Here is a 115,343-nt window from a genome sequence, read left to right on the forward strand (position 1 = left end):
TCCAGTGCCGCGCCGCCCGCTGCTTCCGGGGCCAGCAGTTCCAGGAAACCGGCTGCGGCGAGCGCCTGCCACGCGGGCGCGGCGTTGCCACCGAACTCGATGGCGCGAACGGTCTCAGGTGTGAATTGGTCTTGCAGGATGGCGTCGATGGCTTCCACGAACATATCAGGTGCTCCTTAGCGCAAGCCCAAGCTGCGGGCAATCATCCCGCGCAGGATCTCGCGCGTGCCGCCACGCAGCGAGAAGGTTGGGGAAATCTGGCTGAGATAGGCCACGGTCCGGTACAGCACGGGATCGGGCGGCGAATCGGGGTCGGCGGACATCGCGCTCTCGACGTAGGCCGGAATCGCCTGTTCGAGCTCCGTGCCGAGATCCTTGACCAGTGCGGCTTCCACTACCGGGCTCTCGTGCCGGGCCAGTTTCGCGGTCACCGCCACAGACATGCTGCGCAGCGTGGCAATGTGCGATACGAAGCGGCCCAGTGCCGCGGATTGTTCGCGCGTGGCGCCGTGACGGCGCAGATGCGTTGCCCACAGGTCGAGCAGCACCATGCTGGAGTAGATGCGCTCTGGCCCACTGCGCTCGAAAGCGAGTTCGGCGTTGACCTGCTCCCAGCCACTGCCCTCCTGGCCAACCAACGCATCGTCGGCCAGCACGACGTCGTCGAAGACGACTTCGGCGAAATGCGCGTCGCCGGTCAGGTCGTGGATCGGGCGGATGCTCACACCCGGCAGCGACAGGTCGACGATGAATTGCGAGAGCCCTTTCTGCTTGTCTTCGGGTGCGCCGGAGGTACGTACCAGCGCGATCATGTACTGGCAGTGGTGGGCGTTGGTGGTCCAGATCTTCCGGCCGTTCATGCGCCAGCCTGTCTCGGTCCGCACGGCGCGACTGCGCACGCTGGCAAGGTCGGAGCCGGCGTTCGGTTCGCTCATGCCGATGCAGAAGAACGCCTCGCCACGGCAGATGCGCGGCAGGTATGCCAGCTTCTGTGCCTCGTTGCCATAGCGCAGGATGAGTGGGCCGCTCTGGCGGTCTGCGATCCAGTGCGCGGCCACCGGAGCCCCGGCACTCAGCAGTTCTTCCACCAGCACAAAGCGGCGGAAGGCATCGAGGCCGGCGCCGCCGCAGGCTGGTGGCAATGTCAGTCCCACCCAGCCGCGCGCGGCCAGGCGGCGGCTGAAATCGGCGTCGAAGCCCATCCACGAGCGGGCGCGCCGATCGGCCGGCACTTGCGGGAGGTGTTCGGCAAGGAACCGCTTGACTTCGGCACGAAAGGATTCTGCTTCCGGCGGAAGTTGCGCGAGACGAAATGTTTGCAATAGTTGGTTCAACGGAGACTCCTTTGCCGTGACGCTTTCTACTTGCCCTGGAACACTGGCGTGCGCCGCGCAGCGGTAGCGGCGACACCTTCGGTGAAATCGGCGGTCTGGACCTGCCATTCCTGCTCCGATGCTTCGCGGTCCACCGCCGCGAGCACGGCATCCGCCAGGCCCTGGCGCAGCGTATCGCGCGTGGACATCAGCGCGAGGGGCGCGGACGCGGCGATCTCTTCCGCCAGCGCCACGGCGTGCTCGAGTACCTCGTCTGCGGGGGCAAGCACGTCGGCAAGACCGATCTCGACCGCCTTGCGACCGTCGATCCGCTTCCCGGTGAACAGCAGCATCGCCGCCTGCTGGGCACCGATAAGACGCGGCAGCGTTACCGACAGTCCAAAGCCCGGATGAATGCCGAGTCGGTTGAAGTTGACGGCGAAGCGCGCCGTTTCGCAGGTAACGCGGAAATCGGCGACCAGCGCCAGCCCCACGCCACCGCCAATGGCCGGTCCGTGCACGGCGGCGACAATGGGCTTGCGCGTGCGAAACAGGCGCACTGCGTGGCGATACAGCCGCCGGGGCAACTGCGGGTCGGTCTGCCCGCCAGTGAAGTCCGCACCGGCGCAAAAGGCCTTGCCATGCGATGCGAGCACGATGGCGCGGCAGGATGGATCGGCATCGAGTTGCTCGAAGCACTCGACCAGATTTCGGATCAACGCTTCGTCGAAATAGTTATGGGGTGGGCGGCACAACTCGACAATGGCGACGTGCTCCTTGCGGCGAACGGCGATGTCCGGATAGTCATGATTGGTCTGCATAGGTATCTCCTTTCGTTGGAACACGGGCTCCGAGGGCATTGCTGGGCAGTGCTTCGACGTCGACAGTCGGCGTGGCGCTGTGCGGAACCGCTTCATGACGCAAGACGCTGGAAAGGGAGGCTGCCGCGCGTCCGGCATCGGCCATCAACCGGGCAACGATGTCTCCCGCCGGCTCGATATGGTCCGCGAAGCCGCCAGCTGGCCCCAGCGATACGATTCCGGCTTCCACGTCGCCGGATTCGTAGACGCGTTCGCGCGTGCGCGCCGACAGGATCAGATCGCCGAAATCGGCATGCGCGCGCGCGCCCTGTGCTTCGAGCTGCTGCACAGCCCGGGCGGTGTCGTTGTCCAGAACGCGCCACGTATCGCCCAGCGAGTCGAGAATCGTGACCGAGCAGTGCTCGTCCGCTGCGACGATACGAGCCTTCAGCGCCCGATGCGCGATGATCTCCTCCGCCACCATGAAGCGGCTTCCCATCACCACGCCGTCGGCGCCCATCGCCAGCGCGGCGGCGATCTGGCGGCCACTGCCGATGCCGCCACCAATCACCAGCGGCACGCGCACGTGGTCCAGCGCAAACGCACCATTGACGAAGGCGGACAGCTTGTTGGCGCCAGGGTGGCCACCTTCCTCGAGGCCCACCAGCGCCACGGCGTCCACGCCAAGCCGCTCGGCTGACAACGCGTGACGCACACTCGGGCACTTGTGGATCAGTACGCCGCCGCCACGCTGGATCGGCGCGACCAAATCGGCTGGCGAATTGCCGGCGCTTTCGAAATGACGCACGCCTTCGTCAAGCGCGATGCGAATCCAGTCCTTTACGGCATCGTTGTGGCCGACCCGGCGCGCCAGGGTCAGGTTGACGCCGAACGGCCTGCCGCCGGTCAGTTCGCGGCAACGGCGCAGATCCCGTCGCAGCGCGTCGGGTGTGGCGAACGAGCGCGCTGTGATGAAGCCCATCGCCCCGGCGTTGACAACCGCCGCCACCACACCGGATTCGCCGAGATGATGCATCCCGCCAAGGAGAAGCGGATGACGGATGCCGAACAGGTCGGTCAGACGCGTGCGGAACGGCGCGGCCGTCATGATGCCTTCCAGTAGCGTTCGCGCAGCGAGGCCTTGTAGAGCTTGCCGGTCGGCAGACGGGGCATTGCGTCGATAAAGTCGACCGAGCGCGGAACCATGTATTTCGCTACCCGCGTGCGCAGGTAGGCAAGCAGCTCTTCCGCCAGTTCCGGGGTCGGGCTGATGCCGGCCGCCGGTTCCACGATGGCCTTGACCTCCTCGCCCATCTCGGGATTTGGCACGCCGATAACGGCGGCGTCGCCCACGCTGGGATGAATCACCAGCGCATCCTCGATCGCCTGAGGATAGATGTTCACGCCGCCAGAGATGATCATGAACGCCTTCCGATCCGTCAGGTACAGATAGCCGTCGGCATCCACGCGCCCGACATCGCCGACCGCCGTCCAGGTCGGATGGCGCGGGTGCTGCGCGGCGCGTGTCTTGTCCGGATCGTTGTGGTAGTGGAAGGGCAGCGCCTCGCGCTCGAAGTACACGGTGCCGGTTTCTCCGGCAGGCAGTTCGTTGCCATCGTCGTCGCAGATGCGGATGCTGCCGAGCAGTGCCTTGCCGACCGATCCCGGGTGGGCCAGCCATTCCTGCGTGTCGAGGCTGGTCGACCCGTTGCCTTCGGTCGCGGCGTAGTACTCGTGCAGGATCGGCCCCCACCATTCGATCATGTCGCGCTTGGTTTCCTGCGGGCATGGCGCGGCGGCATGAATGGCGACGCGATGGCTCGACAGGTCGTACGCGGCGCGCGTGGCGTCATCAAGCTTGAGGATGCGAATGAACATGGTCGGCACCCACTGGCTATGGGTGACGCGATGACGTTCGATCATGCGTAGTGCGTCTTCGGCGTCGAACTTCTCCATGAAGATGACGGTGCCGCCACCGAACTGCGTTTCCAGACCGTAGCCCAACGGTGCCGTGTGGTACAGCGGAGCCGGTGACAGGTAAACGGTATCGACGCCGAAGCCGTAGCGGTCGAACTGCGGTCGACGCGCCGACCCCGAGCCCTCGGTGACCTTGCCGGCGGGCTGCGCGCGGATGATGCCCTTCGGACGACCCGTAGTGCCCGAGCTGTAGACCATCGTCGCGCCGAGCCACTCGTCGGCCAGCCGCTCGGCCGGATACGCGGCGACGGCGTCTTCATAGCTCCGCCAGCCGGGCATGGTGCCGTCGATCATCAGCCGCCCGACGTTGGCCGGCATGATGTCGCCCAGCTGCACGGCAAGGTCGCGCATGGCCCACGAGGTCACGACTACGCGCGCGCCGCTGTCCGCGATGATGTAGGCCGCTTCCGGCGCGGTCAGATAACGGTTGACCGGCGTGACCAGCAGGCCCGAGCGCAGGGCTGCCCAGCAAACCTCGAAGCAGCGGATATTGTTCTCGAGCACCATGGCGAAATGGTCGCCACGGCGCAGGCCCAGCGCGTACAGGTATTGGGCGAAGCGGTTCGAGCGCTCGTCCAGTTCGCGATAGGTGAGCCGATCCCCGGTGGTGCCGTTGATGACGGCGGGCTTGTCGGGTGTCAGCGTGGCGTGGTCGCCGAGGTATTTCGGGGTCATCGTCATGGCGTGTGCTCGCGATCAGTGCTGCGGAATCTCGCCGGAGACATCGGCGTTGGCCGCGGACTGGCGTACCAGCGCAGGAATCTGCGCACCGAGTTCAGCCGCATCCCAACGGCCAGCTTTCTCGATGCGCGGGCCGGCATGCCACCCTTCGGCCACAGTAATGCGGCCGCCACGCACGCCAAATACCCGGCCGGTGATGTCCCCGGACTCCTCGCTCCCAAGCCAGGCGACCAGAGGCGCGACATTGGCCGGATTCAACTGGTCAAAGCCCTCGGCCGCGGCGTCCAGATGCTTGAAGTGATTGGCGGCGAAGAGCGCTTCGGTCATCCGGCTCATGGCGGTGGGGTAGATCGCGTTGACCGTTACGCCATAGCGGCCGAGTTCGCGTGCGGCGACGATCGACATGGATGCGATGCCGGCCTTCGCTGCCGCATAGTTGGCCTGCCCCGGATTTGCATAGAGTCCCGACGACGAACTGGTGTTGATGAGCCGTGCCGCACGCTGCCGGCCGGCCTTGCTTTCGTCGCGCCAGTACGCGGCCGCGTGGCGCGCCGGGGCGAAGGTGCCGCGCAGGTGCACTCGAATAACGGCGTCCCAGTCGTCTTCCGTCATGTTGGCGAGGGTGCGGTCACGCAAGATGCCGGCATTGTTGACCAGCACGTCGAGACCGCCGAAGTGATCGATTGCGGTCTGGATCATGCGGCTTGCGCCCTCCCAGTCCGCGACGTCGTCGAAGTTGGCGATGGCTTGTCCGCCCATCGCCGCAATCTCGGCGACCACTTCCTGCGCAGGCGCACTGGCAGTACCGGAGCCGTCGCTCTTCCCACCAAGGTCGTTCACGACGACCTTGGCGCCCTGCCGGGCGAATTCAAGCGCATATTCACGCCCGATACCCCGGGCGGCGCCGGTGATGACGACGACGCGGTCTTTGCAGATCTGTTGTTGCATGGTGGCTTCTCTGAATATTTCGATGGATGCGTCGACTGACGTAGTGAACTAGCGCACGCTGATGTCGTAGGTCTTGACGATCGATGCGTAGCGCCCGCGCTCGGCCTCGATCATCCGGCTCATCTCCGTTCCGCTCATGCCAAGTACGCCGGCGTACAGCGTCTGTGCGGCGAAGCTCTTGAACTCTGCAGACCCGATTGCCTTGAGCAGTGCGTCCTCGAGCTTGGCGACGACAGGCTCCGGCGTCTTCGCGCTGACCGCGAAGCCGAGCCAGACCGTGAGCTCGTAACCGGGCAGACCACTTTCGGCTACTGTCGGCACATTGGGCAGCTCGGGATGGCGTGCCCGGGTCGTGACAGCCAACGGGCGCAGCTTGCCGGCGCGAATGAGCGGCAGCGCGCCGCCGAGATCGAGCAGTGCCGCGTCCACGGCGCCCCCCATCACGTCGGTCTGGGCCTGAGAAGCGCCCTTGTAGAGGACGTGGTTGAACTCGACTCCGGCCATCTGCTGCATTTGCAGCGCGCCGAGCCGGTAGTGGTAGCTGTAGTTCGCCAGGCTGACCGAGTTCGGGGCTTTCCTTGCGGCGGACAGAAAGTCACTGAACGTCTTGTATGGCGACGAAGGGCCCGTCACCAGCACGGACGTGGCGCGAATCGCTGCCGCGAGCGGACGCAGGTCGCGCCTGGGATCGTACGGAAGGCGGTCGTGCACGAGCGGATTGATGACCATCGAGCTGGGCGAAATCATCAATACGCTGTAGCCGTCGGGCGGTGCCGTGAGGACGCTCTGCGTGGCGATGATGGTGTCGGCGCCGGGCCGGTTCTCCACCACGGCCGGCTGTCCCAGCAGTTTGGCGGTGCGCTCCGCGACGAAGCGGGTGACGGTGTCGGAACCGCTGCCTTGCGTGAGCGGGACGACAAAGCGCAGTGGCCGCGACGGGTAGCTGTCGGCGGCGCCTGCCAGCGTCGGCAACAGCATGGCGAACGCCAGGCCAAGGCCCGACAAGCGGGTGAGCAGCGATGGCTTCATGTTTGTCTCCTCCTGCTTGCTTATTTATGTCAGTCAGTTCTTGCCGTACAACGTGACCACGCAGGCACCGCCCAGGCCAAGGTTGTGCTGCAGAGCCAGCCGCGCACCTTCCACCTGGCGCTGCTCGGCCGTGCCGCGCAACTGGTGCGTCAGCTCGAAGCACTGGGCTAGCCCGGTCGCGCCGAGCGGGTGCCCCTTCGAAAGGAGCCCGCCGGACGGGCCCACCACCACCTTGCCGCCATAGGTGTTATCGCCGTCGCGCACGAACTTCTCCGCACCGCCTTCGGGGCAGAAGCCAAGGGCTTCGTAGCTGATCACTTCGTTCTGGGCGAAGCAGTCGTGAAGCTCGCAGACGTCGATATCCTCAGGGCCAACACCGGCCTTCTCGTAGACCCTGTTGACCGCCGAGCGGGTCATGTGCGTGCCGACGTAGTTCAGCATCGACGGTGGGTCGAACGAGGCAGGCGGATCCGTCGTGAGTGATTGCGCCAGGATCTGCACGTCGGTGCGCAGGCCGTGCTTGCGGGCGAATCGTTCCGATACGAGGATGGCCGCTGCGCCACCGCAGGTGGGCGGACATGCCATCAGGCGGGTTATCACCCCGGGCAACAGCGGGGTATCGTTCAGCACGTCTTCGGTGGTCACCACCTTGCGGAACAGCGCCAGCGGATTGTTGGCGGCGTGGCGGCTCGCCTTGGCGCGTACTGCGGCAAAGGTCTCCAGGCTCGTGCCATAGCGTTGCATGTGCTCGCGGCCGGCGCCGGCAAAGGTGCGTACCGCCTGCGGCAAGTGGGCCATGTCGGCGGTCAGGCCGTGCATGATCGGCTGAAAGCGGGCGCGCGTGACAGGGCGATCGTCCCAGTGGGACTTGAGGGCGCCTGACTGCATCTGCTCGAAGCCGAGCGCAAGCACGCAATCGGCGTCGCCGTTGGCAATGGCTTGGCGTGCGAGATAGAGGGCGGTCGATCCCGTCGAGCAATTGTTGTTGACGTTGACGATCGGAATGCCGGTCATGCCAACCTCGTACAGCGCGGTCTGGCCACAGGTGGAGTCGCCGTACACATAGCCGGCGAAAGCCTGTTGCACGTCGTCATAGCCGATACCGGCGTCGGCCAGCGCGCGACGTGTGGCTTCGGCGCCCATTTCGGTATAGCTCAGGCAGGCGCCCGGCTTGGCGAAGGGAATCATCCCAACGCCAGCAACCAGTACTTTTTCGCTCATGGTGCTTGTTCTCCGCTAGTGATCAAAGCTTGCGCGCGATAAGTTCGCGCAGGACCTCGCTGGTGCCGCCAAAAATGCGCGTCACGCGCATGTCGACGAACGAGCGGGCAATGGGGTACTCGAGCATGTAGCCGTAGCCGCCGTGCAACTGGACCATCTCGTCCACGCATTTCCACATGGTTTCGGTGGCGAACAGCTTGGCGATGGCGGCTTCCTGCAGCGTCAGCTTGCGCGCCATGTGCTGGCCGATGTAGTGGTCGATCAGCGTGCGGACGGCGACTGCCTGGGCCTTGATATCGGCGAGCTTGAATTTGGTGTTCTGGAAGTCCCAGACGGTCTGGTTGAAAGCCTTCCGGGACTTCACGTAGTCGAGTGTCAACTCGAGTTGACGCTCCAGGCGGGCCGCACTGTAGACGCCGATGATCAGGCGCTCCTGCGGCAGTTCTTCCATCAGGTGGATAAAGCCGCGGTTCTCCACGCCAATCAGGTTGCTTGCCGGCACGCGAACATCGTCGAAGAACAGTTCGGCAGTGTCGGCCGCATGCTGGCCGACCTTCTCCAGCTTGCGTCCACGGCGGAAACCCGCGCGATCGGCTTCGACCATGATCAGGCTTACGCCCTTGGCGCCGGCGGCCGGATCGGTCTTGCAGACCACGACGATGAAGTCGGCGCTCAGCCCGTTAGAGATGAACGTCTTGCTGCCGTTGATGACCCACTCGTCACCGTCACGCACGGCAGAGGTACGGATGGACTTCAGGTCGGACCCGGTGCCCGGCTCGGTCATCGCAATGGCCAGGATCTTTTCGCCGCGGCAAATCTCAGGCAACCAGCGATGCTTCTGTTCCTCGGTGCCAAGGCGGACGATGTACGGTGCCGTGATGTCGGAGTGGACCGAGAAGCTTGGCCCGGATACGCTCGAACGGTGGTACTCCTCCGCCAGAACGCAGGCATGACCGAAGTCGCCGCCACCACCGCCATACTCCGTCGGTACGGTCACGCAAAGCAGACCCTCGCGCCCGGCCTTCAACCAGATATCGCGCCCCGCCTGGCCAGCGGCATCCCATTCTGCCTGCCGTGGCGCGCACTCGCGCTCGAAGAAGCGGCGCGCGGTGGCGCGGAACATCTCATGATCATCGCGATAGACGCTGCGCTGGATCTCCACTGTGATTTCCCCCAATCTGGTTGGCGGCGCCGGTTCGGCACCGCAATGAGGGGAGTGTGGATGCGGGGAGGGAAAGAATCCCTACACCGGTGGTGTAGGTGGGTAGGGCGAATCAGCCCAGACGTGGCGACTGGGCCTCACGCAGCCGAGCCACCGCCTCATCGCGGCCAGCGACGCCGAGCTTGGCGTAGACGTTGCGCAAGTGGTACTTCACTGTGTCGAGTGAGACATTGAGCATCCGCGCGATCTTCTTGTTTGGCAAGGCATGCGTCAGTAGCGTCAGCACTTCACGCTCGCGGTCGCTGAGCTGCGCGTCGAAGGGGGTTGGTGTGTGCGATGCCGCAGGCGCGGCGGGCACGGTGCCGCGCCCGGCCTCATTTGTCAGACGTTGGGCGTAGAACGCCAGTACAGGATCGACAGCGGCGTCTCCGGCCACGTTGGCCAGCAAGCCTGCCACCTGGGGCGAGACATCCAGCAGGCTGCGAACAAGCCCGAGGCGATGGCCGATTCGAAGCGCGGACAGCAGGTGATCATGGGCTGCACGGGTATTGCGACGGCCATTCTCGGCAATCGCCATCAGCAGGTGCAATCCGGCAACCCGGCACCAGCGGCCGCCAGCCTCCGAGAGGGCATGCAGCGGCGTCAGCCTTGCGAGCGCGCTGTCGAAATCATGGTGATGCAGGTGCATCGCCGTGGCCGCCAGATCCGCGCAGACGCGCACTTCCCATGCGGTGCTGCGCGTTGCGCCCCGGTATCGGTCTGCCAGTGTCTCCAGCGCTTGCAGCACTGCGGCGGCGCGATCCGTGTTCCCGGCTTCGAGGTAGCAACGGACGCGCAGCCATTGCGCCGACGCCAGCAGGCGGTCGGTTTGATGCCGTAGCGCATAACGCTCGAGCCGATCGAGATAAGCCATTGCCTCGATGCGGCGGCCGGCAAGCCATTCTGCGCAAGATAGCGTCTGCAGCGCGCGCAGTACGGTATCGGGGATCGAGATGCGTTCCAGTACGTCGATGCGTGCCACCAGCATTCGCGCCGCGGATTCCACGTCGTTCAGTTCGTACTGTGCCTCGCCGAGCAACGCGGATGCCATGCACGCAACGCCCGCGTAGGTTCGGCCATGCAACTCGGACGCTGCCAGCACATCGCGGAAAATTCGCTCGGCGACCATGACGTCGCCCTCGGCGGCGTGGGTCATGCCACCCATGCAACGACCAAGAAGAATCCCGCGGGGCGCACCATCGCACGGTGCCCCATCCTCGATGACCTCGCGAGCCTCGCCGTACTCGCCGCGATAGATGTGCATCCACGACAGGATATTGGCGCGTGCGGTGAGCGTGAAGTCATCGCTGCCCGGTGGCAGGCGATGCAGCTCCGGCAACAATGCCGCCACGGCGTCGGTGTCATCGCGCACGAGTGCGAGGCCTCCGCGCAGCACTGCCAGCGCATAGCGTCGGTGTGCGGAGGTCTTGTCGGGTGTGTCGGACCAGACCTGCAGGCGATGCAGACTCGCTTCGAGGGCATCGGCTTCGCCGGCATACATGTGCAAATATGCCATCGTCAGTTCCAGTCGGAACCGGCTGGCGATGGTCTCGGACGGGAGTCGTCGCAGCAGCCCGGCGAGCCGGTTGAGTTCGCCGCGTTTAAGGTGGTCGATGGCACTGTGCTCGACCATGTCGGCTGCAACGTCGGGCTCGCCGGCGCGCACTGCATGGCCGACGGCTTCCTCCACGAGTCCGTTCGCCGCGAACCACTGCCAGGCGGAAGCATGGACGGACCGGCGCTCGACAGGAGGCAGGCTGGCGCCGCGCGCCTCCAGCACTTCTCGCAGTAGGGGATGCAGGCGATACCACGTGTGGTCGCCGGCAGCGTCGCCGATGCGGACCAGAAAGAGTCCGTCCAGCGCGAGGCCACCGAGCCGACGCCCAATCTCGGGGCCGTCGTCTGGAGTGCCGAGCAGCGTCGCGCCGAGGGCGCCGCAGAACCGGTCGCAGGCAGACAGGCAAGTGAGGAGTTGCAGATCCGGAGGCGCCAGCCGCACCAGTATCTCGCGCTCGAAATAGCTGGCGAAGGTTTCGGCGTCCCGCACATGAACGGGTATGTACGCACCGCCCTGTTTGGCGCGAAGGTCCACGGCGAACAGTTGCAGGCCAGCGGGCCAGCCGTCGGTCAACTCGTGGATCCGGCTTGCATCTTGCGGCTCGACGGCTCCAAGCTGATCGCGCAGAAAGTTGGTCGATTCGTCGGGCGTGAAGCGTAGATCGCGCAGATCGAATCTGGCCGCCATCCCACGGGCCTCCAGCCTGGAAAGCGACAGCGAGACGGGCTCCGGCAGCGGATGTCGCGACGTCAGGGCGATGTGGAAATGCGGCGGCGCATAGTCGATCAACCAGCGCAAGGCCGCCAGCACGCGTGCATCCTGCAGCAGGTGGGTATCGTCGAGCATCAGCACGAGTTGGCGACCGTGCGCGGCGATGGCACGAACGACCGCGATAACAAAGTGCTCGGCAGCGCTGGGCGTCGCGTCACGCCCGGTCAGTAGCTGGGCGTTGCCGGCAAGGGCTGGGTCGATTGTGGAAAGGCTTGCGAGCAATGCTTCGAAGAAGCTGGCGGGATCATCGTCATCCGCCGCCAGCGACAGCCACGCGACGTCATAGTCCAATGCCAGCAGTGACTGACGCCAGGCGACAAGACTGCTGGTCTTGGCGCTGCCGGCGGGCCCCTCGATGGCCACGCATCGCAGGCCGCGCGCTGCAGTCAAACGCGCGGTAAGTGTGTCGCGCGGCATCAGCGGGCGAGCGCTGCGGGGCGGGGCAAGCTTGCCTGGCGAGAGGGGCGGCGTGTACGGCTGCTTGTGCGGCACGCCCGTTGCGGATGGCATGACGGCAGATTCTCCAGGTGGCACCGACAAGAAACGTGTGTCCCGGTGAGGGCTCGGCAGATTATAGAAAGAGGACACCCACTCGGCACGGATCGTGCGAAGTGCAACCCGTTTCGGGTGGGGTTGGTTGCTTCCAAATCTTGTTGGGTGCGCTCGTCGTTTTCTTCTTCGAGGTGGTGGGGCTTAGTGGCACTCGCGACCAACGTGCAGATGGCTCCACCCCTTGCGGCTGCACGCTACTCGGCAGTGTGGATGCCAGGGCACACCTGTCGCCAAATGGCGCCGAATGCAAAGTCTGGGGCGGCTCAGGAAAAGTCGCGCACCCGCGTTACGCCTACTTTCAGAGTGAGTTCTGCAGGCGCTGGAACTTCGCGCGCCGCAGCCCCCTTCTGAAATTACGGAGTTCAAATGTCCAACGAATCGCTCTTGTGGTCTGGACGCCCATCGCAGGCCGCAAACCTTCCTGTCTTTGTGCTTTGCGTCGCAATGTGCTTCATACCGTTTCTCATACCTGCGGCCGTCATCCTTGCAGCGCTTAGTTACCTGAAAGTTCAGACGACCAGGATAGAGGTAACCACTAAGCGCGTGACGGTACGTAGTGGCATCATGTCGATGAAACTCGATGAAGTGGAGTTGTCCCTTGTGCGGGACATTCAACTGACGCAGCCGTTGCTCCTGTGGCTGCTTAAACTGGCCAACATAGTGATTGTGAGTTCGAATGGCGCTTCGCCAGTCATCCACTTGTATGGCATCCCGAACGCCTACGCGTTGCGTGAAAAAATTCGCTGTTGCGTCGAGAGTCGTAGGGATTCCAAGGGCGTTCGCGATTCCGAGAGCAGCCACATGGTGGCGCACGCCTGACAAAAGGCAGTGTTGAAAAGGGGGACGAGACATGATCAAACCGGGACTTATTCAACCCACCCGCTTCATCTCATATCCGTTGGCCAAGGCATGAACTCGTCATCCGCCCCAACAGCACGCTTCGTCTCCACTGGCACTCTGCCGGGGCCGGACGAGATCCGCTCGCTGGTCGAAGCGGCCTATGAGAACTTTCGGGAGGAGGCGGGCGGGAAACTGGCTGACTACATTCCGGCCCTGGCCGAGGCGGACCCGTCAGCCTTTGGCATTTGTGTCGCCAATACTCGCGGCGACGCGTTCATGGTCGGCGAGGCGGCTGAGACCTTCTCGATCCAGAGCGTGTCCAAGCCCTTCGTGTTTGCGCTGGTATGCGAGGCCCTCGGTGCGGCCGAGGCTGCAGCGCGGCTCGGTGTAGACGCTACAGGGCTGCCTTTCAACTCCATCATGGCGATGGAACTGCGTGCCGACGGCACCAGCAATCCTTTGGTCAATGCCGGCGCCATCGCTGCCACTAGCCTGATACCCGGCTCTGGTGCAGAAGACCGCTGGCACCACGTTCGCCAGGGCCTGTCTCGCTTCGCCGGCCGCGAGCTGGAGTGCGATGAGCACGTCTACGCGTCCGAGGCGGCCAACAACCAGCGCAACGCCGGATTGGCGCACCTCCTGCGCGGGCACGGGCGTCTCTACTGTGATCCGGATGAGGCCGTCGAGGTCTACACTCGCCAATGCGCATTGCTGGTCAGTGCGCGGGACCTCGCACTCATGGGCGCAACCTTGGCCGGCGGTGGTGTCCATCCGCTCACAGGCGAGCAGGTTGTGAGCGCCGCGACTTGCCAGCGAGTACTGGCGGTCATGGCGACGGCAGGGCTTTACGAGCGATCAGGGAGCTGGCTCTATGATGTGGGCCTGCCCGGAAAGAGCGGCGTGAGCGGCGGCATACTAACGATCGCCCCCGGCAAGGGCGCGGTCGCGACCTTTTCGCCGCCACTGGATGCCGCCGGCAACAGCGTGCGTGGGCAGCTTGTCATGCGCTTCCTGTCAGAACGATTGGGGCTGAACCTGTTCATCTCTGCGTCGGGCGCGCACCTGTAGCGCCGCTGACAGGGCCTCGAATGGCATGCAATCAAATGCCCACGGATGGGCGGACTCGGGCATGGGGACTTGGTGGGGGAGCGCTTCCGACTGCGGATTCAACCGGTCAACGCAACGGTTTGATGGAGTCGTTCTGCCGGTGTATCGAAACCTCGTGTCTTTTGAGGGCGTTCATCGAGGTGCCACGTGTTGCCAGGCCGGCGCCGCACTGCCGTGACTCGATGGGGAAAGTTGCCGCCGAACTTGTCGCAGCAGCGGCGGGTCGTCTCGTAGCTCACGACTACGCCACGCTCGAACAGCAATTCCTCGATGTCGCGCAGGCTCAGGTGGAAGCGGAAGGTTCAGCGTACCGCGCAACTGATGACCACTGCCGGAAAGCGGTGGCCGTGATAGAGCGATGTCTTCTTCATCGCCCCATCTTACGCGACCTCGCCAACGTGACAGTGCCGTCTAGCCGCCCATGAAGTACGGATTACGAACGTCGTACACATGGCCGCCCGGGTTGAACTGCGGATCCTGTTGTACGCCCTGGGGATATGGGTTCACCTGGCTCGTGCCTTGCATTGGCATCGAGGGATCCATCGGGCTGCTAGGCGTGGCCGAAGGACTGAGGTTGGACTTGGTGCTATCAGCATTTGCGCCTTGGGTATACGGATCGAACTTCCCTTGGCTATTTGAGTAAGACGGATTCGCCCCCGAATCCGGGGCTTGCGTAGGCTGCGCATGCGCGGCACTCAGCGCCACAATGAATGTGCCGCATGCCACTGCTAGCATTCGATTGTTCTTCATCACATGTACCTCCGACTGCAGGAGTGCAGCCCTTTCAGGGTACAAGATGCGTCAGGAATTTGTAGGGCGCAGATGTTGCCAACTATCTGTGGCGACACATGTGCGGAAAAATTTTATCGAGGCAGCATCGGCTTCGACTTGGCGTAGGCGCGAAGCGCATCGTTCGGCACTGTCACGTTGGCCTATCGAAGTCACCCAAGTTCCGTCTGCCGCATGAAGCGGTGGTTCACTCCTCACCTCATTACGGCCCAAGTGCGCCAACGTGACAACGCCCTCCTGTGGGATTGGCCCTTCGCGAGTTTCGTGCGCCATCTCGCTATTGAGATGAGAAGGCAATGCCGGATTCATCAAAATGGCGTGTCGATGCCTTGTGCTCTTGGCGAGGGAGGCCGGGGTGACATAGTGCTCGTCGAGTGTCTTGAGACCACGGAGCGAAGGCGTGGTGCCCTTACGCGCACGCCACTGCAGCAACACGTCCGACGGTGCTCTTTCCATCTGCCGATGGGGCGAGAGCATGCAAAGTGCCTTGCGTGCCAGGGAGCACGCTTCTCGTTGTCTCAGTACAGTCTGATGCGGCAATCCGGGCTTCGGGTAGGTCGTGCGGCATGAGGTTGTCCGCACTTGCAAAGCTGGGGAGTGGCGCGCTCATGAGCGTGCCTCTTTTCGGGTGCTGCCCGAGGGCCTGGTAGGCTGGTTCTTCTTCCAGGCCGCGTATTTCTGGGGCATGCAAACGGCGCACGGTCTGTAGCCGGCGGCGATGGCCGTGGCCTCGTCGGCAAAGAAAACGCGGTGCTTCACATACGCGCCAAGGGCAATCGCCTGCAGCGCGGCACGGCAGTCCATGCGCCCGTATAACTTTCGGCCTCGATGGCCTCCGAAGATGCCGGGCATGGCGCTGGAGCACGGCTTGCCATCTGGCCCAATCAGCATGAATGTCTTGTCCGGTGTCGGCATGTGCGGTGTCCCTTCTGCATCACGGTGCATCGTGGAACGACAGTTCCAGTCCAATGCGCTCGCCTTTGCGGACGCGGCTGATGGCGTGCTTGAGATTGACGCGATAGTAGCCCTTGGTACCCTTGAAGGGGCGTTCCGCCGTGGCGATGACAGCCGCATCGCCGATCCTGAGCGGCAACACTGCCGGGCGCGACTGCATGCGTGGGCGCTGCTCAGTCATCACGAACTCGCCCCCCTGGAAATCGACGCCCGGCTCGGACAGCACCGCGACGATCTGCATGGGAAACACCTGCTCGCCTTCATTGCGCTGATGCAGCGATACATGATCGTCGACGCCGAGCCGACTGAGGTGGGATTGCCCCCGCGTCTGGCCTGCCTTCCGATTGCGCCGCAAGAAGTCTTCCAGTTCGGCCGGATAGCGATGATCGACGCCCAGGGTCTCGTTCCAACGGTTGGCAACGATAACCAGACGACGATAGAGGGCGGTGCGCCACTGCTCCAGAGGCGCCGGCAGGTCCGAGCCGAAGACCAGCAATTCACCGCGCCCGAGGCCGCTGGATGCCAACGCCACACGTTCGGCACCAGACGCAGAGGTCAGCAGCGCCAGATCGCACGCCGCGTTGGCGTCTAACAGGCCGGGCAGCACGGCATAGCCTTCGGCATCGAGTTGCAGGCCGATGTCCACCCAATTCAGGCGATCGAGGGTTGCGTCGAACGCAGTCATGGGACACCTTTCCATCAAACCTGGGTTTCGCGGCGCAGCAGTTCGCGCTTGCGATCCACGCCCCAGCGGTAGCCGGCCAGATCGCCATCACGCCGCACGACGCGGTGGCAGGGAATAGCCACGGCGATGTGATTCGTGGCACACGCCTGGGCCACGGCGCGTACCGCCTTGGGTGAGCCGATGCGCTCGGCGATCTCGGCATAGCTCACGGTCGTACCCGGCGGGATCTCGCGCAGCGCGCGCCAGACGCGCTCCTGGAAGGCGGTGCCCTGCACGTCCAACGGCAGGTGCAGTCCCATCGCAGGCGCTTCGATAAAGCCCACCACCTGGGCAATCAACTGCTCGAATTCACCGTCGCAGCCGACGATCTCGGCCTTGCGGAATTGGTCTTGGAGGTCGCGCACCAGTCGGTCGGGATCGTCGCCCAGCAGGATTGCACAGATGCCGCGCTGGCTCTGCGCAACCAGAATGGCGCCCAGGGAACACTGGCCCACGGCGAAACGGATGACGGCACCGACACCACCGGAGCGATAATCCCGCGCGCGCATGCCCAGCAACTGGTCGGAGGCTTCGTAGAACCGGCTGTTTGAATTGAACCCGCTGTCGTAGATAGCGTTCGTGATGGACGCATCCGGGCTGCTCAGTTCTTCGCGCAGCTTGCGGGCGCGATAGGCCGAGCTGTAGGCCTTGGGCGTCAAGCCAGTTTCAGCCTTGAAGAGCCGATGGAAGTGAAACGGACTCATGCCGATTGCAGTCGCCAGATCATCAAGCTGAGGGGGCGTCTCCGATGCTTCAATCATGCGGCAGGCACGGGCCACCAATGCAGCGCGCTCGGCTGCCGCACTGGTCTGGTCAGCATGAGCACGGCGGCTGCTGCGGTAGCCCGCAGCCTCGGCGATTTCGGCCGAGTCGAAGAATTCCACGTTCTCGCGCTTGGGCAGCCGTGCCGACGAACTTGGCTGACAGTACACGCCCGTGGTGCGCACGGCGTAGACGAAATGGCCGTCGGCGCCAGCATCGCGCGCCTGTACGGCCGTCCAGCGATCGTCTTCCGTTTCGTAGGCAATGGTCGTCTTCATGGCAGAAGTCTCGTCATCATCAATCACACAGCCAGAGTACGCGGGCTTTCCATCGCAAGCACTCCGATTCTTGCGGCCGATATCTATCGACGGGGCAGGTGCCACAGATACCACGCGGCCACCGTCCGGAAAGGGCTCCAAGCCTCTCCGATCTCGCGCATCTGGCGCGGCGTGGGGGCCTTCTCCAGGCCCTTCAGGCGCCCATAGCCCTCCCGCACGCCGAAGTCGTCCACGGGCAGGACGTCGGAGCGCTCCAGCGAATAGATCAGGAACATCTCGACCGTCCAACGCCCTACGCCTCGCAGGGACGTCAGGCGTTCGATCAGCACAGTATCAGGCAGACGCCGGGCCTCTTCGAGGTTCGGCACAACGCCATCGACTGTAGCCTGGGCAATCCGCCGAATGGTGGCCAGCTTTTCTGCCGAGAAGCCGCAGGCGCGCTGCAATTCAGGGGCGCTGGCCAGCAACTGCTCAGGCGCCGGGAAAGACACGCCTGGGTAGAGCGCCAGCAGGCGCCCCAGGATGGCATCTCCCGCCCTGGCGTGCAGTTGCTGATAGGCAATTGCGCGCACCAGCGCCTCATAGGGCTCGCGTGCAGGCTTGGCCTCATGGCGACATGGTCCGATGGCGGCAATGTGGAGAGCCCAGTCGTCGTCCAACTCGGACAGGAACTTGGCGGCCCGGTGGTAGGCACGCGGTGACAGGTCGGCGGCAATAGTCTTTGCATGAGTCCCGCTCAAGATCAAAACCCCGGCAGCATGGCAGTCTGCGTCTCGGGCTGTTTTTTCTTTGCCACCATCGCCTTCTCGTGCTCCAGCAACCAGCGCTTGCGGTGCAGGCCCCAGGCATAGCCCTTGAGGTCGCCATTGCTCGCAATGACGCGGTGGCACGGCACGATGATGGCGATCGGATTGGCGCCATTGGCCGCGCCGATCTCGATGGCCGCGCGCGGGTCGTCGAAACCCAGTTCCTTGGCTAGCTTGCCGTAGGTCGTGGTCGTGCCCACAGGGATGCGGCGCAGCGCGGCCCAGACCCGGCGCTGCAATTCCGAACCAGACGTCGCAGTCCGCAACACCTTCATCGCCTCCAGCTCGCCATGGAAGTAGCGGGCCAGTGCATCGGCAATCTCGGCCGGGGCAGGGATCTCAGTCAGTTCCACCTCGCCATAGTGCTCGCGCAGACCGCGATGCAGCCGTGCCTTGTGGTCGGCGAAGTCGAGCGCACGCACGACCTGCTGCGCATCGGTCACGAGCAGCATGACGCCCAGCGGCGAATCCAGTTGGCTGAGAAACATCTTCATGATGCGCTCCTTGTTGAATGAGTCGAATGGCTCGTTCGTGGATCACTTCAGCCGCGTCACGCCGAACTTGCCAAAGAGGTAAGCCTCGCCACCTTCCAGATGCAGCTCGGTATCACCGTCATTGTTGATCCGCCATCGCGCTTCGCCGGTATCAACCAACGACTGACAATAGGCTTCGACTTGGCTGCGCGCGTCAGCCAACTGGCTCGGCAGTTCTGCGGAACTTATGTTCATAGGAAACCTCGGCTGCTGCTACCACCCCTCTAGTGAAGCCACGGCGGGAGGAAACGCTGTCGTCAGATCTGGCACATAAGGCAGCGCGAAGCCGCGTAGCACCACTGCGGCAGGACCGAGGCGGTGGTGCTCCGCTGTTCCCTCAAAGAGTTCGAGCGTTTCCATGCTCACCTCGCATCGTGAAAGATCAGCCCCACAGTGTGACGCTTGCCCCTGAGAATGCGGCTGACGCCATGCCGCATGGAGACTTTGCGAGCGCCACCACGTCCCATCGCAGGCCGTTGATTCACGGTGAATGCCACCGCGTCACCCTTACGCAGCAAAACCACATCCGCGCGCTGGCCTTTTGTGGAACGCTCTGTCATGACGAACTCGCCGCCAGCGAAATCCTTGCCGGGCTCCGACAGCAGGATGGCCACCTGCAGCGGGAAAACGTGCTCGCCGTATAGGTCCTGGTGAAGACAGTTGTAGTCGCCCTCACCGTACTGAAGGATCAGCGGTGTCGGCCGGGTCTGGCCCGCCTGGTGGCACCGCTGCAGGAAGGCGGCCAGATCATCCGGGTATTGCACGTCGATGCCCAACTGCAGATTCCAGCGATTGGCAATCGGCGCTAGCCGGCGGTACAGCGCGTGGCGTAGCTGTTCGAGCAGCGGCGGTAACGGATAAGCGAAGTACTTGTACTCACCGCGCCCGAATCCATGACGAGCCATGACGATCCGTGTGCGGTAGCCTTTCTCATTGGGGTAGAGTGCCGCGAGTGCATCGCATTGCTCCACCGTAAGAAGGCCAGGCAGCACGGCGTTTCCATAAGCATCGAGCGAACTCCCGGTGCTTATCCAGTCGTAGGCCTCGGGTGTCATGGAATAGCCTGCTGCAACGTTTCGTAGAAGCGTATCGGGCTTCGCTCGAATGGTGAGCCGGAATCCGCCAGGACATCCAATCTCGCGGCCTGCTCGATGTCCAAATCGAGAAGACGCAACACGAAGTCTTCAAGTCGCATTCCATCAAGGCGCGACGTGGAGACATCCTGCGGCGGTAAGCCCTGCTTCACCGCCGTCACCCAAGCCAGCAGTGATTGCGCAACAGGGTCGGTGCTTGCAGTCTTAGTCATGGTGCAGATCCATCGAAGTAGGGGTAAAGCAAACAAGAGCGCCAGCCCCAGCCATGAGAGGCTGGCGTTGATGGAATGCCGCCCGCCTCACAAAGCGAAGGTAATCCAAATGTACTGCCGAACTTGATTCACTACGCTCCGTTTCCTGCGGTGTAATTCGGAAGATCGCGCAAATAGAATACGTGCTCGCAAATGAAGTAGGCCCGCAAGCATTGCGGGCCTACTTGTGCCGATTGGGAGTGTCGTTCCGCACCAGACAGGCGCGGAACGACATGCCTCATTGAGTGCTCATCAAGCGTCGCCGTTCTTTGTGGTGGCCTTGATGAGACCGAGTTGCGTCAGCGCGGTAACGCCATCGTCCAGTCCGCGCTCCTCCACGATCTTGCCGTCGATCACCTTCAGTACCGTGGTGCCGGTGAAGTGCATCTTGCGTCCAGTTGCAGCAGGCAGGCCACCGATCAGGAAGTCATCGTGCGCCGGGCCGGTGTGCGTGCCACCACCTTCCCATTGGCCAATCACGTAGTCGCCTTCCGCGATCAGGTCCGCAGTGCCCCAGAAGTTGAGGTCGGGGAATGCCTTGCGGAAGTCAGTCATGAAGGCCCTGATGTCCGCGTGGCCGCGACGGGGCTCATGCAGCGAATAGTGAAGCAGCATGTCGGGAGCGGCGATTTCGTCGATGACCGCAAGATTGGGAGTCTTCCCCCAGAATTCTGTGAACCACCGGCCGACGACGGCCTTGTTGTCGTCTTCTTTGCTCATTTGGAATCCTCATAGATAGTTTCGGAAGATCAACGAAACCGCTCGATGATCTGAGCGAAAGCGTAGACAACGTGTCGCGATTCAAAACTCCGGTTCTTGCGACGAAGTTCGGAGGGGTTCTACGACACGCGCCGCGCAACTCGAGGATTTTTTTGTAGTGCAGTGCGCGTGGCGACTACCGCCTTGATCTGACTTTGGTGTTCCTGCTGAAGTTAAAAATGGCACCGCAAGGGGTTGAGCATTTTCTAGCGCAAGAAACAGAGAGCGCCATCGAAGGCGGATCACTACTCTTCGTTCCAGGCGAGACATACAACGTCTCGCTTCCACGAGTCAGGCGCGTCACCGGCCTTTGGCTGGACGCAAGGGGAGTCCGTCATGTCCATTCGTTTGATCCAGCCAGGTGCATTCGCCGATCGCGGCGACGTTTGGATGCGTGACCAGTTGGCCCGCCTCACGCAAAAGCATGCGCAGTTCGGGAGGCACCACCGGTTCGACGCCGATGCGCTGCTGGCAAGATCGGCACGTATTGCCAGAGAGGCAAGTGCGGCAGCAGCGCCCGCCGCGTCGAAGATCTCTACGGGCGACCGCCTTCGGCGAGCGACGATTGAAGCTATCGAACATTGCTCGCGACTGGATGGTCATGCAGCAGCCACCGTCGCACATTGAGTGTCACGTGAGATCGCTTCTGGACTCGAGCACTGGTAGCGCAGACAAGGCTCGCCATTCCCAGCGAGTTCTTTCTTATTCACCGGCCCGGCTCGACTACGCATGGCGACAGATGGAAGGCTGAAGTAGAGCCGATTTCGGTCCGTGGAATGGGCTGTCTTGAGCGACAGGGGCTGGCCGGAAAGCGCCTGTCGAGCCCGCGCTCCGCAACCCGTCGCCGCCGTTCGCAAGCAGGTCACGGAATGGCGGTTCCGCCGCTGAATTCAGTCACTCGCGATCCATCGCTATCGCTGGAAGCCGCTCTCACATTTCTGTAGCGATCGCGCTCAACGCCGCCAAGTCGAGAATCAGGAAATGCGAATAGGTGATGCGGATGATGCCGTCGCGTTCGAGTTGCTTGAGTTCCTTGTTCACGATGGGCCGCGAGCGGCCCACCATGTCGGCAAATTCATCCTGGGACAGCTTCAGGGAAATCGACACCCCGTCTGTCCGTGGCATGCCGTACGGGTCAACCATATGGAGCAACGTAGGCGCACAGCGCGCGCGCAGCGTGGCTAGCGAACTCTCGGCAAGATTCAGGTAGGTGAGGCGGGAGCGCAGGCAAAGCAGTCGCATGAGCGCCAGCGCCAGCCCGGGCTCGCTGGCCAGGGTGCGCTGGACCAACGTCTTGCCGAGCAGCAGGACAACGGTCTCTTCGTGAGCCACGGCGTCATGGATGGCACCTTGCTCATCCAGCACCGGGATCAGGTTCATCAACTGGCCCGGCTCCAGATAGCGCGCCACATGCCGCTTGCCGGTCTGTGTGGTGGCGCTGACTTCCAGCACGCCATCGACGATCAGGCAGAGGTGCCCCACCGGCTCTCCCCGGCGGGTCAGGACCTCACCGCGCTTCAGCACTTGGACCTGTCCTTCCTCCAGCAGCGTTTCTAGTGTTTCCGGCCTGCAGGTGCTGAACCAGCCTGTGCGATTCAGTACGGCGGAGGCGAGGGCGCGGTGCGAGGGCCGAACGGATTCTGTCATGTTTTTTACAGATTTCGGAGGGGCGCGTTCCTAGAATCGCCGGCACATTCATAAATATCCAGGAGACAGCAATGGCCGAGGATCTTGGCATCGGCGCATCCGCCTATCTTGCCGCATTGCGGGGGGCGGGCGTCAGCCATTTTGTCACAGTGCCGGATTTCGTCCAGCTTGCACTGCATCAGGCCGTGGAGCGCGGCGAAGGCGGGATGGAGCTGGTCCGTACGTGCAACGAGGACCAGGCCGTCTGCGTGGCGGCCGGCCTGACGATTGCCGGAAAGCGGCCGCTTGTGGTGATCCAGAACCAGGGTCTCTACGCATGCGTCAACACCATCCGCGCCGTGGCGCTCGATGCACGCATTCCTACCGTCTTCCTGATTGGCCAGTTCGGCCGGGAGACAGACAACTTCGGCCAGCCGAGCACGCAGTCGCGCCGGCGCGTCGTCAACCTGCTGGAACCGCTGCTGGACGCCATTGATGTGCCGTATTGGCAACTCGAACAGCCCTCCGACCTGGAGGCCGTGGCGGCCGCCTATGACGCGGCGCAGAGCCGTCGGGGCGCCGCGGCGCTGATCGTCGGACGCCCTGTGGCGTGGCATTGAAGGAGAGCACATGCGAATCGTGGAAGCCTGCAAGGCAATCGCACAGGCGCGCGGCGAGCGCGTGATCGTGGCGACGATGGGGGCGATGTTCGCCTTCGACATGCTCGGCGTGACCGAACGCCGCCTGAGTTCGGTGCCGCTGATGGGCGGCGCCGCGAGTCTCGGTCTGGGGCTGGCGCTCGCGCGGCCAGGCCACGGCGTGATCGTGGTCGATGGCGACGCCAGCCTGCTGATGCAACTCGGCGGACTGGTCACCGTCGCCGATGCCGGAGCCACCAACCTGATCCACTTTGTGGTGCAGAACGGCGCCCAGTTCGCCGGTGCCTCCAACCTTCCCGTGCCGGGCGGTCATGACGTGGATTTCCGCGCCATGGCGCTCGCCGCCGGCTACGCGAGTGCGCACAGTTTTGGCGACGCGGAAGCGCTTGGTCAGGCGATGCCCGCGTTGCTCGACGCCAAGGGGCCCGTATTCGTCGTGTTGAAGACCGAGCCCGAGGCCCCGCAGTTCGGCCCCGCGAAGCCGCAGCCGGAGTTGCCGGATCGGCAGTTCCAGCGCATGGGCGCCGAGGCGGAGCAACTCGGCGTCTGGTACGCCGCACATTGAAGGGGGATGACGTGACTTCCCAGGTTGCAGATACGTACGACTACATCGTGGTGGGTGCCGGCTCGTCCGGCGCGACGCTGGCCTCCCGCCTTGCCGAGCGTGGCCGGGGCAAGGTGCTGCTGCTCGAAGCCGGCGCGCCGCGCGACAAGGACTTCTGGGTGACGGTGCCGCTCGGTGTTGCCAAGCTGTTGCTCAACCCTGACTACGTCTGGCCTTTCCAGACAGAGGCCCAGCCCCAGCTTGCCGGACAGAAAATCTACTGGCCGCGCGGCCGGCTGCCCGGTGGCTCGAGTTCGGTGAACGGCATGATTTTCGTGCGCGGTGAACCCGCCGAGTTTGACCATTGGGCCGCGCTCGGCAACCAGGGCTGGGATTACGCGTCGCTGCTGCCGTACTTCAAGCGCCTGGAGAACACAGCGTGCGGCCAGGACGAGTCACGCGGCCGTAGCGGGCCGATCAGCGTGTCGTCGGTGTCGAAGGTCCATCCGAACCCGCTCAGCGATGCCTTCGTGCAGGCGTGCCAGCAAGCTGGCATTCCGGCGGCCAGCGACTACAACGGTGGGGTCTATGAGGGCGTGAGCTACCTGCAACTGTCGACTGGTGGCGGCCGGCGTTGCAGCACGGCCGTCGGCTACCTGCGCGGCAGGCCGCAGGCCAATCTTGTGCTCGCGACGGAGGCGCTCGGGACGCGCGTGCTCTTCGATGGACAGCGTGCCGTCGGCGTGGAGTACGAGCAAGGTGGCATTCAGCGCCGCGCCATGGCGACGTGTGAAGTCATTCTCAGTGCGGGCCCGATCAAGTCGCCGCAACTGCTTGAACTCTCTGGCATCGGTGACGCGGCGCGTCTGCAGGCGCTGGGCATCCCGGTACGCCATCATTTGCCCGGTGTTGGGGAGAACCTGATCGACCACCTGCAGGCACGCATCACATTCGAATGCACAAAGCCGATCACGCTCAACGAGATCGTGCGAAGCCCGCTGCGGCAGGGCTGGATGGGCATGCGCTATCTGATGACCCGGCGCGGCATCATGGCCACGCCGTCTGCGACAGTCCACGCGCTGGCGCGCACGCCGGGCTTGCCCGACCGGCCGGCGGTCAAGATCCAGCTTCACCACCTGACCGGCGCCGACCGCTACGCCGGAAGGGGCTTCGGACTCGATCCGTTCCCCGGTTTCGCGGTGGGCTTCTTCCAGTTGCGGCCAGAGTCGCGCGGTCATCTCCATATCCGAAGCACCGATCCGCATGAGGCGCCCGTGATCGAGCCGCGCTATCTCGATACCGAAGGCGACAGGCAGGCGATGCTGGACGCGCTGCGGCTATCGCGCAAGGTATCGCAGCAGCAGGGGCTTTCTGGCTACGTGGCGCGCGAGACCCGGCCCGGGGCCGATGTGCGCGATGACACGGGTCTGCTGGACTACATCAAGGCTTCGGGGCAAACGTCCTGGCATCCGATCGGCACCTGCAAGATGGGCAACGATCCAATGTCCGTGGTGGACAGTCAGCTCCGCGTGCACGGCGTGGCTGGCTTGCGCGTTGTGGATTCTTCCATCATGCCGACCATGTGTTCGTCGAACACCAATGCGGCGTCAATCATGATCGGCGAGAAGGCGGCCGACATGATTCTTGACGCCGCCCGTAGCTAATCCGGACCGAAAAAACGGCAGCAATCCCGGCATCCGTGCCACGCGATCGGGGCGCATTCAGCGATAACAGGCCGCGTCAAGACGGCCACTGCATCCCAACCTAATATCTCGGAGACAACATGAGCCCTATCTACGAGCCCGCGCGAGCGTGGCGAACGGCGGTCCTGCTGTTCCTGTTCATGGTGGTGAACTTCCTGGACAAGATCGTTATCGGTCTGCTGGCCGTGCCCATGATGGAGTCGCTGCAGCTGACGCCTTCGCAATTCGGGCTTGTGGCCAGCAGCTTCTTCTGGGTGTTTGCCGTCGCAGGCATCGCGGGCGGCTTCATGGCCAATCGCGTCGCCACGACGACGATGCTGCTGGTCATGGCGCTGGCATGGTCGGTGTTCCAGATTCCGCTGGCGATGTCGACGAGCCTGGCCGTGCTGATCCTGTCGCGCGTACTGCTGGGCATTGCAGAAGGTCCGGCGTTCCCCGTGGCCGTGCATGCGGCCTACAAATGGTTTCCCGACGATCGGCGCAACGTGCCGGTGGCGTTCTTCTCGCAAGGCGGCAGTGTTGGGCTGCTGATTGCCGGTATTGCGATTCCGCAGATCACGCTGCATTGGGGCTGGCGGGCGAATTTCTACGTGCTGTCTGCTGTCGGCCTGATCTGGGCATTGCTGTGGCTGGCGCTTGGTCGCGAGGGACGCATCGATACAAGGCACTCCAACGGGACTTCCGCGGGAGCTGAAGACCGTTTGCCCTATGCACGGCTGCTCTCGGATCCCACCGTGATCGCCTGCTTCCTGCTGCATTTCGTTGCCTACTGGGGTCTCGCGTTGACGCTGACATGGCTGCCAGCCTATCTGGAGCGAGGGCTCGGCTACTCGGGCATCCAGGCGGGGCGCCTGTATGCGGTGATCGTCGCGATCAGCATGCCGACAGTCATCGGCTGTTGCTGGCTCGCCCAGCGGATGCTCAAGCGCGGTGTGACATCGCGCGCCGCCCGCGGCTTCTTCTCCGCCGCCACGCTGTTGCTGGCAGGGGGCGCGTTTATCGCCCTGTGGGCGACGGACCTTGCGCCGATCTGGCGCGTGGCGCTGATCGGCGTGGCCGTCGGCGTTTCCCCGACGATCTATTCATTGGGCCCCGCCATGCTCGCGGAAGTAACGCCCGGGGCGCAGCGTGGCGCCATCCTCGCCATCGACAACTCCATCGCTTCCGTTGCGGGCGTGCTGGCACCGCTGGTATCGGCGTTCTTCATCGAGGGCATTGCTGGCGCCGCAGGCTATCAGGCCGGCTTTGCTTTCTGCGGCGCGCTGATGGTGGTGGGCGGCATCCTGGGCGCCCTGGCGATCAACCCGGAGAAATCGCTACGCGTGCTGCGCGGACGGGAAACGGCAACCCGTACCTCGGGGCGTGGCGCACGATCGGCCGCAGGCTGACGTGGACCGATCAAACCAACTCGTCAGGCAAGAGTTGTAGCACCCGGGCATTCAGATGCCCGTCAATGCCGTCACGTCTGATGTAACGGGCGGCGGCGATCAACAACCCAAAAATGGGGAGACAGGAGTGAGGAAGTCAATGATTGCGCTGGCAGCGATGCTGGCAGGTACGGGAGGCGCGCACGCACAGTCGAGCGTGACGCTATATGGCGTGGCGGATATGAACGTCGAGTATGCCAACCATGTCGGCGTCGTGCCGACGGCTGGCAATGGCTTCAATCCGGGGCCGTCGCATGACGTGGTTCGCATGGACTCCGGCGGCTATGCCGGATCGCGCTGGGGGATACGCGGTACGGAAGCGCTGGGCGGTGGGACGTCCGCCTTGTTTGTGCTGGAGAGCGGCTTCAACCTTGATACGGGCACGATGCAGCAGGGTGGCCGTCTGTTCGGACGGCAGGCTTTCGTTGGCTTGGCGTCGCCATATGGCCAGGTGACGTTGGGCCGGCAGTACACCTCCATGTTCGAGGCGCTCGCCAACTTCGTGCCGATGGCCTATGCCACGCAATACGAGCCCGTCGCCTTTATGGCGGGGGCCAATTTCCGTGAGGACAACACGGTGAAGTACACGGGCCAGTTCGGCCCGGTGACCGCGCTGGCGCACTGGTCGTTCGGCACCGGCCTGGCCCTGCCGGCGACGGTGGGCGTGGCCACACCTATCGGCGGCAATGGTGAGGTGCCTGGGCAGTTCCGGCGTGACTCGGCGTATGGTGCGGCACTGGTCTATGGCACGGGGCCGTTCGCCGTGACGGCGGGCTATGACCAGTTCAATCCCACGATCGCCTCGGGTATCGGTACGGTCAAGAAGGCGTCGGTCGCCGGCAGCTATGCATTCGGCCCGACACTCAAGATCATGGGCGGATACCGTTGGGGCCAGAACAAGGGCCAGGCCGGTAACCTGATCCAGCGCGACGACTACTACTGGGCGGGCGCGACCTATCAGGCCACCCAGGCCATTTCACTGTCGGTCGAATACAACTACGACAACCTCAAGAACCTGTACGGCAATACCCAGTTGGCCAATCCGTGGCAGATCGCACTGATTTCCGACTACGCATTCTCCAAGCGGACCGACGTGTACCTGACGGCGGCCTATGCGAAGAATGCCGGCCTGACGCTCGATTCGGTGGCCAACGTCTACGCCACCTCGCTGTCGCTGGGGACAAGCTACGCGTTGGCCAACGGCCAGAACTCGATGCTTGGCGTGGCCATGGGCGTGCGGCACAAGTTCTGACGGGGAACGATTTCTCCGCTTCCCCAAGGGCGTTGCTGGCGCTGGCGGGGAGTTTCCGGGACCACGGGGGCTGTTGGCCTCGTGGTCCATTTTCATGGTGAGGACGGCGCCTGTTCCTGTGTCTTTTTAGATGTTTCAGGAACCGATATGAATTCTTTGATCGGGTAGTCACCGGCCGAACGGATTGCTGCACGATATCCGGCGTCATGTCAGTGCACCGCGCGCCGGCTCCAGTCCATTGGCGCCTCTTGAATCGGGCGGACGCGGATACGCACCTGGCCCCACTCATGCAAAGTCCAAATCATGGAGAACGCGATGACCGTTGCGCGAAATATTCTGGCGAGTCTTGTGATAGGCGTCGTGGCGAGCGCATCCGCGCCGGCGGCCGTCGCAAAGGACTGGCCGGACCCACTGCTGGAAACCGCAGGCACGCCGGAGAACGTTGCAAAGGGTGAGGAATACGACGCCTACCAGCTTGGCCTGTCGGCCTACGTCTGGGGCTATCCGCTCGTCCGGATGGAACGCGTGGCGCGTGAATATACCGATGTACCCAATCCAAAGCCGGCTACGAGCTATCGCGCCCCGTTGAACCGCATCGGCTGGGCGCGCGAACTGGCGACGCCGTCCGCGTTGGACATGCCCACGGCGAACAATGACACCACGTACCTGAGCGCGGTGGTCGACCTGTCCAGCGGGCCTTACATCCTGTCCGTCCCGGAGGTGGGCAACCGCTACTACGTCGTGGATGTCTTCAATATGTGGCAGGAACTGCAGCACTACATTGGCCGCCGTTCCACCGGAACGAAGGCTGCGCGATACGCGCTGGTGCCACCCGGATGGAAGGGAACGCTGCCGGCAGGCGTCAAGCGGCTGGACGTGGCGACGAACAAGGTCTGGCTCTGGGGCCGCATGCGCGTATCGGCTGGCGAGGACATGAAGAAGATCCACGCGCTCCAGGATGCTTTTGATCTTCGGCCGCTATCGGCGCTGGGTCAGAAAAACTGGCAGGCCCCCAGCGCAACGCTGGCACCGCTGCCCGACATTGGCAGCGATCCGCTTGGTTTCTATCGTCAGCTGGCCGCAGCCCTGAAGGACAACCCCGTCCGCACGGAAGACAAGGCGCTTGCCGAGCAGTTTTCGCGGATCGGCATGACGGCCAAGGGATTCGATCCAGGCAAGCTCACCGAGAATCAGCGCAAGGGCCTGCTTCGCGCCATCAATGATGGCCCCTTCATTCCGGTCTCCGCGGTGTCCCAGGCTTCGCAAGTCCGGCAGGGGTGGAACTATGTGCGAGGGATGGACAGCTTCGGGTATGACTACCCACTGCGGGCGGTCGTGGCTGGCCCGTACCTTGGAGGGCAGGGCGAGAAAGAGGCCGTCTATCCGATCCGCTATACGGACAGCGACAGCAAACCGCTCGATGGCGCCAATGACTATGTTGTCAAGTTCTCGGGCGAGCCGCCCAACAACGCCTTCTGGTCGCTGACGATCTACGACGCCAAGACCAAGATGCTGATCGAGAATCCGCTGAACCGCTACAAGTTCGGCAGCGATACGCCGGGCATCCGCAAGAACGGCGACGGCAGCTTCTCGGTTACCGTGTCGCCGCGCAAGCCGGCGGAGGGCACCAACTGGTTGCCGTCGCCGAGCGGCCCCTTCTACGCGATCCTGCGCATCTATCAACCGAAGGAGGAGGTCATTTCCGGCGCGTGGAAATTGCCGCAGATGGATCGCTTGGGGAAGTAACGGCGTTCAATGCCGGCCGCTGATTGAATGTGAACGGGCCGCAGTTCAACTGCGGCCCGTTCCTCGTGCGGCGACATCGGGTTGAGGCACCTAGCTGTTGACGACTTCAAAGTCCGGCAGCTTGAAGGTCTTCTTGTTCAGGGCCTCCGTCGCACCATAGAAGCGCATCGTGGGCATGGGCCGTTTGCCCTCGGTCGGTATCCAGTTCGATTCCAGTCCTGCCGGCGGCTTCGGTCCCACGTAGAGGGTCACGCCGCCATCGGAGTTTCGCTTCATCTTGTCGAGATCGTACGAAGACAGCGTTGTACGATTGGTGTCGCTGTAGATGAACGAGAAAGTGGCGCGATCGTAGACGGTCAGCGCCCAGAACTGCTTGACGGGCATGTCTGGCGGGACGTTCAGCTTGTAGAGCTTGCCCGCTTCGAGCATCTTGCCGTCCTTGTCCGAGAGCGCAATCAGATACTGCGTCGCCGGTGCTTCGGTGAGCACCTTTGGCATATAGGTGCACCAGAAGTACTCGGCGGCGCGTTCGATCAGGTCGATGCGGTCATCATAGGTGAAGGTGAACTTTCGGTTGGCATCGCTCTGTAGCAAAGAAACATAGTGACGGTCTGGCCAGTAGACACGCTTTACCATCTCGGTGTCGAACCAATGCTGCAGGAAGAACCAGGCGTCGATAGCGGCCTGGCGCATCGCTCGCTTGGCAGTAGCGTCTGGCGTGAAGGGCTTGCCTTTCTCAATGCCCAGGGACGTCAGCATGCCCATCATCACCTTGTCCTGCTCCTTCACCGGCTCCACGCTCATAATTTCGTGCATGTCCTCGAAATGCCGCTCATCGTAGAAAGGGAGCGTGGCATAGCGCTGGTCAGCAGGATCGACGAAGCGCTGCCGAGGAGGGTTCGCGGCCTCGGAGTAGTAGTACAAGCGCAGCTTCTGCGCGTAGTGATAGGCATCTTCGACTGACTTCCCGGGAGCGCGTACGGACCGGAAGGCCAGGGCAATTCGGTAGTTGGGTGAGGCAACGTGGATGTAGCCCTTCGGGATGGCACCCTTGTAGCCGGGTGGTGTGAAGAGATACTTGCCGCCCTTGCCCTTGTCGAGCCCGGACGGTCCGACATCCGCAATCGTGAATTGCCACGCGTCGACGACCTGGCCGTACAGGCTGCCATCTGCACTGGCCTCTGGCACTTCCAGTACAGCGGGCCCCTTGCGCAGGTCCGTATAGGCGGCGATGTAGGGTGTCGAGCTGTTGGCGGTCAATGCCTCCAGCTTCGGCGTTGCCGCCGCTGAGTAAGCAATGATGTCATTGTCTTTGAGGCCGAGATCCGTGAATGCCGCCCGACGGAACGAATAGATTGCGATCGCGGGCATGTTCCAAAGCACAGCCTCAAAAGCGCGGTGGTATTTGATCTGGTAGTCGAAGTCCTTGACAGAGGGGGTCGCCCCCTGAGGTGGCTGACCGCCCAGCGGCTCCCGCGCGCCACGTGCATGGGATGGGGCTGCAGGCTGCGCTTCGGCCGCTGTGGCAGCGGTGGCTGACAGGGCTCCGGCTGCCGAGGAGATGAGAAATTCGCGTCGATCCATGGTTGGCTCTTTCCGTGCGGGGAACTGAAAGTCGTGGGCGACGCGCATTTGGTAACGGGACCGTCGACGCCACGGGATGCCTTATGGTGCAACGCCATACGCGGCCCGCGAATTCAATCTTTTTACACGCGATCTGAAAGATTACTTGTCGCAGGATTTCGTGTGGGGGCTGGCGCAAGGGAGATCCTCCTGCGCCCCCGGTAATCCATTTCTCTCGCGAGCCGTCCCGGCACAACCGGGTTTTCCCGGTTGACACCACGTGGCGGAGCGCATACATTCGCGTGGCAGATTCAGATAAGAGACCATCTGTAAGATGGTCTCTTAGCGCGTGCAGTTTGCTGCGGCCTCTTACAGAACAACGACAAGGAGACCGCCGTGCAAACCTCTGCCATCAAGATACGTGGCATCGATGATGTCATCGCCTTCATAGATTCCTGTCCAGGCATTCGCGGCCGCGCCGGCATCATCTGGTGGCTGGCACTGGGCGGACTGTTCCTCGACGCATTCTCCAATTCCGCACTGAGCGCGGGCCTTGGGCCCATGACGCGCGACCTGAAGCTGGAACCAGCGCAGGTGGCATTGCTGACGTCGTTCGCCTCGTGGGTGGCCATTGCGTTCAATCCGTTGGGTGGCTGGATGGCCGACCGCTGGGGCCGCGTCAAACCGCTGATCCTGGCCAAGGTCTTTGCCGTCGCGGGTGCCTTGCTGGTGGTATTCGCGCCCGATTTCAACGCGATTCTCGTGGGACGTTTCTTCGTCGGCGCCGCGTACGGTATCGACTTCGCCATTGCCATGGCGGTATTGGCGGAGTTCACGCCCGTGAAGCTCAAGAGCCGTCTCAATACCTGGCAGGGCATGTGGTACACGGCTGTCTGCCTGAACCTGCTGCTCGCGTTGTTGTTCTACTCGTGGCAAGTTGGTGACGCGATCTGGCGTTACTCGGTGGCGGCCACGGCCGTGTTTGGCGTCGGCATCCTGATCCTGCAAGTACTGTTCCTGGTGGAAAGCCCGACGTGGCTTGCGCGCAAAGAGCGCCTCGAAGCCGCCGCGCAGGCCATGACACGCATCTACGGTCGTCCGTTCGAAGCTGCGCCACTGGCCGAACGCGTCCCGGTGACCAACATGGCACGCCGCGGTCTTGCCAACGTGCTGCTGATCTTCCGTGGCATCTATCTGCCCCGCACGATCCTGGCGGCCACCGTGCAGATCGGCCAGTCGATCCAGTACTTCGGCATTGGCTGGTATCTGCCGCTGATCAGCGCGGCGCTGTTCGGCAAGGACTTTGTCTATGCCACGATCGGCGCGCTGGTGTTCAATGTGTGCGGCATCTTCGGTGGCTTCCTTTCACCGGTGATCGGCCGCAAGCTCGGCCTGCGCCGTGCTTCCGCGTACGGCTTCGCGGCGGTGTTCGTGATGCTGCTGATTCTTGGCCTGTTCAACGGCAAGATGCCCACATGGGTGGCCGTGATCGTGCCGTCACTGTTCATCCTGTTCCACTCGGGCGGCCCTGGCGCCAACGGCAAGAGCCTGTCGTCGCTGTCGTTCCGCAGCGAACTGCGCGCGGGCGCCAACGGCGTTATCGGCGCGCTGGGTGCCATCGGCGCCGCGCTGGGCCTGCTGGTATTCCCGCTGTTTCGCGCGCGCTACGGGCTCGAAACGACTTTCCTGATTCTCTCCGTCGTACCGCTGGTGGCCAGCATCATCTGCTTCCTCATTCGCTGGGACCCCACGCGCACGGCCATTCATCCCGATAACGAAGCCGATGCGCCGCAGTTCCGCAGCGATGCGCGTGACGGCGCCGGCTTCATGCATCCCGCTACAGAGAAGTAACACCATGAAAAACAGGAACGTCATCCTGGCGATCGACGAGGGCACGTCTGGTACGCGTGCCGCGGTGGTTGCCAGCGACGGCCACGTCTCGTGTCAGCAGTACACCACGCTGGAGGTGGATTCACCGCGTCCGGGCGTGGTGGAGCAGGACGCCAACGTGCTGCTGGAAAAGACACTGGAAGTCTGCCGCGCCACGCTGGCCGAAGCCGAGCGCAACGACCTGTGCGTCGTCGCGCTGGCCATTGCCACGCAGCGCTCCACCGGCGTGCTGTGGGACACCGTAACGGGGCGTGCGCTGGTGCCCGCAATGGTCTGGCAGGACACGCGGTACGCGGCGGACCTCGACCAGATGGCATCCACGTGGGACCCGCGCTTGCGCACCACCGTGGGTCGTCCGGCCGGCGTGCGCTCGGCGTACCTGTGGGCCGCGCGACATCTGCGGGAGACACGCGCCGTCGCCGATGCGTGGCGCGATCGCCGGCTTGCGTTCGGCACCGTTGATAGCTGGCTGCTGTGGCACCTGTCCACCGAGCGGGCATGTGTGACAACGCCGACGAATGCCACATCGTGCAGCGCCTATGTTCTGGGTGAACACCGCTACCTGACGGAGTGGATCGAGGCGCTCGGGTTCCCGCAGGAGTTGCTGCCAGAGTTGCGCCAGGATGCTGACGACTTCGGTCGCACGCGCCGCGACCTACTTGGCATCGACGTGCCGATCCTCGCCTGCGCCGGAGATCAACTGGCAGGCGCTGTCGGCCTCGGTTGTCTCGACGCCGGCCAGTCGATGTGTCTGCACGGCACCGGCAGCTTCGTTGATCTGGTCATCGGCCCCGACCTGCCAGCGCGCAGCGGGCAGTCGGACAGCACGCTGACGATGACAGCACGTCGTTTCGAGGGGGTTTCGCACTTTTCGGTGGAAACGTTCGTGGCCACCACTGGCTCGGCGCTGAACTGGGTCTGCGAGAAGTTGCACTGGTTTGAAAGCGCGAAGCAGATCAGCGCATTGGCTGCCACGGTGCCGTCATCGCGCGGCGTGACGTTCATTCCCGCGCTGACGGGCTTGCGTGTGCCCCAGATGCGGCCCGAGGCGCGCGCTGCGTTGAACGGGGTGTCGATGGCCACCACGCAGGCGGAGATCGCCTACGCAATCCTGGAAGGCATCGCGCATTCCGTGGCGTCCTGTATCGATGCCAACCGCGATATTGCCGGCGCGCCCGTGCGTGATCTCGTCGTCGGCGGGGGATTGTCAGGCAGCGATGCGTTGCTGCAGATGCAGGCTGACCTTACGGGCCTGCCGATTCATCGGATGCAGGAGACCGACCGGGCCAGCCTGCGTGGCATCGCGTACTTGGCTGGCGCATCGGGGCTGATGTGGGATTCGCTGCAGCAAGCCCGCACCACCACCTTGCCGGATGCGGTGTTCATGCCGCGCATCGGCGACGACGAACGGGAGGAACGGCGTGCGCTCTGGCACGCGCGCGTCGCTTCCGAGCTTTCCCACGTGCAGGCATTTGCCGCGCACTGACCGATCAGGAGAAGCAAGCAACATGATGGGTTTTCCATCCCGCAGCGCAAACCGCGAGCGCGCCGCCATGACCCGCGTCGAGCCGCTTCGGCTGGTGCGCAGTGAACAGCTCGACCGGCTGGAATCGGAAGCGTTCGATATCCTCATCGTCGGTGGCGGCGTCACCGGCGCTTACGCGGCGCTGGACGCCAGCCTGCGTGGGTATCGCGTGGCCCTGGTCGAAAAGAACGACTTCGCATCGGGTACGTCCTCCAAATCATCGAAGATGGTGCACGGTGGCCTGCGCTATATCGAGCAAGGCAACCTCGGTCTTGTCCGCCATTCGCTGCTCGAGCGTCAGCGGTTGCGCCGCAATGCACGGCATCTGGTGCAGCGCCTGCCGTTCCTGTTTCCGGTGATGGAACGTGACGGTGTGTTCGACAAGCGCCTGGCCAAGGCCTTCGAAGGTCTGCTGTGGACCTACGATCTGGCCGGCGGCTGGCGCGAAGGCATCCTGCACCAGAAGCTGACGAAGGCGGAAGTGCTGTCGCATTGCCCGACGTTCAACGATGAACATCTGAAAGGCGGCTTCCTGTACTTCGATGCGCGCGTCGATGATGCGCGGCTGACGCTGAATATCGCGCGCACCGCCGCGTTTCACGGTGCGGTGGTGACCAACCACGCATTGGTCACGGAAATCACGCGTCATGCCAGCGGCAAGGTGGACGGCGCGATCATTCAAGCCGATGGCCGCGAGATCCGCGTGCGTGCCGGCGTGGTCATCATGGCCACCGGCGTGTGGCTGCGCGACTGGACCGGCGGCAGAAAGGGCGAACAGAAGACCCTGAATATCCGGCCCGCCAAGGGTGTTCACGTCGCCATTCCGTGGCTCAAGATCCGCAATGACTGCACGGTGACGATCCCCGTGCCGGGCCGCAGTCGTCGCGCCACGATCACGCGCTGGGGCAACGTCTCGTACCTGGGCACCACGGACGAAGACTACGAAGGCGATCTCGACAATGTCATGTGCACGCGGCAGGAGCTTGATTTTCTGCTGGAGGGCGCGCGTTCGGCGTTGAAGACCGATATCGCGCCAGAAGACGTGGTCGGTAGCATCGCCGGCTGTCGTCCGCTGGTGGCACCGCCCGGCGGCAAGACGCTGGAAGTCAGACGCGACCATCACATCCATATCGCTGGTGATGGGCTGGTGACGATCGTAGGCGGCAAGCTCACCACTTCGCGCCATATGGCGGAGCAGACCGTCGACGCGGCGCAGAAGGTTCTTGGCAAGCGTGCGAAATGCCGCACGAAGTCGGCCTTTCTGCTTGGCGCTGCCGGATACGATCCGCAAGCCATCGTTGCGTCGGGTGGCATGTCCGCGCACTTGGGCGAGCGCTATGGCACCGAGGCGCGCTTCGTCAGTGACATCCTCCAGGCCGACCCGTCGCTCGCGCGGCCCATTGTCGAAGGGTTACCGCATTCCGAAGCCGAAATCGTCTATGCCGTGCGTCACGAACTGGCCGGCACCGTTGACGACGTGCTGTCGCGCCGCATTCGCGCGCGGCTGATGGCCCGTGACGCATCGGCGCAGGCCGCGCCACGCGTGGCCCAGATCCTCCAGGCCGAGCTCGGACTCTCCGGGCAGGCCGTCGCGCAGCAGGTCAGTGACTACCTGGCCGCTGTCGCCCTCGAAAAATCCGTCCTAATGGGAGAAGCAACATGATCAGCAAGGAAGCCATCAAGCGCGGCTACAACCGTGGCAACTACGTCGTCGGCAAGCACACGCCACCTCACTTTGCCGGGAGCATCACGGCGACGCCGGACGCGCCGGGCCTGCAGCGGGATGCCGTCGCGGTCGACAACGACGCGCTCGACGCGTTGCGCAAGGCCGCCGATCACGTTCTGACCGCCACCAGTGACGTGGTTGAGTGGACGCGCGACTGGTGGGCTGGCTCGATGATGACCGAGACGGGCGGCAAGCCTGCCACACCGCGTGGCGTGATCGTGCGTGTCTCCACGATCGAACAGATTCAGGCGGTGATGCGCATTGCGCACGCCAAAGCCATTCCCGTGACCGTATCGGCTGGCCGCAGCAACGTGACTGGCGCGGCGCTGCCCGTGCGCGGCGGCATCGTGCTCGATGTGTGTGATGTGAACAGGCTGCTGGGCTTCGACCGCGAGAGCCAGATCGTCGAAGTGGAGTCAGGCATGTTCGGCGATATCTTCGAGCAGACGATTCAGCAGGAGTACGGCATGACGATGGGCCACTGGCCGTCGTCGTATGCGATCAGCACGGTCGGCGGCTGGGTGGCATGCCGCGGCGCAGGCCAGCTTTCCACGCGCTACGGCAAGATCGAGGACATGGTGGTCGGCATGGACGTGGTGCTGGCCGACGGCAGCCTGGTGACCGTGGGAGGCTATCCCCGCGCTGCGCTGGGCCCGGACCTGATGCAGATGTTCATTGGATCGGAAGGCACGCTCGGGGTAATCGTGCGCGTGCGCCTGAAGCTGCATCGTCTGCCCGACTATGGCCGCGCCATTGCCTACGGCTTCAAGACCTTCGCGATCGGCCTCGATGCGTGCCGCGAGATCATGCAACGTGGCGCGAATCCCGCCGCGCTGCGTCTCTACGACGAACTCGAAAGCGGCGTGCAGTTCGGCCTGCCCGACACCAACGTGCTGCTGGTGGCCGATGAAGGCGCAAAGGAAATGGTCGACGCCGTGATGGCAATCAGCGAGCGTGTCTGCGCCGAACTTGGTGACAGGCTCGATGGTGACGCGATCTTCGAGCGCTGGCTCGACACGCGTTACCTGACTGGCAAGAGTGCCGAAGGCTTCAAGCGCAGCCCCGGCTTCGTGGCCGACACGCTAGAGATGGCTGGCCCTTGGAGCGATCTGGCCGCGATCTACACCGACGTGGTGGCGGCGATCAACGCGGTGCCCGGCACGCTGGCGGGTTCCGCGCACCAGTCGCATGCCTATGTGGATGGCGCGTGCCTGTATTTTTCGTTGCGCGGTGACGTGGCCGTGGAGGATCGCCAGAAGTGGTATCGCGCGGCATGGGATGCGGCGAACGCGGTGCTCATCCAATACAATGCCGCGCTGAGCCACCATCACGGCATCGGTCTGCTGCGCGCGCCCTACATGGCGCCGTCGCTCGACACGGCGTTCCCGGTGCTGGTGGCAGTGAAGCGGGCACTTGATCCGCAAAATATCCTCAATCCGGGCAAGCTCGGCCTTTCGGACGTGCTGACCCACGAAGTGAAGAAGTAAGCCATGGACAGGTCTCTCGGCGCCCGCCTGACACGACACCCTGTAATCGCCACGCTATACGGCGCGGACCAGATCGATGCCTTTATCGACAGCGAGGCGGAAGTCTCGATTGTCGCCAACGTGGAACTGCGGCGGCTGCAACCCGTGATTGCCACGCTGACGAAGGCCGGCAAGTACGTGATCGTCAATATTGATAGTTGCGAAGGGTTGTCGCAGGACAAGGGCGGCGTCGAGTACCTGGCCGACATCGGCGTCACCAGTCTCGTGTCGACGCGCGTGGCTACCATCCAGCGTGCCAATCGCGCCGGGATGATGACCATGCAGAAGGTCTTCGTGACCGACCGGTCCACGTGGCCACGCAGCGTCAAGGCGCTGGAACAGAGCGATGCGAACCTGGTTCAGTTGATGCCGGCGCCAATGCTGCAGCACCTGTCCGGGTCCGTTCGAAAAGGGCTGCCGCCCATTGTGGCGTCCGGCTTTGTCAGCACCCAGGACGATATCCGCAGTGCCATCGCCCATGATGCGCTTGCGGTATCGACCAGCGATCAGCGCTTGTGGGCCTTTGATCCGCAAGCCAAGACAATCAGGAAATAACCCCTTGTCCACCTCCTATCTGCAGGTCATCGCGCACTACCACGCGAAGCCGGGCAACGGCGATCAGGTGTCGCGGCTGCTGGCCGAGCTGGCCGAGGCCACGCGCACCGAGTCCGCGAATCTCTACTACGAGTACTTCCGCTCGCCAGCCGATCCCAACCACTTCGTGATCCTGGAGAAGTATCGCGATGCCGACGGACTGACAGCTCATCGCGAGTCGGCGCACTTTCAGCACCTGGGCTTTGGGACCATCATCCCCCTGCTGGATCGGCGTATGGTGGAAAGCCACTGGGTGGAGGCACAGGCGGCGTAGTTGCGAGCCATGCAATGCGACCTCCATTGCGCCCCTTTGCTGCACTGCAAACTTGCGTTCCGCCGGTAAGGGCGGACTCCCTATTGCGCGGGCGTCAACAAGAGAAATTTCAAATGAGTCCGCGATATGCGGAAATGTTGGGGTATACGCGGGGGATCTGCGGGGCAGCCGAATACTAAGGCATTGGCGTACCATTTGCGGACAACAACATCGGCAGCCGATGTGTAAGGCTGCGCAGATCAGGAGACAGCATGTCCGCATGGTCCGAAAGCTCTGAAAGCTCTGAACTTCCCAGTTCGACATTCGAAGTGGAAAAAGGCTGGATCGACGAGTACGGTCATATGAACGCTGCCCGGTATGTGGAGGTGTTCGACCGCGAGGGCTTCAAGCTGCTTGAGCAACTCGGCGTGGGGCTCGGCTACACCGAGGCCACCCGCTGCGGGATCTACACCGTCGACATCCATGTGGCCTACTACCGCGAACTGCTGGTCGGATCTCCGGTTGTGCTGCGCGTGCGCGCATTGCAGTCCGACGACAAGCGTCTGCTTTGCCTGATGGAACTCTCCCATGCCACCGAGGGATACGTGGCGGCCACCATGGAACAGCTCTCGGTACACGTGAACCTGGAAACGCGCCGGGCGGCGCCGTTCCCCGGGGCGCTTGCCGAGCAGCTGGCGCTCGCCGTCAAGGCCCACGCCGCGCATCCGCTGCCGGCCGGCTGCCGCACCCTGCTGTCCCTGAAGCGCTGAGCGCGAACACCTTCCAGCGCCGAAATTCGTCGCTTTCGACGATTACTCGCCAGGCCAGCGCGACCGACACTGCTGGCGGGCAGGCCAACCACGAAAAGCCAGGCCCGGGCCCCACCGCATCCTGGCAGCACACCGACAAGCACACCGACAAGCACACCGACAAGCACACCGATACATAGAGTGGAGGAGACACGATGCTGGGACTGATGCAGGACCGACCGCTGTTGATTTCATCGCTGATCGAGCACGCGGCCACGTACCATCCAACGCGGGAGATCGTCGCGAGAACGGTAGAGGGCCCGATCCACCGTACCAACTATGCCGAGATCCATCGGCGTGCCAAGCGCGTTGCCAACGCACTGGCGAGTCTCGGTGTCGGGGTGGCGGATCGCGTCGGCACGCTTGCCTGGAACACGCATCGACATTTCGAACTGTATTTCGGAGTATCCGGTTCGGGGGCGATCCTGCACACGGTCAATCCACGTCTGTTCCCCGAGCAGATCGAGTACATCGTCAACCACGCGGAGGACAAGGTCCTGTTCTTCGATATTGGCTTCGCGCCGCTGGTCGAGAAGCTGGCGCCGGCCTTGAAATCCGTCCAGCACTACGTCGCCATGACGGATCGGGCGAACATGCCCGCGATTGACGTGCCCAACCTGCTTTGCTACGAGGACCTGCTCGCGGAGCATAGCGATACGTATGACTGGCCGGAACTGGACGAGCGCGCGGCGTCGTCGCTGTGCTACACGTCGGGCACCACCGGAAATCCGAAGGGCGTGCTGTACTCGCATCGGTCTACCGTGCTGCATTCGCTCGTGGCGTGCGCGGCGGATGCGTTTGCCGTGGGCGCGTCAACGTCTGTGCTGCTGGCGGTCCCGATGTTCCATGCCAACGCCTGGGGAATGCCGTATGCGGCGGCCATGGTCGGGGCCAAGATGGTGATGCCGGGGCCGCACCTCAATGGGCAATCGCTCTATGAACTGATGCGCGACGAAGGCGTGACTGTCTCCCAGGCGGTGCCGACCATCTGGCTCATGCTCTTCCAGTTCCTGGACGAGCACCCAGAGATCGACATGAAGGCGCTTGGCCTGAAGATCATCGGCTCGGGCGGCGCCGCATCGCCGCGCAGCATGATCGAGCGCTGCGAGCGCGATTTCGGCGTCGAGTACCTGCAGGCATGGGGCATGACGGAAACCAGCCCGATCGGTACCACCGGCCGCCTGCTGCCAAAGCATGCCGCCCTGCCCAAGGACGAACAGACCACGATCAAGATGAAGGCCGGACGCGCGGTATGGGGCGTGGGCCTGAAGATCATCGGCGACGACGGTCAGGAATTGCCGCACGACGGACGCGCCTTCGGCCACCTGCATGTGCGTGGACCGTGGATTGCAAGCGGTTACTTCAAGCACACGGGTGGCGAGGTGCTGGACAAGGACGGCTGGTTTCCCACCGGCGATATCGGCACCATCGACCCGGACGGGTACGTGCAACTGGTGGACCGTGCCAAGGATGTCATCAAGTCGGGTGGGGAATGGATTTCCTCGATCGACCTGGAAAACACGGCGATCGGTCACCCTGCCGTGCACGAGGCGGCGATCATCGCCGTCGCGCATCCGAAGTGGCAGGAGCGCCCACTGCTGCTGGCGGTGAAGCGTCCCGGCAAGGATGTCACGCGCGAAGAGTTGCTGCAGTACCTGAGCGAGCGCGTCGTGAAATGGTGGGTGCCGGACGATGTTGTGTTCGTCGATCAGCTGCCGCATACCGCGACTGGCAAGCTGCTCAAGACGAAGTTGCGTGAGGACTACCGCAACTATCGATTGCCGACGGCATGAATCGGGCAGGCGCGGGCATCGCCCGCGCCTCGTCTGCCTTGCTACCGCTCAGATTCGCCGGTCGTGCGACTGCCAGTAGACTTCCCGCAGCTTGTACTTGAGGAGCTTGCCTGCCGCCGAGAGCGGCATGTCGGCGCGAAACTCGACACTGCGGGGGCATTTATAGCTGGCGATCCGCTCGCGGCAATGCGCGTGCACCGCATCGACAGACAGTTCGTGGCCGGGTCGGACCACGATGACCGCATGCACGGCTTCCCCCCATTTCTCGTCAGGGATGCCGATCACCGCGCACAGCTGCACCGCGGGGTGCGTGAGGATCGCATTCTCGACTTCGGTCGAATAGACGTTCTCGCCGCCGCTGATGATCATGTCCTTGATGCGATCGGTGACGTATAGAAAGCCGTCCGCATCCAGGTATCCGGCATCGCCGGTGTGCATCCAGCCATTGCGCAACGCGCGGGCGGTTTCTTCCGGCTTGTTCCAGTAGCCAAGCATCACGCCCGGGCCGCGCACCGCGACCTCGCCCACCGCGCCCGTCGGGCAGTCTTCGTCCGTTGCCGGATCGACGATGCGCACTTCGCACGCGGGCGCCGGGCGGCCGGCCGCCTTCAGCCTCGGACTGCCGACGACGTGACAATCGGCCGCCAGTATCGCCGAGACAGGCGAGGTCTCCGTCATCCCATAGGCCTGCAGGAACTGGCTGGACGGAATCTGCGCCATGGCGCGCTGCAGCAGTGCGCCGTCAATCGGGGCAGCGCCGTAGATGATGTTCCTGAGACTGCTCAGGTCATGGTCGGCGAACGTGGGATCGTCGAGCATCATCTTCAGCATCGTCGGGACGGTGAAAACCTCGTTGATGCGGTAGCGGCTGAGGTCGCGAATCGCGGCCTTGGGGTCGAACCCGGGCAGGATCACCTGCGTGGCGAGGCGCGTCACGGCCTGAAAGACGAAGCTGAGCGCCGCGATATGGAACATCGGCGCCATCTGCAGGATCGATGTCACAGGCGGGCGCGATGCGGCTGCCAGTGACGACAGCACGTTGCTGGCGATATTGGCGTGCGACAGCATGACGCCCTTGGGCGCGCCGGTGGTGCCGCCCGTGTAGAGCACTGCGGCAAGATCGTGGCCACTGCGCAGGCTGTCGTCAATCGGCGCGCTGGACCGCACCAGTTGCTCGTAGTCGACCATGCCTGCGGGGGTCTCGGCATCGCCGCAATAGATGACGGTCTGGATGCAGGGGCAACGCTCGCGTAGTGGCCCGATCAGTTCCAGGAAGTTGTCGTCCACGAGCAGCACGCCGGTGCCGCAATCCTCCATCGAGTAGGCGATTTCCGCGACGCTCCACCTGGTGTTGACGGGGTTCAGCGCCGCGCCGGCCCAGAGCGTGCCGAAGATGTACTCGACGTAGCGGTCGGAGTTGAGCGCCAGCATGGCAACCCGGTCGCCCGCAGCAACGCCCTGGCCACGCAAGGCGCCGGCCAGTCTTGCAACCCGGTCGATGAGCTGGGAGAACGTCGTGCTGCGTTGCGCAAAAATCGTCGCGACGCCAGACGGGTTTTCGCGGAATGCCTTGTGCAGAGCCTGTGTCAGATACACGAACTGTCTCCCGTTATCGGTTGTCGGAGCACTGCCTGCGGAGCATTGTCAGGCGGCGATACGGCTGGCGCGTCGTCGGAATGGATGATCTTGCGGCTCCGGATTTTCCCTAGGGGAGATTCGTCGGATTCGACGAGGCACGGCAGTGGCACCGGTCCTAAGATCGGCCATCGGTCGCATCCCTTCCTTCCATCGCCATGTCCCAGACCCGCCGCCTGATCTTCGATGCCGATCACGAGCAGTTCCGTGCTTCGGTCGCGCGATTCGTGCAGAACGAAATCACCCCGTATGTCGACCAGTGGCGCGAGCAGGGCTGCTGCGACCGTGCCATCTTCGAGAAAGCCGGCGAGCAGGGCTTGTTGCTGATGTGGGCTGATGAAGCCTATGGCGGCGCGGGCGTGACCGATTTCCGCTACGAACAGATCCTCTTCGAAGAGCTGATTCGCCACGGCGATGTCGGTGTGTATCTGACGCTCCATTCGCGGCTGGTCGCGCCATATATTGGCCGGCTGGGCACGGAGGCACAGAAGCGCCGGTGGCTGACCGGCGCGGCGAGCGGCAAGACGATCCTGGCGATTGCCATGACGGAGCCGGGCGCGGGCTCCGATCTGGCCGGGATCGGCGCACGTGCCGAGCGGCGTGACGGCGGCTGGGTCATCAATGGCGCCAAGACGTTCATCTCGAACGGGCTCAACGCGGATGCCGTCATCGTGGTCGCGCGTACCAACCCCGACGAGCGCCGTGCCTTCGGCCTGTTCGTCGTCGAGCGCGGCATGGCGGGATTCGAGCGGGGCCGTCGACTGAAAAAGCTTGGACTGGATGCGCAAGACACGGCGGAACTGTTCTTCAACGATGTCTTCGTCCCGGACGAGAACGTGCTGGGCAATCCGGCGCGCGGTTTTGCCTATCTGGCGGAAGGCCTTGAAGAGGAGCGTCTGTTGTGCGCGTGCCAGTCGATCGCGCACGCGCAATCCGCGTTCGATCTGACGCTGCCCTACGTTAAGGAGCGCCGCGCATTCGGTCGCCCGATCGGTGCCCTGCAAAACACACGCTTCGTGCTGGCCCGCCGCCGCGCCGAGCTCGACGCCATGCAGATCTGGCTCGATGCGCTTGTCATGGAGCACAACGCGGGCCGGCTGGATGCCGTCACGGCGGCGTCTGCCAAGCTGCTGAGCACGGAGCTGGAGAACCGCGTGATCGACGACTGCCTGCAACTGCACGGCGGCTCGGGCTATATGGACGAATACCGGATCAGCCGCATGTATCGCGACGCACGCGTATCGCGGATCTTTGCCGGCGCGTCCGAGATCATGCTCGAGATCATCAGCCGCTCGCTGGGTCTGACGGAGAAGATGGACTAAAGCCCGCGGATGGGCCAGAGATGGATCAGGCGGCGACATAGGGGGGACGCTTTGCTAAACTGCCCAGTTCGCGTCCAGCCCACTCTTCCAGCAGATGACTTCGCCGCCGAGCATGACACGGCATGTGCCGAGCATGAAGCTCAGGCCGCCAGTTGCCCCCGCATCCCAGGTGATCCGGCAAGGCGTTGGCGACATGCTGCGCGCCGCGTCGTCGGCCAGGCTCGTGATCGTCCGGGCGCCTGCGGGGTTCGGCAAGACGACCGCCATGCTGCAGTACCGCGCGCGGCTGGAGGCGGCATCGGTGGCAACCGCATGGCTCACGCTCGATAGCGCCGACAACGACCCGGTACGCTTCCTGTCCGGCTTCGAAGCGGCGCTGGCGGCCATCGTCGGGGACGACGCCATCGCGGATATCGGCCGACCCGCGCCACGCACCACCGGCGAAGCCGCGCTGCAGAGCATGGACTGCCTGGCAGGCTACCCGGAGCCGTTCGCATTCTTCCTCGACGATTTCGAAGTGCTTCAGGAGCCCGGGGTGATCGCCTGGGTGCGCGAGATCATCGACCATCTGCCGCATAACGGCCAGCTCATCATCGGCTCGCGCAGCACGCCCGATGTGAGGCTGGGCCGCCTGCGCGCCCGAGGCCAGTTGCTGGAAATCGACGCCACGGCGCTGCGTTTCTCGATCGAGGAAACCGAGCAGTTCTTCCGCACGGTGCGGCCGATGCCGCTTGCGGCGGATGATCTGCAGCGCCTGTATCGCAAGACGGAGGGCTGGGCGGCCGCGTTGTCGCTCGCATCGGCTTCGCTGGAGCGCAGCGAAGCGCATACCGAGTTCATCGACCGTTTCTCGGGCACCAGCCGGTCGGTGGCCGACTATCTGGCCGAAGACGTGGTGGCCCGGCAGCCCGAGCCGGTACGCCAGTTCCTGCTGCGCACCAGCATCCTGCGCTATCTGAACCCGCAGCTGTGTCACGTGTTGCTGCCCGATGTGGATTGCGAGGCGATCCTGCGGCAACTCGAAGCTTCCAGCTTGATCGCGCCGATCGAGAGTGAAGACCGGGCGTGGCGTTACCACAGCCTGATCGCCGAATTTCTGAAGGCGCAATTGCAGCGCGAAGCGCCTGCCGAGGTGCCGCGCCTGCACCATGCCGCCGCCGGATGGTTCCAGTCACAGGATCGTCCCGTGCCCGCCATCGACCATGCGATCGAAGGCGGCGATTACGCGTATGCCGTGACGCTGCTGATCGCGCACGCGCCGGCGCTGCTCGGGCAGGGGCGTATGCGGCTGCTCACACGCTGGTTCGACGCGCTGCCCGAGGACGTCCTGCGCGATCACCTGCCGCTGCAGGCCATCCGGATCTGGGCGCTGACGTTCACGCGCGGCCCCCTGGAGGCGATGGACCTGCTGGAACGCAGCGGGTTGCGGGACTCCGACGATCCGGCGGTGCGTCCGCATGTTCTCGCGCTGCGGCCGACGCTGCTGTCGATGATGGACCAGCTCGAACGCGCGCTGGAAGTCGGGCGCGAATGCCTGAAGCACTGGCCCACCGGCGTGGCCTTCGCGGACATGGTGCTTGCCAATGCGATGGCGAACGTGTTCGCCGTGTCGGGGCAGCATGCCGAATCGCGGCGTCTGCTGGAAACCGCACGCCGCACGCAGGGCGCCGACAGCAGCGCTTTCAACATGATGTACTCCGAAACCGTCGAGGCCATTTTCGACCTGCAGGGCGGGCGCCTGCGCGAGGCCACGGCGCGTCTGCGGATCGCTGTTGGCAGCGGTAGCACCCAACACTACGGCTACACGGGCGGTAATGCCTGGGCCGGCGTGATGTATGCGGCCACGGTCTATGAGGCGAACGATCTGGCCCAGGCCGCGCATCTGTTGCGGGTCTATGTGCCGCTCGCGCGCGATGTGCTGCTGGGTGATCACGTCACGCTCGGGCACGTCATGCTGTCGCGCATCGCGTTTGCCAGAGGCGATGTGGACGAGGCGTTCGAGACGCTGACGCAGCTCGAGTATCTGGGCCACGTCAGACGCCAGGCGCGCGTGGCGGCCGGCGCCAAGCTCGAACGTGCCCGCATCCTGCTGATGCAGGGGCATACCCGGGCCGCGAAGGACGAACTGGCGCGTGCCGACGACCCGGCCCTGTGGGAACGTGTAAGCCGTCTGCATCTGATCGCCAACGATCTGGATTACCTGGAACTCGCGCAACTGCGCTGGGAGGCGCTGGCCGGCGACGCACAGGCGGCGATGGCCGCGGTGGCCCGCCTGCGGGCAGCCGCCGAGTTTGCCGATCACGATGGACGTCATCGACGGGCCATGAAGCTCCGGTTGCTGTGCGCGCTGGCGTATCAGCGCGCCGGCGAACCTGCGGCGGCGCAGGCGATATTGGCACCGATGCTGAAGGCCGCCTGCGCGGAAGGCTTCGCGCGATTGCTGCTCGACGAAGGCGGCAATCGCGTCGGGCCGCTGCTGGCGCAGTTCTCGCGGACGCTGGAGTCGAGCGGCGGCGCCCAGCGCGATCCCGTTCTGGCCGAATTCGTGCTGCGGCTGGTGCAGGCATGTGGGCCGATCGAGGAGTCTCCGGAGCCAATCGCGGGAGACCGGCCGCAACTGCTGGATCCGCTGACGCCGAAGGAAATCCGCGTGCTACAGCTGCTTGCCGAGGGCTATTCCAACAGCGCCATCGCGGAGAAACTGTTCGTCTCCGACAGCACCGTGCGCACGCATCTGCGCAACATCAACAACAAGATCTGCGCCCACAGCCGCACGCAGGCCGTTGCTATCGCGCGCCGACTCGGTGTGATTGCCTGAATCCGCGGCGGGACGCTCAGGAGCGTTCCGCCAGGCAACGCTCGCGCATGGATTTCGTCGCTTCCGACGATTCGTTACCCCCCTGTTTGACGCACCATAGCGGCGTTGACCGTGATGTGAGCGCCACTGGCGCGATAGGGGCAGGTATGGCAGGTTCGCTGGAAGGTTTGAAGGTTGTCGAGTTCGCCGGGCTGGGGCCCGCGCCGTTCTGCTGCATGTTGCTGGCGGATCACGGTGCCGATGTGCTCCGGATCACGCGCCCCACGGCGCCGGGCGTCGAGGCAAAGGTGAATCCTGCGGATGTGCTGGCACGGGGCCGGCGCACGATACCGCTGGACCTGCGTGAGGCTTCTGGAAGAGATGCCGCGCTGGAACTGATCGCCCGCGCGGATGTTGTGGTGGAAGGCTTCCGGCCTGGCGTCATGGAACGGCTCGGACTGGGGCCGGATGTCTGCCTCGCGCGCAATCCCCGGGTTGTCTACGGCCGCATGACCGGCTGGGGCCAGTACGGTCCCCTGGCGCAGGCCGCCGGCCACGATATCAACTACATCGCCATCAGCGGCGCGCTGCACGCGATTGGCCGGGCCGGCGAAGCGCCGGTGCCGCCATTGAACCTGGTTGGCGATTTCGGCGGTGGCGGCATGATGCTCGCGTTCGGCCTGATGGCTGCGCTGTACGAGGCGCGCCAGTCCGGACGTGGCCAGGTGATCGATGCCGCGATGACGGATGGATCGGCGTTGCTTTCCGCTATGCAGTACGGCATGAAGGCCGGCGGTCGCTGGAACAATCAACGTGGCGAGAATCTGCTCGACGGCGGCGCGCCGTTCTACGACACGTATGCCTGCGCCGATGGCAAGTATGTTGCGGTCGGTGCGATTGAGCCGCAGTTCTACGCCGCGCTGCGCGAGCGTTGCGGCATCGAGGACCCGCTGTTCGACGGCCAGATGGAAACCGCGCGCTGGCCGCTGCTCAAGCTGCGACTGGCGGACATCTTCCGTACCCGGACGCGCGCCGAGTGGTGCGCGCTCCTGGAGGGTTCCGATGCGTGCTTCGCCCCGGTGCTGGATTGGGACGAGGCGCCCGAGCACCCGCACAACCGCGAACGCGAGGCCTTCGTCACGCTGCAGGGCGTGGTTCAGCCTGCCGCAGCGCCGCGTTTCTCGCGCACCCCTGCGGCCGCGCCGCAATCCGAAAGAAGGGTCGCCCTCGATGCCGCGCTAGCGCATTGGGGCGCGCTGCAGCCGGCAAGCGCAGGCTGAGCAACACGCTTTTGCAGACTGGTGGAGGCAACACCAGTCCTAACTTGATTCAAGGAGTCACTATCGTGAGCAATCCCATGCGAACCCGCGTCACGCGTTTGCTTGGCATCGACTATCCGATCATCCAGGGCGGCATGCAGTGGGTAGGTCTGGCCGAACTGGCCTCGGCCGTTTCCAATGCAGGTGGCCTTGGCATCCTGACCGCGCTGACGCAACCCACGCCGGATGCCCTGCGCAACGAAATCGCACGCACACGCGAGATGACCGATCGTCCTTTCGGCGTGAACCTGACCATCCTGCCGTCGATCAATCCGCCGCCGTATGCCGAGTACGTGGACGCGATCATCGATGGCGGCGTGCGCATCGTGGAGACCGCAGGTAACAGCCCGAAGGACTTCATCGCCCGTTTCAAGGCGGCAGGCGTGACCATCGTGCACAAGTGCACTACCGTGCGACATGCGCTCTCCGCCGAACGCAATGGCGTGGACATTGTTTCGATCGACGGCCTCGAATGCGCCGGCCATCCCGGCGAAGATGACGTGGGCGGGCTGGTGCTGATCCCCGCCGCCGCGCGGGCGCTGGAGATTCCGGTGATCGCATCCGGCGGCATCGCGGACGGACGTGGCATGGCCGCCGCGCTGGCGCTGGGCGCCGAGGGCGTGAACATGGGCACGCGATTCTGCGTGACGAAGGAAGCGCCGATTCACGACAACATCAAGCAGGCGCTGGTCAATGGTTCCGAGCGTGACACCGCTCTGATCTTCCGCACGCTGAAGAACACGGCGCGCGTCTTCCGCAACGCCATCGCCGAGGAAGTGGTGTCCATGGAACGGCGCCCCGGCGGTTGCGTGTTCGACGACATCCGTCCGTTGGTGACCGGTACCCGTGGCCGCGCGGCGCTGCAATCGGGCGAGGTCGACAACGGCGTGGTCAGCGCCGGCCAGTGCATTGGCCTGATCGACGATATTCCGACCTGCGCGGAACTGATCTCGCGCATGGTCAGCGATTGTCAGAACCGCATCGAAGCGACGCGCAAGTATTTCGTCTGAACCCCGCATGGCCGATGCCGGTGGCATGTGTCGCCGGCTGGCCAGATGCGACGGCAGTCTTCCATTCACGCAAGGATATGCAATGAAACTCGATTCCAGCATTGCCGCGGTCATCACCGGTGGCGCTTCCGGCCTGGGTGCCGCCACCGCGCGACGCCTGGCCGGCGCCGGCGTCAAGGTGGCGCTGTTCGATCTGAATGCGGAGCTGGGGGAAGCGCTGGCGCGCGAGCTTGGTGGCGTGTTCTGCAAGGTCGACGTGACCAACGAGGAGCAGGTCGACGCCGCATTTGCCAAGGCGCGCGCGGCACATGGACAGGAGCGCGTGCTCGTGAACTGTGCCGGCACCGGTTTCTCCGCCAAGACGGCGGGCCGGGACAAATCGACGGGAGAAATCCGCCACTTCCCTGTGGCCAACTTCAACCGGATCATCCAGATCAACCTGGTGGGCACCTTCAGTTGCATTGCCAAGTCCGCCGCCGGAATGCTGACGCTGGACCCGCTCGATGACGGCGAACGCGGCACCATCATCAATACGGCGTCGGTGGCGGCGGAGGACGGGCAGATGGGCCAGGCGGCCTACAGTGCGTCCAAGGCGGCGATCACTGGCATGACGCTGCCGATCGCACGCGACCTGATGAGCGAAGGCATCCGCGTGAACACGATCATGCCTGGCCTGTTCAACACGCCGTTGATGCAGGGCCTGCCCGACAACGTGAAGTCCGCGCTGGCCGCGTCGGTGCCGTTCCCGAAGCGGCTCGGCGATCCGGACGAATATGCGCAACTGGCCGAGACCATGATCGTCAACCGCTACTTCAACGGCGAATCCGTGCGTCTGGACGGCGCGATTCGCATGGCGGCGCGCTAACCGGCATTCCTGCTTTCAGGGAGGCGGCCCGACGGTAGATCGGGCGCCAGCCTGTCATCTCATCACTGGAGACACCATGTCCGAAGCCTATATCGTTTCCGCCGTCCGCACCGCCGGCGGCCGTCGCAATGGCCGCCTGTCCGGCTGGCATCCCGCGGACCTCGCGGGGCAGGTGCTCAACGCGCTTGTCGAGCGCAGCGGGGCCGACCCGAGCATGGTGGAGGACGTCATCATGGGCTGCGTCGGCCAGGCGGGCGAGCAGTCCTCGAACATCGCGCGTGGCGCGGTCTTGGCTTCGAAGCTGCCGGAATCGGTGCCGGCTACCTCGGTCGACCGCCAGTGCGGATCTTCGCAGCAGGCGCTGCATTTCGCGGCGCAGGCCGTGATGTCGGGCACCATGGACGTGGTGATCGCCGCCGGCGTGGAAAGCATGTCCCGCGTGCCGATGGGCACCCCGAGCACGCTGCCGCGAAAGAACGGCCTGGGCCACTATGTCAGCCCGCAAATGCAGGCGCGCTATCCGGGCGTGGAGTTCAGCCAGTTCACCGGCGCGGAGATGATCGCGAAGAAGTACAAGCTCGACAAGGCCGCGCTCGATGCCTATGCGCTGCGCAGCCATCAGCTCGCCGCCGCGGCCACGAAGGCAGGGCGCTTCGAGCAGGAGATCCTGCCGCTGGCCGCGCGCAGGAATGACGGCAGCGATCTCGGCGAGTTCCACACCATCGACGAAGGCATTCGTTTCGACGCGACGCTGGATGGCATCGCCTCGGTAAAGCTGATCGCCGAAGGCGGTAGCGTCACGGCGGCCACTGCCAGCCAGATCTGCGACGGTGCGAGCGGCGTCATGGTTGTCAACGAACGCGGGTTGAAGATGCTGGGCGTCAAGCCGCTGGCACGCATCCACCATATGAGCGTGCTCGGACATGATCCGGTGGTCATGCTGGAGGCCCCGCTGCCCGCTACCGAGCGCGCGCTGAAGCGGGCCGGCATGCGGATCGACGATATCGATCTCTACGAGGTCAACGAGGCGTTCGCGCCGGTCCCCCTGGCCTGGCTGCAGGCGCTGGGCGCCGACGCGGAGCGCCTGAACGTCAACGGCGGCGCGATCGCACTGGGCCATCCGCTGGGTGGCTCGGGAACCAAGCTGATGACGACGCTGGTCCATGCGCTGCATCAGCGCGGCAAGCGCTATGGCTTGCAGACCATGTGCGAGGGCGGTGGCATGGCCAACGTCACGATCGTCGAAAGGCTCTGACCGCGCGGCACACGTTTTCCAAAGCCCCGTCGGAGTGCACGCGTGGAGCGTGTCCGACGGGATTTTTTTGGTCCGCGGTGCCATGTCCGGCGCGCCCTGGAAGCCAGTCACCGAAATCCGGGATGCGACCGCTGCAACATGCTGTATCAATGAGAAGCCCTTGGAATGACTGCTGACAACTCCCAACGTATCGTTGTAACCATCGAGGAAGGCGTGGCCGAAGTCCGCCTGAATCGTCCCGACAAGATGAACGCGCTGGACCAGGCGATGTTCGACGCATTGGTCGACACGGGCCGGCAACTGGCCGAGATGCCGGGTCTGCGCGCTGTCGTGATTTCCGGTGAAGGCAAGGCGTTCTGCGCGGGACTGGACATGGGCCGCATGGCTAGTCTGGGCGAAGGGACCGACCCCTCGCTCAAGCGTGGCCGGCTGACGCCGCGCACGCATGGCATGTCGAATCACCCGCAATACGCCTGCACGGTCTGGCGCGAACTGCCCGTGCCGGTGATCGCCGCGGTGCATGGCGCTGCCTTTGGCGGTGGGCTCCAGGTGGCGCTGGGCGCGGACCTGCGCTATGTGACGGCCGATGCCAAGCTTTCGATCATGGAGATCAAGTGGGGCCTGGTGCCGGACATGGGCGGCATGTTGCTGACGCGCGGGCTCGTGCGGCCAGATGTGCTGAACGAACTGATCTACACAGGACGCATCATCAGCGGTACCGAGGCCGTGGAACTGGGGCTGGCCACGCGCGTGTGTGAAGATCCAAGGGCCGCGGCAATGGCCGTCGCACGCGAGATCGCCATGAAGAGCCCGGACGCGATCCGTGCGGGCAAACGCCTGATGCGCGTCACCGAGGATGGCGACGCGCTGGCAATTCTCCAGGCCGAGTCCGTCGAGCAGGACGCGCTGATCGGCGCGCCCAACCAGACGGAGGCGGTACGCGCCAACATGGAGAAGCGGGCGCCACGTTTCCTGCCGTGATGGCTTGAGTCTTGTCTTGGGGGCGCGTTACCGCTGTGGCAGGCCGCGCGCGGACGCCCTCCGGGTACATCAAGGGGCGAGAGGTGCTGGCGGACCCTGGATAACGGAGGCGTCGTGTTCCGGGACAACGGCTGAATCGGGTGCCGGAGCGCCGGACGGGACCTTGAAGCGGTTGTACCCCCACAGGTACTGCAGCGGAAAGCGCCTGATCATCTCTTCCAATTCGGCGTTGATCCATGCTGCCTGCGCTTCGGCGGTCTGCGGCAATGGTCCCGACAGGCGCTTCACGTGCATGCGCCAGCCACGCCCACCGGGCAGGCGCTCGCCTGCGGCAACGATCAGCGGCGCTCCTGTTTGCGCTGCGAGCTTTCCTGGCAGCGTTATCGTATAGGCCTTGCGGCCAAAGAACGGTACCCACACGCCTTCACCCTTGGGCGCCTGATCGGGCAATAGCCCAACCGCTTCGCCCTGACGCAGCGCGCGGACGAAGGCGCGCACGCCTTGGGAAGTCGCGGGTACCGTCTTCAGGCTCGAGGTGGCACGTACCGATTCAAGCAGGTCCCGCAATATCGGCTTGCGGTGTGGCCGGAACATGACTGTCAGCGAGATGCGCTCCGCGGCATAACGGGCTGCCAGTTCAAAGCATCCAAGGTGCGGTGTCAGCATGATGAGTCCGCGACCTTCCGCCAGGGTCTGCTCGATCACTGTCCAGTCATCGCAAATCACCTGATCGCGACAGGCCGGGCCGCGATACCACACGCGTGCCAGTTCGATCATCATGGCGCCGGTTTCGCCTGCGGCCTGGCGGGCAAATGCCGGGTCGGAAAAGCCAGCCTGGGCGGTATTCTGCTGAACGTGCTGTCGGTACCGTCCCGGGAGGGCATAGACAAGCCGCCCCAGAGCGCGGCCTGTAGCGTGCGCAATCGGTAGCGGCACGGCGGCAATCAGCCGGATGAGAGTGGACAGCACCCTCCGCGGCGGAGGTTGATCTCGGTGCATGGTCACTCCTCGGGGGTTGAGTATTGGGTGTCGCGGGACAAATTTCTTCTACACGAAGACTCGGGCAGATACTTGTCCGGATTGTTAGGGGCCGCCCTCCGTGAAGACGTACGGACGGATCCCGGGGGGCGACTCGATCGGACCTGGCCGACGCAAGTCAAGTCAGCAGCTTCGAAATGCCGCGCAGGGTGAAATTAGGTCACGCCTGGCCTCGCAAGAAGAGTAGAGTGAGCAATAGATACCGCAAAAGCTTAGGAGTACGCTATGGATGCTTACCCGACTGCCACTTACAAAGGGTATGACATTTACCCTCTAGTCTACAGACATACCGACGGGGCGCGTGCCTGGGGGGAGCCCAGGCCGGATCGGTCCTTCAACGCGGCGGTGGTGATCTGCCGCGAGGGCGCACATCCCGATAGCACGCAGGCCCGCACGTTTCACCTGGACACAACGCCCTGGGACAACGTAGGTGCCGCCCGGCGCGCCGTGCTGCGCTATGCCGAGGAAATCATCAACGGAGAAGTGACCGGTCAGTCCGTTGTTACCCTGTAACTGCCTCACTGTCACTGGCATTGTCAACTGACCCGGGTATAGTCCTAGCTTCCCGTCGTATTCAGACGAACGATAACGTAGCTCATGAGGACATCTCAGGCATGACGAACACCGCCGCGCCATCCAGTTTTCTGTGCACGTTACCCGGCCAGGGCAAGGGAATTGCCTATCACGTGGCCGTTAGCTTTGCGGATGCGGCCCAGCCCACGGGCGTCAGATTCACCAGCTTTGTCGGTGATGGCAGGCGTTCGTTCGGTGTGGTGACCGGAGCGGGATCGCTTCAGGGCGAGATTGCAGCGAACTCGGAGGCACTATGCCGCCTGGCGATCGGGCAGGCCGTCCGGGACCACCTCTACGAGAAAACCAAGGAAGGCGACACCGCGCTGGATCTGGACGCCGAGCCTTGGGACGGCGAACTCAGGCCCGTTGGGGCGGGCGCGCCCACGGGCGGGCTACGGCATCGTCCGCTGGGCTGAGTGTGAGTTTGAGTGTGTGATTCGCAGGCGGCGGATTGTCCCACCGCCTGTGGCGCAGCTGGCTTAGATGCCGAATTCCGGGCTGCCGTAACGCGTCAGCAATGACTCGATCAGTGCCATGTCCTGCGTTTGCGGCGTGCGATCCTCGATGGCGCGCGATGGGCCGCCATAGGTAGCGGTCACGTGGCGGCGTACCGTCAATACGGCAGCATCCGGTGGCGTCACGGCAACCGGCTGCCACGGCGTGTGCCGGTAACTGCCGGCAATCCATCCGGCCGGGGTCAGGTGGAGTTCTTCCCATTCTTCGTTGTTTGGCATGTCTTGCTTGCTCTCCTGTATGCGGATTGGATGGTGGGCAGCACGGGCACCTGCGTAAGGCAGGCATCGCGCCGTTGAGAGGGTGCCCGGAGTGGGCCTTGCGTCACGCCTGACCCGATGGCGCGCGTCGTTGCGCGGAACGTTGCAGCCGGGCTGCGGCGCTCTTGCCCGCCTGTCGGGCGGCCTGCTTGGCCTTGGCTTCCGAGCAATGCGTGGCGTGCCGCATGGAGACGTTGGCGACGACACGCTCGGCGCCGTTCCTGTACTCCGAGATCATGTAGTTGGCAAACCATACGCCCGGCTCTTGCTGGATCGGGTACACGGAAACGGTAAATGGGGTGGTGCTCGTACTCAAATTGGTCCTGTTCAGTGGCGCTCGGCCCGGCAAGCTTCTTCTGTCGCCACTTCACATGTGCGCGCGCTTGCCGGCTGTCGACAGCCATTGGATAAATCAGTGCCGCTTCGCGCATAGGCGCAGGCGGAAAACTGGCGTGAGGTAGACCGTGCTTACGCGGACTGAGGCGCCAGTACAGGCGCGACAGTCGCGGAGCGGACGTGCCGCCGGTCAGGTAGTTTGCGGGCGATGTCTGTCACCCAGAATGAATCGGGTGTACGCCCGACAGGCCGCTCGTGTTCTTCTATGAATGTGATGTCTTGCGGCCGCAGCCTTGACGCCGGGCGATGCCGGCGTATGGCAGGGAGCGCCGATGATACCACCAATGGTGGTCGACTGCCGGTGGGCGCGCCAGTTGCGCGTGCCACGGATCACGTGCGTGGCGGAGAGCGCACGCACGAAGGGGATGACGGAGGCCGGGATTCACCCCGGCCCCGCTTGCCAAGCGCCGAGTGTCAGCCGAGTGTCAGCCGTTGGTCGGGCGCTGCGAGAACGTCCTGCCGAAGACGCCTTCCGCGATGCGGTTCTTCAGGATTTCGATGGAGCCGCCGGCGATCATCCAGCCGCGCGTCCGCCGCACGCAGTACTCCACGAGAGATTCCTGGCTGAAGCCCATGCCGCCCATCACCTGCAGCGCTTCGTTAGAGACCTCCCAGCCAGCCATGTTGCAGGCCAGCTTGGCCATGGCCGTGCTCTGCGCGCTCGGCAGTCCGTGCTCGCCTTCGAGTGCGGCGCGGTACAGCATCATCTGCGCCTGCTCCAGCTTCATGGCCATATCCGCGAACTTCCATTGAATACCCTGGAATTCGCAGAGCTCTCGGCCGAACTGCTTGCGGGTCATCGCATGTTCCCGGGCCACGTTGAACGCGTGGCGTCCCAGCGCCAGCGCGCGTGACGAGTTGCCCAGACGCTCAACGTTGAACCCCGAAATCTGCTTCTTGAACCCGCCCGGTCCGAGCAGCACGTTTTCCACCGGGATACGGCAATCATCGAAGTAGAGTTGCGACCACTGCTCGCCGTTCATGAACGATGATGGCTCGCCGACCTGGAAGCCGGGCGTGCCGCGCTCGACCAGCACGGAGCCGATGCCACCGACGCCCGGGCTGAAGCGAACATAGATCAGGAACAGCTCGGCGTCGGGGCTGTGCGTGGAGAAAACCTTGCTGCCGTTGATGACGTAGCTGTCGCCGTCGAGGCGCGCGCTGGTTTTCAACTCGGTTACGGCGGACCCGGCATCGGGTTCACTCATGCCCAGCGAGACCACCTTGCGGCCAGCCAGAAGATCCGGCAGGTATCGCGCCTTCTGTTCGGGCGATGCGTATTCCACGAACGTCCGGATCGGGCCGAAGTTGCCAGCCTGGACGATGTCGGCGCTCCTGGGGCAAACCAGCGCGATTTGCTCGATCGCCAGCACCGCGTGCATCAGCGTGCCGCCCTGGCCGCCATCGTCTTCGGAGAAGGCGATGCCCAGCAGCCCCTGCTCGGCGAGCAGCGCCGCCGTGTCCCACGGGTAGTGGGGCGAATGCGCCCGGGCCAGCGCGCCATCCTTGAGTTTGTCCTGCGCAAAACGGGCAACCGAGTCCGCGAAAGCCTGATGTTCCTCGCTGAGCTTGAAATCCATGTGTGTTCCTGCGTCTGTTCGGGATGTGTGACGTCGGAATGGTGCCCGCGGCCCCGAAGCCTGAGAACTTCGACTTTCGTCAGCAGCCCGAACAAATACTCATACCAGCCCCACATCCGGGAAGGTCTCCGCGCGGCGTGCATGACGCACCATGCCGTCATCCGACGAATTCAATCCGATTGACGGCCGTCGTGTGATGCGCGGGCTCCATCGTGCGGGATCGCTGCCGCGCCTGTCGGTCCTGCACTTTGTGCATCGCAGACATGAGCAAAGGTCATCCCTTCCGGACAAATTGTCGGTTGTTCCTTCTTTTCGGTCTGTGGAGAATCCGGGGCAGGAGACAAAACCAATGAACGATACCCATCAGACAACCATGAGTGCCAGCGACTGGCTGGCGTACAGGGGGCGGTACGTCAACGTGAGCTTTCTGCTCAGAAGGGGCGAGACCGATTACGTCGTCACGATTCGCGATGGCCGCGTGACACAGATCAGGCCGGGCCCGCATGTCATGCCGCGTTGGACCTTCGCGCTCGTGGCCGGCGACGACGACTGGAACCGGTTCTGGGCGCCAACACCGCAGCCGCGCTTCCATGACCTCATGGCCATGGTCAGGTTCAAGACGCTCAGGATCGAAGGCGATCAGGCCATCTTCATGAGCAACCTTCTCTATTTCAAGGACCTGATCAGTCAACTCGGGAGTCAGCTCCATGCGCGCTAAGCGGGAAGCCGTCGTCGGCGGCTACATCAATCTTGAAATCGCCGGCCGCATGTGCCGCGTCTACTACGAGACCGCGGGCTCGGGGCAGCCTCTGCTCTGCCTTCATACCGCGGGCAGCGACACGCGCCAGTACCGCGAGTTGCTCAATTCGCCGGCATTGACCGAGCACCATCAGGTGATCTGCTTTGACCTGCCGTACCACGGCAAGTCGTCGCCACCGGCCGGATGGGAGACTCATGAATATCGTCTGACAAGCGAGCTGTACGTCGAGACCATCGTGGCGTTCATGGATGCGATGGAAATCCATCAGCCGATCGTCATGGGCTGTTCCATCGGCGGGCGCGTGGTGTTGCATCTGGCGCTGGCGTGCCCCGAACGTTTCAAGGCGCTGATCGGACTGCAGTCCGGCGCGCACGTCGACCCCTACTACGAGCAGGACTGGTTGCATCGGCCCGATGTGCACGGTGGGGAGGTATGCGCCGGCATCGTTTCGGGACTGATCGGCCCGGGCGCGGACAGCCGTGACCGCTGGGAAACCCTGTGGCACTACATGCAAGGCGGCCCGGGCATCTTCAAGGGCGACCTGTACTTCTACAAGGGGGAGGGCGATCTGCGCGGGAAAGTCCAGAAGATCGACACCGCGAAGTGTCCCCTGTTTCTGCTCACCGGCGAGTACGACTACTCCTGCACACCCGAAGACAGCCAGGAATTGGCACGTCTGATTCCCGGCGCCGAGCTGGCGATCATGCCGGGGCTCGGCCACTTCCCGATGAGCGAAGCGCCGCAGGCCTTCATGAGCCATCTGCTTCCCGTGTTGCAACGCATTCAATCTCTTTGAGGAACACAACGTGAAAGTCGGATTCATCGGGCTTGGCCGCATGGGCTTTGCCTTGGCCTCTCATTTGCTGCGCAATGGCGCGGACCTGACAGTGCTGGACATCCAGCCGGCACCCATGGAAAAACTGGTCGCGCAGGGGGCGACACGGGCGACCGATGCGCGGGCATTGGCGGCCGCCGTCGACATCGTGTTCACGATGCTGCCCGGCCCCAAGCAGGCGCGCGAGGTGATCCTTGGTGAAGCCGGTGTGCTCGCGGGGCTGCGCAAAGGCCCCTTTCTGGTCGAACTGAGCACCATCGACACCGATACGGTCGATGACCTGCGCCGTGCCGCGAACGAGAAGGGCGTGCGCTTTGCCGATGCACCGGTTGGCCGCCTGGCAGCGCATGCCGACCGCGGAGAGTCCCTGTTCATGCTCGGGGCCGAGCAGGCCGACCTGGCCGAACTTGAGCCGGTACTGCTCAAGATGGGCACCACGGTCCTGCACTGCGGTGCGCCAGGTGCGGGCACGCGCATGAAGCTGATCAACAACCTCATGGTGCTTTGCTACTGCCAGCTCAACTCGGAAGCGCTGGTGCTGGCCAACGCGCTGGGCCTGGAAACGCGCAAGACGTTTGACGTGCTGACGGGCACGACGGCGTCGAACGGTCAGCTCAAGGAGAAGTGGCCGGTCAAGGTGCTGGGCAACGATCTGACACCGGGATTCGACATCGCGCTCGGTTTCAAGGACTTGACGCTGGCCTGCCAGGCCGCCCAGTCCGCCGGGATCTCGCTGCCGATGGGCAACCTCGCACGCAGCATGTTCCAGCTTGCGCGCCATGCGGGCAAGGACGGCCAGGACACCTCCTGCATGACTGACTACTGGGCCGAGTCCAACGGCATTGACCCGATCCGGCTCTAAGAAGCCGTTTCAGAACGATTCTGGCGTCGTTGTGGGGCCTTGCCGTACTACTTGTACTGTCTGCGGCCCCACGCCTAGCCAGAACCGCTTCGCTTCATTGTGAAACAGCTTCTACGTCCACCAGGACAGCCACCAAACAGCCAACCAGAAGAAAAGAGGAGACTCCATGAAACGGTTCCCATACGCAAAGGTGGGGCTCGCCGCCGCGCTTGCCGCCATTTCCTTGCAAGCTGGCGCGCAAGGCGCCGGTGCGCGTATTTCCGATGGCGTGGTCAAGATCGGCGTGCTCACCGACGTCAATGGCCCGTTCATGGATAACGTGGGCCGTGGCTCCATCGTCGCAACCGAGATCGCGATCGAGGAGTTCGGTGGCAAGGTGCTCGGATATCCGGTGCAGATGGTGAGCGCCGATCACCAGAACAAGGCCGATGTCGGTTCGGCGCGGGTACGCGAGTGGTTCGATCGTGACAAGGTGGATGTCGTCACCGAGCTTGGCAATAGCGCGGTGGCGCTTGCTGCGATGAAGATCGCCGAGACGAAGCACCGCATGTCGATCGTGACCGGTGCCGGCGCGGTCCGCATCTCCAGTGAAGACTGCACGCCGACCAACCTGCAGTGGGTCTACGACACATACGCGCTGGCCAAGGTGGGCACCCAGTCCATCGTCCGCAAGGGGGCGAAGAACTGGTACTACCTGACTGCGGACTATGCGTTCGGCCATTCCCTGGAGAACGATGGCAAGCAGTTCATCGAGGCTGCCGGTGGCAAGGTGCTGGGCTCGTCGCGTTACCCGTTTCCCGGTAGCGATTTCTCTTCCTACATCCTGAAGGCGCAAGCCAGCAAGGCGAACGCTGTGGCCATCGCTACCGCGGGCCTCGACCTCCAGAACGCGATCAAGCAAGGCAGGGAGTTCGGTCTCGTGGAAGGTGGCCAGCAGGCGGTCGCCATGCTGATGAGCATCGTGGACGTCAACAGCATCGGCCTCAAGGATGCGGGTGGAATGATGTTTGCGGAGTCGTTCTACTGGGATCTCGACGAGGCGTCACGCAAGTTCGCACGCAAGTTCTTCGAGAAAACCAAGCGTATGCCGACTGCGCTGCAGGCCGGGCAATACTCGGCGACCCTGAACTATCTCCGCGCGATCGAGAAAGCGAAGTCGGATGACGTCAGCGATGTGATGAAGCAGCTCAAGACCATGCCAATCCAGGACGCCTTCGCAAAGAACGGCAAGGTGCGTGAGGACGGCAAGATGGTGCACGACATGTATCTCGTCCAGGTGAAGAAGCCGCAGGAGTCCAAGGCGCCGTGGGACTACTACACCGTGCTCGAAACCGTGCCTGGTGACAAGGCGTTCCAGCCGCTCTCCGAAAGCAAGTGCCCGCTGGTCAGAAAGTGACTCTCTCGGATGCCGGGGTTACCGGCATCAGCTCCGACATGCAGAACGACATCATTCTCGAAGCCCGCGCGTTGGGCAGGGACTTCAACGGGTTCACGGCCGTCGACGACGTTTCCCTGTCAGTTCGCAGGGGAGACATCCACGCGATCATCGGCCCCAATGGCGCTGGGAAGACGACCTTCTTCAACCTGCTGACCAGTTTCATCACGCCGTCACGCGGGCAGGTTTTCCTGGATGGCAAGGAGATCACGGGCAAGTCCTCCGCACAGATCGCCAATCTTGGCATGGTGCGGTCCTTCCAGATCTCGGCGGTGTTTGGTCATCTCACCGTGCTGCAGAACGTACGCATCGCGCTGCAGAAGCGCGACGGCGGTAACCCTAACTTCTGGCGTGCCCGCCGGTCTCTCGACCGGTACAACGGCCGTGCCATGGAGATCCTGCGGATGGTTCGCCTGGACGCTTTGGCGGACCGGCTGGCCGTCGAGATCGCCTATGGGCAGAAGCGCGCGCTGGAGCTGGCGACCACGATCGCACTGGACCCGCGCGTCATCCTGCTGGACGAGCCGACGCAGGGCATGGGGCATGAGGACGTCGAACACATCATGCGACTGGTCAAGTCATTCGCGACGGGACGCACCGTTGTCATGGTCGAGCACAACATGAAAGTAGTGGCCGGCATCAGCGACCGCATCACGGTGCTGGCACGTGGCAAGGAGCTGGCCAGCGGCACCTATGCCGAAGTATCCGCGAATGAGCACGTCATCGAAGCGTACATGGGGCGCAAGAAGCGGCGCTGATATGCAGGCCGATGTGCACGCGCCCAACAAGAATCAACAGGAGTGTCCATTGACGAACACCCTAGCGCTGGAGGCGAAAGGTCTCCAGGCATGGTATGGCGAATCCCATGTGCTGCACGGCATCGACATCGAAGTCCACAAGGGCGAATGCGTGTCACTGCTGGGCCGCAATGGCGCGGGGCGTACTTCCACCTTGCGCGCCATTCTTGGCCTCACGTCCCGTCGCGCAGGCGAAGTCAGGATCCAGGGGCGGGATGTCATGCCCCTGCAGACCCACCAGATTGCCCGCCTCGGTGTCGGCTACTGCCCGGAAGAGCGGGCCATCTACTCGTCGTTGAGCTGTGAGGAGAACCTGATGCTGCCGCCGGTTCTGAAACCCGGTGGCATGTCACTTGACGAGATCTATGCGCTCTTCCCGAACCTGGCGGAGCGACGCAAGAGTCAGGGTACGCGCCTTTCCGGTGGCGAGCAGCAGATGCTGGCCATGGCGCGCATCCTTCGCACGGGCGCCGACATCCTGTTCCTCGACGAGATCTCGGAGGGCCTGGCACCGGTCATCGTGGAGAAGCTTGGCGAGGTGATCGAGACACTGAAGACGCGTGGCTACACCATCGTGCTGGTCGAGCAGGACTTCGAGTTTGCCTCGGATCTCGCGGACCGGCTCTATGTGATCGAGCATGGCGAAGTCGTCGCGCATATTCCGGCGGAGGAGATCGCTTCGCGGCAGGAAACACTCAAAGAGTTGCTAGGGGTCTGACCGTGGAGATCTTCGGATTGCCGTTTCCTGTCCTGATGGGGCAGATTGTCGTGGGGCTGGTCAACGGTTGCTTCTACGCCGTGCTCAGTCTCGGGCTTGCCGTGATCTTCGGCATGCTCAACATCGTGAACTTCGTGCACGGCGCGATTTACATGCTGGGTGCGCTGCTGGCATGGCTGCTGCTGGACAAGCTCGGCGTGAGCTACTGGTACTCGCTGATCATTGTCCCATTGCTGATCGGCGCGGTCGGTTGCGCACTCGAACGTACGATGCTGCGCAGGCTTTACAGGATCGATCACGTGTTCGGCATCCTGCTCACGCTGGGGCTTGCCTACATCATCGAAGGGTTGGCGCGCTACTGGTTCGGCGCTGCCGGCATGGCGTTTTCTGCGCCGCCCCAGTTCGCCGGCACGTTTGACATGGGCTTCATGCGCTTGCCGAAGTACCGCGTGTGGGTGATCGTCATATCGCTGGCGGTTTGCCTGTCAACCTGGGCGCTGATCGAGAGGACCCGGCTGGGGTCTTACCTGCGGGCTGCGACGGAGAACCCCGCCATCGCCCGTACCTTCGGCATCAATGTGTCGGTGCTGGTGACGCTGACCTATGGCCTTGGCGTCGCGCTGGCCGGATTTGCCGGCGTGCTTGCAGCACCCATCTACCAGGTGAGCCCGATCATGGGCAGCAGCCTGATCATCGTCGTCTTCGCGGTTGTCGTCATCGGTGGCATGGGTTCGATCCTCGGGTCGATCCTGACGGGCCTGCTGCTGGGTCTGGTGGAAGGCGTCACAAGGGCGTACTGGCCGGAGGCGTCGGCAGTGGTCATCTTCATCGTGATGATTCTGGTTCTGATCCTGCGGCCTTCGGGTCTGTTTGGGAAGGAGTGAGCAGTGAAAGCGAGTTCGAGTGAGAAGTGGATCGTCATGATGGTGCTGGCGCTCGCCATCGTGCTGCCAGCGTGGCTGTACCCGGTGCTGCTGGCCCAGCTGGCCTGTATGGCGTTGTTCGCATGTTCGCTGAATCTGCTGTTCGGCTATGCCGGGCTGCTTTCCTTCGGACACGCGGCATTCTTCGGCATCGCGGCTTACGCCACCGGCTACATGATGAAGGAATGGAGCCTCACGCCCGAGATCGCGCTGATCGCGTCCGTGCTGCTGGTGATGGGGGTGGCATTCCTGTCGGGCTCGCTCGCCATCCGCCGCAAGGGGATCTACTTCTCGATGATCACGCTCGCGCTGTCCCAGCTGGTGTATTTCATTCTCGTGGCGGCGCCGTTCAGCAACAATGAGGACGGCTATCAGGGCGTGCCGCGCGGTGCGTTCCTCGGTGTCGTCGATCTGGCCGATAACCATGTCCTGTACTACTACGTGCTGGCCGTGGTGGTGCTGGTATGGTGGGGCGTGTACCGCGTCATCGAGTCGCCCTACGGTGAGGTGCTCAGGGCGATCAAGGACAACGAGCAACGCGTCGTCTCCCTCGGCTACAACGTGAACCGCTACAAGGTGCTTGCGTTCACGCTGTCGGCCGGGGTTGCCGCCGTCGCGGGCAGCCTGAAGACCGTTATCTTCGGCCTGGCCAGTTTGCCGGATGTGTCGTGGCACCTGTCCACCGACGGCGTCATCATGATGATCCTCGGCGGTATCGGCTCCATTATCGGGCCGGTGTTCGGCGCCACCATCATGGTGCTGGTGCAGCACGCGCTGGCGGGTGAGCTGGATGCGCTCGTGCCCGTGATCATGGGTGTCATCTTCGTGGTTTGCGTGTTGGCATTCCGCGGTGGCGTCGTTCTGCAGCTTCAGACGCTGGTGCAACGGCTGGCAAGGCGGTTCGCATGAGCACGACATACCAGGTGTTCGCGCTGAAGTACGCCACCGCCGATCGCGCGCGTCAGAGCAACTTCCTTCATCCGGTCGATGGCGATCCCGCTGCGCCGATGGCGCTCGACTTCTTTGTCTGGCTGGTGGTGGGGCACGACGCAACGGTGCTGGTGGATACGGGTTTCAGCGCCACCTCCGCACTCGCCAGGAATCGGCAATATCTCCTGACACCGATGGAGGCCATCCGCCGTCTTGGCTACCCACCAGAGATCATCGGCGATGTTGTCGTCAGCCATCTGCACTATGACCACGCGGGCAACATCGACCAGTTCCCGGCGGCCAATATCTGGGTGCAGGACCGCGAAGTGCGTTATGCCACGGGCGACTGCATGTGCGATCCGAAGCAGAACCACTTCTTCTCGACCGACGACATCGCCATCCTGATCCGCCGTCTCTATCGCGGCAACGTACGACTTGTGGACGGCTTTCATGCGCTGCGTGATGGCATCGAGATGCATCGGATAGGCGGACATACCGATGGGCTGCAGGTAGTACGGGTGCGTACCGCCAAAGGCTGGGTCGTGCTCGCGTCGGATGCCTTGCATTACTACGAGAACCTGGCCAGAAGGAATCCGTTCCCCGCCATCTACAGTCTGGAAGACATGCTCACGGGCTACGAGCGAATCCTGGCGCTGGCTGACAGCGAGCAGCACATCGTCCCAGGCCATGACCCGCAGGTCTGCATCCGCTACCCAGCCGCAGCAGTTGGAGAAGGCGACGAAGGCTTTGCCTTCCGTATTGCCTGACCCCCAATTTCATACATGAGGAGACCGCACGTGATTTTGCAGAACAAACGCACACTACTTTCCGGAGTCATGGCGCTCGGCGTCATGATCGCCACCGGCTGGACCGCGCCGGCCACCGCAGCGGATGACTGGCCGTCGAAGCCGGTCACCATTGTCGTGGGCTTCAGCGCCGGCGGTCCTACCGACGTCGTCGCCCGCATCCTCGCGGAGCGGTTGACCGAGAAATTCAAGCAGAGCTTCCTGGTGGACAACCGTGCCGGCGCATCGGGCGGGGTGGCCGCCACGCTGGTCAAGCGGGCTGCGCCAGACGGCTATACGCTGATGTTCGGCAGCAGCAGCACGCTGTCGATCATTCCTCTGCTGCAGAAGACGCCTTATGACTCGATCCACGATTTCACGCCGATCAGTCTCGTCGCCAGCTATCCCTACTTCCTGGTCGTGCCAGCCGCATCGCCGATGAAGTCACTGGATGAATTGCTTGCACAGGGCCGCAAGCCGTCGGCCCAGCTGAGCTACGCCTCGGCTGGCAGCGGGGCAGTCAATCATCTGGCAGGCGAGTGGTTCAAGCGCGATGCAGGGATCAATGCGGTGCATGTGCCTTACAAAGGCGATTCGGCAGCGGTGACGGACCTGGTGGCCGGGCGCATCGACTTTGCTTTTCTTGCCGGTGCCGTCGCACTGCCGCAGGTGAAGGCAGGGAAGCTCCGCATTCTTGCCTCCGCCAGCGCGCGCTCCGGCCTGGGCGGCGAGGGCGTGCCGACGCTCGGTGACCGCTTCAAGGGATTTGCCGCGGAGCCGTGGAATGGCCTGATGGCACCGGCAGGACTGCCGCAACCGATTGTCACCAAGCTCAATGCCGCAGTTGTCGAGATCATGGCCCGCAAGGATGTTGTCGAGCGTCTGGCCAGTCTGGAGCAGTACCCGATGACGGGCACACCGCAGCAGTTCACGAACCACATCAAGTCGCAGACCGAGCGTTGGGCATCGGTCATCAAGGCTTCCAACATCAAGATCGACTGACATGAAATACTCCCAATTCATCGCCGGAGAATTCCGCGAAGGCACGGCGCAAACGCGCTATTCGGTCATCAATCCCGCCAACGGGCAGTCGCTGGGCGATTACGCGTATGCCTCCAGGGCCGACGTGGAAGAGGCCGTTGCGGCCGCCACCGAGGCGTTCCGGACATGGCGCAAGACCTCGGCCATGGAGCGTTCCGCGTTGTTGCGCCGCGCGGCCACGCTGATGCGTGAGCGCGGCAATACCATCGCCGAGCAGATCGCCCGGGAACTCGGCAAGCCGTATGGTGAAGCCCAGAAGGAAGTGGTGACGGCCGCGGAGATGTTCGAATGGGCCAGCGAGGAGGCGCGCCGCATCTATGGGCGCACGATTCCGGCGCGTTCGGAGGGCATCACGCAAACAGTCGTTTGGGAACCGATGGGCCCCGTGGCCGCGTTTGCCGGCTGGAACGCGCCAGCGATCACCCCTTCGCGCAAGATCAGCGGCGCGTTGGCGGCTGGCTGCACTATCGTCATCAAGCCATCCGAGGAAACCGCCGGGGTTGCGCTGCTGATCGCTCGCGTGGTGCAGGACGCCGGCATTCCCGACGGGGTGGTGAACATGGTGTTTGGCGATCCGGGCGAGGTCGCCGATATCCTGTGCAGGTCGCCCCGCATCGCGATGGTAACGTTCACCGGCGCGACATCGGTGGGCAAAGTCGTCGGCGCCAAGGCTGCCGAGACCATGAAACGCGCGACGCTCGAACTTGGCGGGCATGCACCCGTGGTGGTCTGCGATGACGTCGACGTCGATCGCGTAGTCCGCATGGCCGTCGCCACCAAGTACCGGAACAGCGGTCAGGTCTGCACCTCGCCCACACGCTTCCTGATCCAGGCGCCGATCTTCCAGACGTTCTGCGAGAAGTTCGTCCGGGCGGCAGAGGCGCTGAAGGTGGGCGACCCGTTCGATAGCGCCACGCAGATGGGGCCGCTGAAGAACGCGCGCCGACTCGAGGCGATTGATCGAATGGTGCAGGATGCGCGTGGACGTGGTCTGGTCGTCGCCACGGGGGGCGAACGTGCCGGGACGGAGGGCTTTTTCTACAAGCCAACGGTCATTCTCCAGCCGTCCGTCGATAGCGACGCGGCGACGATCGAGCCATTCGGCCCGATCGCGATGGTCAGTTCCTTCGATCAACTGGACGACGCCATTGCTGAGGCCAACCGGTTGCCGTTCGGACTTGCCGCTTACGCCTATACCAACAGCCTGCAGCGTGCCCATCGGCTGTCGCAGGAGATCGACAGCGGCGTGGTCTGTATCAACGAGTGGCAGGCCTCGTTGCCGGAGACGCCATTCGGCGGACACAAGGACAGCGGCCTTGGTTCCGAAGGCGGTATCGAAGGCATCCAGGAGTTTCTCCGCATCAAGTGTGTTCGACAGGGGGTGGCATCGTGAGTACGACTACTGTGTCTCCGGTCTTGGGGTTCGTAGGCGTTGGTGTGATGGGCGAGGGCATGTGCCGGAATCTGGTGCAGAAGTCCGGCGCTTCCGTGCATGTGGCGGACATCAACGCGGATAACGTCGCGCGGCTCGCGGCGATTGGGGCGGTGGCCTCGGACATTGCGCGGCTGCGCCAGGTTGCCGACACGGTATTCCTTTCGCTGCCGTCGATTGATCAGGTGGAGGACGTCTGCTTTGGCCCGGAGCCGCTGATCGTGGCGGGGGGCTCGGTGCGTACCGTCGTGGACATGAGCACCAGCGACGTCGCGCGCACGCGGGCGCTTGCGGAGCGGCTGGCTGGCCACGGCGTGCGATTTCTCGACGCACCGGTGGCACGCAGCCGCGAAGCGGCCAACAATGGCACGCTGCTGATCACCGTTGGTGGCCCCGATGACCTGTTCGATGCGGTCTTGCCCTGGCTGCGATGCATGGGCTCGGACGTCATACGGTGTGGCGAGATTGGCGCTGGGCAGGTCGTGAAGATCATGAACAACATGGTCCTCCTCTCCACGGTTAATGCGCTGGCCGAAGCCATGGCCATCGCCGAAGCGGCACAGGTGGACAAGACCATGCTGGCCAACGTGCTGAAGCTTGGCTCGGCCGATTCTTTCGCGTTGCGGCTGACCGGCGAAAAATACCTCGCCCGTGACGAGTTTCCGGAGAAGATGTTCCCGGCGGCCTATGCGCTGAAGGACATGCGCCTAGCGCTCAGCCTCGCTCATGCATCGGAGATCCGGCCCGCTGTGGCCGAAGCGACTGCCGCGTTGCTGGATCAGGCTACCGCCAGTGGCTATGCCCAGAACTACTACCCGGTCGTGTATCGAATGATTCGGCGCGGGTAAGGGGCCGACAAGGGGCCGAATCAGCCGGCCTTGGCGCCATAAAGCATCAGCCTGGTGCCATGGGCCTGTTTTCCCGGGCCTCATGCACCAGCCATTCCTTGAAGGCCTCGATCTTGCCCGAGTAGCGCTGCACCGACGGTGTCACGATATAGTGGCCCCGCCCGGTACGCAGCGGCTTTGCAAACGGGCAGATCAGCCGTCCAGCCTTGAGGTCGGGGTCCAGCATGTGCTGCTGGCCGATCGCGATGCCAAGGTTGTCCGTGGCCGCCTGCCACGTGAGGATGGAACTGCTGAAGACCATCTTCTCGGCCTTGTCGAACACGTGACCCATGCCGACGTGCGCGAGCCACGTCGGCCAGTCATCCTTGCGGTACTTGGAAACCAGCAGACGCTTGCTTTGCAGCGATTCCAGCAACTGCTCCGTGTTGCCATGGAAGGATTCCAGGAACGCGGGCGAGCAGACGGGTTCGATGACATCCTCGAGCAGCAGCGTTGCCTCGGCGTCTGGCCAGTTGCCATCACCGAGAACGATCGCCAGGTCGCATTGCTCGGTGCCGAAATCGAGCGGCGCGTTGCTGTTGGTAATCAGCACTTCGACGTCGGGGTACTGCAGCTTGAAATGCGGCAACCTGGGAATCAGCCATCGCGCTGTCAGCGTGGTGTAGGTGCGCAGGCGAATGACGTTGTCGGAGTACTTCTGGGTGACGAACTTGGTGGCCTCCGAGATTTGCTCGAACGCCGGGCCGATGCGCCGCGCGTAGGCTTCACCAACCTCGGTCAGCTTTACGCCGATGCGTTCGCGGGTGAAGAGCTGGACGCCCAGGTATTCCTCCAGCACAGCGATCTGACGGCTCACTGCCGATTGACTGACCCGGAGTTCGTTGGCGGCGGTCGTGAGGTTCTTGGCCCTGGCCACGACCTCGAAGACCTTCAATGGGTTGAGCGGAGGAATCTTCATCACGTCGCTGGTCTTCCCAGTCTCTCGTGTGCTTGCCGGACGACGCATGGTCCGGCTGTAGGTGCGTCTGGACGTTTCAGGGGCGCTGTGATCGGTCCTGCGGGACGAGCCGTGGAGGCTGAACGGGGAGATCTTAGCATGGTGGTCAAGCGGGGAATCGACGCGTCAGCCAACGATGGCCACCCCTTCGCCACACCGGATCCACGATCACGCATAAACGCTATCAAGCCCCGCTGATACGGCCGTCGGGCCCGCTTCCGGCCGTGTATTGGCGCGCTTCGACAATGCATATGCGAAACCATTCGTTCTGTGAAGCCGGTGTGATTCATAGCATGGCTCTCTTTCTCAACCCCGACGTTGAAGCGAGAGACGCATATGAAAAGAACGAAAGCGGCTGCCTTCCCACAACCGGTGCGACGCGCGCTGGCCACCCTTTGCCTGGGCGCGGTGGCGCTGGCGGCAGGTTGCGGGAGCGATGGCACCGATAGCGGCACGCTGGCCGTGGACAGTGGCACGCCGGTCACCACCCCACCGCAGGTCGTGGCGAAGAAGCCCAATATTCTGTTCATCATGGCCGATGACCTCGGGTACTCGGACCTGGGCGCGTTCGGCAGCGAGATCCGCACGCCCAACATTGACGCGCTGGTGCGCGATGGCCGCATCCTGACCAATCACCATACCGCCGCCGTGTGCGCCGTGACGCGTTCGATGATCATCTCCGGCACGGACCATCATCTGGTCGGGCAGGGCACGATGGCGAACAGCGACCCCAATTACGTGGACGAGAACGGCAAGCCCATTCCCGGCTACGAGGGCTACCTGAACGATCGCGCGCTCTCGATCGCGCAACTGTTGAAGGACGGTGGCTATCACACCTACATGGCCGGCAAGTGGCACCTTGGCAGTGGCTTGCCCAACGCGACGAACCAGGGCGCGGCGGTTGGCACATCGGCACCGGGGCAGACGCCGGTCTCGTGGGGTTTCGAAAAGAGCTACGCGCTGCTCGGCGGCGGAGGGGATCACTTCGGCCGTAACGGCGCGACCGCCTACGTGGAGGACGATCACTACGTCACGCCCAACACAACCAACTTCTTCTCGTCGGATTTCTATACCTCGACGATCATCAAGTACATCGACTCGAGCACGGGCAAGAACGCCGATGGCAAACCGTTCTTCGCCTACCTGACCTACCAGGCGCCACACTCGCCGCTGCAGGCGCCGGCAGGCTATATCGACCGCTACAAGGGTGTCTATGACGCGGGCTACGAGCCGATACGCGCCGCGCGGCTGACCCGGCAAAAAGCGCTCGGCCTGATCCCGGCCGACTTCACGCCAAATCCGGGTCGTGATGAAACAGTCGCCGTCACGCCGGCCACGGCGAACTGGGGCACGCCTCAGGCGTCGTACGTCAGCGCCACGCGCAGCGTTGCGCAAGGCGGTGTGGATACCCGCGTGATGAACGCGAACAAGAAGTGGGACAGCCTGACCGCTGACCAGAAGAAGGCGCAGGCCCGCTACATGGAAATCTTCGCGGCCATGGTCGAGAACCTGGACGACAACGTTGGCCGGCTGGTGCAGCACCTCAAGGACATCGGCGAGTACGAGAACACCGTCATCGTGTTCCAGTCCGACAATGGCCCCGAAGCCAGCTACTACGAGTTCAGCGGCAAGTACGACCAGGACTACGACACGAAGAACGCCGACCCGGCCGTGTTCCCCACGCTCGGCACGCCGGCCTACAAGGGCACGGCCACGATCGACTACGGCCAGCGCTGGGCGGAAGTCAGTGCCACGCCATTCAAGCTGTGGAAGTCGTTCCCGTCAGAGGGCGGACATTCCGTGCCGACCATCGTCAAGCTGGCGGGCAAGGCACCCGCGCAGCCGCAGAGCAGGGTGACGGGCTTCACCCATGTGGTGGACCTGGCGCCGACGTTCCTGGACCTCGCCGGTGTCAGCGCGCCGACCAATCCGGCCACGCCGCTCTACGACAGCAAGGGGATCGACCGCAATGCGGGCAAGGTCGTGTACGACGGCCGCAATGTCTATCCGATCACCGGCCTGTCGTTGCTGCCGACGCTGCAGGGCAAGGCAACCGGCCCGTCGCGCACCACGTTTTCCGAGGAGCTGTACGGTCGCACCTATGTCTATAGCGACAACTGGAAGGCCGTATGGATCGAGCCACCGTTCGGCCCGGCAGACGGCGAATGGACGCTCTACGACATTCGCGCCGATCGCGGCGAGACGAACAACCTCGCAGCGCAGCGCCCGGATGTGCTGGGCGACCTGAAGTCCAAGTGGAACGACTACGCCGCGCGCGTGGGCGCGGTGCTGCCCAAGGTACCGGGCATGATCTACTGACATCGCGGAACCCGTGGACATGGTCGTGAACGTGTTGCGAAACAGGGGACGCTGGCGAGCGCCGCTGGCGGTAGCTGGGCTGGCATTCGCGGTAGGTGCTATCGCGTCGCTGGGCGTGCATGCGGTGCCGGGGGGCGCCATACTTGGCGGCGCCACGCTCGGCACGGTGCAGCGATGCGCCGCCTACTCGGGTTTGCCAGCCGGCTGGGGCAAGTCGCGGACGGCTGGCATGGCCCGGGTGACGGGTGGTGAGTTCGTGCCCGGCACCACGCTTGGCTATCCGGACGAGCGGCCAGCAGGAAAAGCGCGCGTCGGCAGTTTCTGGATCGACCGTACCGAGGTGACGGTGGCCCAGTTCGCGGCGTTCGTGCAGGCCACTGGCTACGTCACCGATGCCGAGCGCCAGGGCGCGGCGGTGGTCTTCCACAAGCCGACCGACGCAGAACTGGGTCAACGGCCCTACGCGTGGTGGACGATGGTGACGGGCGCCAACTGGCGGCATCCGGAAGGGCCGGACGCTGCCAATCCGCATGGCTACGATCACCGACGTGACAACCAGCCGGTGACGCTCGTCACGCAGGCGGACGCCAGGGCCTATGCGAACTGGCTCGGCCATGACCTGCCCGCGGAGGACGAATGGGAGTTCGCGGCCAAGGCGGGACGTAGCGATGCCGGACTGGAAACGGCACCGCAAACGGCCGAAGGAACGCCCACCGCCAACTACTGGCAGGGCGTGTTCCCGGTGCTCAATACCTCGCGCGATGGGTTTGCGGGGCTCGCGCCGGTGGGGTGCTACACGGCCAATGCGCTCGGCTTGTTCGACATGATCGCCAACGCCTGGGAGTGGACTGGCGACGCCTACACTGGCCCGCGCCAGTCGCACGCCAATGGCGATACGGCAGTGGTGGCGGCAGCGTCACGGCCGCGCAAGCCGGCCGCGACCAGTGTGATCAAGGGCGGATCGTTCCTGTGCGCGCCGGATTTCTGCGTGCGCTACCGTGCTTCGGCGCGCGAGTCTGCCGAAAGCGACCTGCCGACGTCGCATATCGGCTTCCGGACGGTGCTGCGCGATGGCTGAGAAGACTTACCTCCACCGTCGCGGCGTGCTGACGGCGCTGCTGGCGATGGCATTGCCATCGCCAGGATCCGCCACGGCGGCATCCGGTTCTGTCCAGCCGCGCTACACCGTGCGTATCGGCGTGGTCGCGGAACCAGATAGCGAGTTGGTTGGCGCGGCCAGCGATGCAGCGTTGCGTGAAGGCGTGCGGTTGGAGACGGTGCGTTTTGCCAGCGTGGCGCAGGCCAATGCGGCGGTGACCGCGGGCCGGATCGAAGCAAACATCGCACAGGACGGGCCGTCGCTGGCCAGGGCCGGCAGCGGCCTGCTGCCCGTGGCCCATACCGTCACCTATCCGATGGGGTTGTATTCGCGCACGCTTTCCGATCTGCGAGGGTTGCCGCCTCGATCCGTTGTCGCGTTGCCTGCCGAATCGTCCGCGCAGGGGCGTGCCCTGCTTCTCTTGCAAGGCTACGGCCTGATCCGGATATCGTCCGATGCGGGACTGAGCCCGCGCACCACCGATATCGTCGAGAACCGACGCAAGCTGCGCTGGCGAGCCGTTGCGGAGGCGAGGCTTGCCGCCGCGCTCGACAACGCCGCGCTTGTGGCGCTTCCGTTTGCCACGGCATCGGCAGCAGGTCTCGCGCCCGCGCGCGACGCGCTCGGCATGGAGGACGCGCGCGTGCCCTTTGCCAATGTGCTCGCCATCCGCGCGCGTGATCGCGATGCGCCGTGGTTGGCGCCGACTGTGCGCGGCCTGCATTCCGAGCCCGTCAAGACGTTCATCCTGGCGCGCTTCAACGATTCGGTGCGTCGTCCGTGGTGAAGCTGGCCGATATCGCCGTGACGCACGAACGGACGTTTTCATTCCATTGCGGCGCGTGCGGCAAATGCTGCAACTCGTCGCCGCTCTTGACGATGGCCGAGTTATTCCGTCATCAGGACCGTTTTATCGGCTGCCTGTCGTTGCGGCGGGTGCGCCCGTCGCACCCTGAGGCCCGTAAGCTGGCGGCCATGCTTGGGCATGTCTTGCCCGGCGGTGACAGTCTCATGCTGGCGATTCAGGGTGTCGACTATCCATCGCTGGCCGCCTGTCCGGCACTTGGCAATGACAATCTCTGCACCATCCACGCCACGCGGCCAACCACTTGCGCCGTGGTGCCGCTCGATGCGTGGACACCCGATGCGCTGCAGTCGGCTGTGCTGGCCAGCCGGAGAAACGGTGCGGCCTATATCGGCGCGGACTGTATATCGGAAGGCATGCGCGATGGCTATCAGGAACTGGTGCGGCATGGGCGCATCACGTCGTCGGCCTACGCGGCAGCGCTGGCGCAACGGCGCGCCGCCGAAGCCGCGGAGAAGGCGGAGTGGGGCAATGCAGTGTTCCGGCTCCTGTTGCCGGAACTGCTGGCCGCGCCCGGCGGCATCGCCGCCCTGCCCGTGGAGGGATATCGCACGCTGGCGTTGGCACCGGTGTTAGCCGTGATCGCGGCGGGCTCCGAGCCGGATCGTCTGCGCTGCCTGGCGTTCATCGACGCGCAGGCCGCGCTGATTCGCCGCCACGTCGCGGCAGCCATCGCACGGAAACAGCCTGCCGACCGCACCGTCACCGCGATGTTGCGCGGCTTCGAGGCAGCGTTGCTGAGTCTCGCGGCCAGGTTGCGAGACGGGCAGGCCGTGACGATGGCTACTTGAGATAGCCCTCTGCCAATGCCACCCAGCAGGCGGCGCCTAGCGGAATTAGGGCATCGTTGAAGTCGTAGCCGTCGTTGTGCACCGAGCAACCTACCCACTCGCCCGTGCCGTTGCCAAGCACAAAATAGCAGCCGGGTACCTTCTCGAGCATCCAGGCAAAGTCCTCGCTGCCCATCTGCGTCGAGGGCGGGACCTGGATGACCTTGTCATTACCGAGCACGCTGGCCACGGCTTCGCGCGCGATCGCCGCTTCTGCCGGCGTGTTCCGGATGGCCGGCACCAGATGCTGGTAGTCGATCTCGGCTTCGACGCCGGCCGACGCGGCCTGATGCGTGACCACGGCACGGATGCGTTCCTCCAGCAGCTTGCGGACCTCGGGCAACGTGGCACGCACACTTAGCTTGAGCGTGGCGGTCTCCGGGATGATGTTGTAGGTCGTGCCCGCCGCGATCTGGCCCACGCTGATCACGCCCGCATCCACCGGCGCCACGTTGCGCGCGATGATGCCTTGCAGGGCCACCACGGTGTGCGCCAACGCCAGCGTGGGGTCGGCAGCACGATTCGGAATCGCGCCATGCCCGCCCTTGCCGCGGAAGGTCACGGTCACGCGGTCCGACGATCCGCCCTGCGCGCCAGGCTGGACCACGGCCATGCCGACCGGCAGGCCCGGCGCATTGTGGAATGCGTAGATCGCGTCGCACGGAAAGCGCTCGAAGAGACCATCCTCCATCATCGACAGGGCGCCGGTCATGCCTTCCTCGTCCGGCTGGAAGATCAGGTTCAGCGTGCCATCGAAGTTGCGCGTGGCCGCGAGATACTCGGCAGCGGCCAGCAGCGTGGCCGTGTGCCCGTCATGCCCGCAGGCGTGCATACGGCCGGGTACTTCGCTGGCATAGGGCAAGCCGGTGCGTTCCTGCAGCGGGAGCGCATCCATGTCGGCCCGGATGCCGATGCGGCGCGGGCCGTTGCCAACCTTGAGCTGGGCCACGATGCCGTGGCCGCCAATCCCGGCATGAACGTCGTAGCCCCACTCGCGCAGCAGACCGGCCACCATGGCGGCGGTGCGCGGCACGTCGGCCCCGAGCTCCGGGTGCGCGTGGATACGATGGCGCAGCTCGGCAAAGCGGCTGGCTGCGGACGAGATGGCGGCGGGAATGGGTGTGGTCGTCATGATGAATGGGGCTGAGCGTTGTGGGGCAATCGTGGGCATCTTCGAGGCGGTGCTCAATCGCGGCCCGGATGGCTGGGGAACAGCAGAAGCGCAGTAAAGCTGATCAGCGACGCGCACAGCATGTATCCGACCGGCGCCATGCGGCTACCCGTGGTGGCAATCAGCCACGTGACCACCAGCGGCGCGAAGCCGCCAAAAACGGTCACGCCCACGCTGTACATGATCGACATACCGGTGGCGCGGTGATGGCGTGGCAGCGATTCCATCATCAGCGCCGATCCCGCGCCGCCGCCTACGGAACTCAACGTGACCGACAACGCGATGCAGGCCAGCGTCAACGGCAGCCCCGGGCCAGAAGACAGCAGCGCGAAGTTGGGCACCATCACGCTGATGGCGACAATGCTGTTGGCGATCAGCAGCGGCTTGCGGCGCGGCAAGCGGTCCGCGAGCAAGCCGAACAGCGGTGACATGACCAGCATCGTCAGACCTGCCACGCAGGCGCCCAGGAACGCGGTGACGGGCGGCATGTGCACGGTGTTGACCAGATAGGTCGGCATGTAGAACACCATGATGTACATCGACGACGTGCTGCTCGTCATCAGCAGCACGCCGAGAATCAGCGTGCGGCGATGCTCGCGCACCACCGTCATGAGGCCGGCGTGGGCGGTGTTCTCGGTCTGGGTCTCTTCCAGATGCCGGCGGATGTAGATGCCGACCGGGGCGATCAGCAGGCCGAGCATGAAGGGCACGCGCCAGCCCCATGACTGGAGCGCTTCGGGGCTCAGCAGCGCCGAGACCGCAGCGCCGGTCAGCGCGCCCAGCAATGCCGCAGCACCCTGGCTCGCGCCTTGCCAGCTCACCGCGAAGCAGCGCCGGTGCTTGCCAGTCGACTCCATCAGCAGCGCCGACGCGGCGCCAACCTCGCCGCCGGCGGACAGGCCCTGCAGCAGACGGCCCACCACCACCAGCGCAGTGGCGGTCACGCCGATGCTGGCGTAGGCCGGCGTGAAGGCCAGCAGCGCCGTGCCGGCGGTCATCAGGCCGATCGTCAGCGTCAGTGCGGCCTTGCGGCCCCGCCGGTCGGCCATGTTGCCGATGAGCACGGCGCCGAGTGGGCGCATCACGAAGCCGGCACCGAACGTCGCAAAGGAAAGCAGCAACGAGGCGAGCGGACTGCTGGCGGGAAAGAACAGCCGGCCGATGGTGGCGGCGAAGAAGCTGTAGACCGTGAAGTCGTAGATCTCCAGGCCATTGCCGATGGCGGCCGCGATGACGGCGCGGCGGCCCTGCGTGCGTGAAGCGGGCGCGACAACGCTGGCTGCGGCATCGCTGCCCAGCGAAACGGTGGCTTCGTTCATGAGGCTCCTCGTGGTGGTCCGTCCGGGCAGTCGCTGAATGGCTGCCCGTGTTCTTATGGGTTTCTGTTCGACCGGACGATCTTAGGGGCCTGGCACCCATGGCGCACGCAGCTTTTTTTCATGGGTATGAGCGTTGGTAATCACGGGGTGGCGTTAGTCCGCCGTGGGAAACTCCTGGCGCAAGGCGTCCAGCAGGGCATCGTGCAGCCGCGCCGCCGCCCAGGTGAGGGTGTGGCGGTCACGCGATACCAGCGCGATGGTGCGGTCCGGCATGGTCTCGTCGACGTCGATGAAGTCCATGGTTTCGACGAGATAGCGACTGCGGCGGGATTCCTCGGAGAGCAGCACCAGCAGGTCGCTCTGCCGGCACATCTCCAGCGCCAGGGTCATCGACGTGCATTCGACAACGCGCGACGGCAGCGTCATGCCGTTGATGGCAAAGAGCTGATGAAACGGCGTGCCGGTATCTGAGAGCGGATCGAGTACGAGCCACTCCGCCTCCAGCAAGGCGCCGAGCGAGCGCGTGTTGCGCAACGGATGATCCTTGCGGCCGGCAATCAACGTCGGCACGTGGCAAGCCTGGGCGCAGTCGAGGCCATGCGCGTTGGCCAGGGACTGGGACGTCAGCGCGAAGTCGATGGTGCCTTCGCGCAGGTGCTCAAGCATTTGCGCCGGCCGCATTTCCTGCACGCGTAACTGCGCGCTCGGGAAATCGCGCCGGAATGCCGTGATGCAGGCGCCCGCCGGGCGCAGCAGGGCGGTGACCGGCGTGACGGCGACGGTGATCTCGCTGACCACCGTGCCTTTCATGTCCTCGAGATCCTGGCGCGCGCGTCTGACGTTCTCGCTGATCAGGCGGGCATGGCCGACCAGTCGTTGCCCGTATGGTGTGAGTTGCACACCCTTGTTCGTGCGCACGAACAGCGCGGCGCCCACGCTGGCTTCCAGTTCCTTGATGGCCTTGCTCAGCGCTGGCTGGGTGACGTGGAGCAGGCGGGATGCCTCCTGCATGCTGCCCGTCTCGGAGACGGCGGCCAACGCGCGCAATTGATGGAGCTTCATGAGGGGTCTCCCCGGAACGACCCGCAATCCGCTTGCGGAAAGCCGCCATTCTAGGCGCGACGAGACTTCCTGCGTGTTTTCTGCCTGCCCAGAATGCCACCGGCCGGCGTTCCGCGAGGCGGAAGCCGGCCGGTGGTGTCAGACGCTATCCCGTGTTACTTGGCTGGCGTCTTGTCCAGCGTCTTCATCAGTTGCTCGACCGCCTGGTCGATACTGAAGCTCGCGGGACGCTGGCTCGGCGGATAGTCCTTGAACGTCTGAAGGAACGGAATCACGCGATAGACGCCGTACTGGACCATGTAGGCATTCTTCACCGTCCAGTCATAGTACTGGTCAGAGACAATGTCGGCACGCTCGTACGGATCCATGCGCAGATTGAACATCTTCGGCACCCGCAGGCACGTGAACGGATTGGCCCACACTTGCATACCACCTGGCTGACGCTGCTCGCAGAAAACGATCTTCCAGTCGTTGTAGCGATACGCGACCAGTTGCCCGTCATCGTTGAAGTAGTAGAAGTCCTGGCGCGGACCGCTATTGGTCTGCCCGGTCAGGTACGGCATGAAGTTATAGCCGTCCAGGTGCACCTTGAACGATTTGCCACCGAGGCTGGTGCCCTTGAGCAGTCGTTCCTTGATGTCGGTATCGCCCGCGGCCGCAAGCAGCGTGGGGAACCAGTCAAGGCCGGACATCATCGTCGTGGAGACCGTGCCCGGTTTGATGCGACCCGGCCACTTCACCAGCGCCGGCACGCGGAACGCGCCTTCCCAGTTGGTGTCCTTCTCGCTGCGGAACGGCGTGGTTGCCGCATCCGGCCAGCTGAACTGGTTCGGGCCATTGTCCGTCGTGTAGACCACGATGGTGTTGTCGGCAACCTTCAGGTCGTCGAGCGTCTTGAGCAGCTTGCCCACGTCGGCGTCATGCTCGAGCATGCCGTCCGCATACTCGTTGCCCGGCATGCCGGCCTGGCCACGCATCGACTCGCGCACATGGGTGAACATGTGCATGCGGGTGGTGTTCATCCATACGAAGAACGGCTTGTCGGCCTTGACCTGCTTCTCCATGAAGCCGATGGCTGCGGCCGTGGTCTCGTCGTCGATGGTCTCCATGCGCTTGCGCGTCAGCGGGCCGGTGTCTTCCACCTTGCCGTCGGAGAACGAGTGGATCACGCCACGCGGGGAATTCGCCTTCACGAAGGCCGCATCGTTCTTCGGATAGTACGGACGCTCCGGTTCCTCTTCGGCGTTCAGGTGATACAGGTTGCCGTAGAACTCGTCGAAGCCGTGCGCGGTCGGCAGGTATTCGTTGCGATCGCCGAGGTGGTTCTTGCCGAACTGGCCGGTGGCATAGCCAAGCGGCTTCAGCGCTTCGGCAATGGTCGCGTTCTGCGCCTGCAGGCCCACGGTCGCGCCGGGGATGCCAACCTTCAGCAGGCCGGTACGCAAGCCGACTTCACCAGTGATGAAGGTAGAACGGCCAGCGGTACAGCTGTTCTCGCCGTAGTAGTCGGTCATCATCATGCCCTCGCGGGCGATGCGATCGATGTTCGGGGTGCGGTAGCCAACCACGCCATGGCTGTAGGCGCTGATGTTGGTCTGGCCAATGTCGTCACCGAAGATCACCAGGATGTTCGGCTTCTTGCCGGAGTTGGCCACCGGCGGCAGTGCCGGCGCGGAAGCTGCCGACTCCGGCGCATTCGCGGCGACAGGGGGATTCTCGCGGGCGGCCGGCGGCGCAGCGGGCGCTTCGGCGGAAGATTGCGCGGCCGGTGCTTGCGCTGCCGGTGTCTTGGGCTCTTCCTGCTTGCCGCAACCCGCCAATGTTAGTACGGCAGCGGCAATGGCAAGCGTTGCCAGTCCCCCGATTCTTGTCTTTCTCATTTCAGCTCGCCTCATGAAAGTGCCTCCGGTGCAAATTGCAATGGCGCATAAGTCTCGTGAAGTATCGCTGCTGAGTGAGATCAACGGAATTCAGTTTATTGAAGGTGTGAAGTGAATTGTTTATGAAACGCTCGGATACTGATTTCGCAGACAGGGATGTCCGAAGCGGGCGGTATGGCAGGTCGATTTCCCCCCGGGGATAGCCGTCGCACGGGTTCTGCCTGTGGGAAAACGCGAGAGCGCAAACGGTCCGCGCGCCAGTCACTTTCAATGCAGTATTTGATTAAGTCAAAGATAAATAGCGCAATTTGCCAAATTGACTGGATGGCGGTTCTGCACGCGCCGTGATGACAGCAGGCGCCAATCGACCTGCGCGGGTGCCGTGCGCGGGGGGCCGCCACCCGGCTCCTGGAAGAGGGCCGGGTGCCGGTTTAGCGGTTCAGTGGGTGGCGGTGCCAGACGGCATCAAGGCGTCACGATATTGAACTGCGGGTCGAACTTGTCCAGCATTCCCATCCATGACTTCAGCACGGCCGGATCGCCGTCCACCTTGGCGCGCCCGGCCGAGAGTTCCGCGGGCAGCGTGGTCTGGCCGAGCAGCGAGCCGATCAGCGCGCTGCGCGACATCGTCAACGTGGCACCGGCGTCGTCGAACTGGCGTTCCGGCTTGTAAAGGAAGACACCGTTTTCCACCGACAGCGCATAGCGCTTGCCAGTATCTGGTTGCACCCAGTTGAACTTCAGGTCGTGGCCGGCGGCACGCTCGCCATTGAGACGCACGGCCAGGAAGTCCAGGAACATCGTGTCGGTCATGGCCCCGATCATGTCCGGGCTGGCAGTCTGGGTGCCCTGCAGCTTGGGCACCCCATTGCGCAACTCGTAGGCGCCCACCAGATAGGCACTGCGCCAGCTTGCGGCCTCGGTCTGGTAGCCGAGCTGTTCAAGCGCATCGGCCTCGAGCTTGCGGGCCGCCTGGTTTGACGGATCGGCGTAGACCACATGCTTGACCACCTGCGCCACCCAGCGGTAATCGCCCTGGGCGTACGACTTGCTGGCCTGCGCGAGGATCTTGTCGGCGCCGCCCATGTACTGCACGTAGCGTTGCGCGGATTCCTCCGGTGGCAGCGGGTGCAGGTCGGCCGGGTCACCGCTGTACCAGCCGAGGTACCGCTGGTAGACGGCCTTGGCGTTGTGGTTCACCGTGCCGTAGTAGTCGCGCAGGTCCCACTGGCTGGCCAGCGACGGCGGCAGCTTCACGCGCTCGCCTACCTCGGTCATCGTGTAGCCCTGGTTGGCCAGGCGCAGTGTCTGGTCGTGGATGAACTTGTAGGCGTCGCGCTGCCGCGAGAGGAAGCCGGTAATGTTCTGCTGGCCCCACTTTGGCCAGTGGTGCTGCGCGAAGATGACGTCGGTGCGGTTGCCGTAGCGGTCGATGGTTTCGTCAAGCGCGCGCCACCACTGGTTGGCGTCGCGCACCTGGGCGCCGCGGATGGTGTAGAGGTTGTGCAGGTTATGCGTGGCGTCCTCCGCCGCGCACAGTGCCCGCCACTGCGGGAAGTACATCAGCATCTCGGCCGGCGCCTCGGAGCCGGGAGCCATCTGAAATTCGATCCGCACGCCGTCGATCGTCCGGGTTTCGCCGGTCTTGCCGATCAGGTCGGTGGGCGGGATCAGCGTGATCGTGCCGAGCGAAACGGTCTTGCCGAGGCCGGCGTCCACCTGCCCCTGCGGGCCCTTCGGCAGCAGGGCGCCGTACATGTACTGCGCGCGGCGGCTCATGGCATTGCCGGCGAAGATGTTCTCGCTGATGGCTTCTTCCATGAAGCCTTCGGGCGCGTAGATCTTCACCTTGCCCGCCTTGACGTCGTCTTGGCTGACCACGCCCTTCACGCCGCCGAAGTGGTCCACGTGGCTGTGCGAGTAGATCACCGCGATAATGGGCTTCTTCGGGCGGTACTTGTAGTAGACGTCGATCGCCGCGCGGGCGGTTTCGGCGGTCAGAAGCGGATCGATCACGATAAGGCCGCTGTCGCCCTCGACGATGGTCATGTTCGAGAGGTCGAAGCCACGCACCTGATAGATGCGGTCGGTGACCTTGAACAGGCCGTGCTTCAGGTTGAGCTGCGCCTGGCGCCAGAGGCTCGGATTGACCGAGGCGGGCGAGGCATCGTCACGCAGGAAGGCATAGGCGTCGAGGTTCCAGACCACGCGACCATCGGCATTGCGGATCTCGCCACTGTCGAGCGACCCGACCCATCCGCGTTGGGCATCCTCGAAGTCCTGCCGGTTGGCGAAAGGCAGGCGCTTCAGTACGTCCGCATTGGCATCGCGTGTGGCGGCCGTTGCGTCGTTGGTGGCAATGGTCTCGGTGGGCGCGGCCATGGCGCTTATCGGGAACAGGCTGCCTGCCAGCAGGGAAATGGCCGCATGAATCGCGGCGGTCTTGCGTTGCATGGAGTCTCCTTCTCGGGCTCTTGTTTTGCGGGTTTGCTATTTGGCTTTGTGATGCGGCGTTGCGAAGCGCAGTCAGGCGGCCGCGCGGCCCTGCCAGTCTTCCGCGATCATCGCGGCACCCTTCTCGCCGATCATGATCGAGGGGGCATTCGTGTTGCCGCCGATCAGCGTCGGCATGATCGAGGCGTCGACCACGCGCAGTCGTTCCATGCCGCGCACGCGCAGGCGCTGGTCGACCACGGCCATGTCGTCGCTACCCATGCGGCAGCTGCCCACTGGGTGGTAGATGGTGTCGGTACGGCGGCGCAGCAGGTCGACGAGCTGGTCGTCGCTGCTCACCCCCTTCACGTACAGCTCGCGCCCGGCGTAGCGGGCCAGCGGCTGCGCATGCATGATCTCGCGCGAGAGCTTGTAGCCCTCGAGCAGCGTCGTCACGTCGTCGTCGTTGCTGAGGAAGTTCGGGTCGATACGCGGCGGCGCCAGCGGATTGGCCGAGTTCAGGCCGACCGTGCCGCGGCTCTTCGGACGCAGCACGCAGACGTGGCAGCTCATGCCGTGGCCCGCGTGGCGCGTGCGGTTGTGGTTGTCCACGATGCCGGTGACCCAGTGCAACTGCACGTCGGGGCGCGACAGCGTCGGATCGGTGCGCAGGAACGCGCCGGCCTCGCCGAAGTTGCTGGCCAGCAGACCCGTGTGTGACTTGCGGTACTCGAAGAACGCTTTCGTCATGGCCGCCACGCCTTGCAGCGACATGCCCATCAGCGACTTGTCGGGGCTCTTGAAGGGCAGGATGTAGTCGGGATGGTCGATCAGCCCCTTGCCGACGCCGGGCAGTGCGTGCTGGACGGCGATGCCGTGGGGGCGCAGGTCTGCTTCGTCTCCGATGCCCGAAAGCTGGAGCAGTTGGGGCGTGCCGAACGCGCCGGCCGCCACGATGGTCTCGCGGCGCGCGCGCAGTTCCACATCACGGCCTTTCACGCGGACCGTGACGCCTTCCGCCGTGTTGCCGCGCAGGATCAGCCGGGTGGCATGGCCGCCCGTCAGCACGGTGAGATTCGTGCGCTTGTCGCGCAGGGGATGCAGAAACGCCACCGATGCGCTGCAGCGCCGGCCATTGCGAATGGTCACGTGATAGTGGCCAACGCCTTCCTGCTCCGCGCCGTTGAAATCCGCATTGACGGCGTGCCCACTCTTGCGGCCGGCTTCGATGAACGCGTGCGTGGCCGGATGGGCGTCGAGCGCGCTCACGGTCAGCTCGCCGCCGGCGCCGTGATAGGTGTCGGCGCCGCCGAAGTAATCCTCGGAGCGCCGGAACCAGGGCAGCACATCGTCGTAGGACCAGCCGGGATTGCCCAGCGCCGCCCAGTCGTCGTAATCGGTGCGGTGGCCGCGGATGTAGATCATCGCGTTGATGGCGCTGCTGCCGCCAAGCGTCTTGCCGCGCGGCTGGTAGCCGAGACGGCCCTTCAGTCCTGGCTGCGGAACTGTCTCGAATGCCCAGTTGACGTGTCGGGTCGGCAGGATGCCGATGATGCCAGCCGGCGTATGGATCAGCGGAGAGCGATCGACGGGGCCGGCTTCGACCAGGCAGACGCGCACGGAAGGGTCGGCGCTCAGACGGTTGGCCAGCACGCAGCCAGCCGAACCCGCGCCAATGATGACGTAGTCGAAATCCATGATGTTGTTCTTGGGAGCTTGGGAATTAGTCTTGGGATGCCGTCACTGGCGAGGCTTCGGTTTGCACGGGAGGCGCTGCAGAGGGCCGGCCCAGGAACATCCGCAGCGTCAGACGCTGGATGAACGTGCCGTAGGGCGGATGAAACAATTCGATCGGGAACCACTTCCGCTCGGAGAACACGGCCTTGGCGTGCGATAGCTCGCGGAAGCCCTCGGCGCCGTGATAGTTGCCCATGCCGGACGTGCCGGTGCCACCGAACGGCAGATCGTGATTCAGCACGTGCCAGCCCCAGTCGTTCAGCGTGACGCCGCCCGCGTGCGTGCGTTGCAGCAGCGTGGTGGATTCGGCCTTGTCGTCGCCGAAGTAGTACATGGCGAGCGGTCGCGTGCCGCCGCGTACGTGCGTCACGACGTCCTCGAATTCGCGATAGGTGAAGACCGGCAGAATCGGGCCGAAGATTTCCTCGCGTGCGATGCGCATCCGGGGCGTTACGCCGAGTACCACGTGAAGCGGCAGGCGGCGTCCATCCTCGGGCATGGCCGCGCGCATGACCTGCGCGCCGTGGGCACGCGCGTCGTCGAGCAGATCGTTCATGCGCTGGCGGGCGCGGTCATGAATGATGCTTGCGTAGTCGTCGCGATCCGTGGGGAACAGCGCCGCGGATGCGTTCAGCACTTCCGTGGCAAAACGACCGGCGAGTGCCTCTGGCACCAGGGCGTAGTCCGGCGCCACGCAGATCTGACCGGCATTGACCGTCTTGCCGTGGGCGATACGCCGTGCCGCGGTTGCCAGGTTCGCGCTGGATGACACGATGGCAGGCGACTTGCCACCGAGTTCGAGCGTGACCGGCGTCAGGTGTTCGGCGGCGGCACGCATCACGTGGCGGCCGACCTCGGGCGAGCCCGTGAACACCAGATGATCGAACGGCAGGCCGGTGAACTGGCGTGCCACGTCGGCGTCGCCCTCGACGATGGCGACTTCGTCCTCGGTGAATGCCTCGGCAAGCAAGGCGCGTAGCGCGGCAGAGGTCCGGGGCGCGAACTCCGAGGTCTTGATCAGGCATCGGTTGCCTGCCGCCAGCGCGGTGGCCAGCGGCCCGAGCGCCAGATAGACGGGGAAGTTCCAGGGCACCACGATGCCAACCACGCCCTTGGGCTGATACACCACCTTGGCGCTGTTCCCGAGGAACAGCAGTTCGACACTTCTGCGCGACGGTCGCATCCACCGGCCTAGCCTGCCAAGCAGGTGGTTGATGTGCAGCACGGACGGCAGCACGTCGACCATCATCGTCTCGGCATGGGCGCGTCCGCCGAAGTCCCGGTCCGCCGCGTGCGCCAGGCTGCCGGCGTGCTTGCGAACCGCATCGCGCAAGCGCCGCAGGCCCTGCTTTCTGTCGGCCAGCGCCGGGTAGGGCGCGGCGGCAAAGGCCGACCGCTGGGCCTGGAACAGACGCTCGATCCCGTCACGCGTGGATTCTCTTGCTGTTTGTGGAGTATTGGGCACTAGAAACCCCTTAAAATTAAACTGAACAGTCAGTACAATTTTAAGTGTCGGAGTTGGGGCGGATCGGTGTCAAGGCAGGAAGGGGAAACCTAGGGCAAGTCCGGAGGACCGATATGACGCCGCTGCTACAATTTGCGGCACGCTGAATGGGTGAAGTCGATGAGTGCAAACGAGACGGGCGACGTTGTCGCCATTCCGAATGGGACAACGAAGTACCGCCGGGGCCTCGAGACCCGCAATCGCGTCATTGCGCTCACGAAGTCATTGATTTCCGAGCATGGCTATAGCGAAGTGACGCTCGACCAGATATCCGCCCAGGTCGGCGTGGCCAAGAGCAGCCTGCTTTGGCATTTCGGCAGCAAGGAAATGCTGCTTGCCGAGGCGGCGATCAGTCTGTTCCAGGAAATCGAGCTTGCGCTGCGTCCCGACGATCTGGAGGGAAGGCCGCTGGCCGAGCGCGTGGACGATATCTTTGACCGGGTGGCCGACTATTTCACGCGCAATCCGGAAACCAAGGGGGTGGTGATGGCGCTGCTGTTCTCCGCCAACACCCCGCAGTCCGTGCGCGAACATATCCGCGAAGGGTGGAACGGCCATGTCCGCGTGCTGGTGGAGGCGTTGGGCACGCCGGAGCGCCCGCTTTCTCCCGACATCGCCCGCCTGCTGGTGGCCATCTTCCACGGCGCGTACTGTCACTGGTACGCCAACGGTCGCACGCAGCCGATTGGCGACTACCTGCACCCGGCACGCGACCTGTTCCTGAACTGGATCTCGGCGGAGAACCCGTCGCCGCGTTGAGCGGGACGTCGCGTCGTGCTCGCCACCTTCGCGACCCTCGACATCGGCCCGGTCCCCGGCGCCTAGAACCCACTCTCCCGAATTACGACGCTGTAGATGTTGCGCATCCAGTCCGCCAGTCGGCTGCGAGGCTCGCCGGCCAGATGGACGTTGCCGCGCAGCTCGACCAGTGATGGCGGCGGCGCGGCCAGGTCGATCTGGACGAGATAGAGTGCGGCGTCCGGAATCAGCGTGCCTTGCTTGTCGACGGCGGCGATTGGCCCGCCGTGGGGCGTGGTGAGTTGCGCCGCCGGGATCTGCGCGCTGCGTGACGGCGCGATGGCCCGTATCACGCCGCAATGGCGAGCCGGACGCGCATCGGGGAAAAAGCAGGCGCGGGCTCCGGTGCGCAGATACTGCACATCGCTTTCGTCGACGAAGGCATCCACCATCCAGTGCGCCGGGTCGATCAGCCGGCCAAGTACCTGTTTGGAGCCCACCCAGGTATCGGCGCGAATGTCATCCGGTACGTCCACCCATGCGCCATCGAACGGCGCCGCAAGCAGCAGTCGGCGTTCTTCCGCGTGGACAGCGCGTGCGCGCGCCAGACTCTGCTGCAGTTCTTCGAGCGTGGCGGCTTGTTGCTCGATACCGCGGCGCAATTCGAGCAGGCCCGTCAGCCGCGCATCGTTGCCATTGATGCTGGCCTGCGCCGCCATTGCCTCGCTCACGAGTTCCGGCTGACGCAATTGGATCAGGGCACTGCCGGCGCGCACGTGGCCCGGGGGCGTCGTGGATACCAGTTGCGCTGGCGCCGGCGCGTATGCGGTCCATTGGCGCGTGCTGTGGGCGAGCGCCGGCGCCCGCACGCCGGTCGGCCAGGGAATCGCCAGCACGATCAGCAGCGCGGCCAGCGCGCCCCATAGCAGCCGGCGGCGCGGGCGCGTGGTCTCCGCCCGCCGCCGGAACCACACGCGGAGCTCCCGCCAGCACGGCAGCGCGATAAAGAACACGATTTCGACCAGAAAGAGCGCAACCCCCAGCGCCTTGAAGAAGAGGTGATAGACCACCAGCGCGATGCCGAGGAATACGGTCAGCCGGTAGCACCACGTGACCCAGGCAAAGGCGATCAGCCGGTTGCGAAGCGTCGCGGGCAGCGGCTCTGGCCACGGGTCTGGCCAGCCCAGCAGCAGACGCCGCAGCGCCGTGCGCGCCAGAGCGCCCGCCCGCTCGTGCAGGTTCGGCAGGTCGAGCAGATCGGACAGGATGAAATAGCCATCGAAACGCATGAACGGGCTGGCATTGAGTGCCAGTGACAGCACCCAGCTGGTGGTGGCCAGGTAGAAGCACGCCTGGCGCAATGGACCGGGCGCCAGCAGCGCCCAGCCCAGCGTGGCCAGACCGCCGATGATCAGTTCGGTGACGATGCCAGCGCTGGCGATGGCCAGCCGCTGCCGCGCGTTGGTCAGCCGCCAGGACTCGCTGGTGTCCGTATAGAGCATGGGCCACATCACGAGAAACGCCACGCCCATGTGTCCCACCCTGACGCCGAAGTGGGTCGCGACCAGCGCATGACCGAGTTCATGCAGCGTCTTGGCAACGACCACGGCGCACGCGAAGCCCACCGCGCCTTCCAGCGAGATCGATTCGAACAGCGTATGCCGGAAGGTGTCCCATTGCCGCAAGGTCAGCACGACCCCCAGCAATGTGAGCCCCAGTACGATCCATGCCGTAGCCGGCTGGAACAGCCACTGCAGATGCCGGTACAGCGACTGGATGCGGTAGGTCGGCCGCAACAGCGGAATGCGGAAAAACAGGTAGTGGTGCAGCCACCAGCGCCAGCTCAGCCATTCGCGTGGCTGGCGGGTGGTGGCCATCTCCTGGCTGCGTCCGGGCGATGGCCGCAGCAGCGCATTGCCCTGGAGGAATGCGGCAAAGCCGAGCACCTGCTCGCTTTGCGCCTCGAGCGGCGTGCTGGCGCGAACCTGCTCCGCGATGGCGCGCGGCGTCATGTGCCAGCGCTGCAGGCATTCGAACTCGAGCCAACCGATCCGGAAATGGCGGTTGCGTACGGGGTCTTCGATAATCCACGCCGGGCTGCCGTCGGTATGCGGGGCGCCGGGGAACAGGCGCAAGTCCTCACGCAGCAGCGGCAGCGGCAGTTCGTCGGGGCTGGCCTGCATGTCAGATGCCCGTCCACGCGCGCAAGGTCGCCAGCGGCCGGCGCAGGATCTCGTAAGCCAGTACCGACCAACCGCCCTTGATGCGCGCGGTTCCCTTCAGGCCGATGCGGGCGTGTTGCGGATCGCCGTTCTCGATATCGGCACGCAGCCGATAGCTCGGCACGCCGTCGGGCGTGAGCGCTGCCTGGTAACTGGTTTCGATCAGCTTGCCGGAGAGCGGTTGCAGCGGGCGCACCGTGAGGAACAGGCTGACCGGCGCGCCCACGTCGAGCGTGAGCGCATCGGCCACCGGCAGGTGGATCAGCATGGCCGGCCGATCCGGATTGGCCAGTTGCATGATGCGCTCGCCGGTCACCACCGGCTTGCCGAGCCAGTCGTTGATATCGGCGAACACCGCGACACCGTCGCGCGGCGCCACGACGGTTTGGCGCTGCAACTGCGAACGGATCGATTCCAGCTCGGCCCGGCGTTCTTCGGCACGGCTCTGCAAGGTGGTCAGCTGCGCCTTGCTGTCGTCGCTGCGGAAAGCGTTCTGACGCGCTGCCAGCAGTTCCGCGTCGGCCACCGCCACGGCCTGCGAGGCCACCTCCAGGCGATGGCTGAGCGTGGTGTCGTCGAGCGAAAAGAGCGGCTGGCCGGCCTTGACCGTCTGGTTGGGCCGCACATGCACTTCCTTGACCACGCCTTCGATGGGCGCGCTCACCATCTGCAGGTCCAGCGACGTCACTTCGGCTGGTGCCAGCGCGCTTTGCCGCACCGGCATCAGCAGAATCAGCACCGCGGCCGCGATTGCAATACGACGCGTCCGGCTGCCCCACAGCCAGGAGACATCGCGCTCGCGGCGAGCCAGCATCTCCCAGTGATAGCCCCAGGCCTGCGTGAGCCGCGACATGGCGATGCCAGCGCCCGCGCCGGGAACTTCGTCGAGCAGGAACAGCACCCAGCCCTGCACCTGTCCCGCGCGGCTGCGCAGTGGCAGCGCCCATGCGCCATTCGGCCACCATTCCTCCCAGCCGCCACGCACGACATCGCTGGCGAGAGCGGCATCCGCCTGCGTGATCCACTGCGGCTCGCCGGCCTCCAGCCGCTCGCGTAGCCACTTGCGCGCATGCCCGAGCCACACCACGTAAGGGGACTGCTCGTCGATCGACACGAGCCCCGAGATATTGAGCAGGTGCCACGCAGGCGGCCTGGCATCGAATACCAATGCCTGGCGATAGCGCAGCAGCGGATGGGCGTCGTTGGCAATGTGGAAGCTGAGCTGTTGCACGCTGTCCGCCTGCCGTGCCAGGCTTTCCAGCTCGGCAAGCTGCAGCAACAGCACGACATCGCTTTGCGTCGGCATCTGCATGGGCGTTACTTCGTCTGCTGGAACTGGGCCACGCCGCTCATGCCAGGCAGCAGCTCCGACGCTGGCGCCGTCAGGCGACCTTCGATCTCGATCGACTGGGCCACGGCATCCACCCTGGCGTTGATGGCCGACACCTTGGCCGTGTAGCTTTTGCCCGTCTCGGTGACGTTGACGTTGAACTGGCTGCCAATGCGCAGGTCGCGCAGCATCCGCGATGGCACGTTCAGGCGCAACTTGAGCGGTCCATCGCTGACCAGGTCGAGCAGCGGCGCGCCAGCGTTGACGCTTTCATGCGGACGCACATAGACGCGGGCCACCCGGCCCGAGAACGGCGCGGCTACCGTGCAGTAGGCCACCTGTGTGCGCGCCAGTGCTACAGCGGCGGAGGCCCGGTCGGCGGCCGACTTGGCGAGGTTGAGCTCCATGTCGCCCACCGCGTCGAGCTTGCGCAGCGCTGACTTGGCCGTGAGCGTTTCGCGCGCGCCGGCCAGTTCGGCATCGGCCATGCCCAGCCGCGCGCGCGGCTCGGCGCAGTCCATCTGCACCAGCGGCCGTCCTTTGGCAATGGTCTGACCGAGCGTGACGCCCAGGCTCTGGACCGTGCCGCTCATCGTGGCGGCCATCGTCGTTTCGGGGTCCGCGCTGAGCAACACCCGAATGGCGCCGGGGTCGACGGCCCGGCTGGGCGGTGATGGATCGTTGGCGCCGACTGCCACGCCGGGCAACAGGGCGGCCGAGACAACGGCGAGACTGGCGAGACCAGCAAGGCCGGAAAGACGGAACGAAAAGCGAGATGATGCGTTGCTCATGATTTGCTGTCGACGGCGCTTGGATAGAGCTTCTGTTGCCAGCCCTGCATGGTCTGTTCGATCTCCGATGCGAGGGTCGGGACGTCATGGCTGGCAATCGCGTCCGGCATGACGTCGAGGCCAACCGAGTTGTAGAGACGTCCCCAGGCGGCCTGCGCCTCCGAGTAGGCGGCGTAGCGCTGGTACTGCGCCAGCAGCATGCGCGCATCGGCGCGGATGAACTCGAGTTTCGAGTCGGCCGATACCTGGGCGCTTGCCTCGGCGAATCTGCGCAGGCGGCTGTCAACCTGCAGGCTTTCTTCGGCGAAATCAAGCTGCTCGAGTGCCAGGTGATAGCGTTGCAGCGCCACGCGCACCTGCGTGAGCACGGCCATGGACAGCGACATGCGGCGCAGGTCGCCCACCTTGTTCTGGCTGTCCTGCGCCTCGTTAAGCACGGGGATCTTGAGCAGGTTGAAGATGTTGTACGACAGGCGCAGGCCGATAGCGGACCACGCGTTGTTGTAGAGGTAGGCGTTGGAGTCGTAGTGGCCGCCCAGGTCGACGGACAGGCTGGGCCAAAGTTCGGCCTTGGCGATCTTGATGTCGTTGTCGGTGACGCGCTTGCGGTACCACTCTTCCATGATCTCCGGCCGGCTTTCGAGCGCCATCTGTTCCAACCCGGCGACGTCGAACCGATCGTTCGGCATGCGCTGCTCGGCCTCGTCGGCAAGCGTGAAAGGCTGATCTGGCGGCAGCGACATCAGCGCGGCCAGTTCCGCACGCGCCAGTTCCAGGTCCTGGCGCCGTGCCGACAGCAGGCTGACGGCATCGAGCAGCGCGCGCTGATAGGCCAGGGCCTGTTGGCGCGGCAGCAGGCCCTTTTCGTCCGCTTCCTGCGCGGCCTTCAGACCCTGGCGGACCTTGTTCAGCAATGCGTCGACCTGGCCGATCAGGCGTTGCGCGCCAAGCGCGCGCCAGTAGGCATTACGGACATCCTGCAGCACGTTCTGCACGACCTTGCGACGGCGCTCCTCGGCCATCAGCACCTGATCGGCCTTTTGCTGGGTGCGTTCGTAGGCCACCAGGAAATCCAGCGTGCTCCACGTCAGGTCGAGATCGGCCAGGCGGTGGTAGCGCTGTTCTGAGGTGGAAGGCCGCAGGCTGATCTGGCCATCCTGGATCCCCACCGAGACGCCGCCAGAGTCGTTCGACCGATGCGTGTAGCCAGCGGATGCCACCAGCTTGGGCAGCATGTCGTGCTTGGTCACGTCCACAAGCTGCCGCGACAACGTGCTTTCCATCAGCTTGAGGCGGTAGTCGAGGTTGTACTTGAGCGCGCGCGCGGCGGCCTCGTAGAAGGTGATCGGGCGGGTGACAGGTTCCTGGTCGCTGTACATACCGCGCCGGTCTTCCTCCACGCGCTGGCGCACTTCCTCTTTCGAGTAGGGCTGAGGCACGCTCGGCGCCGTGGAGCACGCGGTGGTCAGCAGCGTGGCAGCAAGTGCGATGGCTAGGGGCGGGCTACTTTTTCGCATCTTCGTTGGTGCTGTTGTTGGCGTGGGACAGGGCGGCCACCGTGCTGGGCCGCGACGCCAGTTGGCGGATTTGATCGGTGAAGGAGGCTGCGGGGCGCGCAGGTTCCGTGTGTGGCGAGGCATGGCGGCCCGGGTGCGGCTTCGCGGACTTGCCGCGCTTGTCATGCTTGCCGTCCGACGGGGCCGCCTTCTCGGGGCGGGCCTCGATGCCCTTGAGCGCGAAGACCGACGGGTCGCGCAGCAGCCCGTCGGCGGACAGCGACACGATGCCGTGCCGCCCGGCGGTGCGTTCCGCTTCGAACTGCACAATGGCTTCGAGTTGCAGCAACGCGGGCCGCAGGAACTCTCCCGACGTCATTCCGAGACCTGCCGCCAGCGAGGGCGACTGGATATGCGGCGGCGTCACCATGTCCAGGTTCTCGCCGCGCAGCAGGCTGTCGTTGCGCTGATGAACGGGGAAGATGCTCTGCACCTCGGGCGTGACGTACACCACTGGATCGACGCCGAGGGTGGTGCCGAAACGGTCCCGGTGCCATTCGTCGTGCAGGAAGTACTCGTGGTCGCCGGGGCCTGGCGGCGGCACGTACGGCGCGTCGATATTGAGCGAGATGACCAGTTGCGCAGAATCTATCGCGCCCGCGCGGTCGGCGATCGTGTAGGTGAAGATGTCCTTGAGGATGCTGCCGCGCCCGGCCGCGGCCTGCACGGCCGGATTGGTCAGGTCGATCTCGTAGGTATAACTGCCGTCGGCGTTGAGCTGCAGGTAGCCGTAGCTGCCGGCAATGCGCGTGCCGGGCGACGTCGATGCACCGCCCGCGTCCTTCGCGCCGGGTCGGATGCCAACCACGGTGAGTTGGTCGCCGGCGTCGACGTCGGAATCGTTCGGCAGCACGTTGCCACTGGTGATTGGCTGCCCGTGGATATTGTCGACGTTGTTGCTGTCGTCGCGCGCCACAGGCGCGTCGTTCTGGCCGTGAATCGTGATGGTCAGCGTTGCCGTGGCCGTGGCGCCCGCGCGGTCGGCCACCACGTAGACGAAGGTCTCCGTCAGCGTTTCGTCCGATGTGCGCAACGCCTGCACCGCGGCGTTGTCGTTATCGATCACGTACCGGTAGCTGCCATCGGCCTGTACCGTCAGCGTGCCGTAGCGGCCCGCCGTAGTACCCGCCACCGCGCCGGCGCCAAGCGGGCCATTGATGGCGGTGACGGCCTTGGTCTCGCCATACTGGTCGACATCGGTGTCGTTGTCGAGCACATTGCCCGTGGCATCCGTGCCCGGGGTGGCGTTGTGCCGGCCACCGGCTTCGATGGCGTTGCCGGCATCGTCATGCGCCACCGGGTTGTCGTTCTGGCCAAGGATCAATACACGCAGCGTGGCCTGATCCGTGGCGCCGTGGTCGTCGCTGACCGTATAGGTGAAGGTGTCCACCAGCCCGTCGAGCAACATGCGCAGTGCCTGGACTTCGGGCAGGTTGTTGTCGACGGTATAGGTAAAGCGGCCGTCCGCACCCATCACCAGGGTGCCGTACTGCCCGCGCAGCGGGACGCCCACGATGCCACTGGTCCCGGTGCCGTTCTCGGCCCCGGTACGCAGGGCGACGATGGTCAGGGGACCGCCTTCCGGGTCGACGTCGTTGAAGGTGGCGACGCCGCTCGGGTCGCGTCCCACCGTGCCATTGGCCACGCCGCCTGCCTCGCGCGCCAGCGTGATCACGTCGGAGGCGACCGGCCGGTCATTGATGCCGTGGATCGTGATGGCCAGTTCGGCGGTGTCGGTCAGGCCGCCGCCGTCCGCCAGGCGGTAGGTAAATCGCTCCACCAGCGTTTGTCCCGGCGCCAGTGCCGCCACGATGGTGTTGGTTTCGTCGGCGTGGTACTGGAACTGCCCGGTCGGATCAATGTCGAGCCAGCCGTAGAGACCGTTGATGCGCACCTTGCCCGACATGTCCTGCAGCGTCGCGCCGGTGCTTTCGGCGCCTGACCGGATGCCGGTGACGGTCCGGGTATCGTTGGCGTCCACATCCTTGTCGTTGGTCACCACGTTGCCCGTGGCGTCCACCGGTGGGGTATCGGAGGTGGCAGGGGTGGCGTCCGCGGCATCGTCAACGGCAACGGGTGCGTCGTATCGCCCCAGGATGGTGATCGTCAGCGTGGCGGTACTGGTCAGCCCGGCGGTATCGCGTACGGTGTAGGTGAACGTTTCGGTCAGCGTGTCGCCCGGTTTCAGGGCCTGCACGGCGGTCAGCGCATCGTTGATGTTGTAGACATAGTCGCCATTGGCCGACAGCGTGAGCGAGCCATACAGCCCGGTCAGGCTGGCGCCCACGGTACCCCCGGCACCTGCCGCAGTCTGGAAGGCGCTGACGGCCTTGGTGTCGCCCGCGTCCACATCGGTGTCGTTGATCAGCACGTTGCCCGTGGCTGGCTTGCCGGGCGTGCCGTTGAACGTGCCGCCTGCTTCGATCGCCTCACCCGTGTCGGGCTTGGCGACCGGCGCGTCATCGCGCCCGTGGATGGTGACGTGCAACTCGGCGGCGTTGCTCAGACCACCGGCATCCGTGACCGTGAAGGTGAAGACGTCGGTCAGCGTATCGAAGTTGGTGCGCAGCCGTTCCACGACCGGGTTGTTGTTGTCCACCACGTACTGGTAGGTGCCGTCGGCATTCACCAGCAAGACGCCATAACGCCCTTGCAGGTAGGTGCCGAGCGTGCCCACCGTGCCGCCGTTGTCGTTGACGGCGCCAGTGCGGAACGCGGTGACTGCGGCGGTGTCGCCGGTATCGGGATCGTACAGGCCCAGCAGCAGGTTGCCGCCGGGGTCCACGCCCGGCGTACCGTTCAGCGTGCCACCGGCCTCGATGGCATCGGCGCGCTGGCTGGCCGCAACGGGTGCGTCGTTGGCGCCGTTGATGGTGATGGTGAGCTGCGCCAGATCGGTCGCGCCAGCGGCATCCCGCACCTTGTAGGTAAAGACATCCTGGATCGACTGGCCGGCGTTCAATGCGTCGACGGTTGGATTGCTGTTATCCACCAGGTAGACGTAGGTGCCGTCGGCGCGTATCAGCAGGGTGCCGTACTGACCTGTCACCAGCATGAAGTTCGTGCCGCTATCGGCCACGGCACCTGCGCTCTTGTCACCGGCGCGCGCGCCGGCCACGGTCTTGGTTTCGCCATACTGATCAACGTCGGTGTCGTTGGTCAGCACGTTGTCGGAGGGATTGACGCCGGGTGTGTTGTTGTCGATACCACCCGCTTCGCGTGCGACCGCGGTATCGTCGACGCCGATCGGATTGTCGTTCTGCCCGGTGATGCGAATCCGGATCTGGGCCTGGGCGGTCAGGGTGCCGTCGCTGTCCGTGTACGTGAACGTGTCGATCAGCACATCGGTGCTGCGCCGCAGTGCCTGGACAGCGGTCAGGCTGTCATTGACCGTGTAGGTGAAAACGCCATGGTCGTTGATGTTCAGCGTGCCGTAGGCGCCGGCGATGTCGATCGAACCACCGACGGGAATATCCAGCGTAGTGCTGCCGAATGCGATCTTGATTACCGAGATCGCGTCGCCATCCGGATCGATGTCGTTGAGCGTGGCGTCGCCGGTTGCCTTGGTGCCGGGCGTGGTGTTGTTGACACCACCGGCTTCCTTCGCAGTGGCCGTGACGTCCTGTGCCACCGGCGCGTCGTTGACACCGTGAATGGTGATGTTCAGGTTGGCGGTCGACGTTCCCCCGTGCGGGTCCAGCAGTGTGTAGACGAAGCTGTCGGTCACCGTGTCGTTGGGGCCGAGGGCGATCAGCGCGGGATTGGTGTTGTCGATCAGGTACGTGTAGCTGCCGTCGGCGTGGATCACCAGCGTGCCGTAAGTGGCGAGCAGTGTTATGCCACCGGCGCTCACCGGGGTGTCGCTGCCGCCAGCCGGGCGGATCTGGCTTACCACCAGGCTGGAGACGGGATCGTCGACGTCGCTATCCACCTGACCAATGGATGCGGGGTCGTGCTCGTCGGTGATGACATTGCCAGCCGGGTTGATCGGTGTGCCGCCCGCCGGGTTGCTGGCCGTCGGCTGGCGCGCGGTGTAGCCCTGGGCCTCGTTGTCGACCGCCACGGGATTGTCGTTAGCGCCGTGGATCGTGATGGTCAGTGCGGCGGTGTCGTTCAGGCCGCCCGCATCGGTCACCGCGTATGTGAACACTTCTTGCAGCGTGTCGCCCACATTCAGCGCCTGCACCGCGGCGTTGTTGTTGTCGATGCGATAGACGTAGCTGCCATCGGCGCCAATCACCAGGGTGCCGTACAGGCCGGCGATGGGCAGCCCGCCGTTCGCGGACGTGGTGCCCGGGGGAACTACGGAAGCCGGGCCGCCCGCCGCTTCGGTGCCGGTGCGCACCCGGGTGACCGTGAGGCTGTCTCCGGTATCGATATCGCCATCGTTGATCAACACGTTGCCCGTGGCGTCGGAACCGGGCGTGCCATTGGCCGCGCCACCGGCCTCGGTGGCGTCGCCGGTATCGTCGCCGGCCACCGGCGCATCATTGGCGCCACGGATGGTCACGGTCAGCGTAGTGGAGCTCTGGACACCGGCAAGGTCGCTGATGGTGTAGGTGAAGACCTCGGTCAGCGTGTCGGTCGGCAGCCGCAGCGCCTGCACCGTGGCGTTGTTGTTGTCCACCACGTACTGGAAAGCGCCGTTCGCGCCGATGCGCAGCGTGCCGAAGAGACCGGCAATCACGGTCGATGCCGTACTCGTTACCGCCGAACTGTTTGCGCCGAAGGCGATGCGCTCGACCTTCAGCACATCGCCATTCGTGGCAATGTCCACGTCGATGTCGTTGGTGAGCACGTTGCCGGACGGGTTGACGCCTGGCGTGCCGTTGGCGGTGCCGCCGGCCTCGGTGGCAAATGCGACATCTGGCTTGGCCTCCGGTGGGTCATTCACCGGAATGACCGTAATGGTCAGGGTATTGATGGCGGTGAGGTTGTCCAGCACCGGATCGAACGGGATGCCGTCTCCATTGGCATCGCCGCGCTGCCCAAGGTCGTCGGTGCGGATGGTCAGCGTTTCGTTGCCGTTGTAGTTCAGCGAGGGCGTGTAGAGCAGCGTGGCGAGTGCCGCGCTGATATCGGTCTGGCTGCCCTCCAGCGTGAACGTGGCCGTGCCCAGCGCGCCAGCGACGACCGTTGTGGCCCCGGGGGTGAGCGTCAGTGTGCCGTGCAGCACGCTCAGGGTGACCCGGATGATGCCGTTGCCGGCGTCGGGGTCGCTGACCGCAAGGCCCACGATAGGCAGCGCGTTATCTTCGAGGGTCGACGGCGAAGTGGGCAGGATGTTGACCGGCGGGTCGTTGCGCTCCACGTAACCGACGTTGCCGGCCACCGCCGCGCCACTGTCGCCGCCCGAGAACTGCACGCGCGCGAGCGGGCTGGAGGGATCGCTGTCGATGCGGGCATTCACGGTGCCGGTGGGCGTTGCCAGCACGATGGTCGGTGGCGCGTCGATCCGGAATACACCGCGCCCCAGCACGCCGAAACTGTAGAAGCCGTTGGCGTCGGTGGTCGTGGTCCAGGTCTGGTTGTCGGCCGTGGTGTCGAGGTTGTTGTCCGCGCCGCCCCAGGTGAGCGTGACGGTTTGCCCCGCAATGGACGGGCCGTCTGGCACCGAGCTGCCCGTGGCGGAATCCGTATCGTTCCAGAGCGTGCCCGATACATAGCTCACGCCGGCTGCATCGCTGTCCTGGTAGTTGTTGGGGCCCACCAGACTGCCGGTGCGCTCCCCGGTGGCGCTGCCTGCCGGCCCGACGTTCGAGCCGCCGAACGTGGTGAAGGCGTTCGACAGGCTGGTATAGGTGACGGTAGCCGCCGTATCGGCCAGAAGTGTGTTGTTCGGCAGGCTCGCCGAGTAGATCAGCGAAACCTTGCCACCCTGAGGCATGTAGTCGATGTTCAGCGTGACCTGGGTGCCGGTGTTGGTCAGCGTGAATCCTGGAGGCAGGCCGCCGGGACTGTATGTCACACCATTCACGACGACGCTCTGCACCGTGAGCGCCTGGCCGCCGGGCGGCAGGCTGTCGGTCAGTACCACGTCGTGCGCGGCAGTCGTGCCGGAGTTGCTGAAACTGACGCTGTAGGTGGCCTGGCCGAATGCGCTGCCAACGCCGGGATCGAACGCCACGACGGACTTGTCCAGATCGACGATACGCGGCTCAACCACGCGCTCGACCACTTGGGCGGTGCTGGTGCGCAGTTGGCCTTCACTCAGGAAGTCTGCGTGCACAGGAAGCAGCGCGCCGGCGGTCACGTTCGCGGTGTTATCCACGCGTACGTTGAATTCGAAGTAGAAGCCCTCGAAGTCGGGGTCCTGGTTCAGGTTCACGAGCGAACCCACTGGCAGGACGATTACACGCCCGTTCGAGGTGTCGATCAGCGACGTGTTGACGATGCCCTGGGCCCGTAGCTGGCCACCGAGATCCGCCTGCAGCAAGGTCTGGCCCGAGCTGGTGACGCCGCCATTGAGATAGAGGGTGCCGCCGACGGCCAGATTGCCCAGCGTTGTCGTCAGGCCGGGCGTGCCGCTGCTGTTCGGGTCGGAGATAAAGCTGATGGCGGCGGAACCGTCGTTGAGAAAGGTCAGCCCTTCGGGCAGGTAGATCTGTACCGAGCCGTCCAGCACGACGCCTTCCGGTACCACGAACGCCACCCGGTAGTGAATGATCTCTCCCACGGCCACGTCTTCCTGATCGACCACGGTCGGGCCGAGCGGGGTATCGGGGTCGCCACCGACGTGGCTGATGGACGAGCCGGCTGCCACGCGCGTGGCATTGACGTTGTTGATCTGATAGTCGTTGAGGACGCCGCTGTTGAGCACGCCATCGGTGCCGGTGCGCTCGCCGGTGTTGGCGCCGTCCAGGCTGGTCCACGTGACATTGACCTGGTTGTCCACCGTACCGGACAGGCCCGTGAGAATGCTCAGCGTGCCGGTGAACTGGATGGCGACGGCGCCGCCGCGCGGAATGTCGAGCTTGGTGCCTGGCGCGCTTTGCAGCACGCCATTGACGATCACGAAGTCGCCGGGCCCGGAGATCGTCGCGCCGCCCGACAGCGTGACCCCGGTGATCTGCACATTGATGAGTTCTTCGGGCAGGTTATCGACGAACCACACGTCGTAGGCGTTGACGTCGCTGGACGATGTGCCGTTCCTCAACGTGATGGTGTAGGTCATCTGGTCGCCGCGGTCCACACCGGCGATCGTGCCAGTGGAAGTGACGTCCTGCCTGACAGTCAGCGTCGGCTCGACAATCGTTACCGTGGGCTGCGTGCCGGTGAGCGCGATTCCGCGATCCACGCCAGTGGTGCCATTGGGCACGTCGCCGTCCGGATCGGTGAACGTGATGGCGGCGTTATTGGCGAGCTGCCGTCCGGCCTGGTTGCTGATCACGTTGCTGGCCACCAGCCGCACGCGGATGACGAAGCTGTTGTTGGCAGTGTTATTGTCGCCATCGGCCGAGCTGGCGCTGAACGTCAGTTGCATGTCGGTGCCGTCCGCGCCGGCCGCCCCACCTGCGGGGCTGATGCTCGCCACGTTGACCGATCCGGCAAAGTCGGCGGCGAGCGCGCCACTGCCGGCCCGCGTGACGATGAGCTGATAGCCGCCGTTGCCGAAACTGGTGTCGAGCGTCAGGCCGTCGGGCACGATATCGGTCAGGCGCAGGTTCTGCGTCGAGCCCTCCGGCAGCGTCACCACGATGTCGTACAGCATGCTTTCGCCGATCACCAGATTGGCGCCGGTGGTGTGGCTGGCGCTGGAATCGCTTTCCGCCGGTGTGCTGCCGCCACCAGCGAAAACCTTCGTAACCACCGGCAATGCGGCCAGTTCGTCCGCGGTGTCGGTCAGATCGGTAGGGGTGAAATCGGTCCCGCCATTGATGCTCGCGTAGTTGGTCAACGCGGCTACCGTCTGCAGATTTTGTCCGGCCAGCACCGACTGGGCCACCACGGTGTCATAGGTGATGATCACCATGTTCGTGCCGGCGACGTCATTGGCGCTGCCGGGGCGGCCCGCCAGGAACGTGGCCTGGTTGCCGGCATCGAGGAAGGTGATGGTGTTGCCCGATACCGAGTAATCGACGCCAGCCTGCAGCAGCGCGCCGTCGCCGCGGCTGATGCGCAGGTTTGCTGCCGCGAGGCTGCCGTTCAGGAATGTCAGGTTGGGCGGCAGCGTCAGCGTGGTGACGACATCGTAGGCGCCGCCACCGCCGGTATTCTCTATCGCCGTGGCCAGACGGACCACGTCGCCGGCGTCAATGCCGGTGACGGTGCCTTCCACTGCGTCGATATCGGTCACGGGTTGTGTGAAGGCCGCGCCAGCGCTGCCAGCGGCTGCCCAGGTGCCGGTGGTGCCGGTAACGGTGCCATGGGTGCTTGAAACGACCCCGTGCTTGATGCTGAGCACCGGTTCGGCCACCGAATGCACTTCTTCGACATCCGTACTGACCAGCACCTGCTGGTTGATCGTGGTGGTCTGGCTCGATTGCCCCACCACGCTGATCGAACGCTGGTCGGCGAACGGCTGGTCGCTCACGCGCATGGTGAAAACCAGCTCGATGCGGTTCTGCCCGGCCGCGCTGCCGCTCAGGATGAAGTTGCCGAAGTTGAAAACGACGGAGTTGCCCGCGCCACCGCTTACGCTCAGCACGCTACCCGGGTGGGTGTCGCCGCTGCCGTAGCTCCACTGATTGATGCCGGTGCCGTTGCTCCAGGCGATGGCGGCGTCGAACAGCGGCAGCGGCAGGAATGCCGAAAGCTTGAAGTTCTCGTAGTCGCCAGTCACGAGGTCATAGCTGAGCCGGAACGTCACGGTATCGCCCGGATGCAGCTCGTAGCTGGCCGGCGGCGCGGTGCCGTTGATCTGCGTGACCGCAACGTCGACCTGGCTGGTAGGAATGGTGACCGTGGTTTGCGAGTCGTCGGTGTCGGTGCCGCCGAGGTTGAATGGTCCGATCACCACCGTGCCGGTGATCAGGGCGTTGTTGCCAAGGCTGTCGCCCTCGTTGATCTCGCTCTGCGGATAGGTGGTCTGGTAGGCCTCGTCGATCACTGCGTTGTAGGTGACCGTGGCAATGGTGCCCGACTGCAGCGTGCCATTGCTGGAGATATCCCCGGCCAGCACGGCCAGTGGAAGCCCCGCGTTGCGGATCGACGTGGCAAGGTCGAAGGTGATGGTCGTTCCACCGGGTCCCTTGGCGCCGATGGTGTAGACCAGGGGCACGGTATAGGTGACGCCGTCCTGGCGGAAGCTGATCGTTGGCGTGCCACTGAATGTCATGCCGTCACCGAGTTGGTCGGTGACGGTTAGCTGGCCGTTGTGCAGCAGGGTCTGACCGAAAGAAAAGTAGTCGGATACGGCAATGTCATAGCGAAACTGCAGCGTGTCTCCGGGCGAGACGCCGGCCACGCCAGTGTCGTTGGCCAATGCGGCCGACTTGTGCAACGTAATCGACTTGGCCGTGAAGGTGACGGGATCGCCGTCGTCAGTCACGACCAGAAAGGGAGGCGGCTGGGGCGGCACATCGCGCGGATCGAGCGGCTGCCAGTCGGCCGATACATGGGGCGCTCCCACGGTGATGGTCTTGCTGGCGCCGCTGATCGGGTCCAGGATCGGCGCGCCGGTGCTGTCCGTATCGCCCACGTAGAAGCCCACGACCGTGTTTGTTGCCTGCGTCAGCGTCGGGTAGACGACCGTGTACGAGCGCAGGTACGCGCCACCCGCCAGGGCGTTGGCAATTGCTGTCTGGCCAGTGACGACGGTGCCGTCCGCCAGCGTGATCGATAACACGAGTCCGCCCGCGCCCGGCGTGATGCTCTCCACGCGAATCGTGTCGGGCAGGTCCTGCGTGACCTGGACGTTGTGCAGTGTCTGACCGGGAGCCGGCGTGGTGGTGACCGTGAGCGAGTGGGGGAAGTTCTGCCCGGTCACGGTCTCGCCTTCGACCATGTCCACCGTCTGGGTGATCTCCAGCGGTGTCGATTCCAGGGTGTACTTGTCCCATGACGCCTCGATCAGCGTCGGGTCCTGGGTCGGATTGTCGAGCGCGTCGTTGCCGTACTGGAAGCCGCCTCGCACACTGATCACGTGGGGCTGGTTGGCATCGGCCAGTTCGCTTAGCTTGACCGTGATGTCGACCGTGGCGGAGGGCTGGCCGTTGCCGAAGCTGGCGTACGGCAACTCCAGGACGACGAGCTGGTCGCCGGCGCGGTAGCCGTAATCGGCGGCGCGGAGAATCAGCGGGTTGCCGCTGGCGTCCTTGGCGATCGGATGAACGGCGGTACCGTCCGCCCCGAACGTGATGATCTGCGCGTTGAGCGCGATGCCCTGGTAGGTGGCCGAGACGAACGTCGCGCCGTCATCGCCGTCATAGCCCGTGGCCGGCAACAATACGTCGATATAGGGCGCATAGCCCGGCTGGCTGGACGGGTTGGTAAAGGTCACCTCGAAAGTGGCGGTGCCTCCGAGCAAGATGGTCTCGCCACTGCTGCCGAGCGTCGTGGTGGGGCTGGCATTGGCCAGCAGCCCGTTGTAGTGGGCCAGTTCGTCGGCATTGATGTCGAGGTGGCTCTCGATCGGGCCGGTGCTCTTTTCAAGCGTCCAGTCACCGCCGGCGGCAGCCGAACCTGTGTCATTGGTCGAGGCGGCCACGTCAGCGCCCGTTACGGCGGCAAGGCGCTGAATCAGCGCTTCGCCGCTGTCGCCCGCACCACTGCGGCAACCGTAAAGCAGAATGTCGGCGCCCGTGCTCAGGTGGCTCGCCCATTCGGCGGCGCGGTTGATGTCAGCGGATGCGGCGGTGAGCTGGCTGGTGCCCAGCGTGATCTCGCCGGGATTGCCATGGCCGAGGATCTGGATCGAACTGACTTGTCCGAGCTGGTCCAGCGCGGCCTGGATCGCCGCCACGCCGTCCTGGCCTGCAGCCACCACGACGACACGCGTTCCCGGCGTGGCGCTTTGCGCGAGTTCGTTGGCGCCATTGATGCGGGCATCGATCACCAGCAACTGCTGGGTTGCCGCATGACCATCGGGCGCCGGGGCGTGTGCGTCGGTCGGGGCAGTCCTGACTGCGTCTGGCTGGGCCAGTTGTTGCGAGTGCTGCTGCTCGACAGCGGCACCAGCGGCGGCGTCGTACAGCAGGCGAGGCTCCAGTGCCAGGGTGCGGCTCGATGGCTGGAATTTGAGGGCGGCTTCCGGTTTCATCGCGAGGCGTGCTTTCTCATGCATCGCAGGCAGAAGCGGTCATGCGTTGCCCAGCCTGCAAGTGGAACGGGAGTAATTCAATATAAGAGTTGCGTCCTCAGTTCTGGTTGAATTCTTTGAGAACGCCGCTTTAGAACCTTCGATATTGCGGGGCAATTCGAGTCGTCAATTTTTGACGCTGTCAGCGATCTGGCGCGTGTGCATTCGCGTGTGGTGTGGGGAAAAGAAGGGCCGATCCCGGAAGGCAGATTCCCGGACCGGGTCCCGGAAGGGCTACCCGTTACTGCACAGGGTCACCGTGAAGATCCATACCATCCGGGGCGAGCGCCTCGAATGAACTTCCTGCGGTGCATGTCGCGGCATCCGCGCCATGCACCGGCTCATGCGGACGTCAGTTTCCGCTTTGGACCGAGCCGCAATTTGGGTTGCGGGGAAATGGGGCTGCCTTTGCTGGCAGCCCCCGCCGCAACGTCATCGGCCTGCGAATGCGATGCGGCGGAGCAACCGCTCAGGTTGCCATCAGTACGGCGCGTTCACCACCACGTACTGTGATCCCTGCGGTTGATACCACGTGGTGCCACACTGCTGGTAGACCATGCCGCCGTAATTGACTGGCGCACAGCTTGGCGGAACGGACCGTACGACGGAGCCGATGACGGCAGAGGTCACCGCCACGGTCGCCGTGACCGCCGCCGCGGTTGCCACCGGGTGATAGTCATTGTCCCAGCCGCCGCCGCAGCAACCGCCGTGGTTTTCAACGTTGACGTTGACGTTCCGGTTGGTGTTGACGTTGACGTTCCGATTGGTGTTGACACTGTTCACGCTGGTGCTGCGGACGTTGTTGGCGCGTGCGTCAGCCGGCCTGTGTGCCTGCGCGTTCACTGCCGCGCCACCACCACCCCGTCCACCGCCGCCCCCACCTCCGCCTCCGCCTCCGTGAAATCCACCACCACCGCCACCGCCGCGTGCTTCGGCAACGGGTGCCCATCCACTTGCCACCACGATGACTGCACCCAGCAGCGCTACGATCGCCTGATTGAGAGAGTGTTTCATTGGTGGCTCCTTCATTGATTCTTGAGGGGGACGAACTCGGCGACCTTCGCTCCCTTGGGCGGCGTGAAATGGAAGGTGGAAGCTGTGAACTTCGGCTTCAGGTTCCAGGTCAGCCACGTCACGGATTGCGGCCGTGCTTCATCGCTCCGGTTTGTGACCACGATCTTTCGCGGCAGTGGCTGGTTACCGGAGGCGATCCAGATCTGCCAGTCGATCATGCCCTGACGGAATGCGTACTGGTCGCACAACTGGCCGTCGATCAAGTCCTGTCCCGCGACCATGGCGGATGTGATGCCGTTCGTTGGTGCATTCGGCGTGCCCCACAGGAACAGGTCGTCAACCGGTACCTCGATGCCGAAGCGCTCCCGCAGTTTGACCACGAGGTTGCTCAGGTTGTCGCTCGAGTCGACCGTGCTGTAGTAGTTGCTTTCCGGGTAATAGAGCGCAACCTTATGCCCGTCGTAGTACAGGTCACGCTGTGCCCGTGCACTTCGCATCTGCACACGCATCTTGTCGGGTCGATCGGCATCGACGCGGGCGCTGGCCGAATGCTGCAGCTTCTGTCCGTCTTCGAGCACGCGTTCGCCATCGAGGTCGATCTTGACGGAGAACTGCTTCAGCGTCTGCAGGTATCCACCCATGTCCTTCAAGGCCTGGATGGCATCGGGGTTCACGGCGTTGGCGTCAGGCTTGCTTTCTGGCGGCGGCGCCGTGGCAGCCGTCTGGGTGTCTGGCGCGGGTGAAGAGGTGGCCTGCGGGGCCGGACTGCTGCACGCGCCCAGCGAAATGGCCAGCGCGGCAATACACAATGCACGATTCATAGCGAACCCCCTTGGATATGGATGCCTTCGCCGGATTCCGGTGGTGGGCATGGCCTGCTGAGACGGCCGCCATTGGCGACCGTGGAAGAACGGGTTTGGCTGACTGCAGTATTCATGGATCGTCCGGGCCACCAGATCGGACGAAGTCGCCGGCCGCATGGAATCCCGTAACGGTTCAACTGCGCAGGCATGCCGAATCCACGCTGCGGCGTTGGCGCGTGATGATTGCGGTGCACGTGCGAGGCGGGGGCGGCAGCTAACACGATCGCGATGTATGGGACGAAGTGGGATCAGCGCGGAAACGCGGTGAGCGTGTTGATCAGCCTTCGTTGACGGACCGACGGGCCATGTTGTCCGGGAGCGGCCCGAAGAACGCCCGCTTGAATTTTTCGCGACCAATCGCACGCGCCAGTTCGGCGAGGGTGCAGTACATGAGCACGAGCGTCAGCAGCAGAATCTGTATTGCCCAGAACCTCGGCCAATTGATCTCGGAGACCAGCAGCTTGTTGGCTGCGGCAAAGCCGGGCGCCTCCTTCCAGAAATCGTAAAGGCGCTCCAGATAATGAATGAACAGGGCCACCAGGCTGTACATCACCGTCTTCCATCCAACATTCCAGATCAACGGCTTTTCCGGGAACCGGTTGATGAACGGGAGCATGTCGGCCAGCAACACTGCCTTGCCGAGGACCAGGGCAGCCAATGCCACCGACGCGGTGGTCTCCAGCTCGATGCCAGTTCCCTTGACCATGAGTGCCCGGATGATCGCGACGATATGAAGGATGACGAAGAAGTAGATCGTCGGCGGCAGCATCTCCATGAATTCGTGCTTGATCGTCCCGATCAGCTTGCTCATTTCAATCCCCTGATTCAGTGGCGCCCGCAGCGTTGGCTGAGTGGCGAATGAAACACGGCTGGCGGCGCAAGTGCGCCCTCAACGTTATAGGCCAGATGGCGTATGCGTGAGAAGTGCGATGTTGCCGGCAGCCGGCATCAAACTATCGCTGAAGCCGGTTTCCTTATGAAGTGAATCTTCTCTTGCGCGTATGAAAAGGATTCAGTCGATGGTCATGGGTTGCTTCAAGCGTGTTGGGACAGATGGCGTGGCAATGACGGACGTGTCAGAAGCTGCGATAGCACTGCTGCCTCGGTGGTCCCAGGCCGCGCCTGAAGCCATAGGTAGTCGGGGTAATCAATTGCCCTTCGGGGCAGTGTCCGGTACGCCATGATTTCCGGTGTCTCGCAAGTGGAAAGCGGGATACATTGGGTGGCGATGCGCACACAGTACGAACGGCAGTTGCCATACACTAGATTTCCGCCGTATGCCCGACCTTGCGTTCGGAAGGCAGGCAGCCGATCCATTCACGCGGCAGCGCTCCGCATGTCACCGCATCCCACCTACAGGAGGCCCGAAAATGGCAGACATCCGCACCCTGGCAGAACGGCAGGCGATTGGACGTGAAGCACGCAGCCGCGCAAAGCGATCGTCAAATGCCGAGATCGGCAACACCGACCGTGATCCGGTGGCGTTGCTGGAGCAGAACAGCGCGGGGCGCGTGGAGGCGCTGGTGCCGCTGCGCTATGGGCGCATGTCGGTGTCGCCATTCACGTTCTTTCGTGGCAGCGCGATTCTCCAGGCGCACGATCTTGCCGCCACGGCAAATGCAGGCATCGCATTCCCAATCTGCGGCGACGCACACCTGATGAATTTCGGGGGCTTTGCCACACCGGAGCGGCAGCTTGTCTTCGATCTGAACGATTTCGACGAAGTGGCCGTGGGCCCCTGGGAGTGGGACGTCAAGCGCCTTGCCGGAAGTCTGGCCATTGCCGGCGAGCATATGGGTATCGCCCGGGACACGGTCAGCGACATCGTGGCGACGGCTGTGCACGAATACCGCGACCGCATGGAGGAGTACGCCGGGTACAGCGCGCTGGATCTCTGGAACGAGATTGTCTCGTTCGAACGCATGCTCGAAGCCGCGACGAGCGACGAGGGCCGCCGAACGATTCTCAAGGCGAAGGAAAAGGCCGCCGGGCGGACCAACGAAAGCATGTTGAACAAGATGGCCGCGCAGCGTGACGGCCAATGGTGGATTCAGGACGCGCCGCCGGCGATCTTTCATCCCAGCGGCCCCACTTCGCTGCTTGGCGAGCACGACCAATGGTCCAACACCGAGGCGTGGCGAGGCAAGCTGGCCCGCGCTTTCGACGGGTATCTGAAAACGCTTCCCTCGGAGCGACGCGCGCTGATCGACCACTTTTCCCTGCAGGACGTTGCCTTCAAAGTGGTAGGGGTCGGCAGTGTGGGTACCTTCTGTCTGGTGCTGCTGATGGTGGACAGCCACGAGCAACCGCTGTTCCTGCAGGTCAAGGAAGCCAGGGACTCGGTAATCGCGCTTCACTATGACGCTGAAGGTCCGGCGCATCAGGGTCAGCGCGTCGTTTCGGGTCAGCGCCTGCTGCAGGCGGCCAGCGATGCGTTCCTTGGCTGGACGTCTGGCCCGGCAAATCGACAGTTCTACTTCCGTCAGTTGCGCGATATGAAGGTATCGGCCGACGTCGAAAGCATGAGCAACGGGGTACTGCAGGGATATGCGCGCTTCTGCGGTTGGGCGTTGGCACGCGCGCACGCGAAGGCGAGCGGGAAGGCAGTGGAGATCGCGGCCTACCTGGGCAGCGGGGAGCGGTTCGCCGATGCGATCACCGATTACTCGTTCACTTGCGCCACTCAGAATCTGAAGGATTACGAGGCGTTCAAGCTCGCGTGTCGGACGGGCAAGATCGAAGCCCGCAGTGACGAGGACATGGCGGCGGACTTCCGCATGTAGCCACCGCGTTCAGACTAACGAGCGGCAAAAGGCCCCGGCGCTTGAGGCAAGCGCCGGGGCCTTTTTTACATTACGGCGTGACGATGTTGAACCAGAACTCGAAGTGGTCGAGGTAGCTCACCAGTTCGTCGAGCTTCGCCTGATTGCCAGTGACCTTCGCCGATCCATTCTTGATCGCGTCGGCCAGCTTCGTCTGTTGCAGGATGATGCCGTTCAGCGTGTCGCGCGACATCGCCACGGAGGCATCCGCGTTGGCGGATTCGACGCCTGCCGTGTGGTTGAGCACGCCGTTCTCAAGTTCCAGCAGATACTTGCCGCCTTCCTTGCCGAAGTCGACGTTCAGCGCGATCTTCGCATTGGCCGCCTTGGCGCGGTTCACGCGAACGCTGAGATAGTCGAAGAACATCTCCGGCGTCATGGCCTTCACCGTATCGCCGCTGGCGGTGTTCGGCGTGGGCAGCTTCTTCACGCCTTCGCGCAATTCCTTGGCACCGGTCAGGTAGAAGTTGCGCCACGGGCCGGATTCGGCCTGATAGCCCAGTTGCTCGAGCGCGTCGGCCTGGAGGTTCTTGGCGGCCTTGTTCGACGGATCGGCAAACACCACGTGGTTGACCACCTGGGCCACCCAGCGATACTCACCCTTGTCGTACGCCTGCTTGGCCTTCGACAGCACGGCACTGGCCCCGCCCATGAACTCGACGTAGCGCTTGCTGGCTTCCACCGGCGTCAATTCGTCCAGCGTGGCGGGGTTGCCATTGAACCAGCCGAGGTAAAGGACGTAGGTCGCCTTCACGTCGTGGCTGACGGAGCCGTAGTAGCCACGGTTGGCCCACATGTTGGCGAGGTCGGGCGGCAGCTTGAACTTGTCCGCGATCTCGACCATCGTCTCGCCCTGATTGGCCAGGCGCAGCGTCTCGTCGTTGATGTAGCGATACAGGTCGCGCTGCTGGCGCAGCAGGTGTACCACGTTCTTCTGGCCGAAGCTCGGCCAGTGGTGCTGGGCGAACATGACATCCGCCTTGGCGCCCCACATGGTCAGGGCCTGGTTCAGGTACTTCGACCAGGGCAGCGGCTCGCGGATCTTGGCGCCACGCAGCGAATACGTGTTGTGCAGCGTGTGTGTGCAATCCTCGGCTGCGGAGATCGCGCGCTTTTCCTCGATGTACCACAGCATCTCGGCCGGAGCTTCCGAGCCAGGAGCCATCAGGAACTCGTAGGTCAGGCCGTCGATGACGCGCTTTTCACCGGTCTTGGTGATCGTGTCCGTCGGAGACAACAGCGTGACGGTGCCGGCCGAGGTCGTGGTGCCGAGACCGGCGCCGACCTGGCCCTTTTCATCGGCGGGCAGCAGATTGCCGTACATGTAGCTGGCGCGGCGGCTCATGGCGTTGCCGGCCATGACGTTCTCCGCCACCGCGGCTTCCAGGAAGCCCTCCGGCGCGTAGATCTTGACCTTACCGGAGGAGACGTCGTCCTGGCTGATCACGCCACGTACGCCGCCATAGTGGTCAACGTGGCTGTGCGTGTAGATCACCGCCTTCACGGGCTTGCGGCCGCGATTGGCATAGTAGAGATCGATGGCGACCTTGGCCGTTTCTTCCGAGACGAGGGGGTCAACGACCGTGATGCCTTCCTTGCCCTCGATGATGGTCATGTTCGACAGGTCCTGATTCCGAACCTGATAGATGCCATCGGTCACCTGGAACAGGCCGCTGATGTTGATCAGCTGAGCCTGACGCCAGAGGCTCGGGTTGACCGTGCCAGGCGCCTGGGAGCCTTCCTTGATAAAGGCGTACTGGTTCGGGTTCCAGATGGGGTTGCCCGACGGCCCCTTGATCAGCGCGTTCGGCAGTGGCGCGACAAAGCCGCGGTGTGCGTCATCGAAATCGGAGCGATCCGAGAAAGGCAATTCGCTGAGGAGTTTCTGGTTGGCGGCCTTGGTCGCGCCGGTGGCGTCCTTCCGCGCGTCCTGGGCATAGGCCGCGCCGAACTGGGAGAGCACCGCGGCGGAGACGAGCGTCACGACGCTCGCGCGAAATCGGCTGTTCTTCATGTTTTCCTCTTTGATTGTCCCAATCGAATTTGTGCCGGCCTGGTTTTGGGGGCGTTGGCCAGGTGTGCAGACCCGTGTATCCCGACAAGTACGAGCCTGACTGCACAGAATTCTGAGCGAACTTCCTGAGTGTCAGAAGTTAGTTTTTTGGGTGCAGGATGCGCCTCGACATGAAATATTTGCTTTAGATTTGCCCTGCGGTTTTCGATGGAATACGTATCTGAGAATGCCGTTCCTGTCGTTGCAGATTTCGGGTGTTACGTGACAAGCGGATCGTTCGGCAGAGTCTTGTCCGTGACGTTCGCAACCGGTGGTGCTGCCGGACTGCGTGGATCCGTTCGCAGTTCTTGATCCTCGCAACCCGGTGCCACGGTGAACAGGTGAGCAGTACTGATGGCGCATCGACGGTACGCCATTGAGGTGAAGGGCAGAGGCAGTGCCCTTGGGTGCAAGCGGAAGCCGACGGGCCGCCCCTACAGCGAAGGATGTTTGCTGCTGGGGCCTACCGATCCATCCCGTCCATTGATCTGCCGGCGCATCTCGTCGGCAAGGGGATGGAGGCCGCTGGTGGACGCCGATGCCACCAGGCTGTATCCAAGGCCCTGATTGGCCCATGAGTACCCCGCCACGCCGGCTTGTACGTGTGCCTTCATTGGTGTGTCGCCTTCGATGGCCATCGGGCGTACCAGCATCGCCAGGCGTGTGCCGTGACCGTCCTCGTACATGAAGAGGCCGGCGGGTCCATGCTCGGTGGCGACGAGGCGCCCGCCGATGTAGCGATAGCCTGCCTTGCCGAGGTCCGGCACGGCAATCTGGCGACGCAGCCGCGAGGAGACCCAGTTCACCAGGTCGTTGCTGTCGGCGGCGCCCATTTCCACGGGACGTAGCGGGTCGGCGGCAAATACCTGGAAGCTGGCCGTGGCTTCGCGCGCCAGTGCGGCGATGCCGCCGGTGGGCGGCTCGGTCGCGCCGCGTCCCATCCAGCCGCCGATGCCACCAAGGCACATGGCGACGAAGACGGAAGCCGCCAGCCGCCACGGATGGCTGGCGCGGGCGCGTCGTGCCGTCAGCATGTGCCGCAGGTTCAGTTCTGGCGGAACCGGTTCGTCTGCGATTGGGGCGAGCGCGGCGCGCAGCTGCTCGCGCTGGGCCATGTAGCCCTCGATGCGGGTCGCGACGTCGGGATGCTGCTGCAGGTATGCCTCGATCTCGCGCAGGCGCGTGGGGTCGAGCGCGTGGTCGACATAGGCCAGCAGTTCCTCTTCCTGTATCGGTCGATGCTCGTTCATTTGACCCTCCGCAGTCCGGATGCCGGGGCCGCCTTCAGGCCGGGTTCCATCTGCCTCAGTAGTTTTTCCCGCGCGCGAGACAGGCGCGACATCACGGTGCCGACGGGAATCTCAAGAATGCGTGCGGTCTCGGCGTACGACATCTCCTCCACCGAGACCAGCAGGAGCACGCTCCGCTGTTCGGCGGGAAGAGTATCGACTGCGCTCAGCAGGTCCCGATAACGCAGTGCGTCTTCTTGGGCCGGCGGCACGGTCATGAGGGACTCCGCCACGTCGTCGATAGCCACGTGCAGCCCTTGCGCGCTGGCATGGCGGCGCAGGGCCGTCATCGCCAGGTTATGCAGGATGGCGAATACCCAGCTACGGGTGTCCGCGCGGCTGCGGCGGCTGTCCCAGTACGTGATGACCTTTTCCAGGCAGTCCTGCACGAGATCGTCCGCGGCCGCCTGCTCGCGCAATAGCGCGCGGGCATAGCGGCGCAACGCCGGAATCATCGGCTCGACCTGTTGCAGCAAGTCCTTCACGGCAGCGGTGTCTCCTTCAGGGGGGGCAGCATGATCGTCCTTGGGCTAGAGCGCCTGCACCTGAACAGGTGCGGCGGGTTTGCCGTTTTCCGACGGGGCGATGACGAGAAAGCGTCGTCCCTCCACGGTGGCGTTGTCCTGCACGATCTGCCGGATGGGGCCGATTGCATTGACAATAGCCGAGCCGGCGGGGTTCGTCATGAACGAGGCGAGCGGCTCCAGCGATCCGGTGCCGTCCGCATGGCGGGCCAGCGCCAGTACGTACGCGTGCTTCGGTTGCAGCCCCGTTGCCGAGGCCTGCAGAACCTGAAGCAGGCCCTGGTCGAACAGCGTCACGCTGGTGGGGGCGTTGTCCGTGGCCACCGGCTTGCCGTTCTCGACACGCAGCAACTTCAATTGCGTGCTCTGGCCAGCCAGGCCTGGCGGCTGCAGTCCTTGTGTGCCATCGCCATCGGGTACCGCATTCGGCACGTAGGCAATCGCCTGCGGCGCCTGACCCACCGGCACGTTGGCGACGACCTGGTTCGTGGCGGTATCGATGACGGCCAGCTTGTCGGCATTCTCCAGTCCGACGTAGATCCGGCTCCCGTCGCCCGACGGCCAGACACCGTGAGGAAGGCTACCCACGGGAATGGTGGCCACCGGGGAGAAGTCGTCGGTGCGGAATACCTTGACCTGGTTCAGGCCGCCGATCGTGACATAGGCAAGCGTGCCCGCCGCCGTGTGCGCGAAGTTGACGTGATTGGTGATCGGGCCCGTCTCGATTGTCCTGATCGGGCGGAACGGAGGCTGTGCCTCGAACACCTGCGTCTTGCCGACGTCTTTCAGCGTGAACCAGACCTGTTTGCCATCCGGTGTGGCCGCGATGTTCGGGCAGAACGGACTTTCCTGCTTCACGCGGCCCACGATCTTGTGGTCGGCCACGCTCACGACCGCCGTTTCCGGATTGAACGACGAGCAGATGTAGCCGTACTTGCCGTCTGGCGAGAAGATCTGCATGCCTGGGCCGTCGGCAACCTTGATGCGGGCGGTCTCCGCGAACGTCGCGGCGTCGAGAACTGCGATGTAGTTTTCGCCGCGCACGGTGATCCACACTTCCTTGCCATTCGGCGTGTAGAACGCCTCATGCGGCGAGCGTCCCACGTAGGTGACATGCTTGACCGCATTGGTGGCCGTATCGATGAACGACACTGAGTTCGACCCGATGGAGACGATCGCGAGCGTGCGATGGTCCGGCGAGAAGCCCATGCCGTGAACCAGCAGCTGGCCGCGGTACAACGGACTCAGATTGCCGGGCGCGGGGTCGCCCAGCCGGATAACACCGAGCAACCGGTTGTCGGCCGGATCGGTGACGGAGACGGTGTTCGAGAACTGTTCGGCCGCGTAGACACGGTCCCGGTGGCTGATGGGCACGTCCGGCGCATTCAATGGGCCAGGGGCCTGGCCGGCAAGGGCGACGCTGGCGATGCCGGCGGCACCGATCATCAACGCGAGGGAAAGCGAAATGGCGTGTCCAAGGGGGCTGGGTTTCATGATCGGGCCTTGCATCAGTGCGCGTGGGCGGAGTGGTCGTGGTTGGCGGGCTGCGACGGCGACGGTGTGGAGGCCACCGGCTGGGTTGGTGCTAGCTGGGTTGGTGCTGGCGCGGACGGCGGAAGCGGCTGTCCAAGCGCCAGCCGCATCGCGGCGATCTCCTGCATCTGATCGACGATGATTTCCTGCGCGATGCGCCTGAGCTGCTCGTTCTTGCCGTAGCGGAGTTCCGCCATGGCCATGTCGATGGCGCCTTGGTGGTGCGGGATCATCATCGCCGCGAAGTCTTCGTCGACATTGCCACTAGGGTGGACCGACATGCCGTCCATCATTCTTGTCATCGCCACTTCGTTCTCCGCCGCGAACCGCTCGGCGTCCGAGCCAGTGGCGGTGGCGGCAAGAGCGGTTGCGGGTGCGGCAGCGGTCAGCGCCGTCAGCAGGAACAGCACCGCACCAATGGCTGGCGGTGTGGGCAGTCGATAGAAGGAGACCATGATTCCTCGCGTCGTTCCATGGGCCCGGAGCGGGCCGTTGTTGGGTAGACGCGGAGAGGGGGGTGCTTATTCCACCTAGGGCGGATTTATTTTTCGGCGGCTCTGGCATCGTTACACGCGATTACCAGCTTCACGTTTCCCCGCGCGGAGTGCCGTAGTATCCTTTTTTCGATTTTCAGGAGGGAAGGAATGATGAAGGCTCTGCTGCTGACGATCGTCTCATGTGCCGCATTGCTGACGGGGTGCGCCGTCGGCCCGTACCCCTATGATGATTCTGCCGCTGGTCCGGGCTGCCCGCCGGGACAGGCGAAGAAGGGCAATTGTCGTGTCGACCAGTACGGGAACGAGTCCTTCTGCCCGCCCGGCAAGGCCAAGAAGGGCCAGTGCTAGCCGCACGCAGGCTCGTCTGCGGAGCCTGACTGTTTTACCGCCGCTCGCTTTCGCCCATCCTCAGCGTGAGGCCACCTTCAAGCTGTCGTGAATCGAGCGAACCCCATCCACGCTGCAAATCGTCTCCAGCGCGATATCGTGCTGCGCCTTGCTTGGCACCGAGCCGCTGCTCTTGACAATGCCGTCCCTGGCAAAAAGTGACAGATAGGGCTTCCGGTTTCCGTGTGACCTGCTACAGTCAATTTAGAGTCGGGACGGGAGCGAGCGCATAGCACTTCGCTTGTCGCGGCTATCGAGCCCTGGAGCCACGTCAGGGCTTTTTTGTTCGTTGGCAGTGCGTTGCCGACGGCCGAAGCTGGGGAGGAGTTGGCAATGCCTCGCAAAGAGATACTGGGCACCCTGGGGAGCTATATCAATCCGTTCCGCATCACGCAGGGCGAGGGGTTCCGTCTGGCGGACTTCGATCCTGCCGATACGCTGGGCTTCGAGATGAAGAAAGGCGAGGCGGCGGACCTGCTTCGCCACGGATCGGAATGGCTGGCGATAGAGCAGGACGTGCTCTACGCGCAGGACTCCTGGTCGGTGCTGCTGGTGTTCCAGGCCATGGACGCGGCCGGCAAGGACGGGACGATCAAGCACGTCATGTCTGGCATCAATCCGCAGGGGTGCGATGTCTTCTCGTTCAAGCAGCCGTCCCATGAAGAACTCTCGCACGATTTTCTCTGGCGATACCTTGCGAAGGTGCCCCAGCGCGGACGCATCGGCATCTTCAATCGGTCCTACTACGAGGACGTGCTCGTGGTGCGGGTGCACC

The 115,343-nt window shown here is 64.2% G+C and carries 92 protein-coding genes and 2 pseudogenes (2 of these 94 running past the window's edge); 46 read left to right on the forward strand and 48 right to left on the reverse strand.

The window, feature by feature from the left end; all coding sequences use genetic code 11:
- From B2246_RS23005 to B2246_RS23050, 10 genes are all read right to left on the reverse strand, one after another.
- Nucleotides 1-164 carry the 5' portion of an acyl-CoA dehydrogenase family protein gene (locus B2246_RS23005; protein WP_035880785.1) on the reverse strand. The gene continues 835 nt to the left of window position 1, outside the view, so the window shows 164 of its 999 coding nt (coding positions 1-164); it begins with the start codon at nt 162-164; its stop codon lies beyond the left edge, outside the window.
- Between the two features lie 12 nt (nt 165-176).
- A complete protein-coding gene (locus tag B2246_RS23010) occupies nt 177-1,334 on the reverse strand; it encodes an acyl-CoA dehydrogenase family protein (protein ID WP_035880788.1) in 1,158 nt (385 codons plus the stop codon).
- A gap of 26 nt (nt 1,335-1,360) precedes the next feature.
- Complete coding sequence (locus B2246_RS23015) at nt 1,361-2,134, reverse strand: enoyl-CoA hydratase/isomerase family protein (protein WP_008641206.1); 774 nt, start codon at nt 2,132-2,134, stop codon at nt 1,361-1,363.
- On the reverse strand, nt 2,118-3,221 hold the full coding sequence (locus tag B2246_RS23020) for an NAD(P)H-dependent flavin oxidoreductase (RefSeq protein ID WP_286881189.1): 1,104 nt from the start codon (nt 3,219-3,221) through the stop codon (nt 2,118-2,120). The genes B2246_RS23015 and B2246_RS23020 overlap by 17 nt, the downstream gene beginning before the upstream one ends.
- Nucleotides 3,218-4,771, reverse strand: coding sequence for an acyl-CoA synthetase (locus tag B2246_RS23025; protein ID WP_286881188.1), 1,554 nt, complete (start codon nt 4,769-4,771; stop codon nt 3,218-3,220). The genes B2246_RS23020 and B2246_RS23025 overlap by 4 nt, the downstream gene beginning before the upstream one ends.
- Nucleotides 4,772-4,786: 15 nt before the next feature.
- A complete protein-coding gene (locus tag B2246_RS23030; RefSeq protein WP_008641212.1) occupies nt 4,787-5,719 on the reverse strand; it encodes an SDR family oxidoreductase in 933 nt (310 codons plus the stop codon).
- Between the two features lie 48 nt (nt 5,720-5,767).
- Nucleotides 5,768-6,748 (reverse strand): Bug family tripartite tricarboxylate transporter substrate binding protein, encoded by a 981-nt coding sequence (locus B2246_RS23035; RefSeq protein ID WP_008641214.1) that lies wholly within the window; start codon nt 6,746-6,748, stop codon nt 5,768-5,770.
- Nucleotides 6,749-6,781: 33 nt separating this feature from the next.
- The gene (locus B2246_RS23040) at nt 6,782-7,969 is read right to left on the reverse strand and encodes a lipid-transfer protein (protein WP_008641216.1); all 1,188 of its coding nucleotides are present in this window, start codon (nt 7,967-7,969) and stop codon (nt 6,782-6,784) included.
- A 22-nt stretch (nt 7,970-7,991) separates the two neighbouring features.
- On the reverse strand, nt 7,992-9,131 hold the full coding sequence (locus tag B2246_RS23045; RefSeq protein ID WP_186426750.1) for an acyl-CoA dehydrogenase family protein: 1,140 nt from the start codon (nt 9,129-9,131) through the stop codon (nt 7,992-7,994).
- 112 nt (nt 9,132-9,243) lie between these two features.
- Nucleotides 9,244-12,009 (reverse strand): LuxR C-terminal-related transcriptional regulator, encoded by a 2,766-nt coding sequence (locus B2246_RS23050; protein ID WP_286881187.1) that lies wholly within the window; start codon nt 12,007-12,009, stop codon nt 9,244-9,246.
- A 408-nt stretch (nt 12,010-12,417) separates the two neighbouring features.
- On the opposite strand from B2246_RS23050, the gene B2246_RS23055 reads away from it, so the two are divergent.
- Nucleotides 12,418-12,870 (forward strand): PH domain-containing protein, encoded by a 453-nt coding sequence (locus tag B2246_RS23055; RefSeq protein ID WP_286881185.1) that lies wholly within the window; start codon nt 12,418-12,420, stop codon nt 12,868-12,870.
- Between the two features lie 90 nt (nt 12,871-12,960).
- Entirely contained in the window at nt 12,961-13,959 is a 999-nt protein-coding gene (glsA, locus tag B2246_RS23060) for a glutaminase A (protein ID WP_008641223.1), read from the forward strand.
- Nucleotides 13,960-14,108: 149 nt separating this feature from the next.
- Here glsA and B2246_RS23065 read toward each other — a convergent pair.
- From B2246_RS23065 to B2246_RS23110, 10 genes and pseudogenes are all read right to left on the reverse strand, one after another.
- Nucleotides 14,109-14,369 (reverse strand): annotated as a pseudogene (locus tag B2246_RS23065) (IS6 family transposase); the annotation flags it as partial.
- A gap of 1,024 nt (nt 14,370-15,393) precedes the next feature.
- A complete protein-coding gene (locus B2246_RS23070; RefSeq protein ID WP_286881183.1) occupies nt 15,394-15,702 on the reverse strand; it encodes an Ada metal-binding domain-containing protein in 309 nt (102 codons plus the stop codon).
- Between the two features lie 19 nt (nt 15,703-15,721).
- Nucleotides 15,722-16,426 carry a 2OG-Fe(II) oxygenase gene (locus B2246_RS23075; RefSeq protein WP_008641226.1) on the reverse strand — a complete coding sequence of 235 codons (705 nt, stop codon included), beginning with the start codon at nt 16,424-16,426 and terminating at the stop codon, nt 15,722-15,724.
- 14 nt (nt 16,427-16,440) lie between these two features.
- The gene (gene ada / locus B2246_RS23080) at nt 16,441-17,505 is read right to left on the reverse strand and encodes a bifunctional DNA-binding transcriptional regulator/O6-methylguanine-DNA methyltransferase Ada (protein ID WP_008641227.1); all 1,065 of its coding nucleotides are present in this window, start codon (nt 17,503-17,505) and stop codon (nt 16,441-16,443) included.
- Nucleotides 17,506-17,588: 83 nt separating this feature from the next.
- A complete protein-coding gene (locus tag B2246_RS23085) occupies nt 17,589-18,245 on the reverse strand; it encodes a DNA-3-methyladenine glycosylase family protein (protein ID WP_286881182.1) in 657 nt (218 codons plus the stop codon).
- A gap of 2 nt (nt 18,246-18,247) precedes the next feature.
- Nucleotides 18,248-18,805 (reverse strand): methylated-DNA--[protein]-cysteine S-methyltransferase, encoded by a 558-nt coding sequence (locus tag B2246_RS23090; RefSeq protein ID WP_286881180.1) that lies wholly within the window; start codon nt 18,803-18,805, stop codon nt 18,248-18,250.
- A 42-nt stretch (nt 18,806-18,847) separates the two neighbouring features.
- Nucleotides 18,848-19,039 carry a hypothetical protein gene (locus B2246_RS23095; RefSeq protein ID WP_008641234.1) on the reverse strand — a complete coding sequence of 64 codons (192 nt, stop codon included), beginning with the start codon at nt 19,037-19,039 and terminating at the stop codon, nt 18,848-18,850.
- 167 nt (nt 19,040-19,206) lie between these two features.
- Nucleotides 19,207-19,899, reverse strand: coding sequence for a 2OG-Fe(II) oxygenase (locus tag B2246_RS23100; RefSeq protein ID WP_286881178.1), 693 nt, complete (start codon nt 19,897-19,899; stop codon nt 19,207-19,209).
- The gene (locus tag B2246_RS23105; protein ID WP_286881176.1) at nt 19,896-20,150 is read right to left on the reverse strand and encodes a hypothetical protein; all 255 of its coding nucleotides are present in this window, start codon (nt 20,148-20,150) and stop codon (nt 19,896-19,898) included. Before B2246_RS23105 ends, B2246_RS23100 begins: the two co-directional genes overlap by 4 nt.
- Nucleotides 20,151-20,441: 291 nt before the next feature.
- Nucleotides 20,442-20,909: an ester cyclase gene (locus B2246_RS23110; protein ID WP_286881174.1), complete on the reverse strand. Its 468-nt coding sequence runs from the start codon at nt 20,907-20,909 to the stop codon at nt 20,442-20,444.
- A gap of 375 nt (nt 20,910-21,284) precedes the next feature.
- Here B2246_RS23110 and B2246_RS23115 point away from each other — a divergent pair, with 375 nt between their 5' ends.
- Nucleotides 21,285-21,575 (forward strand): hypothetical protein, encoded by a 291-nt coding sequence (locus B2246_RS23115; protein ID WP_035880837.1) that lies wholly within the window; start codon nt 21,285-21,287, stop codon nt 21,573-21,575.
- A gap of 303 nt (nt 21,576-21,878) precedes the next feature.
- Here the strand turns inward: B2246_RS23115 and B2246_RS23120 are convergent, their stop codons facing one another.
- On the reverse strand, nt 21,879-22,595 hold the full coding sequence (locus tag B2246_RS23120; RefSeq protein WP_286881170.1) for a Crp/Fnr family transcriptional regulator: 717 nt from the start codon (nt 22,593-22,595) through the stop codon (nt 21,879-21,881).
- Nucleotides 22,596-22,666: 71 nt separating this feature from the next.
- On the opposite strand from B2246_RS23120, the gene B2246_RS23125 reads away from it, so the two are divergent.
- From B2246_RS23125 to B2246_RS23150, 6 genes are all read left to right on the forward strand, one after another.
- Nucleotides 22,667-23,194 (forward strand): thiamine pyrophosphate-binding protein, encoded by a 528-nt coding sequence (locus B2246_RS23125; protein WP_008641240.1) that lies wholly within the window; start codon nt 22,667-22,669, stop codon nt 23,192-23,194.
- Nucleotides 23,195-23,204: 10 nt separating this feature from the next.
- Nucleotides 23,205-23,798 (forward strand): thiamine pyrophosphate-dependent enzyme, encoded by a 594-nt coding sequence (locus tag B2246_RS23130; RefSeq protein WP_286881167.1) that lies wholly within the window; start codon nt 23,205-23,207, stop codon nt 23,796-23,798.
- Nucleotides 23,799-23,809: 11 nt separating this feature from the next.
- Nucleotides 23,810-25,441, forward strand: coding sequence for a GMC family oxidoreductase (locus tag B2246_RS23135; RefSeq protein WP_286881166.1), 1,632 nt, complete (start codon nt 23,810-23,812; stop codon nt 25,439-25,441).
- 119 nt (nt 25,442-25,560) lie between these two features.
- The gene (locus B2246_RS23140; protein WP_008641243.1) at nt 25,561-26,868 is read left to right on the forward strand and encodes an MFS transporter; all 1,308 of its coding nucleotides are present in this window, start codon (nt 25,561-25,563) and stop codon (nt 26,866-26,868) included.
- A gap of 139 nt (nt 26,869-27,007) precedes the next feature.
- Entirely contained in the window at nt 27,008-28,159 is a 1,152-nt protein-coding gene (locus B2246_RS23145) for a porin (protein ID WP_008641244.1), read from the forward strand.
- Nucleotides 28,160-28,474: 315 nt separating this feature from the next.
- Nucleotides 28,475-29,905, forward strand: coding sequence for a DUF1254 domain-containing protein (locus tag B2246_RS23150; RefSeq protein WP_286881164.1), 1,431 nt, complete (start codon nt 28,475-28,477; stop codon nt 29,903-29,905).
- Nucleotides 29,906-29,995: 90 nt separating this feature from the next.
- On the opposite strand, the gene B2246_RS23155 is transcribed toward B2246_RS23150, so the two are convergent.
- A complete protein-coding gene (locus B2246_RS23155) occupies nt 29,996-31,489 on the reverse strand; it encodes a DUF1254 domain-containing protein (protein WP_286881162.1) in 1,494 nt (497 codons plus the stop codon).
- A 375-nt stretch (nt 31,490-31,864) separates the two neighbouring features.
- On the opposite strand from B2246_RS23155, the gene B2246_RS23160 reads away from it, so the two are divergent.
- The 8 genes from B2246_RS23160 to B2246_RS23195 all read left to right on the forward strand — a co-directional run bounded on the left by B2246_RS23160 (nt 31,865) and on the right by B2246_RS23195 (nt 41,584).
- Entirely contained in the window at nt 31,865-33,319 is a 1,455-nt protein-coding gene (locus tag B2246_RS23160; protein ID WP_008641247.1) for an MFS transporter, read from the forward strand.
- Between the two features lie 4 nt (nt 33,320-33,323).
- On the forward strand, nt 33,324-34,844 hold the full coding sequence (locus B2246_RS23165; RefSeq protein ID WP_186426760.1) for an FGGY family carbohydrate kinase: 1,521 nt from the start codon (nt 33,324-33,326) through the stop codon (nt 34,842-34,844).
- Between the two features lie 22 nt (nt 34,845-34,866).
- Nucleotides 34,867-36,546, forward strand: a complete 1,680-nt coding sequence (locus tag B2246_RS23170; protein WP_286881159.1) for a glycerol-3-phosphate dehydrogenase/oxidase — start codon at nt 34,867-34,869, stop codon at nt 36,544-36,546.
- Nucleotides 36,543-38,096 (forward strand): FAD-binding oxidoreductase, encoded by a 1,554-nt coding sequence (locus B2246_RS23175; protein ID WP_008641257.1) that lies wholly within the window; start codon nt 36,543-36,545, stop codon nt 38,094-38,096. The genes B2246_RS23170 and B2246_RS23175 overlap by 4 nt, the downstream gene beginning before the upstream one ends.
- A 3-nt stretch (nt 38,097-38,099) precedes the next feature.
- Nucleotides 38,100-38,690 (forward strand): glycerol-3-phosphate responsive antiterminator, encoded by a 591-nt coding sequence (locus B2246_RS23180; RefSeq protein ID WP_008641260.1) that lies wholly within the window; start codon nt 38,100-38,102, stop codon nt 38,688-38,690.
- 4 nt (nt 38,691-38,694) lie between these two features.
- Entirely contained in the window at nt 38,695-39,003 is a 309-nt protein-coding gene (locus tag B2246_RS23185) for a putative quinol monooxygenase (protein ID WP_008641285.1), read from the forward strand.
- Between the two features lie 251 nt (nt 39,004-39,254).
- A complete protein-coding gene (locus B2246_RS23190; RefSeq protein WP_008641286.1) occupies nt 39,255-39,752 on the forward strand; it encodes a thioesterase family protein in 498 nt (165 codons plus the stop codon).
- Nucleotides 39,753-39,946: 194 nt separating this feature from the next.
- Nucleotides 39,947-41,584 (forward strand): 3-(methylthio)propionyl-CoA ligase, encoded by a 1,638-nt coding sequence (locus tag B2246_RS23195; protein ID WP_008641287.1) that lies wholly within the window; start codon nt 39,947-39,949, stop codon nt 41,582-41,584.
- Nucleotides 41,585-41,632: 48 nt separating this feature from the next.
- On the opposite strand, the gene B2246_RS23200 is transcribed toward B2246_RS23195, so the two are convergent.
- Entirely contained in the window at nt 41,633-43,180 is a 1,548-nt protein-coding gene (locus B2246_RS23200; protein WP_286881155.1) for a long-chain-fatty-acid--CoA ligase, read from the reverse strand.
- Between the two features lie 197 nt (nt 43,181-43,377).
- Here B2246_RS23200 and B2246_RS23205 point away from each other — a divergent pair, with 197 nt between their 5' ends.
- The 7 genes from B2246_RS23205 (at nt 43,378) to B2246_RS23235 (ending at nt 52,768) form a co-directional block, all read left to right on the forward strand.
- Nucleotides 43,378-44,541: an acyl-CoA dehydrogenase family protein gene (locus tag B2246_RS23205; RefSeq protein WP_008641289.1), complete on the forward strand. Its 1,164-nt coding sequence runs from the start codon at nt 43,378-43,380 to the stop codon at nt 44,539-44,541.
- 133 nt (nt 44,542-44,674) lie between these two features.
- Entirely contained in the window at nt 44,675-47,359 is a 2,685-nt protein-coding gene (locus B2246_RS23210; RefSeq protein WP_200876259.1) for a LuxR C-terminal-related transcriptional regulator, read from the forward strand.
- A gap of 146 nt (nt 47,360-47,505) precedes the next feature.
- Nucleotides 47,506-48,618: a CaiB/BaiF CoA transferase family protein gene (locus tag B2246_RS23215; protein ID WP_035880860.1), complete on the forward strand. Its 1,113-nt coding sequence runs from the start codon at nt 47,506-47,508 to the stop codon at nt 48,616-48,618.
- Nucleotides 48,619-48,695: 77 nt separating this feature from the next.
- Nucleotides 48,696-49,667 (forward strand): NAD(P)H-dependent flavin oxidoreductase, encoded by a 972-nt coding sequence (locus B2246_RS23220; protein WP_008641294.1) that lies wholly within the window; start codon nt 48,696-48,698, stop codon nt 49,665-49,667.
- Between the two features lie 82 nt (nt 49,668-49,749).
- Nucleotides 49,750-50,532: an SDR family NAD(P)-dependent oxidoreductase gene (locus B2246_RS23225; RefSeq protein ID WP_008641302.1), complete on the forward strand. Its 783-nt coding sequence runs from the start codon at nt 49,750-49,752 to the stop codon at nt 50,530-50,532.
- A gap of 76 nt (nt 50,533-50,608) precedes the next feature.
- Nucleotides 50,609-51,787, forward strand: coding sequence for an acetyl-CoA C-acetyltransferase (locus B2246_RS23230; protein ID WP_286881152.1), 1,179 nt, complete (start codon nt 50,609-50,611; stop codon nt 51,785-51,787).
- A gap of 165 nt (nt 51,788-51,952) precedes the next feature.
- A complete protein-coding gene (locus B2246_RS23235; RefSeq protein ID WP_008641304.1) occupies nt 51,953-52,768 on the forward strand; it encodes a crotonase/enoyl-CoA hydratase family protein in 816 nt (271 codons plus the stop codon).
- Between the two features lie 69 nt (nt 52,769-52,837).
- Here B2246_RS23235 and B2246_RS23240 read toward each other — a convergent pair whose 3' ends face one another.
- Nucleotides 52,838-53,737: a lysophospholipid acyltransferase family protein gene (locus B2246_RS23240; protein ID WP_035880865.1), complete on the reverse strand. Its 900-nt coding sequence runs from the start codon at nt 53,735-53,737 to the stop codon at nt 52,838-52,840.
- A 294-nt stretch (nt 53,738-54,031) separates the two neighbouring features.
- Here B2246_RS23240 and B2246_RS23245 point away from each other — a divergent pair, with 294 nt between their 5' ends.
- Both B2246_RS23245 and B2246_RS23250 read left to right on the forward strand, forming a co-directional pair.
- Nucleotides 54,032-54,319, forward strand: a complete 288-nt coding sequence (locus B2246_RS23245; protein WP_008641306.1) for a hypothetical protein — start codon at nt 54,032-54,034, stop codon at nt 54,317-54,319.
- 101 nt (nt 54,320-54,420) lie between these two features.
- Nucleotides 54,421-54,795 carry a hypothetical protein gene (locus B2246_RS23250; protein ID WP_008641307.1) on the forward strand — a complete coding sequence of 125 codons (375 nt, stop codon included), beginning with the start codon at nt 54,421-54,423 and terminating at the stop codon, nt 54,793-54,795.
- A gap of 63 nt (nt 54,796-54,858) precedes the next feature.
- On the opposite strand, the gene B2246_RS23255 is transcribed toward B2246_RS23250, so the two are convergent.
- The 3 genes from B2246_RS23255 to B2246_RS23265 all read right to left on the reverse strand — a co-directional run bounded on the left by B2246_RS23255 (nt 54,859) and on the right by B2246_RS23265 (nt 57,128).
- Nucleotides 54,859-55,113, reverse strand: a complete 255-nt coding sequence (locus tag B2246_RS23255; RefSeq protein ID WP_008641308.1) for a hypothetical protein — start codon at nt 55,111-55,113, stop codon at nt 54,859-54,861.
- Between the two features lie 103 nt (nt 55,114-55,216).
- Entirely contained in the window at nt 55,217-55,468 is a 252-nt protein-coding gene (locus B2246_RS23260) for a hypothetical protein (RefSeq protein ID WP_035880870.1), read from the reverse strand.
- A 505-nt stretch (nt 55,469-55,973) separates the two neighbouring features.
- Complete coding sequence (locus B2246_RS23265) at nt 55,974-57,128, reverse strand: acyl-CoA dehydrogenase family protein (protein ID WP_286881149.1); 1,155 nt, start codon at nt 57,126-57,128, stop codon at nt 55,974-55,976.
- A 349-nt stretch (nt 57,129-57,477) separates the two neighbouring features.
- Here B2246_RS23265 and B2246_RS23270 point away from each other — a divergent pair, with 349 nt between their 5' ends.
- The 12 genes from B2246_RS23270 (at nt 57,478) to B2246_RS23325 (ending at nt 68,494) form a co-directional block, all read left to right on the forward strand.
- The gene (locus tag B2246_RS23270; protein ID WP_008641311.1) at nt 57,478-57,846 is read left to right on the forward strand and encodes a hypothetical protein; all 369 of its coding nucleotides are present in this window, start codon (nt 57,478-57,480) and stop codon (nt 57,844-57,846) included.
- Entirely contained in the window at nt 57,836-58,684 is an 849-nt protein-coding gene (locus B2246_RS23275; RefSeq protein ID WP_008641312.1) for an alpha/beta fold hydrolase, read from the forward strand. Before B2246_RS23270 ends, B2246_RS23275 begins: the two co-directional genes overlap by 11 nt.
- A gap of 10 nt (nt 58,685-58,694) precedes the next feature.
- Complete coding sequence (locus B2246_RS23280; protein ID WP_286881148.1) at nt 58,695-59,585, forward strand: NAD(P)-dependent oxidoreductase; 891 nt, start codon at nt 58,695-58,697, stop codon at nt 59,583-59,585.
- 166 nt (nt 59,586-59,751) lie between these two features.
- The gene (locus B2246_RS23285; RefSeq protein ID WP_008641314.1) at nt 59,752-60,981 is read left to right on the forward strand and encodes an ABC transporter substrate-binding protein; all 1,230 of its coding nucleotides are present in this window, start codon (nt 59,752-59,754) and stop codon (nt 60,979-60,981) included.
- Between the two features lie 38 nt (nt 60,982-61,019).
- Entirely contained in the window at nt 61,020-61,778 is a 759-nt protein-coding gene (locus B2246_RS23290; RefSeq protein WP_008641315.1) for an ABC transporter ATP-binding protein, read from the forward strand.
- Nucleotide 61,779: 1 nt separating this feature from the next.
- Nucleotides 61,780-62,535 (forward strand): ABC transporter ATP-binding protein, encoded by a 756-nt coding sequence (locus tag B2246_RS23295; RefSeq protein ID WP_008641316.1) that lies wholly within the window; start codon nt 61,780-61,782, stop codon nt 62,533-62,535.
- Nucleotides 62,536-62,537: 2 nt separating this feature from the next.
- The gene (locus B2246_RS23300; protein ID WP_008641317.1) at nt 62,538-63,419 is read left to right on the forward strand and encodes a branched-chain amino acid ABC transporter permease; all 882 of its coding nucleotides are present in this window, start codon (nt 62,538-62,540) and stop codon (nt 63,417-63,419) included.
- A 3-nt stretch (nt 63,420-63,422) separates the two neighbouring features.
- Nucleotides 63,423-64,367: a branched-chain amino acid ABC transporter permease gene (locus B2246_RS23305; RefSeq protein ID WP_234706910.1), complete on the forward strand. Its 945-nt coding sequence runs from the start codon at nt 63,423-63,425 to the stop codon at nt 64,365-64,367.
- Entirely contained in the window at nt 64,364-65,155 is a 792-nt protein-coding gene (locus B2246_RS23310; protein ID WP_008641319.1) for an N-acyl homoserine lactonase family protein, read from the forward strand. The genes B2246_RS23305 and B2246_RS23310 overlap by 4 nt, the downstream gene beginning before the upstream one ends.
- A 30-nt stretch (nt 65,156-65,185) precedes the next feature.
- The gene (locus B2246_RS23315) at nt 65,186-66,175 is read left to right on the forward strand and encodes a Bug family tripartite tricarboxylate transporter substrate binding protein (protein WP_008641320.1); all 990 of its coding nucleotides are present in this window, start codon (nt 65,186-65,188) and stop codon (nt 66,173-66,175) included.
- Nucleotide 66,176: 1 nt separating this feature from the next.
- The gene (locus B2246_RS23320; protein ID WP_008641321.1) at nt 66,177-67,607 is read left to right on the forward strand and encodes an NAD-dependent succinate-semialdehyde dehydrogenase; all 1,431 of its coding nucleotides are present in this window, start codon (nt 66,177-66,179) and stop codon (nt 67,605-67,607) included.
- 47 nt (nt 67,608-67,654) lie between these two features.
- A complete protein-coding gene (locus tag B2246_RS23325; protein ID WP_051705276.1) occupies nt 67,655-68,494 on the forward strand; it encodes an NAD(P)-dependent oxidoreductase in 840 nt (279 codons plus the stop codon).
- Between the two features lie 46 nt (nt 68,495-68,540).
- On the opposite strand, the gene B2246_RS23330 is transcribed toward B2246_RS23325, so the two are convergent.
- Nucleotides 68,541-69,452, reverse strand: a complete 912-nt coding sequence (locus B2246_RS23330; RefSeq protein ID WP_008641323.1) for a LysR substrate-binding domain-containing protein — start codon at nt 69,450-69,452, stop codon at nt 68,541-68,543.
- A 375-nt stretch (nt 69,453-69,827) separates the two neighbouring features.
- Here B2246_RS23330 and B2246_RS23335 point away from each other — a divergent pair, with 375 nt between their 5' ends.
- From B2246_RS23335 to B2246_RS23350, 4 genes are read left to right on the forward strand one after another with little or no spacing between them, the layout of a single operon-like run.
- Nucleotides 69,828-71,810, forward strand: a complete 1,983-nt coding sequence (locus B2246_RS23335) for an arylsulfatase (protein ID WP_035880899.1) — start codon at nt 69,828-69,830, stop codon at nt 71,808-71,810.
- A 19-nt stretch (nt 71,811-71,829) separates the two neighbouring features.
- Nucleotides 71,830-72,888, forward strand: a complete 1,059-nt coding sequence (locus tag B2246_RS23340; RefSeq protein ID WP_286881146.1) for a formylglycine-generating enzyme family protein — start codon at nt 71,830-71,832, stop codon at nt 72,886-72,888.
- Nucleotides 72,881-73,696 (forward strand): MetQ/NlpA family ABC transporter substrate-binding protein, encoded by an 816-nt coding sequence (locus B2246_RS23345; RefSeq protein WP_286881145.1) that lies wholly within the window; start codon nt 72,881-72,883, stop codon nt 73,694-73,696. Before B2246_RS23340 ends, B2246_RS23345 begins: the two co-directional genes overlap by 8 nt.
- Nucleotides 73,690-74,565 (forward strand): YkgJ family cysteine cluster protein, encoded by an 876-nt coding sequence (locus B2246_RS23350; protein ID WP_286881144.1) that lies wholly within the window; start codon nt 73,690-73,692, stop codon nt 74,563-74,565. Before B2246_RS23345 ends, B2246_RS23350 begins: the two co-directional genes overlap by 7 nt.
- On the opposite strand, the gene B2246_RS23355 is transcribed toward B2246_RS23350, so the two are convergent.
- The 7 genes from B2246_RS23355 to B2246_RS23385 form a co-directional block, all read right to left on the reverse strand.
- The gene (locus B2246_RS23355; RefSeq protein WP_051705282.1) at nt 74,558-75,736 is read right to left on the reverse strand and encodes a M20 aminoacylase family protein; all 1,179 of its coding nucleotides are present in this window, start codon (nt 75,734-75,736) and stop codon (nt 74,558-74,560) included. The genes B2246_RS23350 and B2246_RS23355 overlap by 8 nt on opposite strands.
- 53 nt (nt 75,737-75,789) lie before the next feature.
- On the reverse strand, nt 75,790-77,094 hold the full coding sequence (locus B2246_RS23360; protein ID WP_008641329.1) for an MFS transporter: 1,305 nt from the start codon (nt 77,092-77,094) through the stop codon (nt 75,790-75,792).
- Between the two features lie 153 nt (nt 77,095-77,247).
- Nucleotides 77,248-78,156 carry a LysR substrate-binding domain-containing protein gene (locus B2246_RS23365; protein WP_008641330.1) on the reverse strand — a complete coding sequence of 303 codons (909 nt, stop codon included), beginning with the start codon at nt 78,154-78,156 and terminating at the stop codon, nt 77,248-77,250.
- 155 nt (nt 78,157-78,311) lie between these two features.
- Nucleotides 78,312-80,036 carry an arylsulfatase gene (locus B2246_RS23370; protein WP_286881141.1) on the reverse strand — a complete coding sequence of 575 codons (1,725 nt, stop codon included), beginning with the start codon at nt 80,034-80,036 and terminating at the stop codon, nt 78,312-78,314.
- 465 nt (nt 80,037-80,501) lie between these two features.
- Entirely contained in the window at nt 80,502-82,490 is a 1,989-nt protein-coding gene (locus B2246_RS23375; protein WP_286881140.1) for an alkyl/aryl-sulfatase, read from the reverse strand.
- Nucleotides 82,491-82,562: 72 nt separating this feature from the next.
- The gene (locus B2246_RS23380) at nt 82,563-84,167 is read right to left on the reverse strand and encodes a GMC family oxidoreductase (RefSeq protein ID WP_286881139.1); all 1,605 of its coding nucleotides are present in this window, start codon (nt 84,165-84,167) and stop codon (nt 82,563-82,565) included.
- Between the two features lie 25 nt (nt 84,168-84,192).
- Entirely contained in the window at nt 84,193-85,671 is a 1,479-nt protein-coding gene (locus tag B2246_RS23385; protein WP_286881138.1) for a coniferyl aldehyde dehydrogenase, read from the reverse strand.
- Nucleotides 85,672-85,830: 159 nt separating this feature from the next.
- On the opposite strand from B2246_RS23385, the gene B2246_RS23390 reads away from it, so the two are divergent.
- Entirely contained in the window at nt 85,831-86,469 is a 639-nt protein-coding gene (locus B2246_RS23390; protein ID WP_286881137.1) for a TetR/AcrR family transcriptional regulator, read from the forward strand.
- 62 nt (nt 86,470-86,531) lie between these two features.
- Here the strand turns inward: B2246_RS23390 and B2246_RS23395 are convergent, their stop codons facing one another.
- From B2246_RS23395 to B2246_RS23430, 8 genes are all read right to left on the reverse strand, one after another.
- Nucleotides 86,532-88,631: a site-2 protease family protein gene (locus tag B2246_RS23395; RefSeq protein ID WP_286881136.1), complete on the reverse strand. Its 2,100-nt coding sequence runs from the start codon at nt 88,629-88,631 to the stop codon at nt 86,532-86,534.
- Nucleotide 88,632: 1 nt separating this feature from the next.
- Nucleotides 88,633-89,982: an efflux RND transporter periplasmic adaptor subunit gene (locus tag B2246_RS23400; protein WP_286881135.1), complete on the reverse strand. Its 1,350-nt coding sequence runs from the start codon at nt 89,980-89,982 to the stop codon at nt 88,633-88,635.
- A 5-nt stretch (nt 89,983-89,987) separates the two neighbouring features.
- A complete protein-coding gene (locus tag B2246_RS23405) occupies nt 89,988-90,791 on the reverse strand; it encodes an efflux RND transporter periplasmic adaptor subunit (protein ID WP_035880925.1) in 804 nt (267 codons plus the stop codon).
- Entirely contained in the window at nt 90,788-92,308 is a 1,521-nt protein-coding gene (locus B2246_RS23410) for a TolC family protein (protein ID WP_035880927.1), read from the reverse strand. Before B2246_RS23410 ends, B2246_RS23405 begins: the two co-directional genes overlap by 4 nt.
- The gene (locus B2246_RS23415; RefSeq protein ID WP_286881133.1) at nt 92,295-103,547 is read right to left on the reverse strand and encodes a VCBS domain-containing protein; all 11,253 of its coding nucleotides are present in this window, start codon (nt 103,545-103,547) and stop codon (nt 92,295-92,297) included. Before B2246_RS23415 ends, B2246_RS23410 begins: the two co-directional genes overlap by 14 nt.
- A 519-nt stretch (nt 103,548-104,066) precedes the next feature.
- Nucleotides 104,067-104,600 carry a hypothetical protein gene (locus tag B2246_RS23420; RefSeq protein WP_040010956.1) on the reverse strand — a complete coding sequence of 178 codons (534 nt, stop codon included), beginning with the start codon at nt 104,598-104,600 and terminating at the stop codon, nt 104,067-104,069.
- 11 nt (nt 104,601-104,611) lie between these two features.
- Complete coding sequence (locus tag B2246_RS23425; protein WP_008644191.1) at nt 104,612-105,421, reverse strand: DUF2092 domain-containing protein; 810 nt, start codon at nt 105,419-105,421, stop codon at nt 104,612-104,614.
- 319 nt (nt 105,422-105,740) lie between these two features.
- The gene (locus B2246_RS23430; RefSeq protein WP_008644193.1) at nt 105,741-106,274 is read right to left on the reverse strand and encodes a hypothetical protein; all 534 of its coding nucleotides are present in this window, start codon (nt 106,272-106,274) and stop codon (nt 105,741-105,743) included.
- 559 nt (nt 106,275-106,833) lie between these two features.
- Here B2246_RS23430 and B2246_RS23435 point away from each other — a divergent pair.
- Nucleotides 106,834-108,246, forward strand: coding sequence for a DUF2252 domain-containing protein (locus B2246_RS23435; RefSeq protein WP_286881132.1), 1,413 nt, complete (start codon nt 106,834-106,836; stop codon nt 108,244-108,246).
- A 70-nt stretch (nt 108,247-108,316) separates the two neighbouring features.
- On the opposite strand, the gene B2246_RS23440 is transcribed toward B2246_RS23435, so the two are convergent.
- From B2246_RS23440 to B2246_RS23460, 5 genes and pseudogenes are all read right to left on the reverse strand, one after another.
- Nucleotides 108,317-110,299 carry an alkyl/aryl-sulfatase gene (locus B2246_RS23440; RefSeq protein WP_035880940.1) on the reverse strand — a complete coding sequence of 661 codons (1,983 nt, stop codon included), beginning with the start codon at nt 110,297-110,299 and terminating at the stop codon, nt 108,317-108,319.
- Nucleotides 110,300-110,772: 473 nt separating this feature from the next.
- On the reverse strand, nt 110,773-111,588 hold the full coding sequence (locus B2246_RS23445) for an anti-sigma factor family protein (RefSeq protein ID WP_286881131.1): 816 nt from the start codon (nt 111,586-111,588) through the stop codon (nt 110,773-110,775).
- Nucleotides 111,585-112,118 (reverse strand): annotated as a pseudogene (locus tag B2246_RS23450) (RNA polymerase sigma factor); the annotation flags it as partial. The gene B2246_RS23445 and the pseudogene B2246_RS23450, both read right to left, overlap by 4 nt.
- Before the next feature lie 39 nt (nt 112,119-112,157).
- Nucleotides 112,158-113,645 (reverse strand): YncE family protein, encoded by a 1,488-nt coding sequence (locus B2246_RS23455; RefSeq protein ID WP_411860094.1) that lies wholly within the window; start codon nt 113,643-113,645, stop codon nt 112,158-112,160.
- A 14-nt stretch (nt 113,646-113,659) separates the two neighbouring features.
- Nucleotides 113,660-114,139, reverse strand: coding sequence for a DUF305 domain-containing protein (locus tag B2246_RS23460; protein ID WP_286881130.1), 480 nt, complete (start codon nt 114,137-114,139; stop codon nt 113,660-113,662).
- Between the two features lie 189 nt (nt 114,140-114,328).
- Between B2246_RS23460 and B2246_RS23465 the strand changes: the two genes are divergently transcribed.
- Together B2246_RS23465 and B2246_RS23470 are read left to right on the forward strand one after the other, a co-directional pair.
- A complete protein-coding gene (locus B2246_RS23465; RefSeq protein ID WP_008644208.1) occupies nt 114,329-114,529 on the forward strand; it encodes a hypothetical protein in 201 nt (66 codons plus the stop codon).
- A gap of 372 nt (nt 114,530-114,901) precedes the next feature.
- Nucleotides 114,902-115,343: the 5' portion of a polyphosphate kinase 2 family protein gene (locus B2246_RS23470; RefSeq protein ID WP_008644210.1), read on the forward strand. 473 nt of this gene lie beyond the right edge of the window; the window shows 442 of its 915 coding nt (coding positions 1-442); the start codon lies at nt 114,902-114,904; the stop codon falls past the right edge of the window.

It is taken from the genome of Cupriavidus sp. UBA2010, from assembly GCF_002335265.1.
Lineage (GTDB): Bacteria > Pseudomonadota > Gammaproteobacteria > Burkholderiales > Burkholderiaceae > Cupriavidus > Cupriavidus metallidurans.

Bases quoted from the DNA above. Each gene is read 5' to 3' on its own strand.
- B2246_RS23015 (WP_008641206.1), bottom strand. From the start codon at position 2,134: ATGCAGACCAATCATGACTATCCGGACATCGCCGTTCGCCGCAAGGAG.
- B2246_RS23020 (WP_286881189.1), bottom strand. From the start codon at position 3,221: ATGACGGCCGCGCCGTTCCGCACGCGTCTGACCGACCTGTTCGGCATC.
- B2246_RS23025 (WP_286881188.1), bottom strand. From the start codon at position 4,771: ATGACGATGACCCCGAAATACCTCGGCGACCACGCCACGCTGACACCC.
- B2246_RS23030 (WP_008641212.1), bottom strand. From the start codon at position 5,719: ATGCAACAACAGATCTGCAAAGACCGCGTCGTCGTCATCACCGGCGCC.
- B2246_RS23035 (WP_008641214.1), bottom strand. From the start codon at position 6,748: ATGAAGCCATCGCTGCTCACCCGCTTGTCGGGCCTTGGCCTGGCGTTC.
- B2246_RS23040 (WP_008641216.1), bottom strand. From the start codon at position 7,969: ATGAGCGAAAAAGTACTGGTTGCTGGCGTTGGGATGATTCCCTTCGCC.
- B2246_RS23050 (WP_286881187.1), bottom strand. From the start codon at position 12,009: ATGCCATCCGCAACGGGCGTGCCGCACAAGCAGCCGTACACGCCGCCC.
- B2246_RS23055 (WP_286881185.1), top strand. From the start codon at position 12,418: ATGTCCAACGAATCGCTCTTGTGGTCTGGACGCCCATCGCAGGCCGCA.
- glsA (WP_008641223.1), top strand. From the start codon at position 12,961: ATGAACTCGTCATCCGCCCCAACAGCACGCTTCGTCTCCACTGGCACT.
- B2246_RS23070 (WP_286881183.1), bottom strand. From the start codon at position 15,702: ATGCCGACACCGGACAAGACATTCATGCTGATTGGGCCAGATGGCAAG.
- B2246_RS23075 (WP_008641226.1), bottom strand. From the start codon at position 16,426: ATGACTGCGTTCGACGCAACCCTCGATCGCCTGAATTGGGTGGACATC.
- ada (WP_008641227.1), bottom strand. From the start codon at position 17,505: ATGAAGACGACCATTGCCTACGAAACGGAAGACGATCGCTGGACGGCC.
- B2246_RS23090 (WP_286881180.1), bottom strand. From the start codon at position 18,805: ATGAAGATGTTTCTCAGCCAACTGGATTCGCCGCTGGGCGTCATGCTG.
- B2246_RS23095 (WP_008641234.1), bottom strand. From the start codon at position 19,039: ATGAACATAAGTTCCGCAGAACTGCCGAGCCAGTTGGCTGACGCGCGC.
- B2246_RS23100 (WP_286881178.1), bottom strand. From the start codon at position 19,899: ATGACACCCGAGGCCTACGACTGGATAAGCACCGGGAGTTCGCTCGAT.
- B2246_RS23105 (WP_286881176.1), bottom strand. From the start codon at position 20,150: ATGACTAAGACTGCAAGCACCGACCCTGTTGCGCAATCACTGCTGGCT.
- B2246_RS23110 (WP_286881174.1), bottom strand. From the start codon at position 20,909: ATGAGCAAAGAAGACGACAACAAGGCCGTCGTCGGCCGGTGGTTCACA.
- B2246_RS23115 (WP_035880837.1), top strand. From the start codon at position 21,285: ATGTCCATTCGTTTGATCCAGCCAGGTGCATTCGCCGATCGCGGCGAC.
- B2246_RS23120 (WP_286881170.1), bottom strand. From the start codon at position 22,595: ATGACAGAATCCGTTCGGCCCTCGCACCGCGCCCTCGCCTCCGCCGTA.
- B2246_RS23125 (WP_008641240.1), top strand. From the start codon at position 22,667: ATGGCCGAGGATCTTGGCATCGGCGCATCCGCCTATCTTGCCGCATTG.
- B2246_RS23130 (WP_286881167.1), top strand. From the start codon at position 23,205: ATGCGAATCGTGGAAGCCTGCAAGGCAATCGCACAGGCGCGCGGCGAG.
- B2246_RS23140 (WP_008641243.1), top strand. From the start codon at position 25,561: ATGAGCCCTATCTACGAGCCCGCGCGAGCGTGGCGAACGGCGGTCCTG.
- B2246_RS23145 (WP_008641244.1), top strand. From the start codon at position 27,008: ATGATTGCGCTGGCAGCGATGCTGGCAGGTACGGGAGGCGCGCACGCA.
- B2246_RS23150 (WP_286881164.1), top strand. From the start codon at position 28,475: ATGACCGTTGCGCGAAATATTCTGGCGAGTCTTGTGATAGGCGTCGTG.
- B2246_RS23155 (WP_286881162.1), bottom strand. From the start codon at position 31,489: ATGGATCGACGCGAATTTCTCATCTCCTCGGCAGCCGGAGCCCTGTCA.
- B2246_RS23165 (WP_186426760.1), top strand. From the start codon at position 33,324: ATGAAAAACAGGAACGTCATCCTGGCGATCGACGAGGGCACGTCTGGT.
- B2246_RS23170 (WP_286881159.1), top strand. From the start codon at position 34,867: ATGATGGGTTTTCCATCCCGCAGCGCAAACCGCGAGCGCGCCGCCATG.
- B2246_RS23175 (WP_008641257.1), top strand. From the start codon at position 36,543: ATGATCAGCAAGGAAGCCATCAAGCGCGGCTACAACCGTGGCAACTAC.
- B2246_RS23180 (WP_008641260.1), top strand. From the start codon at position 38,100: ATGGACAGGTCTCTCGGCGCCCGCCTGACACGACACCCTGTAATCGCC.
- B2246_RS23190 (WP_008641286.1), top strand. From the start codon at position 39,255: ATGTCCGCATGGTCCGAAAGCTCTGAAAGCTCTGAACTTCCCAGTTCG.
- B2246_RS23195 (WP_008641287.1), top strand. From the start codon at position 39,947: ATGCTGGGACTGATGCAGGACCGACCGCTGTTGATTTCATCGCTGATC.
- B2246_RS23205 (WP_008641289.1), top strand. From the start codon at position 43,378: ATGTCCCAGACCCGCCGCCTGATCTTCGATGCCGATCACGAGCAGTTC.
- B2246_RS23210 (WP_200876259.1), top strand. From the start codon at position 44,675: ATGAAGCTCAGGCCGCCAGTTGCCCCCGCATCCCAGGTGATCCGGCAA.
- B2246_RS23215 (WP_035880860.1), top strand. From the start codon at position 47,506: ATGGCAGGTTCGCTGGAAGGTTTGAAGGTTGTCGAGTTCGCCGGGCTG.
- B2246_RS23220 (WP_008641294.1), top strand. From the start codon at position 48,696: ATGCGAACCCGCGTCACGCGTTTGCTTGGCATCGACTATCCGATCATC.
- B2246_RS23225 (WP_008641302.1), top strand. From the start codon at position 49,750: ATGAAACTCGATTCCAGCATTGCCGCGGTCATCACCGGTGGCGCTTCC.
- B2246_RS23230 (WP_286881152.1), top strand. From the start codon at position 50,609: ATGTCCGAAGCCTATATCGTTTCCGCCGTCCGCACCGCCGGCGGCCGT.
- B2246_RS23235 (WP_008641304.1), top strand. From the start codon at position 51,953: ATGACTGCTGACAACTCCCAACGTATCGTTGTAACCATCGAGGAAGGC.
- B2246_RS23245 (WP_008641306.1), top strand. From the start codon at position 54,032: ATGGATGCTTACCCGACTGCCACTTACAAAGGGTATGACATTTACCCT.
- B2246_RS23250 (WP_008641307.1), top strand. From the start codon at position 54,421: ATGACGAACACCGCCGCGCCATCCAGTTTTCTGTGCACGTTACCCGGC.
- B2246_RS23255 (WP_008641308.1), bottom strand. From the start codon at position 55,113: ATGCCAAACAACGAAGAATGGGAAGAACTCCACCTGACCCCGGCCGGA.
- B2246_RS23265 (WP_286881149.1), bottom strand. From the start codon at position 57,128: ATGGATTTCAAGCTCAGCGAGGAACATCAGGCTTTCGCGGACTCGGTT.
- B2246_RS23270 (WP_008641311.1), top strand. From the start codon at position 57,478: ATGAACGATACCCATCAGACAACCATGAGTGCCAGCGACTGGCTGGCG.
- B2246_RS23275 (WP_008641312.1), top strand. From the start codon at position 57,836: ATGCGCGCTAAGCGGGAAGCCGTCGTCGGCGGCTACATCAATCTTGAA.
- B2246_RS23285 (WP_008641314.1), top strand. From the start codon at position 59,752: ATGAAACGGTTCCCATACGCAAAGGTGGGGCTCGCCGCCGCGCTTGCC.
- B2246_RS23290 (WP_008641315.1), top strand. From the start codon at position 61,020: ATGCAGAACGACATCATTCTCGAAGCCCGCGCGTTGGGCAGGGACTTC.
- B2246_RS23295 (WP_008641316.1), top strand. From the start codon at position 61,780: ATGCAGGCCGATGTGCACGCGCCCAACAAGAATCAACAGGAGTGTCCA.
- B2246_RS23310 (WP_008641319.1), top strand. From the start codon at position 64,364: ATGAGCACGACATACCAGGTGTTCGCGCTGAAGTACGCCACCGCCGAT.
- B2246_RS23320 (WP_008641321.1), top strand. From the start codon at position 66,177: ATGAAATACTCCCAATTCATCGCCGGAGAATTCCGCGAAGGCACGGCG.
- B2246_RS23325 (WP_051705276.1), top strand. From the start codon at position 67,655: ATGGGCGAGGGCATGTGCCGGAATCTGGTGCAGAAGTCCGGCGCTTCC.
- B2246_RS23330 (WP_008641323.1), bottom strand. From the start codon at position 69,452: ATGAAGATTCCTCCGCTCAACCCATTGAAGGTCTTCGAGGTCGTGGCC.
- B2246_RS23335 (WP_035880899.1), top strand. From the start codon at position 69,828: ATGAAAAGAACGAAAGCGGCTGCCTTCCCACAACCGGTGCGACGCGCG.
- B2246_RS23340 (WP_286881146.1), top strand. From the start codon at position 71,830: ATGGTCGTGAACGTGTTGCGAAACAGGGGACGCTGGCGAGCGCCGCTG.
- B2246_RS23345 (WP_286881145.1), top strand. From the start codon at position 72,881: ATGGCTGAGAAGACTTACCTCCACCGTCGCGGCGTGCTGACGGCGCTG.
- B2246_RS23355 (WP_051705282.1), bottom strand. From the start codon at position 75,736: ATGACGACCACACCCATTCCCGCCGCCATCTCGTCCGCAGCCAGCCGC.
- B2246_RS23360 (WP_008641329.1), bottom strand. From the start codon at position 77,094: ATGAACGAAGCCACCGTTTCGCTGGGCAGCGATGCCGCAGCCAGCGTT.
- B2246_RS23365 (WP_008641330.1), bottom strand. From the start codon at position 78,156: ATGAAGCTCCATCAATTGCGCGCGTTGGCCGCCGTCTCCGAGACGGGC.
- B2246_RS23370 (WP_286881141.1), bottom strand. From the start codon at position 80,036: ATGAGAAAGACAAGAATCGGGGGACTGGCAACGCTTGCCATTGCCGCT.
- B2246_RS23375 (WP_286881140.1), bottom strand. From the start codon at position 82,490: ATGCAACGCAAGACCGCCGCGATTCATGCGGCCATTTCCCTGCTGGCA.
- B2246_RS23380 (WP_286881139.1), bottom strand. From the start codon at position 84,167: ATGGATTTCGACTACGTCATCATTGGCGCGGGTTCGGCTGGCTGCGTG.
- B2246_RS23390 (WP_286881137.1), top strand. From the start codon at position 85,831: ATGAGTGCAAACGAGACGGGCGACGTTGTCGCCATTCCGAATGGGACA.
- B2246_RS23395 (WP_286881136.1), bottom strand. From the start codon at position 88,631: ATGCAGGCCAGCCCCGACGAACTGCCGCTGCCGCTGCTGCGTGAGGAC.
- B2246_RS23400 (WP_286881135.1), bottom strand. From the start codon at position 89,982: ATGCAGATGCCGACGCAAAGCGATGTCGTGCTGTTGCTGCAGCTTGCC.
- B2246_RS23405 (WP_035880925.1), bottom strand. From the start codon at position 90,791: ATGAGCAACGCATCATCTCGCTTTTCGTTCCGTCTTTCCGGCCTTGCT.
- B2246_RS23410 (WP_035880927.1), bottom strand. From the start codon at position 92,308: ATGCGAAAAAGTAGCCCGCCCCTAGCCATCGCACTTGCTGCCACGCTG.
- B2246_RS23415 (WP_286881133.1), bottom strand. From the start codon at position 103,547: ATGAAACCGGAAGCCGCCCTCAAATTCCAGCCATCGAGCCGCACCCTG.
- B2246_RS23420 (WP_040010956.1), bottom strand. From the start codon at position 104,600: ATGAAACACTCTCTCAATCAGGCGATCGTAGCGCTGCTGGGTGCAGTC.
- B2246_RS23425 (WP_008644191.1), bottom strand. From the start codon at position 105,421: ATGAATCGTGCATTGTGTATTGCCGCGCTGGCCATTTCGCTGGGCGCG.
- B2246_RS23430 (WP_008644193.1), bottom strand. From the start codon at position 106,274: ATGAGCAAGCTGATCGGGACGATCAAGCACGAATTCATGGAGATGCTG.
- B2246_RS23435 (WP_286881132.1), top strand. From the start codon at position 106,834: ATGGCAGACATCCGCACCCTGGCAGAACGGCAGGCGATTGGACGTGAA.
- B2246_RS23440 (WP_035880940.1), bottom strand. From the start codon at position 110,299: ATGAAGAACAGCCGATTTCGCGCGAGCGTCGTGACGCTCGTCTCCGCC.
- B2246_RS23445 (WP_286881131.1), bottom strand. From the start codon at position 111,588: ATGAACGAGCATCGACCGATACAGGAAGAGGAACTGCTGGCCTATGTC.
- B2246_RS23455 (WP_411860094.1), bottom strand. From the start codon at position 113,645: ATGAAACCCAGCCCCCTTGGACACGCCATTTCGCTTTCCCTCGCGTTG.
- B2246_RS23460 (WP_286881130.1), bottom strand. From the start codon at position 114,139: ATGGTCTCCTTCTATCGACTGCCCACACCGCCAGCCATTGGTGCGGTG.
- B2246_RS23465 (WP_008644208.1), top strand. From the start codon at position 114,329: ATGATGAAGGCTCTGCTGCTGACGATCGTCTCATGTGCCGCATTGCTG.